The sequence below is a fragment of the Polaromonas sp. P1_F8 genome (assembly GCF_056405635.1).
This window is the reverse complement of sequence record NZ_JBFUBS010000001.1, coordinates 1-112,651: the sequence shown is the minus strand read 5'-3', so window position 1 is coordinate 112,651 and position 112,651 is coordinate 1. Positions and strand designations below refer to the sequence as shown.

109 protein-coding genes and 1 other RNA gene (1 of these 110 cut by a window edge) are annotated in these 112,651 nt (G+C 62.5%); 46 read left to right on the top strand and 64 right to left on the bottom strand.

What is annotated here, in order from left to right; genetic code table 11:
* The 3 genes in view from AC1D1J_RS00550 to AC1D1J_RS00540 are tightly spaced (at most 36 nt apart) and all read left to right on the top strand, a layout consistent with a single transcriptional unit that may run on beyond the window.
* On the top strand, positions 1–404 hold the 3' portion of the coding sequence (locus AC1D1J_RS00550; protein ID WP_477693590.1) for an RDD family protein. 154 nt of this gene lie to the left of the window's left edge; only the last 404 of its 558 coding nucleotides appear in the window; its start codon lies beyond the left edge, outside the window; its stop codon occupies positions 402–404.
* A 36-nt stretch (positions 405–440) separates the two neighbouring features.
* The gene (locus AC1D1J_RS00545) at positions 441–917 is read left to right on the top strand and encodes a diacylglycerol kinase (RefSeq protein WP_477693589.1); all 477 of its coding nucleotides are present in this window, start codon (positions 441–443) and stop codon (positions 915–917) included.
* Positions 914–1,546, top strand: coding sequence for an LOG family protein (locus AC1D1J_RS00540; protein WP_477686498.1), 633 nt, complete (start codon positions 914–916; stop codon positions 1,544–1,546). Before AC1D1J_RS00545 ends, AC1D1J_RS00540 begins: the two co-directional genes overlap by 4 nt.
* Positions 1,547–1,671: 125 nt before the next feature.
* On the opposite strand, the gene AC1D1J_RS00535 is transcribed toward AC1D1J_RS00540, so the two are convergent.
* Both AC1D1J_RS00535 and AC1D1J_RS00530 read right to left on the bottom strand, forming a co-directional pair.
* Positions 1,672–2,010, bottom strand: coding sequence for a P-II family nitrogen regulator (locus tag AC1D1J_RS00535; RefSeq protein ID WP_007869659.1), 339 nt, complete (start codon positions 2,008–2,010; stop codon positions 1,672–1,674).
* Between the two features lie 165 nt (positions 2,011–2,175).
* Positions 2,176–3,864, bottom strand: a complete 1,689-nt coding sequence (locus tag AC1D1J_RS00530) for an NAD+ synthase (protein ID WP_477693588.1) — start codon at positions 3,862–3,864, stop codon at positions 2,176–2,178.
* A 24-nt stretch (positions 3,865–3,888) separates the two neighbouring features.
* Between AC1D1J_RS00530 and AC1D1J_RS00525 the strand changes: the two genes are divergently transcribed.
* From AC1D1J_RS00525 to AC1D1J_RS00505, 5 genes are all read left to right on the top strand, one after another.
* A complete protein-coding gene (locus AC1D1J_RS00525) occupies positions 3,889–5,214 on the top strand; it encodes a GNAT family N-acetyltransferase (protein ID WP_477693587.1) in 1,326 nt (441 codons plus the stop codon).
* A 202-nt stretch (positions 5,215–5,416) separates the two neighbouring features.
* Positions 5,417–5,749 (top strand): hypothetical protein, encoded by a 333-nt coding sequence (locus AC1D1J_RS00520; protein WP_477693586.1) that lies wholly within the window; start codon positions 5,417–5,419, stop codon positions 5,747–5,749.
* 218 nt (positions 5,750–5,967) lie between these two features.
* Positions 5,968–6,747, top strand: coding sequence for a hypothetical protein (locus AC1D1J_RS00515; protein ID WP_477693585.1), 780 nt, complete (start codon positions 5,968–5,970; stop codon positions 6,745–6,747).
* A gap of 137 nt (positions 6,748–6,884) precedes the next feature.
* Entirely contained in the window at positions 6,885–8,516 is a 1,632-nt protein-coding gene (locus AC1D1J_RS00510; RefSeq protein ID WP_477693584.1) for a wax ester/triacylglycerol synthase family O-acyltransferase, read from the top strand.
* A gap of 348 nt (positions 8,517–8,864) precedes the next feature.
* The gene (locus AC1D1J_RS00505) at positions 8,865–9,704 is read left to right on the top strand and encodes an alpha/beta hydrolase (RefSeq protein ID WP_477693583.1); all 840 of its coding nucleotides are present in this window, start codon (positions 8,865–8,867) and stop codon (positions 9,702–9,704) included.
* 193 nt (positions 9,705–9,897) lie between these two features.
* Here AC1D1J_RS00505 and ppa read toward each other — a convergent pair whose 3' ends face one another.
* Entirely contained in the window at positions 9,898–10,437 is a 540-nt protein-coding gene (gene ppa / locus AC1D1J_RS00500; protein ID WP_457278617.1) for an inorganic diphosphatase, read from the bottom strand.
* Positions 10,438–10,744: 307 nt separating this feature from the next.
* On the opposite strand from ppa, the gene AC1D1J_RS00495 reads away from it, so the two are divergent.
* Complete coding sequence (locus tag AC1D1J_RS00495; RefSeq protein ID WP_477693582.1) at positions 10,745–12,967, top strand: sodium-translocating pyrophosphatase; 2,223 nt, start codon at positions 10,745–10,747, stop codon at positions 12,965–12,967.
* An 84-nt stretch (positions 12,968–13,051) separates the two neighbouring features.
* On the opposite strand, the gene AC1D1J_RS00490 is transcribed toward AC1D1J_RS00495, so the two are convergent.
* Positions 13,052–15,196: an AAA family ATPase gene (locus AC1D1J_RS00490; RefSeq protein WP_477686504.1), complete on the bottom strand. Its 2,145-nt coding sequence runs from the start codon at positions 15,194–15,196 to the stop codon at positions 13,052–13,054.
* A 323-nt stretch (positions 15,197–15,519) separates the two neighbouring features.
* Here AC1D1J_RS00490 and AC1D1J_RS00485 point away from each other — a divergent pair, with 323 nt between their 5' ends.
* The 5 genes from AC1D1J_RS00485 (at position 15,520) to moeA (ending at position 21,151) form a co-directional block, all read left to right on the top strand.
* Positions 15,520–16,953, top strand: a complete 1,434-nt coding sequence (locus tag AC1D1J_RS00485; RefSeq protein ID WP_477693581.1) for an aldehyde dehydrogenase family protein — start codon at positions 15,520–15,522, stop codon at positions 16,951–16,953.
* Between the two features lie 64 nt (positions 16,954–17,017).
* On the top strand, positions 17,018–17,779 hold the full coding sequence (locus AC1D1J_RS00480; protein ID WP_477693580.1) for an SDR family oxidoreductase: 762 nt from the start codon (positions 17,018–17,020) through the stop codon (positions 17,777–17,779).
* 219 nt (positions 17,780–17,998) lie between these two features.
* On the top strand, positions 17,999–19,129 hold the full coding sequence (gene moaA / locus AC1D1J_RS00475; protein WP_477693579.1) for a GTP 3',8-cyclase MoaA: 1,131 nt from the start codon (positions 17,999–18,001) through the stop codon (positions 19,127–19,129).
* A gap of 25 nt (positions 19,130–19,154) precedes the next feature.
* Positions 19,155–19,781 (top strand): molybdenum cofactor guanylyltransferase MobA, encoded by a 627-nt coding sequence (gene mobA / locus AC1D1J_RS00470; RefSeq protein WP_477693578.1) that lies wholly within the window; start codon positions 19,155–19,157, stop codon positions 19,779–19,781.
* On the top strand, positions 19,778–21,151 hold the full coding sequence (moeA, locus tag AC1D1J_RS00465; RefSeq protein WP_477693577.1) for a molybdopterin molybdotransferase MoeA: 1,374 nt from the start codon (positions 19,778–19,780) through the stop codon (positions 21,149–21,151). The genes mobA and moeA overlap by 4 nt, the downstream gene beginning before the upstream one ends.
* Before the next feature lie 24 nt (positions 21,152–21,175).
* Here moeA and AC1D1J_RS00460 read toward each other — a convergent pair whose 3' ends face one another.
* The 5 genes from AC1D1J_RS00460 to AC1D1J_RS00440 all read right to left on the bottom strand — a co-directional run bounded on the left by AC1D1J_RS00460 (position 21,176) and on the right by AC1D1J_RS00440 (position 28,729).
* Positions 21,176–22,417 (bottom strand): hypothetical protein, encoded by a 1,242-nt coding sequence (locus AC1D1J_RS00460; protein ID WP_477693576.1) that lies wholly within the window; start codon positions 22,415–22,417, stop codon positions 21,176–21,178.
* Positions 22,418–22,474: 57 nt separating this feature from the next.
* On the bottom strand, positions 22,475–25,654 hold the full coding sequence (locus AC1D1J_RS00455; RefSeq protein WP_477693575.1) for an efflux RND transporter permease subunit: 3,180 nt from the start codon (positions 25,652–25,654) through the stop codon (positions 22,475–22,477).
* 33 nt (positions 25,655–25,687) lie between these two features.
* Positions 25,688–27,082 (bottom strand): efflux RND transporter periplasmic adaptor subunit, encoded by a 1,395-nt coding sequence (locus AC1D1J_RS00450; RefSeq protein WP_477693574.1) that lies wholly within the window; start codon positions 27,080–27,082, stop codon positions 25,688–25,690.
* 271 nt (positions 27,083–27,353) lie between these two features.
* The gene (gene rnhA, locus AC1D1J_RS00445; RefSeq protein WP_457278630.1) at positions 27,354–27,836 is read right to left on the bottom strand and encodes a ribonuclease HI; all 483 of its coding nucleotides are present in this window, start codon (positions 27,834–27,836) and stop codon (positions 27,354–27,356) included.
* A 53-nt stretch (positions 27,837–27,889) separates the two neighbouring features.
* Positions 27,890–28,729 carry a class I SAM-dependent methyltransferase gene (locus AC1D1J_RS00440; protein ID WP_477693573.1) on the bottom strand — a complete coding sequence of 280 codons (840 nt, stop codon included), beginning with the start codon at positions 28,727–28,729 and terminating at the stop codon, positions 27,890–27,892.
* Positions 28,730–28,741: 12 nt separating this feature from the next.
* Between AC1D1J_RS00440 and gloB the strand changes: the two genes are divergently transcribed.
* Complete coding sequence (gloB, locus tag AC1D1J_RS00435) at positions 28,742–29,512, top strand: hydroxyacylglutathione hydrolase (protein ID WP_477693572.1); 771 nt, start codon at positions 28,742–28,744, stop codon at positions 29,510–29,512.
* Positions 29,509–31,068 carry a transglycosylase SLT domain-containing protein gene (locus AC1D1J_RS00430; protein WP_477686515.1) on the top strand — a complete coding sequence of 520 codons (1,560 nt, stop codon included), beginning with the start codon at positions 29,509–29,511 and terminating at the stop codon, positions 31,066–31,068. The genes gloB and AC1D1J_RS00430 overlap by 4 nt, the downstream gene beginning before the upstream one ends.
* A gap of 45 nt (positions 31,069–31,113) precedes the next feature.
* Here the strand turns inward: AC1D1J_RS00430 and AC1D1J_RS00425 are convergent, their stop codons facing one another.
* The 9 genes from AC1D1J_RS00425 to AC1D1J_RS00385 all read right to left on the bottom strand — a co-directional run bounded on the left by AC1D1J_RS00425 (position 31,114) and on the right by AC1D1J_RS00385 (position 40,136).
* Entirely contained in the window at positions 31,114–31,266 is a 153-nt protein-coding gene (locus AC1D1J_RS00425) for a DUF3096 domain-containing protein (protein ID WP_348050368.1), read from the bottom strand.
* 132 nt (positions 31,267–31,398) lie between these two features.
* On the bottom strand, positions 31,399–32,238 hold the full coding sequence (locus AC1D1J_RS00420; protein ID WP_477686516.1) for an ABC transporter permease: 840 nt from the start codon (positions 32,236–32,238) through the stop codon (positions 31,399–31,401).
* A gap of 2 nt (positions 32,239–32,240) precedes the next feature.
* Positions 32,241–33,068 carry an ABC transporter ATP-binding protein gene (locus AC1D1J_RS00415; protein ID WP_477686517.1) on the bottom strand — a complete coding sequence of 276 codons (828 nt, stop codon included), beginning with the start codon at positions 33,066–33,068 and terminating at the stop codon, positions 32,241–32,243.
* Positions 33,069–33,252: 184 nt separating this feature from the next.
* Entirely contained in the window at positions 33,253–34,302 is a 1,050-nt protein-coding gene (locus AC1D1J_RS00410) for an ABC transporter substrate-binding protein (RefSeq protein ID WP_477686518.1), read from the bottom strand.
* A gap of 134 nt (positions 34,303–34,436) precedes the next feature.
* On the bottom strand, positions 34,437–34,850 hold the full coding sequence (locus AC1D1J_RS00405; RefSeq protein WP_477667240.1) for an MAPEG family protein: 414 nt from the start codon (positions 34,848–34,850) through the stop codon (positions 34,437–34,439).
* A 71-nt stretch (positions 34,851–34,921) separates the two neighbouring features.
* Positions 34,922–35,548, bottom strand: a complete 627-nt coding sequence (recR, locus tag AC1D1J_RS00400; protein ID WP_457278638.1) for a recombination mediator RecR — start codon at positions 35,546–35,548, stop codon at positions 34,922–34,924.
* Positions 35,549–35,769: 221 nt separating this feature from the next.
* Positions 35,770–36,102 carry a YbaB/EbfC family nucleoid-associated protein gene (locus AC1D1J_RS00395; protein WP_457278639.1) on the bottom strand — a complete coding sequence of 111 codons (333 nt, stop codon included), beginning with the start codon at positions 36,100–36,102 and terminating at the stop codon, positions 35,770–35,772.
* Between the two features lie 94 nt (positions 36,103–36,196).
* The gene (dnaX, locus tag AC1D1J_RS00390) at positions 36,197–38,059 is read right to left on the bottom strand and encodes a DNA polymerase III subunit gamma/tau (protein ID WP_477693571.1); all 1,863 of its coding nucleotides are present in this window, start codon (positions 38,057–38,059) and stop codon (positions 36,197–36,199) included.
* Between the two features lie 58 nt (positions 38,060–38,117).
* The gene (locus tag AC1D1J_RS00385; RefSeq protein WP_477693570.1) at positions 38,118–40,136 is read right to left on the bottom strand and encodes a beta-propeller domain-containing protein; all 2,019 of its coding nucleotides are present in this window, start codon (positions 40,134–40,136) and stop codon (positions 38,118–38,120) included.
* A gap of 145 nt (positions 40,137–40,281) precedes the next feature.
* Between AC1D1J_RS00385 and ffs the strand changes: the two genes are divergently transcribed.
* Positions 40,282–40,378: signal recognition particle sRNA small type (gene ffs, locus AC1D1J_RS00380), an RNA gene on the top strand.
* Between the two features lie 34 nt (positions 40,379–40,412).
* On the opposite strand, the gene AC1D1J_RS00375 is transcribed toward ffs, so the two are convergent.
* The gene (locus AC1D1J_RS00375; RefSeq protein ID WP_477693569.1) at positions 40,413–40,901 is read right to left on the bottom strand and encodes a low molecular weight protein-tyrosine-phosphatase; all 489 of its coding nucleotides are present in this window, start codon (positions 40,899–40,901) and stop codon (positions 40,413–40,415) included.
* Positions 40,902–41,087: 186 nt separating this feature from the next.
* Here AC1D1J_RS00375 and AC1D1J_RS00370 point away from each other — a divergent pair, with 186 nt between their 5' ends.
* The gene (locus tag AC1D1J_RS00370; protein ID WP_477686522.1) at positions 41,088–41,348 is read left to right on the top strand and encodes a hypothetical protein; all 261 of its coding nucleotides are present in this window, start codon (positions 41,088–41,090) and stop codon (positions 41,346–41,348) included.
* Positions 41,349–41,417: 69 nt separating this feature from the next.
* Here the strand turns inward: AC1D1J_RS00370 and AC1D1J_RS00365 are convergent, their stop codons facing one another.
* The 8 genes from AC1D1J_RS00365 to AC1D1J_RS00330 all read right to left on the bottom strand — a co-directional run bounded on the left by AC1D1J_RS00365 (position 41,418) and on the right by AC1D1J_RS00330 (position 52,563).
* Positions 41,418–41,846, bottom strand: a complete 429-nt coding sequence (locus AC1D1J_RS00365; RefSeq protein WP_477693568.1) for a hypothetical protein — start codon at positions 41,844–41,846, stop codon at positions 41,418–41,420.
* Between the two features lie 303 nt (positions 41,847–42,149).
* Positions 42,150–42,842, bottom strand: coding sequence for a Crp/Fnr family transcriptional regulator (locus tag AC1D1J_RS00360; protein WP_477670877.1), 693 nt, complete (start codon positions 42,840–42,842; stop codon positions 42,150–42,152).
* Positions 42,843–43,001: 159 nt separating this feature from the next.
* Entirely contained in the window at positions 43,002–43,718 is a 717-nt protein-coding gene (locus AC1D1J_RS00355) for a Crp/Fnr family transcriptional regulator (protein WP_477670878.1), read from the bottom strand.
* A 161-nt stretch (positions 43,719–43,879) separates the two neighbouring features.
* Positions 43,880–44,161, bottom strand: a complete 282-nt coding sequence (locus AC1D1J_RS00350; RefSeq protein WP_477670879.1) for a hypothetical protein — start codon at positions 44,159–44,161, stop codon at positions 43,880–43,882.
* An 82-nt stretch (positions 44,162–44,243) separates the two neighbouring features.
* On the bottom strand, positions 44,244–45,635 hold the full coding sequence (locus AC1D1J_RS00345; RefSeq protein ID WP_477693567.1) for a TIGR03862 family flavoprotein: 1,392 nt from the start codon (positions 45,633–45,635) through the stop codon (positions 44,244–44,246).
* A 263-nt stretch (positions 45,636–45,898) separates the two neighbouring features.
* A complete protein-coding gene (locus tag AC1D1J_RS00340) occupies positions 45,899–46,531 on the bottom strand; it encodes a hypothetical protein (protein WP_477693566.1) in 633 nt (210 codons plus the stop codon).
* A gap of 58 nt (positions 46,532–46,589) precedes the next feature.
* The gene (locus AC1D1J_RS00335) at positions 46,590–49,874 is read right to left on the bottom strand and encodes a UvrD-helicase domain-containing protein (RefSeq protein ID WP_477693565.1); all 3,285 of its coding nucleotides are present in this window, start codon (positions 49,872–49,874) and stop codon (positions 46,590–46,592) included.
* Positions 49,875–50,004: 130 nt separating this feature from the next.
* A complete protein-coding gene (locus AC1D1J_RS00330; protein WP_477693564.1) occupies positions 50,005–52,563 on the bottom strand; it encodes a PD-(D/E)XK nuclease family protein in 2,559 nt (852 codons plus the stop codon).
* A gap of 179 nt (positions 52,564–52,742) precedes the next feature.
* On the opposite strand from AC1D1J_RS00330, the gene trxA reads away from it, so the two are divergent.
* The 5 genes from trxA to AC1D1J_RS00305 all read left to right on the top strand — a co-directional run bounded on the left by trxA (position 52,743) and on the right by AC1D1J_RS00305 (position 58,438).
* Complete coding sequence (trxA, locus tag AC1D1J_RS00325) at positions 52,743–53,075, top strand: thioredoxin TrxA (protein WP_077594529.1); 333 nt, start codon at positions 52,743–52,745, stop codon at positions 53,073–53,075.
* A 244-nt stretch (positions 53,076–53,319) separates the two neighbouring features.
* Positions 53,320–54,582, top strand: coding sequence for a transcription termination factor Rho (rho, locus tag AC1D1J_RS00320; protein WP_348050341.1), 1,263 nt, complete (start codon positions 53,320–53,322; stop codon positions 54,580–54,582).
* Between the two features lie 266 nt (positions 54,583–54,848).
* On the top strand, positions 54,849–55,130 hold the full coding sequence (locus AC1D1J_RS00315; protein ID WP_457278651.1) for a type B 50S ribosomal protein L31: 282 nt from the start codon (positions 54,849–54,851) through the stop codon (positions 55,128–55,130).
* 204 nt (positions 55,131–55,334) lie between these two features.
* Entirely contained in the window at positions 55,335–57,086 is a 1,752-nt protein-coding gene (locus AC1D1J_RS00310; RefSeq protein WP_477693563.1) for an ArnT family glycosyltransferase, read from the top strand.
* Positions 57,083–58,438 (top strand): MATE family efflux transporter, encoded by a 1,356-nt coding sequence (locus AC1D1J_RS00305; protein WP_477686530.1) that lies wholly within the window; start codon positions 57,083–57,085, stop codon positions 58,436–58,438. The genes AC1D1J_RS00310 and AC1D1J_RS00305 overlap by 4 nt, the downstream gene beginning before the upstream one ends.
* On the opposite strand, the gene phoR is transcribed toward AC1D1J_RS00305, so the two are convergent.
* The 7 genes from phoR to pstS form a co-directional block, all read right to left on the bottom strand.
* Positions 58,426–59,781, bottom strand: a complete 1,356-nt coding sequence (gene phoR, locus AC1D1J_RS00300; RefSeq protein WP_477693562.1) for a phosphate regulon sensor histidine kinase PhoR — start codon at positions 59,779–59,781, stop codon at positions 58,426–58,428. The genes AC1D1J_RS00305 and phoR overlap by 13 nt on opposite strands.
* A complete protein-coding gene (gene phoB, locus AC1D1J_RS00295) occupies positions 59,778–60,503 on the bottom strand; it encodes a phosphate regulon transcriptional regulator PhoB (protein ID WP_431096707.1) in 726 nt (241 codons plus the stop codon). Before phoB ends, phoR begins: the two co-directional genes overlap by 4 nt.
* A 171-nt stretch (positions 60,504–60,674) precedes the next feature.
* Positions 60,675–61,376, bottom strand: coding sequence for a phosphate signaling complex protein PhoU (phoU, locus tag AC1D1J_RS00290; protein WP_411879881.1), 702 nt, complete (start codon positions 61,374–61,376; stop codon positions 60,675–60,677).
* Between the two features lie 168 nt (positions 61,377–61,544).
* On the bottom strand, positions 61,545–62,324 hold the full coding sequence (pstB, locus tag AC1D1J_RS00285; RefSeq protein WP_457278655.1) for a phosphate ABC transporter ATP-binding protein PstB: 780 nt from the start codon (positions 62,322–62,324) through the stop codon (positions 61,545–61,547).
* A 147-nt stretch (positions 62,325–62,471) separates the two neighbouring features.
* The gene (pstA, locus tag AC1D1J_RS00280; protein ID WP_477693561.1) at positions 62,472–63,332 is read right to left on the bottom strand and encodes a phosphate ABC transporter permease PstA; all 861 of its coding nucleotides are present in this window, start codon (positions 63,330–63,332) and stop codon (positions 62,472–62,474) included.
* Complete coding sequence (gene pstC / locus AC1D1J_RS00275) at positions 63,329–64,294, bottom strand: phosphate ABC transporter permease subunit PstC (RefSeq protein ID WP_477693560.1); 966 nt, start codon at positions 64,292–64,294, stop codon at positions 63,329–63,331. Before pstC ends, pstA begins: the two co-directional genes overlap by 4 nt.
* A gap of 117 nt (positions 64,295–64,411) precedes the next feature.
* Positions 64,412–65,455 (bottom strand): phosphate ABC transporter substrate-binding protein PstS, encoded by a 1,044-nt coding sequence (gene pstS, locus AC1D1J_RS00270; protein WP_477648851.1) that lies wholly within the window; start codon positions 65,453–65,455, stop codon positions 64,412–64,414.
* Positions 65,456–65,683: 228 nt separating this feature from the next.
* Here pstS and AC1D1J_RS00265 point away from each other — a divergent pair, with 228 nt between their 5' ends.
* From AC1D1J_RS00265 to AC1D1J_RS00250, 4 genes are all read left to right on the top strand, one after another.
* Positions 65,684–66,163 carry a fasciclin domain-containing protein gene (locus AC1D1J_RS00265; RefSeq protein WP_477693559.1) on the top strand — a complete coding sequence of 160 codons (480 nt, stop codon included), beginning with the start codon at positions 65,684–65,686 and terminating at the stop codon, positions 66,161–66,163.
* Between the two features lie 170 nt (positions 66,164–66,333).
* On the top strand, positions 66,334–67,467 hold the full coding sequence (locus AC1D1J_RS00260) for an ABC transporter substrate-binding protein (RefSeq protein WP_477693558.1): 1,134 nt from the start codon (positions 66,334–66,336) through the stop codon (positions 67,465–67,467).
* 61 nt (positions 67,468–67,528) lie between these two features.
* A complete protein-coding gene (gene ppx / locus AC1D1J_RS00255; RefSeq protein WP_477693557.1) occupies positions 67,529–69,028 on the top strand; it encodes an exopolyphosphatase in 1,500 nt (499 codons plus the stop codon).
* A gap of 103 nt (positions 69,029–69,131) precedes the next feature.
* Positions 69,132–69,731: a hypothetical protein gene (locus AC1D1J_RS00250; protein ID WP_477693556.1), complete on the top strand. Its 600-nt coding sequence runs from the start codon at positions 69,132–69,134 to the stop codon at positions 69,729–69,731.
* On the opposite strand, the gene AC1D1J_RS00245 is transcribed toward AC1D1J_RS00250, so the two are convergent.
* From AC1D1J_RS00245 to AC1D1J_RS00220, 6 genes are all read right to left on the bottom strand, one after another.
* Positions 69,674–70,219: a DUF2867 domain-containing protein gene (locus AC1D1J_RS00245; protein ID WP_477686537.1), complete on the bottom strand. Its 546-nt coding sequence runs from the start codon at positions 70,217–70,219 to the stop codon at positions 69,674–69,676. The genes AC1D1J_RS00250 and AC1D1J_RS00245 overlap by 58 nt on opposite strands.
* A 436-nt stretch (positions 70,220–70,655) precedes the next feature.
* A complete protein-coding gene (locus AC1D1J_RS00240; RefSeq protein WP_477686538.1) occupies positions 70,656–71,072 on the bottom strand; it encodes a hypothetical protein in 417 nt (138 codons plus the stop codon).
* Between the two features lie 89 nt (positions 71,073–71,161).
* Entirely contained in the window at positions 71,162–71,389 is a 228-nt protein-coding gene (locus AC1D1J_RS00235) for a hypothetical protein (protein ID WP_477694449.1), read from the bottom strand.
* Between the two features lie 183 nt (positions 71,390–71,572).
* Entirely contained in the window at positions 71,573–72,070 is a 498-nt protein-coding gene (locus AC1D1J_RS00230) for a GNAT family N-acetyltransferase (RefSeq protein ID WP_477686540.1), read from the bottom strand.
* Between the two features lie 61 nt (positions 72,071–72,131).
* Positions 72,132–72,461, bottom strand: a complete 330-nt coding sequence (locus AC1D1J_RS00225; RefSeq protein WP_477686541.1) for a cupin domain-containing protein — start codon at positions 72,459–72,461, stop codon at positions 72,132–72,134.
* Positions 72,462–72,585: 124 nt separating this feature from the next.
* A complete protein-coding gene (locus AC1D1J_RS00220) occupies positions 72,586–72,954 on the bottom strand; it encodes a hypothetical protein (RefSeq protein ID WP_477686542.1) in 369 nt (122 codons plus the stop codon).
* A gap of 1,088 nt (positions 72,955–74,042) precedes the next feature.
* Here AC1D1J_RS00220 and AC1D1J_RS00215 point away from each other — a divergent pair.
* Positions 74,043–74,294 carry a phage integrase N-terminal SAM-like domain-containing protein gene (locus tag AC1D1J_RS00215; protein WP_477693555.1) on the top strand — a complete coding sequence of 84 codons (252 nt, stop codon included), beginning with the start codon at positions 74,043–74,045 and terminating at the stop codon, positions 74,292–74,294.
* On the opposite strand, the gene AC1D1J_RS00210 is transcribed toward AC1D1J_RS00215, so the two are convergent.
* The 8 genes from AC1D1J_RS00210 to AC1D1J_RS00175 all read right to left on the bottom strand — a co-directional run bounded on the left by AC1D1J_RS00210 (position 74,266) and on the right by AC1D1J_RS00175 (position 81,918).
* The gene (locus tag AC1D1J_RS00210; RefSeq protein WP_477667218.1) at positions 74,266–74,739 is read right to left on the bottom strand and encodes a SixA phosphatase family protein; all 474 of its coding nucleotides are present in this window, start codon (positions 74,737–74,739) and stop codon (positions 74,266–74,268) included. The two genes, AC1D1J_RS00215 and AC1D1J_RS00210, sit on opposite strands and share 29 nt — an antisense overlap.
* 1 nt (position 74,740) lies before the next feature.
* Complete coding sequence (ppk1, locus tag AC1D1J_RS00205) at positions 74,741–76,834, bottom strand: polyphosphate kinase 1 (protein ID WP_477686545.1); 2,094 nt, start codon at positions 76,832–76,834, stop codon at positions 74,741–74,743.
* Positions 76,835–76,884: 50 nt separating this feature from the next.
* Positions 76,885–78,012 carry a glycosyltransferase family 4 protein gene (locus AC1D1J_RS00200; protein ID WP_477686546.1) on the bottom strand — a complete coding sequence of 376 codons (1,128 nt, stop codon included), beginning with the start codon at positions 78,010–78,012 and terminating at the stop codon, positions 76,885–76,887.
* The gene (locus AC1D1J_RS00195) at positions 78,009–78,872 is read right to left on the bottom strand and encodes a UDP-2,3-diacylglucosamine diphosphatase (RefSeq protein WP_477693554.1); all 864 of its coding nucleotides are present in this window, start codon (positions 78,870–78,872) and stop codon (positions 78,009–78,011) included. Before AC1D1J_RS00195 ends, AC1D1J_RS00200 begins: the two co-directional genes overlap by 4 nt.
* Positions 78,872–79,738, bottom strand: a complete 867-nt coding sequence (locus tag AC1D1J_RS00190) for a GNAT family N-acetyltransferase (protein WP_477667214.1) — start codon at positions 79,736–79,738, stop codon at positions 78,872–78,874. The genes AC1D1J_RS00195 and AC1D1J_RS00190 overlap by 1 nt, the downstream gene beginning before the upstream one ends.
* Before the next feature lie 111 nt (positions 79,739–79,849).
* Positions 79,850–80,113: a hypothetical protein gene (locus AC1D1J_RS00185; RefSeq protein WP_477667213.1), complete on the bottom strand. Its 264-nt coding sequence runs from the start codon at positions 80,111–80,113 to the stop codon at positions 79,850–79,852.
* A gap of 116 nt (positions 80,114–80,229) precedes the next feature.
* Positions 80,230–80,736 carry a hypothetical protein gene (locus tag AC1D1J_RS00180; RefSeq protein WP_477693553.1) on the bottom strand — a complete coding sequence of 169 codons (507 nt, stop codon included), beginning with the start codon at positions 80,734–80,736 and terminating at the stop codon, positions 80,230–80,232.
* Between the two features lie 54 nt (positions 80,737–80,790).
* Entirely contained in the window at positions 80,791–81,918 is a 1,128-nt protein-coding gene (locus AC1D1J_RS00175) for an MFS transporter (RefSeq protein ID WP_477693552.1), read from the bottom strand.
* 75 nt (positions 81,919–81,993) lie between these two features.
* Between AC1D1J_RS00175 and AC1D1J_RS00170 the strand changes: the two genes are divergently transcribed.
* Both AC1D1J_RS00170 and AC1D1J_RS00165 read left to right on the top strand, forming a co-directional pair.
* Positions 81,994–82,893 carry a LysR substrate-binding domain-containing protein gene (locus tag AC1D1J_RS00170; RefSeq protein WP_477694448.1) on the top strand — a complete coding sequence of 300 codons (900 nt, stop codon included), beginning with the start codon at positions 81,994–81,996 and terminating at the stop codon, positions 82,891–82,893.
* Positions 82,894–83,042: 149 nt separating this feature from the next.
* The gene (locus tag AC1D1J_RS00165; protein WP_477693551.1) at positions 83,043–83,351 is read left to right on the top strand and encodes a plasmid stabilization protein; all 309 of its coding nucleotides are present in this window, start codon (positions 83,043–83,045) and stop codon (positions 83,349–83,351) included.
* A 286-nt stretch (positions 83,352–83,637) separates the two neighbouring features.
* Here AC1D1J_RS00165 and AC1D1J_RS00160 read toward each other — a convergent pair whose 3' ends face one another.
* The 10 genes from AC1D1J_RS00160 to AC1D1J_RS00115 all read right to left on the bottom strand — a co-directional run bounded on the left by AC1D1J_RS00160 (position 83,638) and on the right by AC1D1J_RS00115 (position 91,023).
* Positions 83,638–84,225: a hypothetical protein gene (locus AC1D1J_RS00160; RefSeq protein WP_477693550.1), complete on the bottom strand. Its 588-nt coding sequence runs from the start codon at positions 84,223–84,225 to the stop codon at positions 83,638–83,640.
* A gap of 25 nt (positions 84,226–84,250) precedes the next feature.
* On the bottom strand, positions 84,251–85,039 hold the full coding sequence (locus AC1D1J_RS00155; protein ID WP_477693549.1) for a DUF899 domain-containing protein: 789 nt from the start codon (positions 85,037–85,039) through the stop codon (positions 84,251–84,253).
* Positions 85,040–85,111: 72 nt separating this feature from the next.
* Positions 85,112–85,723: a glutathione transferase GstA gene (gene gstA / locus AC1D1J_RS00150; protein ID WP_477693548.1), complete on the bottom strand. Its 612-nt coding sequence runs from the start codon at positions 85,721–85,723 to the stop codon at positions 85,112–85,114.
* Between the two features lie 146 nt (positions 85,724–85,869).
* Positions 85,870–86,547, bottom strand: coding sequence for a Vgb family protein (locus AC1D1J_RS00145; RefSeq protein ID WP_477693547.1), 678 nt, complete (start codon positions 86,545–86,547; stop codon positions 85,870–85,872).
* A 45-nt stretch (positions 86,548–86,592) separates the two neighbouring features.
* Positions 86,593–87,813, bottom strand: coding sequence for a helix-turn-helix domain-containing protein (locus AC1D1J_RS00140; protein WP_477693546.1), 1,221 nt, complete (start codon positions 87,811–87,813; stop codon positions 86,593–86,595).
* 37 nt (positions 87,814–87,850) lie between these two features.
* Positions 87,851–88,693: a YhjD/YihY/BrkB family envelope integrity protein gene (locus AC1D1J_RS00135; protein WP_477693545.1), complete on the bottom strand. Its 843-nt coding sequence runs from the start codon at positions 88,691–88,693 to the stop codon at positions 87,851–87,853.
* 46 nt (positions 88,694–88,739) lie between these two features.
* Entirely contained in the window at positions 88,740–88,880 is a 141-nt protein-coding gene (locus tag AC1D1J_RS00130; protein WP_477693544.1) for a hypothetical protein, read from the bottom strand.
* A gap of 86 nt (positions 88,881–88,966) precedes the next feature.
* Entirely contained in the window at positions 88,967–89,557 is a 591-nt protein-coding gene (locus AC1D1J_RS00125; protein WP_477693543.1) for a flavin reductase family protein, read from the bottom strand.
* Positions 89,558–89,651: 94 nt separating this feature from the next.
* Positions 89,652–90,566, bottom strand: coding sequence for an amino acid ABC transporter substrate-binding protein (locus AC1D1J_RS00120; RefSeq protein ID WP_477693542.1), 915 nt, complete (start codon positions 90,564–90,566; stop codon positions 89,652–89,654).
* A 7-nt stretch (positions 90,567–90,573) separates the two neighbouring features.
* Positions 90,574–91,023 carry a VOC family protein gene (locus tag AC1D1J_RS00115; RefSeq protein ID WP_477693541.1) on the bottom strand — a complete coding sequence of 150 codons (450 nt, stop codon included), beginning with the start codon at positions 91,021–91,023 and terminating at the stop codon, positions 90,574–90,576.
* 114 nt (positions 91,024–91,137) lie between these two features.
* Here AC1D1J_RS00115 and AC1D1J_RS00110 point away from each other — a divergent pair, with 114 nt between their 5' ends.
* A complete protein-coding gene (locus tag AC1D1J_RS00110; RefSeq protein WP_477693540.1) occupies positions 91,138–92,016 on the top strand; it encodes a LysR family transcriptional regulator in 879 nt (292 codons plus the stop codon).
* Positions 92,017–92,106: 90 nt separating this feature from the next.
* On the opposite strand, the gene AC1D1J_RS00105 is transcribed toward AC1D1J_RS00110, so the two are convergent.
* The 3 genes from AC1D1J_RS00105 to arsC form a co-directional block, all read right to left on the bottom strand.
* A complete protein-coding gene (locus tag AC1D1J_RS00105) occupies positions 92,107–92,337 on the bottom strand; it encodes a hypothetical protein (protein WP_477693539.1) in 231 nt (76 codons plus the stop codon).
* 208 nt (positions 92,338–92,545) lie between these two features.
* Positions 92,546–92,911 carry an RNA recognition motif domain-containing protein gene (locus AC1D1J_RS00100; protein WP_477657925.1) on the bottom strand — a complete coding sequence of 122 codons (366 nt, stop codon included), beginning with the start codon at positions 92,909–92,911 and terminating at the stop codon, positions 92,546–92,548.
* A 337-nt stretch (positions 92,912–93,248) separates the two neighbouring features.
* Positions 93,249–93,683 (bottom strand): arsenate reductase (glutaredoxin), encoded by a 435-nt coding sequence (gene arsC, locus AC1D1J_RS00095; RefSeq protein WP_477686562.1) that lies wholly within the window; start codon positions 93,681–93,683, stop codon positions 93,249–93,251.
* Between the two features lie 62 nt (positions 93,684–93,745).
* Between arsC and AC1D1J_RS00090 the strand changes: the two genes are divergently transcribed.
* The 6 genes from AC1D1J_RS00090 (at position 93,746) to AC1D1J_RS00065 (ending at position 98,287) form a co-directional block, all read left to right on the top strand.
* Positions 93,746–94,108: an ArsR/SmtB family transcription factor gene (locus AC1D1J_RS00090; protein WP_477693538.1), complete on the top strand. Its 363-nt coding sequence runs from the start codon at positions 93,746–93,748 to the stop codon at positions 94,106–94,108.
* A 76-nt stretch (positions 94,109–94,184) separates the two neighbouring features.
* Positions 94,185–94,637: an ArsI/CadI family heavy metal resistance metalloenzyme gene (locus AC1D1J_RS00085; RefSeq protein ID WP_477686564.1), complete on the top strand. Its 453-nt coding sequence runs from the start codon at positions 94,185–94,187 to the stop codon at positions 94,635–94,637.
* A 59-nt stretch (positions 94,638–94,696) separates the two neighbouring features.
* Positions 94,697–95,350: an aquaporin gene (locus AC1D1J_RS00080; protein ID WP_477694447.1), complete on the top strand. Its 654-nt coding sequence runs from the start codon at positions 94,697–94,699 to the stop codon at positions 95,348–95,350.
* Between the two features lie 46 nt (positions 95,351–95,396).
* Positions 95,397–96,647, top strand: a complete 1,251-nt coding sequence (locus AC1D1J_RS00075; RefSeq protein WP_477693537.1) for an MFS transporter — start codon at positions 95,397–95,399, stop codon at positions 96,645–96,647.
* A 6-nt stretch (positions 96,648–96,653) separates the two neighbouring features.
* A complete protein-coding gene (locus AC1D1J_RS00070; protein WP_457278697.1) occupies positions 96,654–97,568 on the top strand; it encodes a hypothetical protein in 915 nt (304 codons plus the stop codon).
* 191 nt (positions 97,569–97,759) lie between these two features.
* Positions 97,760–98,287, top strand: a complete 528-nt coding sequence (locus AC1D1J_RS00065; protein WP_477693536.1) for a hypothetical protein — start codon at positions 97,760–97,762, stop codon at positions 98,285–98,287.
* A gap of 102 nt (positions 98,288–98,389) precedes the next feature.
* On the opposite strand, the gene AC1D1J_RS00060 is transcribed toward AC1D1J_RS00065, so the two are convergent.
* From AC1D1J_RS00060 to AC1D1J_RS00050, 3 genes are read right to left on the bottom strand one after another with little or no spacing between them, the layout of a single operon-like run.
* Positions 98,390–98,917 carry a GNAT family N-acetyltransferase gene (locus AC1D1J_RS00060; protein WP_477694446.1) on the bottom strand — a complete coding sequence of 176 codons (528 nt, stop codon included), beginning with the start codon at positions 98,915–98,917 and terminating at the stop codon, positions 98,390–98,392.
* Between the two features lie 58 nt (positions 98,918–98,975).
* Positions 98,976–99,812 (bottom strand): amidohydrolase family protein, encoded by an 837-nt coding sequence (locus tag AC1D1J_RS00055; RefSeq protein WP_477693535.1) that lies wholly within the window; start codon positions 99,810–99,812, stop codon positions 98,976–98,978.
* Positions 99,809–100,807, bottom strand: a complete 999-nt coding sequence (locus AC1D1J_RS00050) for an aldo/keto reductase (protein ID WP_477693534.1) — start codon at positions 100,805–100,807, stop codon at positions 99,809–99,811. Before AC1D1J_RS00050 ends, AC1D1J_RS00055 begins: the two co-directional genes overlap by 4 nt.
* A 155-nt stretch (positions 100,808–100,962) precedes the next feature.
* On the opposite strand from AC1D1J_RS00050, the gene AC1D1J_RS00045 reads away from it, so the two are divergent.
* The 9 genes from AC1D1J_RS00045 (at position 100,963) to AC1D1J_RS00005 (ending at position 112,107) form a co-directional block, all read left to right on the top strand.
* Entirely contained in the window at positions 100,963–101,409 is a 447-nt protein-coding gene (locus AC1D1J_RS00045; RefSeq protein WP_477689010.1) for an RbsD/FucU family protein, read from the top strand.
* Positions 101,410–101,412: 3 nt separating this feature from the next.
* The gene (locus AC1D1J_RS00040) at positions 101,413–102,129 is read left to right on the top strand and encodes a GntR family transcriptional regulator (RefSeq protein ID WP_457278702.1); all 717 of its coding nucleotides are present in this window, start codon (positions 101,413–101,415) and stop codon (positions 102,127–102,129) included.
* Complete coding sequence (locus AC1D1J_RS00035; protein WP_477686572.1) at positions 102,126–103,058, top strand: dihydrodipicolinate synthase family protein; 933 nt, start codon at positions 102,126–102,128, stop codon at positions 103,056–103,058. Before AC1D1J_RS00040 ends, AC1D1J_RS00035 begins: the two co-directional genes overlap by 4 nt.
* 71 nt (positions 103,059–103,129) lie before the next feature.
* Positions 103,130–104,146: a sialic acid TRAP transporter substrate-binding protein SiaP gene (locus tag AC1D1J_RS00030; protein WP_477686573.1), complete on the top strand. Its 1,017-nt coding sequence runs from the start codon at positions 103,130–103,132 to the stop codon at positions 104,144–104,146.
* A 27-nt stretch (positions 104,147–104,173) separates the two neighbouring features.
* Entirely contained in the window at positions 104,174–104,653 is a 480-nt protein-coding gene (locus AC1D1J_RS00025) for a TRAP transporter small permease (RefSeq protein ID WP_457278705.1), read from the top strand.
* Positions 104,650–105,948: a TRAP transporter large permease gene (locus tag AC1D1J_RS00020; RefSeq protein ID WP_457278706.1), complete on the top strand. Its 1,299-nt coding sequence runs from the start codon at positions 104,650–104,652 to the stop codon at positions 105,946–105,948. Before AC1D1J_RS00025 ends, AC1D1J_RS00020 begins: the two co-directional genes overlap by 4 nt.
* 185 nt (positions 105,949–106,133) lie before the next feature.
* A complete protein-coding gene (locus tag AC1D1J_RS00015) occupies positions 106,134–107,057 on the top strand; it encodes a ribokinase (RefSeq protein WP_477686574.1) in 924 nt (307 codons plus the stop codon).
* Between the two features lie 310 nt (positions 107,058–107,367).
* Positions 107,368–108,930: an efflux RND transporter periplasmic adaptor subunit gene (locus tag AC1D1J_RS00010; protein WP_477693533.1), complete on the top strand. Its 1,563-nt coding sequence runs from the start codon at positions 107,368–107,370 to the stop codon at positions 108,928–108,930.
* Positions 108,931–109,008: 78 nt separating this feature from the next.
* On the top strand, positions 109,009–112,107 hold the full coding sequence (locus tag AC1D1J_RS00005) for an efflux RND transporter permease subunit (protein WP_477693532.1): 3,099 nt from the start codon (positions 109,009–109,011) through the stop codon (positions 112,105–112,107).
* Positions 112,108–112,651: the final 544 nt, after the last annotated feature.

Sequence of the window (112,651 nt, the reverse complement as noted above, 5' to 3'; positions counted from 1 at the left end):
CCCTGCAGGCGTTCGTGTTTGTGATTTTCGGTATTTACTTCGTCTGGTTCTGGGCCAAAGGTCAGACCCTGGCCATGAAAACCTGGAACATCCGCGTGGTCGACCTCAACGGTGCACCCGTCACCCAGAAACGTGCGCTGCTGCGCTATGCGCTGAGCTGGCTCTGGTTCCTGCCACCCCTGGCCGTGAGCTGGGCAATGGCGCTGCCAGGACGGGAAGGCGCCGTACTGACGCTGGGGTGGGTCGCCATCTGGGCCATCCTGGCGCGCTTTCATCCGCAAAAACAGTTTTGGCATGACGCCTGGGCGGGCACGCGGCTCATCACCTGGGTTGCACCCGAAAAACCCGGGCGCAAGGCCAAAAACAAAGTCGGTATCACCGGTACTGCGACCCACCAGCCCTAACATCAATGTGCCATAAAGCTGCGCGACAATGGCACCATGTCCGAACAAGTTCCGTTTCCCATGTCTGTGCCAGCGCCGCCATCTGATGTTGATGTCGCTCCTGCTGGCGCCACCTCCCGACTGGCCTCCAATGAGCCCGTCAACCCCCAAAAACACCGCAAGGGCCTGAGCCGCGTCTGGCACGCCACCGGCTATTCCGTTGCCGGCCTGCGCGCCGGATGGCATGAAACCGCTTTCCGCCAGGAGGCGATCGCGTCGATTGTGCTGATCCCCGCCGCTTTCTGGCTGGGCCGCAGCTGGGTCGAAACGGTGCTCCTGGCCGGTACCGTCATCCTCATCATGATCGTGGAACTGCTCAACACGGGCATTGAAACCGCCATCGACCGCATCGGCCCCGAATGGCATGACCTTTCCAAGCGCGCCAAGGACATGGGAAGCGCCGCCGTCCTGCTCAGCCTGCTGCTGTGCGCAGGTACCTGGGCCCTGGCGCTGTTCCAGCGATTTGCCGCATGAACGCAAGCATCAACAAAGTGACCGATACCTCCAAAACCGCCTCCAAGTCCGCTTTTTCTCTCTGCGTTTACTGCGGCTCCCGTCCCGGCAACCAACCCGAATTCGCCGCCATTGCCGCCCTCGTGGGCGCGTGGATAGGCAAGCGCGGCGGGCAACTGGTCTACGGCGGCGGCCGCAACGGCCTGATGGGCATCATGGCCGACGCTGCGCTGGCGGCCGGCGGGCGTGTTGTGGGAATCATCCCCAAGGCACTAGTAGAGAAAGAATGGGCCCACACTGGATGCACCGAGCTGCACATCGTGGAAAACATGCATGAGCGCAAATACATGATGGCCGAACATGCCGATGCGTTCCTGGCATTGCCCGGCGGGATCGGTACGCTGGAGGAGTTTTTCGAGGTATGGACCTGGCGCCAGCTGGGCTACCACGACAAACCGGTCGGCCTGCTCAACATGAACGGCTACTACGACGCCCTGCTGGCCTTCCTGGCGTCTTCGGTGAAGACCGGCTTCATGAACGAATGGCTGATGGACCTGATCCGCACCAGCAGCGACGCGGAATCACTGCTGGAAACGCTGGTGCAGGCAGCCGGCATGACGCCAGGCAACACCCGCCTAGACCAAATCTGACCCTCCCCGGGGATTTCCTCCCAATACCAGCAGGGGCCGCGGGACTGGCTTCGCCAGACCGCAGGCGCAGCGGCCCCCTCGGGGGGCAGAGAGCTACACGAAGTGAGCGACCGTGGGGGCCCTGTCTACACCGCCGCTTCGTCTTCTTCCCCGGTACGGATGCGCACCACCCGCTCGACGCTGGTGATAAAAATCTTGCCATCACCGATCTTGCCGGTGCGCGCAGCACGCACGATGGCATCCACGCAACGTTCCACGTCTTCGGTTTTCACCACGACTTCGACCTTGACCTTCGGCAGGAAATCGACGACATATTCGGCGCCACGGTACAGCTCGGTGTGGCCCTTCTGGCGGCCAAAACCCTTGACTTCAGTGACGGTCAGGCCGGTAACACCGCATTCTGCGAGGGCCTCACGGACTTCTTCGAGTTTGAAGGGCTTGAGGACGGCGGTAATTTGTTTCACTGAATATCTCCATTCGTTCTAAATATCGTCAAAAAGGCATTTAGCGGCGTACGACGTGCAAGTGACTTCACCAGCAGGGGCCGCGGGACTGGCTTTGCCAGACCGCAGGCGCAGCGGCCCCCTCGGGGGGCAGCGCATTACACGAAGTGAAAAGCGTGGGGGCCATCACTGCCGGAATTTGCTGGTAATAGGATAGCGCCAATCCTTGCCAAAGCTCCTGTGGGTGACCCTGATACCCACGGGCGCCTGGCGGCGTTTGTACTCGTTGATCCTGATCAGCTGGGCCACGCGCACGACCAGCGCGCGGTCAAACCCGGCAGCGGCGATGGCATCCACGCCCTGGTCGTTCTCCATGTAGCGCTCCAGGATGGCGTCCAGCACCTCGTAGGGCGGCAGGCTGTCCTGGTCGGTCTGGTCGGGCCGCAGCTCGGCGCTGGGCGGCCGCGTGATGACGCGCTCGGGAATCGGGTTGCTGCCCGTGCCATACGGGTCGTTTTCGTTGCGCCAGCGCGCCAGGCGAAAGACCGTGGTCTTCAGCAGGTCCTTGATGACCGCAAAGCCGCCGGCCATGTCGCCGTAGAGCGTGCAATAGCCGGTCGCCATTTCACTCTTGTTGCCGGTGGTCAGCACGATGGAGCCGAACTTGTTCGACAGCGCCATCAAAAACACGCCGCGGATGCGCGCCTGGATGTTTTCCTCGGTCGTATCTTCCTTCAGGCCCTTGAACTCACCGGCCAGCGACGCCTTGAAGGCTTCGAACTCCGGCACGATGGAAATCTCGTCGTAACGCACCTTCACGCGCTCAGCCATCTCTCGCGCATCGATCCAGGAAATGTCTGCTGTATAGGGCGAAGGCATCATCACCGCGCGCACCTTGTCGGCGCCCAGCGCATCCACCGCAATCGCCAATACCAGGGCCGAATCAATGCCACCGGACAGGCCAAGAATGGCGCCCGGAAAGCCGTTTTTACCCAGGTAGTCGCGCACGCCCAGCACCAGCGCGTCCCACAGATCCGCCTCGTGGCTTCGTTCAGGTGCCGTGCTTGCTATTAATTTAATAGCTGCTTGCGCTCGTCCCGCCTGAATTACAAACAGATTTTCCTTGAAACTTTCAGCCCTTCCGGCCAGGGCGCCATCGGCCTGCAAGGCAAAAGACGCGCCTTCAAAAACGATTTCGTCCTGCCCGCCCACCAGGTGCGCATAAATCAACGGCAACCCGGTAGCCTGGGCCCGGAGCTGCATCATCTGCTCGCGTTCCCCGCCTTTGCCGACATGAAACGGCGACGCATTGATGACCGCCAGCAGCTCGGCCCCCGCTTCCCTGGCCAGGCGTGCCGGCTCTTCAAACCAGGCGTCTTCGCAAATCAGCAGCCCGACGCTGACGGCGTCATTGCCTTCCCCGGCCTGGAACACACAGGTGCCCTGCCCCGGTGTGAAATAACGGCGCTCGTCAAACACCTGGTAGTTGGGCAGCTCGCGTTTGGCGTAGGTTTCGATAACCTGGCCTTCGCGCAGAACCCTCGCGGCGTTGTGGCGCTGCTGCACTTCCACGCTTTTGGTGCGCAGCCCCTTGCCGTTGTCGCCGTGGGTGGGCGTGCCCACCACCACTGTCAGGCCTTTTAACCCGGCCAGCTCGCGGGCCACCAGATTCACGGCATCATCACAGGCCTGGATGAACGATGGGCGCAAGAACAGGTCTTCTGCCGCATAGCCGCAAATGGCCAGCTCGGGCGTCAGCAGCAGCCGGGCGCCGCCCTCATAGGCCGTGCGGGCAGCGTCGATGATCTTTTGCGCATTACCCGGCATATCGCCGACGCAATAGTTCAATTGGGCAACGCAGATTTTGAGTGGCATGTTGAAGTAGAACCCCGAAAACACGTGAAAAAGAACTCAAACGATTATGTCATTCGCGTGCTGAATTCACCGCTGGAGGTGAATGCGGCCGAGTGGAACGCCCTGCTGGCGGCACAAAGCCCGGGCGAGCCCGCGAACCCGTTCATGCGTCACGAATACCTGGCCGCGCTGCACGAAAGCGGCAGCGCCACGCCCGAAACCGGCTGGACACCGCGTTTTGTCACCCTCTGGCAGGGCAAGGTACTGGCAGGCGCCTGCGCGCTTTACCTCAAGGAGCATTCCTACGGCGAATACGTGTTCGATCACGCCTGGGCCAATGCCTACCAGCAGCATGGGCTTGAGTACTACCCCAAGGCGCTGGTCGCCGTACCCTTCACCCCCGTACCCGGCGCCCGCCTGCTGGCCCGCACGACGGCCGAACGCGCCCTGCTGGTAAAGGCGCTGGTGGCCTGGTGCACGAAAGAGGATCTCTCGTCCTTGCACCTGCTGTTTACCGCGGATGAAGACGTGGCGGCCTGCGAAGAAGCGGGATTAATGTTGCGTCACACAGTCCAATTCCACTGGACTGATAACAGTGCCCCCACGCTCGGCACTGGCGTGTCCTCGCTGCCCCCTGAGGGGGCCGTTCCGCCTAAGGGCGGCCTGTCGGCGGAACGCCAGGTCGGCTACCGCGACTTCGACGACTTCCTGATGTCGCTCAGCCAGGAAAAACGCAAAAAGATCCGCCAGGAGCGCCGCAAGGTCGCCGAGGCGGGCATCACTTTCCGCTGGTCACTGGGCAAAGACATCAGCAACGCCGACTGGAACTTTTTCTACCGCTGCTATGAGCGCACTTATTACGAGCACGGCAACGCGCCCTACCTCAGCCGCGACTTCTTCCAGCGCATGCAGGACACCATGCCGGAGAACTGGCTGCTGTTTGTGGCGGAGCACAACGCCGACGGCCAACGGCGGCCCATCGCGACAAGCCTGATCGCCGTCAGCGCCCGTCCTGAAAGGGATCACGGCGAGGAAAGCGCCGAAAACCAGTCCCTGGTTGCGTACGGCCGTTACTGGGGCGCCCTCGCCCGCGTCGACTGCCTGCACTTTGAAGCCTGCTACTACCAGCCGCTGCAGTGGTGCATGGAGCACGGCTACCAGCGTTTCGAAGGCGGCGCGCAGGGCGAGCACAAAATGGCCCGCGCCCTGCTGCCCGTCAAAACCACCAGCGCCCACTGGCTGGCGCATCCTTCGTTTGCCGATGCGGTCGAGCGCTTCCTGGAGCGCGAAGGCGCCGGCATCGACAACTATATGGAAGACCTGGAACGCCGCAGCCCTTTCAGGCAAGCTGCGCCGGGCACCTCAGCTTAAGCACCGGTTTTAGTTGACCGCAGGGCGCTACGTTTTTCATAGCTGCTTGCGCTCGTCCATCTTGGGTTTCAGGGACTTTCTCCATAAATATTCCGTGCAAAACATGCGCTGGCCGCGCTTGCGCCCTTACCTGCAACCTCGTCATACCTGTCATCACACGGGCAATCTTTATTTGCTATAAAGCCCGTTCAAAGGAATTTCCATGAGCAACAAAAACCGCACCAACGAACGTACGTACACCGTCAACCTCGTCGAATGCCCAACCCTGACCACCGACGAGCGCGCAGCGGCTGAGCTGCGTTTTCGCATGGCGCTTGAATTCGCATTGGGCGGCCCCGAATATGTACTGCCTTCTCTGCAGGCCTACATGCTGACGCAAACGCTGCACGAAGGCCTGCCGCTGGAGAACGCCTCGGAGGCGGAAGAACAGGTCATTGCGCTCTGGCAACACGCCGAGACCGACGCGATCCTGGCGGCGATGCGGCCGCTGGGCGACAACCTGGACAACGCGCGTTTCGAAATCCTTCCGCTTTGACCCCTCAAGCAGTTTGCCCGGCGGGCGGCCTGCTTCGCGGTGCGGCCAGCGCGGAATCGCTATCGTATTGATAGCTGCTCGCGCCCGCCAGCATTGCGCCAGTGGCCTGTTTCCCTTAAGCCCCGGCTTGATTTAAGCTCTGTCTTTCAGGCCTGTTTCCGAACGGTTTTCAAGGCGCCGGCGGCCACCCTGCCGCCGGCTCAAACCGCTATTTCCCCATGAATGCTCTCGTGACTGCTACACCCGAAAACCCCGCAACGCAGACCGCCGACCCTGCGACCCCGCTGGGCCGTCCGCACGCCCGGCGCCTGCGCGAGGTCTACCGCTCCGCCGGCTGGCCCTGCCAGGACCTGCTGGAGATCGAACTGCTGGCCACCGGCATGCTGCAGCGCGTGGCCGGCCCCGCAGGCCACGAAACCCTGCGCGTAACCGATGCCGGCGTGGCCTACCTGGCGACCGTGCTCGTGCGCAACCGCTCGGCGCTTTCAAAGCATGAGGCACTGGTCGAGCAGGTGGCCTGCGAAATGGTGCGTGCCGGCCGCGTCACCTGGCGCGGCCTGGGCCTGCGCGCCCAGCTGCCGCCCGAAGAAGAAGGCGGCAAGGCCCGCTGGTGCATCGCCCGGCCCGACGTGTTTTCCATCCGCAACACCACGGTGCAGGAATACGTCGATCCGATCGTGCACGAGATCAAGGTGCATCGCTCCGACCTGCTGGGCGACCTGCGCCGCCCCGAAAAACGCGCCGCCTACCTCGACCTGGGCGGCGAGTGCTGGTATGTGCTCGGTTGCGACGCCAAGGGCAGGCCGATTGGCGATGCCAGCGAGGTGCCGCTGGAGTGCGGTGTGATGGTGCTGGAGAACACACGCCTGGCCGTTGCCAGGGCCGCACCGCGGCGTACGCGCCAGCAGCTGCCGCTGGGCGTCTGGATGGCGCTGGCCAAGGCGACACCGGTGGCCGGGCTCATCGACGACGAACAGGGAATGCTCGGCGAATACTGAGCGCCTGGACACCAGCACGCGCAGGCCTGCCGTGTTGATGCGTTCCGGGCTGCGCTTTGCGGGACAGGCCGCTACGGCAAACCCTAGTGCCGCAACCCGGCCCGCTCGGTTAATGTCTCCCCCACGGAGACATAACAATGAAATCCCTCACCGGACTCGACGCGACCTTTCTTTACCTTGAGACCCCCGAGATGCCCATGCATGTGGGCTCGCTCAACCTGTGTGAACTGCCGGCGGGCTTCAAGGGCAGCTTTCACAAGGCGGTGAAAACGCACATCGCCAAACGTATGCACCTGGCGCCGGTGTTCAGCCGCAAGCTGGTGTTCATGCCGCTGGATCTGGGCCACCCGCTCTGGGTCGAGGCTGATTCGGTCGACATCGACTTTCACATCCGCCGCGCGGACTCCGCCAAAAAAGGCGCAGCATCCATGACGCTGGCCGAGGTACACAAGCTGTGCGCGCAACTGCACAGCGAGCTCATCGACCGCAATTTCCCGCTCTGGGAGTTTTATATTTTTGACCGCATCCAGTTGCCCGCATCGCAGGGCGGCAAGGTGGTGGCGGGGTTTTTCTCGAAGATTCACCATGCGGCGCTGGACGGCAAAGGCGGCGTGATGCTGGCCAATGCCCTGCTCGATTTCAGCCCGGTGCCGCGCGAGGTGCCGCCGCCCGACCCTGCCCGCCGCCGCAAAACCGAGGCCGACCTGAAGCTGGGCAAGATGATCGGCTCGGTGTTTTCGAGCTCCTTGGGCCAGCTGGCCAAACTGGCCAAGGCGCTGCCGTCTGCGGCCAGCACTTTTGGCAGCACGCTGGCAAAACAATCCACCACCAGCTCGGCCACCGGCATCAAGCCCAAAATGCCGATGAAGCTGGCGCCGCAAACGCCGTTTAATACCGGCATCACCACAGACCGCGTCTTCGTGACGGCCACCCTGCCGCTGGCCGAATGCAAGGCCATGGGCAAGGCGGTGGGCGGCTCGTTTAACGACGTGGTCTTGTGGATCTGCTCGACCGCACTGCGCAGCTACCTCACGCAGCACCACAGCCTGCCGAAAAAATCGCTGGTGGCGGCCATGCCGGTGTCGCTGCGCGAAGCCGGCGCCACCGACGCCAGCAACCTGGGCAATCAGGTCAGCATGAGCCTGGTGGAACTGGGCACGCAGCTGGCGCACCCGCTCAAGCGCATGAACGCCATCATGGCATCGACCGCCAAGGTGAAAACATCAATGCAAAGCCTGAAGGGCTTGCTGCCGACCGACTACCCTTCCCTGCTGGCGCCGTGGCTGGTGGGCGGCGCAGCCAAGATGGCCCTGAACGCCTACGGCAAAAGCGGCATCGCCAGCCGCCTGCCCATGGTGGCCAACCTGGCGATTTCCAACGTGCCGGGCCCGCCGGTGCCGCTGTACCTGGCCGGCGCGAAGTTCCTGACCTTCCATCCGCTGTCCATCGTCATGCACGGGCTGGCGCTCAATATCACGATCCAGACTTATGCCGGCCATGTGGATTTCGGCATCGTTGCCGACAAGAAGGCGCTGCCGCACGCGAAGGATTTGGCGAAAGCAATCGAGGAGGCCTTCACTCAGGCCCAAGCCTTGATGGTGAGCACGGCGCCTGTTGCACCCGCCGCCACGGCGCCCGCGCCGAAAAAGACGGCCAAAGTCACTGCCAAAAAGTCCGCTGTCAAAGCCGCAGTGAAGGCCGCCCCGGTAAAAACCCGCAAAGCCGCTGTCACGAACGCGACGAAAACCGCCGCCAGGCGCTCACCTTAGAGAGGCCTCTCTCTGTAAAAAACCGTAAGCGCCTCCATACTCTTAGGGTCTAATAGCGCTGTTTTTGCAAATGCGAACGGGGTAAAAAAGGCGCCAATCAAGGCGCGCGACGACGCTCAGACCGGGCGTCTGAGCTAGGAGCGCAACGCCGAGTGGCGCCTTTTTTACCCCGTTCCCTACGGGTTGCGATCAAAAAGGCCCTGCGCGGCGTTGCAAAGCCTTGACGGGGTTCACCCCGCCTGCGTTTTGCGCCTTGCTCATGGCCTTTTTGACTCGCAACGCATCTTGCAAAAACAGCGCTATCAGACCCTAGTCGGAACTCCAACAAGACAATCAATGCTTCAAGCCATGGCAAGCCCGTCACCCAGGCGAAATCCGTCTTCATCCTCCCCCCAAGATCAAGAAAAACCGTCCCCGCACGATGTTCCGCCCAGCGCCTGGCTGCTGGCGCTTGAGTTGCGTGCATTCTGGGAATTCGGCGCATTGCTTCCCGCCTGGCCCTTGCTGGCCCGCGCGCCACGCGGCGATGGTCATGCCGTGATGGTGTTTCCGGGTCTGTCGGCCAATGACGCCACCACGGTGCCGCTGCGCCAATACCTGCAGTCGCTCAATTACAGGCCCTGGGGCTGGGAACAGGGATTTAACTTTGGCCCGCGCGCCGGCGTGCTGGAAGAAGCCCGCGACAGCCTCGCCCGCACCTTCGAAACCACAGGCCGCAAGGTCAGCCTGATCGGCTGGAGCCTGGGCGGCGTCTACGCACGCGAGCTGGCCAAGGAGCTGCCGCACATGGTGCGCGGCGTGATCACGCTGGGCACGCCCTTCGCGGGCTCGCACAAGGCCACCAATGCCTGGCGCATCTATGAACTCACCAGCGGCCGCAACGTGGAGCGCGAATCCGAAAGCTACGATCTGCCGGCCGCACCGCCCGTACCGACCACCAGCATTTATTCGCGCAGCGACGGCGTGGTGGCCTGGCAGGCCAGCATCCAGGCACCCAGTGCAGCCCATCCTCAGACCGAAAACATCGAAGTGCTGGCCAGCCATATCGGCATGGGCGTGAACCCCAGCGCCTGGTGGGCCGTGGCCGACCGGCTGGCGCAGGCTGAGGGCCAATGGAAGCCGTTTTCGCGCGGGGATAAAGGCAAGCTGCACGGCCTGGTGTTCCCGGACCCTGCGCGAAAAGCGTAACGCTTCAATGTGGCGCCGGGCGGCGCCGCATACCATTCCACCCAGGCATAAAAAAAGCGCCTGCAGACCACGCTGCAGGCGCTTTTTTACGTTTTCCTCATCGCCACCGCTATACTTTTTATAGCTGCTTGCGCACAGCCTGTGCTGGTTGCAGCACTAAAACGCTTAAATTTTCAGGCTTGGCGACCGGGTTTCAAGCCTTGCCGGCCTTTGCATAGTTGGCAATGCCGTCCGTGATTTCTTTTTTGGCCGCGTCCGGGCCTTCCCAGCCCAGCACCTTGACCCACTTGCCTTCTTCCAGGTCCTTGTAGTGCTCAAAGAAGTGCGCAATCGTCTTCAGGCGCAGCGGGTTCATGTCTTCAGGTTTTTGCCACTGGGTGTAGAGCGAGCATTTCTTGTCGATGGGCACCGCCAGCACCTTGCCGTCTTCACCGGCTTCGTCGGTCATTTTCAGGATGCCGATGGCGCGGCAGGTCACCACCACACCGGGAATCAGGGGCACCGGGGTGATCACCAGCACGTCGACCGGGTCGCCGTCGCCGCTGATGGTTTTGGGCACATAACCGTAATTGGTCGGGTAGTGCATGGACGTGCTCATGAAGCGGTCCACAAAAATCGCGCCGGACTCCTTGTCCACCTCGTATTTCACCGGGTCGGCATTCATCGGGATCTCGATGATGACGTTGAAGGATTCGGGAACGTTTTTGCCGGGGGAAACTTTATCGAGGGACATGGTCGCTTGAGTTCTTTATGGAAGGAAGAAGAAAGGAAGGGAAGAAAGGAGAAAAGAAGATTCTTAAAACACATGGGCTACCTGCGCAGCCGTGGCACAGGCCAACTGCTCGGTATTTACCCTCATTTTACTGATTCACACCTTACGGTTCTTAAAGTTGTCATGTTTTCACTGTAAATTGCGCGAGTTGGCCAATCGTCTTGTCTCTACGTAGACCAAGCAACGAGGAAGCAACGCAGCGGGGGTCAAGACACCATTTGCTAGCGTTGAAACCCCCTCCAAGCGAAAAACAACGTAGGAGATTTCTATGACAGGCAACTCAGCGCTTATTCTTGCGCTCGTCTGCGGGCTGGTCGCCGTGGGTTACGGCATCTGGGCTCGCAGCTGGATTCTTTCCCAGGATGCAGGCAATGCGCGCATGCAGGAAATTGCAGCCGCCATCCAGACCGGCGCCGCCGCCTACCTGGCGCGGCAATACAAAACCATCGCCATGGTGGGCGTCGTCCTCACCGTACTGATCGGCTTTTTCCTTGATGGAAAAACCGCCATCGGCTTCGTCGTCGGCGCAGTGCTGTCAGGCGCTTGCGGCTTTATCGGCATGAACGTGTCGGTTCGCGCCAATGTGCGCACCGCCCAAGCCGCCACCAAAGGCATTGGCCCCGCGCTTGACGTCGCCTTCCGCGGCGGCGCCATCACCGGCATGTTGGTCGTGGGCCTGGGCCTCCTGGGCGTGACCGGCTTTTACTGGTTTCTGGTGGGCAATGGCAACTACACACCCGACCTCAAGCTGGCCAACCTGCTCAACCCGCTGATTGGTTTTGCTTTCGGTTCGTCGCTGATTTCCATCTTTGCCCGGCTGGGCGGCGGCATCTTCACCAAGGGCGCCGACGTCGGTGCCGACCTGGTGGGCAAGGTCGAAGCAGGTATTCCTGAAGACGATCCACGCAACCCCGCCGTGATCGCCGACAACGTCGGCGACAACGTGGGTGACTGCGCAGGCATGGCCGCCGACCTGTTTGAAACCTATGCGGTGACACTGATTGCCACCATGGTGCTGGGTGCACTGCTGCTCTCGGGCGCGGGCGCCACTGCCGCGGTTTACCCGCTGGCGCTGGGCGGCGTGTCCATCATCGCCTCCATCATCGGCTGCTTCTTCGTCAAGGCCTCGCCCGGCATGAAGAACGTGATGCCGGCCCTGTACAAGGGTCTGGCGATTGCCGGCGTGCTGTCGCTTATCGCGTTTTATTTCGTCACGATGTGGCTGATGCCCGACAACGCCGTCACGGCAAGCGGCACGCAGATACGCCTCTTCGGCGCCTGCGCGGTCGGCCTGATCCTGACCGGCGCGCTGTGCTGGGTTACCGAGTACTACACCGGCACGCAGTACAAACCGGTGCAGCACATTGCACAGGCATCCACCACCGGCCACGGCACCAACATCATTGCCGGCCTGGGTGTCTCCATGCGCTCCACCGCGTGGCCGGTGATTTTTGTCTGTATCGCCATCCTGACGGCGTATTCGCTGGCGGGCCTGTACGGCATCGCGATTGCCGCTACCTCCATGCTGAGCATGGCGGGCATCGTGGTGGCGCTGGACGCCTACGGCCCCATCACCGACAACGCCGGCGGCATCGCCGAAATGGCCGAACTGCCCAGCAGCGTGCGTGACATCACCGATCCGCTGGACGCGGTGGGCAACACCACCAAGGCGGTGACCAAGGGCTACGCCATCGGCTCCGCCGGCCTGGCCGCGCTGGTACTGTTTGCCGACTACACACACAAGCTCGAAGCCTACGGCAACGTGATCAGCTTCGACTTGAGCAATCCCAAGGTCATCGTTGGCCTCTTCATCGGTGGCCTGATTCCCTACCTGTTCGGCGCGATGGCGATGGAAGCCGTGGGCCGCGCTGCCGGCGCCGTGGTGGTTGAAGTGCGCCGCCAGTTCCGCGACATCAAGGGCATCATGGACGGCACGGGCAAGCCCGAGTACGACACCGCCGTGGACATGCTGACCACAGCCGCCATCAAGGAAATGATGATCCCCTCGCTGCTGCCCGTGGTCGTACCCATCGTGGTCGGCCTGGCGCTCGGCCCCCAGGCACTGGGCGGTCTGCTGATGGGCACCATCGTCACCGGCCTCTTCGTTGCCATCTCGATGTGCACCGGTGGCGGCGCCTGGGACAACGCCAAGAAGTACATTGAAGACGGCCATCACGGCGGCAAGGGTTCCGAGGCACACAAGGCCGCCGTGACCGGCGACACCGTGGGCGACCCCTACAAGGACACAGCCGGCCCGGCCGTGAACCCGCTGATCAAGATCATCAACATCGTGGCGCTGCTGATCGTGCCGCTGGTGATGAAGTTCCACGGCGGTGAAGCCGCAGCGGCCCCGGCAGCACCCATGGCTGCGCCCGCTGCCATGAGTGCACCGGCCGCCACACCAACTGCGCCCGCCATGCCGGCCCCCGCGCCTACGCAAGCGCCCAATGCAGCGGCTACCCCAACGCCGGCCACACCAGCGTCACGCTAGACCGCTCCGGCCCATGCAAAAAGCCCTGCATTGCAGGGCTTTTTTTGGTGTCCGGTGAGGACGGAGCTGCAAAGGTTCGTTGACTCAGGCCGGCATCCACTGGCTGGAACCCGGCCCAGGCAGCGCCAGATCCGGTGCGGCAGTCACGCTTTCAAAGTACCTGATTTCGCGGAGTGCTTCGCTCAATGTCATCTCTCCGGCATTCATCAGGCAGCCGGTCAGATACTCCGTCAGGGCGGTGTACTGCGCCAGCGTGGCCTTGGTTTCACTGTAAAGCCGCTCGCTCTGGGCTTCCATGATGCTGCGGGTTTCCTCGTCCGGCGGTGCCGTGCCGCCGTCCTTGAGGAGCGCGGCGTAGTTCAGCCGGGTCTTGCGGTACATGCCCATTTCAGCCACCGCATGGTGCAGCAGCCGCGTGACACGGGTGATGTCATTGTGGGCGCCGCCCGTGGTTCCGTCTTCGCCGAAGAATATCTCCTCGTTCGCCATGCCGCCCAGCAGCACCCGCACCTCATGCTCCATGTCACCCTTTGTCTGCAGCAGGTTGCTGTCCTGCTTGTGCAGTACAAAGCCGAGGGCATTGTTGCGGGGGTTGGCCTTCAACGAAATTTTGATGGTGGTCATGTCGGCCAGCAGCGCGTTCCAGTTGTCGCCGGCCAGCTTGCGCCGGTGCTGGAAGTCCATCAGGAAGTGGCCCCACTCATGTACGGCGATGATGCGCCGGTCACGCTCGCGCTCTTTGGTGGTGTTGTCGTTGACATTGCCCACCAGCACACGCTCGGCAGCCTGCATCAGGGTGTGCGCGCCTATCATCTGGCCCGCCTGCACTGCGATGATGCCGGCTTGGTTGACCATGGTTTCGAGGTCTGCCGGACTGCAGCCTTCCGTCAATTCGACAAAATGACGCAGGTCCATGTCGGGCAGCACTTTGTCGGCACGCTGGCGCAGGTAGTGGCCGGTGATGGCCAGGCGCTCCTGCTGGTTGGGCATGCGGAAGTCGACCTTCATCTGGAAGCGGCGCAGCATGGCCTCGTCCATCTGCAGGTTGGCCGAATTGAAGTTGGACGCCACGATCCAGATGATTTCAGTATCCGACTTGGTCCGCACGCCGTCCAGGATGGCCAGCAACATGTTCTGCGTGTCATCGTCGTATTTGCGGTTGCCGCCGCGCTTCATGAACAGGTCTTGCGCCTCATCCAGGAAGACGATGCAGCGTTTACGCCGCTTGGCCAGCGCAAGGATGCGCGACAGCGTGTTCGAGCCGCCGGCCACATAGCCGGTTTCAAGGTTGGCGGCTGAATGGAAAAGGATCGGCAGGTTCAGCTCTTTGGCGAGGTAGCTGGCCAGCTTGGTCTTGCCTGTGCCTGCCGGGCCGCTGAACATCACGTTGAAGGGTTTGTTCACACCGTAAGCGGCGTATTCGAGGCGGCGTTCGTACTGGTCGCGGATTTGCGCAACCTCGGCCTTGATGTCGTCCATGCCGACGAGGTCCTCAAGGTCGCCGCTGATCTGTCCCGGGGAAATGAACTTGAGGGACTTGCGCTGCCCGCCCGTCTGGTACCAGAGGAAGGCAATGAGTCCCAGCGTCAAGGTGGCTGAGACCAGCGCGCTGGCGCCGCCTTTCCACGCGTCCTGTTCGGATTGCGGACGTGCGTCACCGAAACGCTGCTCAAGGCGCGCCAGCATGTCCTTGCTCGCGTCATCAAGCGCGCCCCGGGGCACGAAGGTGAGCTTGCCGCCCCAGGGCGCCGTGACGGCCTTGTCGGCCAGTATCTTGGTTTCCATGTCCGAGGGGTAATAGGCGTACTGCCTGCCCTCCGATTCAATCAGCACAAAACGCTCGGAAACGGTCCACAAAATAGGCCGGTAAATGATGGTGATGCGCGTGACCGGATGGGCTTCGAGAAAGCTCAGGACCGACCCGCTTCCGAAGACGACCGGCAATGCGGTGTTGTAAGTCCAGGCCGCTTCAACACCCGGCCCCGATGCCGCCATGGCCTTGACTTCCAGCGCCATTTTTTCCTGCCGCTCCAGGGTCGACCAGGCGTAATAGGCGCTTGCCGGAATCATCAATGCCACGGCCAGAACGGCGAACTTCATTCCAAAGGCCTGGATCGCCAACCAGTCGCGCAAACGGGCCATGGAAGCTTTGAACCAGGCCAGCAGGCTGGTGGTGGGCGCGTCGTCGCCGGGCGGGACATCGGCTGGGCTTTTGGTGGGATCAGTCATCGCGGTAATGCGTCAAAAAATGCGGACCCGCAGTTGCCGGCTGCCTGCCGCTGTCGTCACGCCAATACGGCCGGGCCGCTGCGTAACATGAGCACCGTTCCCTGTAGGAATTGGCGAGGTGCATGTGTAGGTTCAATCCTACATAAATGCCAATCCTGGCGCAGCAAAGGATTTGTAAATTGGCCGGGACACAACGCTGTGGCTGTGACAAACGCACGTTTTTGGGGACCGTTACCTCGCGGACCGGCCTTGCCTTCATAGCCCATTTCTGCCCGTCGGAGGCGGGCAACTCCGGCTTGGGGCAAATTCAGCACAATAGCGCCATGCAACTCAACTACATAGCCAACACCTCTGTCGCATCTTCTTCAGGCAAAACCATCCCGATGATCGACCCGTCCGACGGGCAGGTGTTTGACGAGATCCAGCGCAGCAACGCGCACGACATTGACACTGCCGTGAAGAGCGCCCGGGAATGCCTGGAACTGGTATGGAGCCGCTTCAGCGCTGCCGAGCGCGGGCGACTGTTGATGCGGCTTTCCGCCAAGGTGGCCGAGCATGCCGAAGAGCTGGCCATGATCGAGCAGCGCGACTGCGGCAAGCCCACCAAACAGGCACGAGCCGACGCGGCGGCCCTGGTGCGCTACTTCGAGTTTTACGCCGGCGCCTGCGACAAGCTGCACGGCGACACCATTCCTTACCTGGACGGCTACAGCGTGATGACCTGGCGCGAGCCCCACGGCGTGACGGGCCACGTGATTCCGTGGAACTACCCGATGCAGATCTTTGGCCGCAGCGTGGGTGGCGCACTGGCCGCGGGCAACGTTTGTGTGGTCAAGCCGGCCGAAGACGCCTGCCTGTCGTTGATCCGCGTGGCGCAACTCGCGGCCGAAGTGGGTTTTCCAGCCGGCGCCATCAATATCGTCACTGGCTACGGCCATGAGGTCGGCGACGCGCTGGCGCGCCACAAAGGCATCGACCACATCAGCTTCACCGGCAGCCCCTCGGTGGGCACGCTGATCCAGCAGGTGGCGGCCGAGCGCCACTGCCCTGTCACGCTGGAGCTGGGTGGAAAAAGTCCGCAAATCGTGTTTGCCGATGCCGACCTGGATGCCGCCATCCCGGCCATCATTAACGCCATCGTGCAAAACGCCGGGCAAACCTGCTCGGCCGGCTCACGCCTGCTGGTAGAACAGGCGATTTACGAACCCCTGCTGCTGCGCCTGGGCGAGGCCTTTGAAAACCTGCGCGTCGGCCCCGCCGCCATGGACCTGGACGTCGGCCCGTTGATCCGGCAAAACCAGCAGCAGCGCGTCTGGGACTTTTTAAGCGATGCGCAGGTTGCCAGCATTCCCATGGTGGCCCAGGGCCAGATCGTCGACGAGGCACCCGACACCGGGTTTTACCAGGCCCCCACCCTGCTGCGCGACGTGCCGGTGATGCACCGGCTGGCGCAGGAGGAAGTGTTTGGCCCGGTGCTGTGCGCCATGAGCTTCAAAAACGAGGATCATGCAGTGGAACTTGCCAATGCCACGCAGTTCGGGCTGGTCGCCGGCGTCTGGACGCGCGATGGGGCACGCCAGTTCCGCATGGCCAGGCGCGTGAAAAGCGGCCAGGTGTTCATCAACAACTACGGCGCCGGCGGTGGCGTGGAATTACCTTTCGGCGGCGTGAAATCCTCGGGCTACGGCCGTGAAAAAGGCTTTGAGGCCTTGTATGGCTTCACCACGCTGAAAACAGTGGCGGTACGGCACGGTTAACCGCCTGGCCGTGTCGAGAGATGTAATAAGCTCACGTATTAAATAAAAATCTGGAGACAAACCCATGCGGGTCAAGGACAAATCTATCATCGTGACCGGCTCCGGAGGCGGTATCGGTGAAGGCATAGCACGACGGCTGGCAGCCGAAGGCGCCAAGGTCATCGTCAACGACATCAATGTGGCGCTGGGTGAGAAAGTCGTGGCTGCCATCGTCAAGGCCGGCGGCACAGCTTCGTTCTTTGCCGCCGACGTCACAAAGTCCGCCGAGGTCAAGGCGCTGGTTGACGCCGCTGTGCAGCGCTACGGCCGGCTCGACGTGATGGTCAGCAACGCCGGCTGGACGCACCGTAACCAACCAGCGCTGGACGTCAGCGAAGATGATTTTGACAAGTGCTACGCCATCAACGTCAAAAGCATTTACCTGGCTACCATCCATGCCACACCGGTATTTCGCGAGCAAGGCGGGGGCAGTTTCATCAACATTGCGTCGACGGCGGGGGTACGCCCGCGACCGGGCCTGACCTGGTACAACGGCTCCAAAGGGGCGGTCATCACCACCTCGAAATCACTCGCGGCCGAGCTCGGCCCCGACAACATCCGGGTCAATTGCATCAACCCGGTATTCAACCCCGACACAGGCCTCTCGGCTGAATTTGCGGGTGGCCCGCTGGATGAAGAACGCAAGGCAAAGTTTCGCGCGAGCATTCCGCTGGGACGTTTTTCGACCGCGCTGGATGTGGCCAATGCCGCGCTTTACCTGGCCAGCGACGAAGCGGACTTCATCAGCGGTGTATGCCTGGAAGTAGACGGCGCCCGGTGTGTCTAAATAGAGCCCCCACGCTCCCCACTGCGTGTGGTTCGCTCCCCCGAGGGGGCGCTGCGCCTGCGGTCTGGCAAAGCCAGTCCCGCGGCCCCTGCTGGTGAAGAGTCCCGCGCAAAGGTGAGGATGAGCAGGCGGCAATAACGCCCATCCTTTGGGGATAAGGCTGCTTTTTAGCGCTCCAGCCGGGCCAATGGGGTAAATTCTCCCTTTGGGCCCCTCACGATGACGACCGACAAAATCATTCCGCTGGCAGATATCCGCTACGCAAGCCGCGTACCGCATATCCCTGCCCGGTTGTCTGCGCCGATGGGACTGCTGAGCGACAAGCTGGGCCGGCCGCTGCGGGATTTGCGCATCAGCGTGACGGACCGCTGCAACTTCCGCTGCAGCTACTGCATGCCGCGCGAGGTATTCGACAAGGACTATGCCTTTCTGCCGCAAACCTCGCTGCTGAGCTTTGAGGAAATCACCCGCCTGGCGAAAGTGTTCGTGGCGCATGGAGTCGAAAAAATCCGCCTGACCGGCGGTGAGCCGCTGCTGCGCAAGCACCTGGAAGTGCTGATCGAAATGCTGGCGAAGCTGCAAACGCCGCAGGGCAAGCCGCTGGACATCACCCTCACCACCAATGCCTCGCTGCTCGCCAAAAAAGCCCAATCACTCAAGGACGCCGGACTGCAGCGCGTCACCGTGAGCCTGGACGCGCTGGACGACACCATCTTTCGCCGCATGAACGATGTGGACTTTCCGGTAGCCGATGTGCTCAAGGGCATTGAGGTGGCTCAGAAGGTCGGCCTGGCGCCGCTCAAGGTCAACATGGTGGTCAAGCGCGGCACCAATGACGCGGAGATCGTGCCCATGGCCCGGCATTTCCGCCATTCGGGTGCCGTGCTGCGCTTTATTGAATACATGGACGTGGGCGCCACCAACGGCTGGCGCATGGACGAGGTGCTGCCTTCTGCCCAGTTGGTGGAGCGCCTGGGCGCCGAATTTCCCTTGGTGGCCATAGACCCGAATTACGCCGGTGAGACCGCCGAGCGCTGGCGTTATGCCGATGGCGCTGGCGAGATCGGCGTGATCAGTAGCGTGACCCAGGCTTTCTGCAGCGACTGCAACCGGGCAAGGCTATCGACCGAGGGCAAGCTGTTTTTGTGCCTCTTTGCCAGCCAGGGCCAGGACTTGCGCGCCCTGCTGCGCGGCGGCTACGGCGACGACCAGATCGCAGCTGCGGTAGCCCATATCTGGCAAGGGCGCGATGACCGCTATTCGGAGTTGCGCGCTGCGATGCCCGCTGACACCAGCACACCCGATTCAAACAACGCCAAGCGCGTTGAGATGAGCTACATAGGCGGCTGATTTGACAACCAACGACCACAACACCATGCCCATCCACGCCGAAGCCATCACCGGCGTGATCCTGGCCGGTGGCCGTGGTTCGCGCATGGGCGGGGTCGACAAAGGCCTGCAGAACTTCAACGGTGTGCCGCTGGCCCTGCATACGCTGATGCGGCTGTCGCCGCAGGTCGGCGACGTGATGATCAATGCCAACCGCAATCTGTCCGCTTATGAATCATTCGGCGTTCCGGTCTGGCCCGACAGCACAGGTCTGGGCGAATTCGCCGGGCCGCTGGCGGGATTCCTCACAGGTCTGGAACGTTGCGAAACGCCCTACCTGCTGACGGTGCCCTGCGACACTCCGCTGTTTCCTGACGACCTGGTGGCACGGCTTGCCGAAGCGCTTGCGCAGGACGGCGCTGATTTTGCCGTGGCCGCGGCGCCCGAAGAAGATGGGCAGCTCAGGTCCCAACCAGTGTTTTGCCTCATGGGCACCCACATGCTGGAAAGCCTGGTGCGTTTCACCCACAGTGGCGGCCGCAAGATAGACGCCTGGACGGCGCAGCACAAAACAGCCATCGTGCCGTTTGACAAGCCCGGCGACGACAGCCGCAGTTTCTTCAATGCCAATACGCTGGCCGAGCTGCACCAGCTGGAATCCCGCCAGCCGTGAAAACACTCGACCAGATTGCCGCAGAGCTGCAAGGCTACGACCCACAGTCCCTGTCTGCCGACCAGGTGCTGGACTTCCTGTCCCGGCTTGTCGTGCCGGTGCAGGAGCAGATCGAGCTGCCCTTGATGGAGGCTTTCGGGCGAGTGCTGGCCCAGGATGTGGTTTCGCCGTTTGACGTGCCGCCGCACGACAACTCGGCCATGGACGGCTACGCTCTCGACAGCGGGCAGCTGGCTGCCGGCAAGGCGCTTGAACTGCAGGTGGCCAACGGCACAGCGCTGGCCGGCAAGGCCTGGCAAGGCAGCGCCGGGCCCGGCCAGTGCGTCAAGATCATGACCGGTGCCATCATGCCTGCCGGCCTGGACACCGTGGTGCCGCAAGAATTTGTCAACGTGCACCAGGACGGCCAGGGCACGCGCATCAGCGTCCCGCCAGGTTTGCTCCAGCCCGGCGACAACCGCCGCCTGCGCGGCGAAGACCTCATGCAGGGCAAGCCGGCGCTACAAAAAGGAGAGCTGCTCACGCCCGCGCGCCTTGGCCTGGCGGCCTCTTTGGGTCTTAAAACCTTGTCAACCTGGCGGCCGCTGCGGGTGGCCTACTTCTCCACCGGCGATGAGATTTTGTCGCTGGGCGAAGCACCGCGCGAAGGCGCGGTGTATGACAGCAACCGCTACACCGTGTTCGGCATGCTCAGCCGGCTGGGCTGCGAGGTCATCGACATGGGTGTGGTGCGCGACGAGCCGGCACTTCTGGAGGCCGCATTCAAACGAGCGGCAGCTGAGGCCGACGCTGTCATCACCTCCGGCGGTGTCAGCGTGGGCGAAGCCGACTTCACCAAGGCCATGATGAAAAAGCTGGGCGACGTGGCTTTCTGGCGCATTGCGATGCGGCCAGGCCGGCCCATGGCCGTGGGGCGAATTTCAACAGTGAAATCGACCTCTAACCCAATATCTACGGGCGCAAGCAGCTATGAAAAATATAGCGCTCCACACTCATACTCAAATCCCAACCCCAACGGCGCCATCCTTTTTGGTTTGCCCGGCAATCCCGTTGCGGTGATGGTGACTTTTCTGGCCTTTGTGCGCCCCGCCCTGCTACAGATGATGGGCGCCAGCGCCGCGCCAGCGCCGTTGCTCAAGGCACGCAGCCTGGAGCCTATTCGCAAGAAACCGGGGCGCACCGAATACCAGCGCGGCTGGGTGTCCACCGCGCCCGACGGCTCCCTGGAGGTCCGGACCACCGGCAGCCAGGGCTCGGGCGTCTTGCGCTCCATGGCCGAAGCCAATGGCCTGATGGTGCTTCACCATGCGCAAGGCAATGTCGCTGCAGGGGACATGGTTGACGTCCTCATGTTTGAGGGCGCCCTGTAAACCCCTTGAATCCTCGGCGCCGCCTTAGTCGTTTCGGGGACCTGGTAGCGGGGGCAGGTCCTCATAGCCGAAAAAATAGGGCACAACCCGAAAGCTCATCAGCAAGCCGCCGTTTTCCGGCGTTGCGTTCAGGCGCTCATAGTCGTGCGCGGCCAGGTGCTGTATTTTTGCGGCGTCGCGTTGCCGGCTGAAAACATCATGACGCCACTGATAGACCTCACTGAGTTTTTCCTCGTAGGTGTAGTGGTGGTCGTTGTCGTTGTAATAGTCGTCAAACCGGTTGCCGCCCAGGTAGATGGCATTGGAGCCTTCATACCCCGTTTTCTGGTTGGTGCGCTGGTCGGTGTTCAGAAAATAAGCCCAATCGCCCGGGACAAAGTTGCCGGCGGCAACACCGCCCACCATGCGCAAGACCTTGCCTGGCCGTTCAAGCTCCAGCGGATCAAAATCCGTTTCAAAACTCCACATACGGCCGGGTTCCAGGTCAACCAGCGGCTCACCGTCGGCCAGTAATCGCCGCTCCACGCCTTGCGCCCTGCCCACATCCTTCTTGACGCGGCGGAAGTAATCCAGTGCACCCTGGGCAAATACCACCTTGGTCGCGGCGTAGCAGCCTATCTCGTATTTCCCCTGCTCAAAAAACATGTCATTGAGGGCTTTGTGCAAAGGGGTACGAAGCCTGGGCGTTCCATTGATCCAATAGCGGGCATTCCACTTGGCAGGGCCACCCTCTGGCCAGCCCCATTCCAGCACCTCTGCCCAGATCACGGTGTTCTGGCGAATCCCGACATGGTCGGCCAATGCCTGCACATCGCAAGCCTTTCCCCTGAATTCGGTCAACCGGCCCGGGTGCAACAGGGCCAACAGGATTTCTTTTTTGGAAACCGTCTTGAGCTTGCGTGTCTTGTTGTTTCTCACCGGCACCAGCACTACCTCGTCCTTGATCGCCAGCTCCGGGCGTTGCGCCAAAAACAGGGTGCTCACGGCCGCGCCTGAGCCCAGCAGGGAATACGTCATGGTGCCCTGCGGCTTGTCGACAGTTTCCTGAACCAGGCGAGCTGGAATGCCGAGCTGCTGGAGATATCGGAACATGTGGGGGCCGAGCCGCTCCAGCTGGGACGGTGAACAGAAGAACTGCACGCCATATGCGCCCGTTCCAGGCGCTTCCTGGGCTTGCGCAGAAGCCGTATGGGCCAGCGCAAGCAGGAATGGAATCAGGAGGAAAGAAGCAACTGTACGGATTCGGCCCGCAGGGTTTGCGGTCAAACCGGTTTTCTCATCAGCATGCCAGGAACCCGGCCTGGGGGGTGTGATTCCTCATGATCATTTCGCCACGTACTCCGGATGCTCAAGGTGTTCATCGGGTTGCTCCCTGGCAATGGCCTTGTTGGCCCCTGGGACCGCCTTGCGGGCAAACAGCGTGTACATGGTGGGCACCACAAACACAGTGAGCAAAGTGCCCAGCGACATGCCCCCCACGATAACCCAGCCGATCTGCGTGCGGCTTTCGGCACCCGCGCCCTTGGCCAGGGCCAGCGGCAAGGCTCCCAGCACCATGGCACCGGTCGTCATCATGATGGGGCGAAGGCGCTGCGATGACGCCTTGACCAGCGCGTCGATCATTTCCATGCCCTGCCCGCGCAACTGGTTGGTGAACTCCACAATCAGGATGCCGTGCTTGGTGATCAGGCCCACCAGCGTGATCAGACCAATTTGGGAATACACATTGAGAGAGCCGCCCGACCATTTGAGTGCCAGCAAGGCCCCGATCATGGACAGCGGCACCGACAGCATGATGACCAGCGGATCGATAAAACTTTCAAACTGTGCGGCCAGCACCAGGAAAATAAACACCAGTGCCAATACAAACACAATGGCCAGGGCGCCCTGCGAGTTTCTGAACTCGCGCGAGGTGCCGTTCAGGTCGGTGCTGTAGCCGGTCTTGAGCACCTTGGCGGCGGTCTGGTCCATGAACTTGAGCGCTTCGCCCAGCGAATAGTCGCCCGCAAGGCTGGCCGTGATGGACACCGAGCGACGCTGGCCGAAATGGTTCAACTCGCGAGGTGACACGCTTTCACGCACCTTCACCAGTGCCGACAGCGGAATCATCGCGTCGTTGCGGCCCCGCACATAAATGCGGTCGATGTCTTCAGGCGTGGTGCGGCCGCTGGCTTCGGTCTGCACGATCACGTCGTACTGCTCGGCATCGCGCTTGTAGCGCGTCACGTTGCGCCCGCCCAGCAGGGTCTCGATGGCCTTCGCGACAACCTGGATGCTGACGCCGAGGTCGGCCGCCTTGTCCCGCTCCACCTCAATGCGCAGCTCTGGCTTGTTCAGCCGCAGGTCCACGTCGGGCGAGACGATGCCGGGGTTTTTGGCGATCTCTTCCAGCATCTGGCGCACCACGGTGTTCAGGTTCTGGTAACTGTCGGAGGTCTGGATCACAAAATTGAGCGGCCGTTCGCGAAAGCCCTGCCCGAGGGACGGCGGCGTGATCGGAAAGGCGGTAACACCGGGCAGTGCGTTGAATTTGGGCTGCAGCTCGCGTGCCATGTCGATGGTGGAGCGCGTACGCTTGTCCCAGTCGACTGTGCGGTACACCACGCTGGCCTGCGCCACCGTCGGGTTGCCCACGTTGGCAAAAATACGGTCGAACTCGGGAAAGGGTTCACCCATTTTTTCCAGCGCCCTGGCATAGCGGTTGGTGTAGTCCAGCGTGGCGCCGTCAGGGGCATTGACGTTGGCCAGAATTACCCCACGGTCTTCAATGGGCGAAAGCTCCTGCTTCATGCTCGGGAACACCAGCGCAATGGCCAGGGCACTGAGCACCATCACGCCGATGACAAGCCAGCGGGCCTGCAAGGCCATGCCTTTGAGGCGCTGGGCCAGCGAGGGCCGGCCGGCAGGGCCATCCTCCGCCACGGGCACGTACCGTGTGGTGACGACCCAGCGCAGCACGGAACCGTAACGGTCGGAAATCGACGTCAACGCCCGCTCCATGAACCGGTCAAAACGATTGGGCTTGGGATTGTGCTTGAGCAGTTGGGTGCACATCATGGGCGTCAGCGTCAGCGCCACAAAGCCCGACACCACCACCGCACCGGCCAGCGCCAGGGCAAACTCCACGAAGAGCCGCCCGGTGCGGCCCGGCGTAAACGCCAGCGGCGCATACACGGCTACCAGCGTGGCCGTCATGGTGACCACGGCAAAGCCGATCTCACGCGCGCCCTTGATGCCGGCCGAGAACGGGTCCATGCCCTCCTCAATGTGCCGGAAGATGTTTTCCAGCATCACGATGGCGTCGTCCACCACCAGGCCGATAGCCAGCACCAGCGCCAGCAGGGTCAGCGTGTTGATGGTGAAGCCCGCCAGCGCCATCATGCCGAAGGTGCCGATCAGGCTCACCGGGATGGTGACGATGGGGATGATGGAGGCACGCAGGGTGCGCAGGAACACAAAGATCACCAGGGCCACCAGCACGATCGCCTCGGCGATGGTGTGGTACACGTTGTTGACGGAACGGTCGATGAACACCGAGTTGTCGTTGGCAACGTCAATCAGCATGTCGGACGGCAGGTCCGCCTTCAGCTTGGGGAAGGCCTCCCGCACACCCCTGGACAAGTCCAGCGGATTGGCCGTGGCCTGGCGGATGACGCCGACTGCCACGGCGGAGCGGCCGTTGAGCCTGACCGCCGTGCGCTCGTCGGCCGCGCCCTCCTCCACACGCGCGACGTCGCGTACCTTGACGGAAAAGCCGTTCACATTCTTGATGACGATCTCGCGGAACTGCGCGGGCCTGACCAGGTCGGTCTGCGAGGTCACACTGAATTCGCGCTGCTGCGACTCAATGCGGCCGGCCGGCAGCTCGAGGTTGCTGCGGCTGATGGCGTCTTCCACGTCCTGGGTGGTCAGCTTGTAGGAGGCGAGCTTGTCGGTATCCAGCCACACGCGCATGGCGTACTTGCGCTCGCCAAAGACGCGCACGTCGGCCACGCCGGTCACGGTCTGCAGGCGCGGCTTGACGATGCGGTTGACCAGGTCGTTGATCTGCAGCGGCGTCAGTGAATCGCTGGAAAAAGCCACCTGGATGACCGGAAAGGCATCGGCCTCAACCTTGGCGATCACCGGCTCTTCAATCGCCTGAGGCAAACGGTTGCGCACCCGCGACGTGCGGTCGCGCACCTCGGCGGCGGCGGAGTCGGCGTCTTTTTCGAGCCTGAAACGCACGCTGATCTGCGCTTGGTCGGCACGGCTGATGGAGGTAATGACGTCGACAGCATCAATGCCTGCGATGGAATCTTCCAGCGGTTTGGTCACCTGCGTTTCAATGACCTCCGCGGATGCGCCTGCATAGCGCACGCTCACAGTCACAACGGGTTCATCGATCTTGGGATATTCACGCACCGAAAGGCGGTTGAAGCTCACCGCACCGACCAGCACGATGAGCAAAGACAGCACGGTGGCAAAGACCGGGCGGCGTATGGAAACTTCAGCGAGTTGCATAAGGGCCTGTGGGGGCTATGGCGCGGCTGCCGCTCAAGTGGGATCGCGGGCCGGCGGGCCGGCCGGGCGGCGCTCGGCTGGGGCGACGCTACGCACCGGCACAAGGGCGCCTGGGGCCTCCGACACCACCACGCCACAGGGGTTGGGGCCGGCCGGTGGTGCTTGCGACACGGCGGCGGCCACAGCTTTGGCCGGCGCGGCCTCAGCCGCAGGGGCCGTTGCGGCAGCTGCCGCGGGCGCAGTACCGGCAGCGGCAGGTGCTTTTGCGTTGCCCGCACGGGCAGAAGCATTTGCGGCCAGGTCCACCACGGACACCACCGTGCCATCACGCTGTACGCGCTGCTGGCCGGTCGCAACCACCACGTCGCCGGACTCCAGGCCTTCGAGGATCTCGACCTTGCCGGGGCTGCGCAGGCCGACCTTGACTTCCACGCGCTTGGTCGTGCGGGTCTGTTCGTTCGGGCCTTCCAGCAGCTTGATGACGAACTGCCGGCCGCCCTGCGGAACAATGGCTTCCTCGGGCACCACGCGGGCGTTCTCGCGCACGCCGAACACCGTGTTGACCCGGGCGAACATGCCGGGCCGCAGCTGCAGCTGGCGGTTGTCGATGCAGCCCCGGATACCAATGGAGCGGCCATTGGCGTCGATCAGGGGATCTATGGCCTGGATTTGCGCGTTGTACTTGCGCCCTGGCAAGGCGTCGATGTCGAGCACAGCTGTCTGGCCGCGCTTGACCTTGCTCTGAAAGCGTTCGGGCAGCCGGAAATCGACAAAGATGGCCTCGATGTCCTCGATGTTGACGATGTCCGCGCCGTCTTTCAGGTAGTCGCCCACGTTGACGAGCCGGATGCCGGCGATGCCGTCAAATGGCGCAACAATCTTCAGCCGCGCTGCGGTGGCCTTGGCCAGCGACAGCTTGGCCTCGGCCACCTGCAGGTTGGCGGCGCTTTCATCGAGCGAGCGCTGGCTGATGAAGTTTTGCGCCACCAGTTCCTGGTTGCGCTTCTGGTTGGCCCGCGCGATCGACAGTTCGGCCTGGCTTTGCTGCACCTGCGCCAACGGCAACTGGTCATCGAACTGCACCAGCACCTGGCCTTTGCGCACACGCTGGCCATCGGTGAAATTGAGCTGGGTGATGCGCCCGCTCACCTCGGGCCGCAAGACCACGCCGCGGCGCGAACGCAAACTGCCCACGGCCGAGGTGTCATCCGACAGTCTGGCGAGTTCCACCTTCGCGGCTTCCACGGTCACCGGTTTTCCGGCGGCGGCGCCGTTGGTTCCATTGCCGGCGCCCTGGCCCGTCGAGGCAACCGGCGAAGACTCGGCCGCACCGCCCTGCGCCTTGGGTTTTTGCACCCACCAGGCAGCACCCGAGGCGACCGCAATGCCCGCTATCGCGACCGCTGTGTAAATTGCTTTTGATGCCATGGGGAGGAAAACTTGTTATACAAAGAGATACAAACTTCCAATGTAGCAGGACACCATGGCGCGCGCAGCCTTTTTCTGGCCTTTGCACAGGGTAAGCGCGGTAGCTTTACAACGGCTTTACCAAACGCCCTGGGCGACCAAAACGGCACAGATGCTATGTACGCTTATGGTGCGCCCGGGGCTTGCAATTTTTACGTGGGCCTTGGCTGCTTGGTGCGTGTTTTTGCGCACATGTTCCCGCCCCGGCTTCAAACTCCCAGCCAGGTCTTTGTTACAAGCGGCCAAGCGCGCGTTCCACGCCTTTGTTGGCCAGTGCATCGGCACGCTCGTTGCCCGGATCGCCGGCATGCCCTTTAACCCAACGCCAGTCGATCTTGTGGCCGCTGGAGACGACCAGGGCGTCCAGGCGCTGCCAGAGATCCACATTCTTGACCGGCGCCTTGGCCGCCGTACGCCAGCCCCGGGCTTTCCAGCCGTGAATCCACTCGGTAATGCCCTTGCGCACGTATTCGCTGTCCAGATAAAGCGTCACGCTGCAGGGCCGCTTCAGCGCCGCCAGCGCTTCGATGACGGCAGTCATTTCCATGCGGTTGTTGGTAGTGCCAAGTTCGCCGCCAAATAGCTCTTTTTCGGTGCCGCCCATTGCCAGCAGCGCCCCCCAACCTCCGGGGCCGGGGTTTCCCTTGCATGCGCCGTCGGTATAGATCACGACGTGTTGTGGTTGTGGCGTTGTGCCTGTTGGTGTGTCGGTCATGCGTTACAAATGCTCCCGGGAAGCTCCAAAGAGCGGCCGGTGGTTAAAGAAAATCAGGCAGGCGGCTGTGAGCGGGATGAGCGGGTGAGCGGCTCCTTGTTGGCTATCGCGGCGGGTGCCGTCGCCGGCGCCCTTCGCGCCTTCCAGGCCGGCTCAAGCAAGCGGACTCCCCGTACACGCTTGACCGCTGCGAGGAAATAAACAGCGCCAAAAATTGGCCACCAGCGTTCCCCCGCCGCATCCATCCACTCGAACCGGTCCAGCCAGGCCTGACTTGTGAGCGCCGGCCGGTAGCAGCCGAAGCGCCCCGACTCTACCTCAAAGTCGAGCAGCCTCAGCCAGTCGCGAAGGCGCCAGTAACCGATGAACTCGCCTGTTTTGGGAAGAAACAGGTTGTCATACCCCCAGCGCTGGTAGATGTGGCCGCGGCGCTGGCGCAGCCCCCACAAGCTGGTCGGGTTGAAGCCGCTGATGACCACCCGACCTTCCGGAACAAGCACCCGGCTCACCTCGCGCAGGCTGGCATGCGGGTCGCTGCTGAGTTCCAGCGTATGCGGCAATACCACCAGGTCCAGGCTGTTCTCCGGGAACGGAAGCGCTCCCGCTTCGGTCAGGAGCGCCGCGCGCCGGGAACTTGCGGCTGTGCGGCCGCTCGTATCTGTAGCCGGGGACTTTCCGGGTTCAGACGGCGGCGGCAATGAATCCAGCGCCAGCCATTTGTGCGGCATGCGATTGGCCTGCAGGGCGTCGAGCTCCGGCAAGCCCAATTGCAGTGCGTGGTAGCCAAAAACGTCGCTGACGGCCTGGTCAAAATGCGTGCGTTCCCAGTCCAGAAGATAACCACCGGGAGGGGTCTTCAGCCAGTCCGTCAAACCTATAATTTCAGAGCTCATTGAGACCACTGTATGTATTTGATTCCCATTCCTGCCTTCGACGACAACTACCTCTGGTTGTTGCATGACGGCAGGCGTGCCCTGGTCGTGGACCCGGGAGATGCCGGGCCGGTGCAGCGCACCCTGGAGCAGCACGCATTGCAACTGGAGTCGATTCTAGTCACGCATCACCATCCCGACCACACGGGCGGTGTCGATGCCCTGCGCGAAGCGACGGGCGCCCAAGTCTGGGGCCCTGCCACCGAACGCATTCCGCAGCCTTACACACATCTCAATGGAGGTGACAGCCTCACGGCCCTCGGCCTGGATTTCCAGGTGATCGACGTGCCCGGGCATACCGCAGGTCACATTGCTTTCTACACGCCCGAGGTGAACGGCAGGCCGCTGCTGTTTTGCGGCGACACACTGTTCTCGGGAGGCTGCGGACGTTTGTTCGAGGGTACACCGGCGCAAATGCTGGCCTCGCTCGACAAGCTGGCTGCGTTGCCTGGCAACACCGTCGTCTGTTGTACCCATGAATACACACTCAGCAATCTCCGCTTTGCCATGGCAGTCGAGCCAGAAAATGCCGACCTGGCGGCATATCAGGCGCAATGCGTTGCACTTCGCGCCCAGGGAAAGCCAACCTTGCCGACCTCTGTGGCCCAGGAATTGCTGATCAACCCCTTCTTGCGGACCCGCCAACCCACTATCATGGCTGCTGCCCGGCACTTTGATGCGTCGGCCCGAGACGACAACACCGTATTTGCCGCCATCCGGCAGTGGAAAAACCAATTCAAATGACGCCACACGACCGAACCACTGCAGCCGCTCTTCTTCCCAAACTCGTCAATTTCCGTATTGTTCCGCTGGCGTTTCTGCTTGTGGCAGCACTGCTGGCGGGCTGCGCCACACAGCCGCCCGGCATGCCGGGTGACCCGGTCCTCACAACAGGAACAAGCCCTACCGCCAAACCGCAAGTGCCGGGCGGCCCGCTTCAAGCCATCACACCAGGTCAGATCGGCTCTTACCAGATCGCCTCCACGGAGCCTCCCAAGGAACTTTGGGACCGTATTCGCCGCGGCTTCGCCATGCCTGACCTGCAAAACGAACTGGTGACGGATCGCGAGCAGTGGTATGCCAGCCGGCCGGATTACATCCTGCGCATGACCGAGCGCTCCAGCAAATACCTTTTTCATATCGTTGAAGAACTCGAGCGCCGCCAGATGCCGACGGAACTGGCCCTGTTGCCGTTCATCGAAAGCGCTTTTAACCCGCAGGCCGTTTCCAGCGCCAAAGCCGCCGGCATGTGGCAGTTCATGCCGGCCACCGGCAAATATTTCGACCTGAAGCAAAACGCCTTTCGCGACGACCGGCGTGACGTACTGGCTTCCACCCGCGCGGCGCTGGACTACCTGCAAAAGCTGCATGGCATGTTTGGCGACTGGCATCTGGCGCTGGCGGCCTACAACTGGGGGGAAGGCAGTGTGGGCCGCGCCATCGCCAAAAACCAGAGAGCGGGACTGGGCACCAGCTACACCGACCTGAACATGCCGGCAGAAACACGGCTCTACGTGCCCAAGCTGCAGGCCGTCAAAAACATTGTGGCCAATCCCCAGGCATTCCGCACCGAACTGCCGCTGATCGAAAACCACCCTTATTTCCAGCAGGTGCTGATCACACGCGACATTGATGTGGCCCTGGCCGCACGCCTTGCCGACGTCAAGATTGAAGACTTCAAGGCACTGAACCCTTCAGCGCACCGCCCCGTCATCATTGCGGCGGGGACGCCCCAGATACTGCTTCCCTGGGACAACGCTACGGTGTTTCAGCGTAATTTCGAAGCCTACACCCAGGGGCAATACGCCAGCTGGACCGCCTGGTCAGCCCCCAGCACCATGAACCCGGCCGAAGCAGCACGCCGCACCGGCATGAGTGAGGCCGATCTGCGCAGCGTTAACAACATACCGCCGCGCATGCTCATCAAGGCCGGTTCGACCTTGCTGGTGCCGCGTTCCGCCAAGGTGGAAAACGACGTTACCAGCCACGTTGCGGATACCGCCCAGGTCTCCTTCTCTCCTGAAGTCGTGACGCGCCGCACCACCGTCAAGGCCCGCAAGGGCGAGTCGGTTGCAACCATTGCCAAGCGCTACGGCCTGAGCGCTGCCAGCGTTGCCGAATGGAACAATGTCAGCACTTCCAGCGCGTTCAAGCTGGGCCATCAGGTGGTGGTTTTCCTTCCGGTCAAAAGCCACGCCTCCAAAAGCCAGGCCTCAGCCTCCAGCCGCAGTCGCGGCAGTTCCGCGAAAGTGACCAAACGCAGCAATGCCAAGACGGTCGTCAAGTCCAAAAAACGTTGACGTTCCGGAGCACGCGCTTCAGCAGTCACCACCTGCGGACTGTTGCTACAGCTTGAACGAACCGCTGCCGAACAGCCCGATCAGGCCGATAACGATCAGGTAAATCGCCACGATGTAATTGAGCAGGCGCGGTATCAGCAGGATAAGGATCCCCGCGATGAGCGACACGATGGGGCCGATGCTGAGTGAAAGATTCATGGTGTGTCCTTGGAGTGAAGCCGGCTCACCGTTACTGCGCATGGCAGAAGCGGTGCAGGCAGCCACGACTTTAAGGAGCCGACCGGCCGCAGGCTGTAGGACGACAGGAAGAGTTGCGGTACAGGGAAAACGTCAGAGTTTTTCCGTCTCACCCGTGCGCGGCTGCCATTTCATGAGCCGTTTTTCGAGCCGGCCCACGATGCCGTCCAGCACCAGGGCAAATGCCGTCAGCACCACAATGCCGGCAAACACCGTATTCACATCAAACGTGCCTTCGGCCTGCAAAATCAGGTAGCCCACTCCCCGCGCAGAGCCCAGGTATTCACCCACGACTGCTCCGACAAATGCCAGGCCCACAGAGGTATGCAGGCTGGAAAACACCCAGCTGGTCGCGCTTGGCAGGTACACCGTGCGCAACAGCTGGCGCTGGTTGGCGCCCAGCATGCGGGCATTCGCCAGCACCACCGGGCTGACCTCTTTCACACCCTGGTAAACATTGAAAAACACAATGAAAAACACCAGCGTGACCGCCAGCGCCACCTTGCTCCAGATGCCAAGGCCGAACCACAGCGCAAAAATGGGCGCCAGGATCACACGGGGCATGGAATTGGCCGCCTTGATGTAGGGATCCAGGATGGCGCTGGCTGTAGGGGCCAGGGCAAGCCACAGGCCGCACGCCAGGCCAAGCACGGTGCCTATGCCGAAGGCCAGCACGGTTTCCAGCAAGGTGGTGCCCAGGTGGAGGTAGATGTCGGCGTTGCCCGGCAAGCCATCGGGGAACATGCGGCTTTCACCAAAACCAAAAGGCATGAACCAGCTCCACACCCTGCCAGCTACCTTGATGGGCTCGCCCAGGAAAAAAGCAATCTGCTGGTCGCGCGAAACCAGGTGCCAGCCGATCAGCATGAACGCCAGCAAGCCGACTTGCCATGCGCGGAGATTGCTTTCAGAGGGCTTGAGATGGCGCCACATGATCAGGCTGCCTTCTTGAGTTGCTGTGCATAGCCTTTAAGCACTTCATCGCGCAGCACGTCCCAGATCTGTTTGTGCAGCTCCACAAAACGCGGCTGGCTGCGCACCTCGGCCACATCACGCGGACGCGGCAGATCAATCGTGAATTCTCCGATCGGGTGCGTAGCCGGGCCAGCCGACAGCACCACCACCCTGTCGCTCATGGCAATGGCTTCGTCCAGATCATGCGTGATGAACAGCACCGCCTTTTTCTTGGCAGCCCACAGGTCCAGCACTTCGTTTTCCATGAGCTGGCGTGTCTGAATGTCCAGCGCACTGAACGGCTCGTCCATCAGGATGATGTCCGGGTCCAGTGCCAGCACCTGGGCCAATGCAGTGCGTTTGCGCATTCCGCCCGAGAGCTGGTGCGGATAACGGTCGCCGAACCCGCCCAGCCCCACGCGCTCCAGCCAGGCTTGCGCCTGACGGCGCGCTTCGGCATCCGGAACACCCCGGTACTGCAAGCCCATCATGACGTTGTCGATGGCGCTGCGCCATGGCATCAAGGCTTCGGTCTGGAACATGTAGCCGGCGCGGGTGTTGATGCCGCCCAGCGGTTGGCCAAACGCCCGAACCTCGCCGGAAGACGGTTCCAGCAAACCGGCGCCAATATTGAGCAACGTGGATTTACCGCAACCTGTAGGCCCGACAACCGAAACGAATTCACCGGCCCGTATGCGCAAGGTGGTGTCGCTCACCGCCGTATAACGCTGGCCCGCATCGTCGCGCGAGCGAAAGGTACAGCTGATGTTGATCAACTCCAGGGCGTAGGCGTCGTCGGGTTCTGGCATGGCGGGAGCTTACAGCAAGGTGCTTGCACGAGGCAGGTCAAAGAGGAGAGATTAGAAAGCACCGAACGAGCGACGGACATCTGTCTTCACCAGCCGGGGCCGCGGGACTGGCTTTGCCAGACCGCAGGCGCAGCGGCCCCCTCGGGGGGCAGCGCATTACACGAAGTGAAAAGCGTGGGGGCCCTCAAGCCTTGAATCGGTCCTTGGCCTTGCGTGCGAACTCGTTGGTATAGGTCTTGGCGATGTCGATCTTGTCGGTCTTGATGCTGGGGTCAAAGCTTGCCAGTGCCTTGAGCGCCGTGCGCGCACCGTCATCAGGAATGATGCCGTCGAGAGAAATCGACTCACGCACCTTGTTGAATGACGCAAGGTACAGCGCCCGGTCGCCCAGCAGGTAGCTCTCGGGCACCGTCTTGATGATGTCACCGGGGCCTGCCGTCTGCAGCCATTTGAGCCCGTGCACGATCGCATTGGCCAGTGCCTGGCAAGTGTTGGGATTCTTCTGGACGAACTCTATCGGTGCGTACAGGCAGGCCGCCGGCATGGAACCGCCAAAAACTTCGATCGTGCCCTTGAGGGTGCGCGTATCGCTGATGATCTTTACCTCGCCCTTTTGCTCGAGCATGGTCATGACCGGGTCGGTATTGCTCATGGCATCGATCTGCCCCGAACGCATCGCGGTCAGTGCGCCCGCCGCAGTGCCGACTCCGATAAAACTCACGTCGCCGGGTTTGAGGCCTGCGCGCGAAAGTACCAGGTTGGCCATCATGTTGGTGGATGAACCCGGCGCAGACACACCGATTCTTTTGCCCTTCAGGTCTGCGACCGTTTTGTAGTTGGGCATGTTTTTGGTCGAGACGCCAAAAGCAATTTGCGGCGCCCTGCCCTGCAGCACAAAAGCCTGGAACATCTGGTTTTTGGACTGGAGGTTGATGGTGTGCTCGAAAGCACCCGAGCAGACGTCGGCAGAGCCGCCCACCACAGCCTGCAGCGCGCGTGCACCACCGGCAAAGTCGCTGATTTCAATGTCCAGGCCTTCGGCCTTGAAATACCCCAATTGCTCTGAAATGGTAAGAGGCAGGTAATAGAACGCCGCCTTGCCGCCGACCGCCAGCGCAATTTTTGTTTTCTCGAGCCTGGGCTGCGCGCGAAGCACCGGCAATGCCAGCGTTGCTGCTGCCAGTGCGGTGCCACCGGCAAAAGCCCGGCGGGAAATCAGGGGTTGGCGATTCATGCAAGCCTCTCTCTTTTTTTGATGTCACAAGCTTATCGAGGCATAAAAAAACCCGCATCGGGGTCATCCCGTGCGGGTTTTTACCGAAGGTGATCGCGTTACCAGAGGTAACTTTCACCCTCCCGACGCATGTGTCAACGAAAGCCCGAAAAAAGAATGACGATATTGATAAAAAGTGCACACGCCCAGATGGCCGAGCGGGCTTTGGCGAGGTCTGCGATGTACATCATGATGTAGGCGATGCGCAGCACGACAAAGAGCAGCGCCAGGATGTCCAGCCGCGTCTGCCCCGCCTGCAGGATGTGCGCAATGATGACTGCTGCAAAGAAAAAGGGCAGCGCCTCGAATGTGTTGGCCTGTGCGGCGTTGGCCCGGGCACGCCAATCGGTTTGCTGCGCCAGCCAGCCTCGCGGGTTGTGGTTGTCGTATCCGCCGTCGCGACGCGGGGTGCTCATCGTGCCGTATTTGGCAATGGCAGCACACACAATGGGCAACAGGGCCGCAATCAGAACACACCAATAGGCGATGGTGAAGCGTGCGAATGTCATGGTGGGTTCCTTTCGTTATGGTCGCCCGCTGCGGGCATGAAGCTGTCAAGATAAAACTAAAAACACCGCCCTCACCTGCGGTCCACCAACGCGTGGGCAATGGTGCCCAAGTCTACGTATTCAAGTTCGCTTCCCACCGGCACTCCGCGCGCCAGGCGCGTCACCTGGACGCCGCGGCTTTTCAGCGCCTGTGCAATCACGTGCGCAGTGGCTTCGCCTTCGGCCGTGAAATTGGTCGCCAGGATGACTTCCTGCACTTCGCGCGATGCAGGCGGCAACGCCTCGCCGCGCTCGTTCTTGGGCACCACGCGGTCAAACAGTTTTTGCAAGCCGATGTCGTTGGGGCCTATGCCGTCAAGCGGGCTGAGCTTGCCCATAAGCACAAAATAAAGGCCCTTGTAGGCCAGCGTGCGCTCAAGGGCAGCCTGGTCGGCCGGTGTTTCAACCACGCACAGCTTGCTGCGGTCACGCTGCGGGTTGGCGCAGGTGGTGCAAACCTCCTGCTCGGTCAGCGTGTTGCACAGGGTGCAATGCCGCACGCTGTTGACGGCGTGCTCCAGCGCACGGGCAATCTGCAGCGCGCCGGGCTTGTCGTGCTGCAGCAGATGGAACGCCATGCGCGCGGCCGACTTGGCGCCCACGCCCGGCAGCTTGCGCAGCGCCTGGGTCAAGCCTTCGAGAGCATTCGAATCAGCCATGTGGCAGCAGCGACCGAGCGTTGTACCCGCTTTCGCAAGCAGGGGCCGCGGAACCGGCTTTGCCGGGCCGCAAGCGCAGCGGCCCCCGAGGGGCTGAAGCCTGCGGCTCCAAAGCTGCTTGAGCAGCTTTGGACAGGCGACAGAGGCGAAGCGTCTCGCGAGCCGCGGCCTGCAAGGCCTCGGGAGCTACACGCAGTGAGCGACCGTGGGGGCTCACAGCTTTAGAAGGGGAGCTTCATGCCGCCGGGCAGGCCGGGCATTCCTGCCGTGAGCTTGCCCATTTTCTCGTTGCTCACTTCTTCGGCCTTGCGCACGGCGGCGTTGAACGCAGCGGCTACCAGATCTTCCAGCATGTCCTTGTCGTCGGTCAGCAGACTGGGGTCGATCTCGACGCGTTTGACATCGTGCTTGCAGGTCATGGTGACCTTCACCAGGCCGGCGCCGGCCTCGGCGGTAACTTCCACAAATGCCAGTTCTTCCTGGGCTTTTTTGAGGTTGTCCTGCATCGCCTGCGCCTGCTTCATGAGGCCCGCGAGTTGTCCTTTGTTAAACATGGTAGTTCCTTTAAAACTTGAAATCGAGGTGTGCTTTGCGTCTGAAATTGCGTCGAAATTGGGGGCAGAAATTGGTTTTAAAACCTGCCTTTGATCATATCGACTTCGCGGCCAGCGGCCGGATGCTGCCGGGGACAATTTTGGCGCCCCAGTCGCGAATCATGTCCTGCACAAACGGGTCGTTCTGGATCATTTCTTCGGCAGCGCGCTGCCGCTCGGCCTGTGCTGCCGCATTGCGGCGGGCCGGGGTGTCGGTGACGGGCCCCACTTCCACCGCGAGCCGCAGGGCCGCATCGCCAAGATGCGCCTGCAGTGCGGCTTGCAGCTTTTCACGCGCTGCCGCCTGGTTCAGCGACTCGCGTTCTACCCGAAGCGTCCACAGCCCATCGGCCTGGCTGCGCAGCTCCGACTGCAGGCCCAGCTCACGCGTCAGCGCCGCCACGGCTTCGGCGGCCACCAGCTGGTTGACAGTCTGGCTCCAGTCTTCGCCGTGCGGAACAGGCACCAGAGGCGCAACGGCAGCGGCTGGCGCGCCCTGCTGCGGGCGCTGCTGCGGCACTGGGCGCTCCGGCATCACCACAGGAGCCGCTACTGAATTGATAGCTGCTTGCGCCCGTTCCGCCTGGGCTACAGGCTGTTTTTGCTCAAAATTTTGAGCGGTGGGTGGTTCTTGTGAAACACGCGGTGCCGCCGGCACGGGCTCATGTACGGGTTCAGGTGCAGGTGCAGCTGCTGCCACCGGCGCCGCACGCCGTTCAGGCAAAGCCACGGGCGCATGGGCCCGCGCCACCTCAGGCTGGGGCTTTTTTCCGGGCTCGGCGGCACCCCCCGCATGGGTGGTAGCCGAAGCCGAGGGTTTGAAAGCCAGCAGGCGCAGCAGCACCATGGTCAGGCCCGCGTATTCGTCGGGCGCCAGGCCCAGTTCACCGCGGCCATGCAGGCACAGGCTGTAAAGCAGCTGCGTTTCATCAGCGGGCAGCGCCTGGGCCAGCCGCGCCGTCTCCGCGATGTCCGGGTCGGCCCCGTCGTCGCCCGCCCCCATCTCGGGTACGGCCTGCAACACCGCCATGCGTTGCAGCACCGTCGTCATTTCTTCCAGGGTGGAAGCCGCGCTCAAGCCGTTCAGCCGCAACGCTTCGGAGGTTTCCACCACGGTTTTTCCATCGCCGCGCGCCAGGGCGTCCAGCAGGCGGTAGACATAGCTGCGGTCCACGCTGCCCAGCATGGTGCGCACACTGGCTTCTTCGAGCTTGCCGGAGCCAAAGGCAATGGCCTGGTCCGTCAGCGACAGGGCGTCACGCATGGAGCCGCGCGCCGCGCGCGCCAGCAGGCGCAACGCCTGCTGCTCGGCCGGAACGTTTTCAACGCCCAGCACTTGCGTCAAATGCTCCAGCACCGTCTCGGGCGCCATGGGCCGCAGGTTGAACTGCAGGCAACGCGACAGCACGGTGGCTGGCACTTTTTGCGGGTCAGTCGTGGCCAGCACGAACTTCAGGTATTCGGGGGGTTCTTCCAGCGTCTTGAGCATGGCGTTGAACGCCGTGTTCGTGAGCATGTGCACCTCGTCGATCATGAAGACCTTGAAACGGCCGACGACAGGTTTGTAAACAGCTTGCTCCAGCAGCTGGGCAATTTCATCGACACCGCGGTTGGACGCAGCGTCCAGCTCCGTGTAATCCACAAAGCGGCCGCTGTCGATGTCGGTACAGGCCTGGCACACGCCACACGGCGTGGCCGTGATGCCGCCCTGCCCGTCCGGGCCCAGGCAGTTGAGCGACTTGGCCAGAATGCGTGAAATGGTTGTCTTGCCTACGCCCCGCGTGCCGGTGAACAGGTAAGCATGGTGCAAACGCTGGGTGGCCAGCGCATTGCCCAGCGCCTGCACCACATGCGACTGCCCCACCATTTCAGAGAAATTTTTGGGGCGGTATTTGCGGGCGAGAACTAAGTAGGACATTCCCTGATTCTACGGTTGCGGCCAAGCCCACAGCCCCGTTTAGACCGTAAACCGTTTCCTAAGGCTGGTAATCCGCCGAGCCAGGCGCAAAACTGATGCGACGCATCTCCAGCAGGCGTTCGGGCTTGCCTGGCGCCTTCAACACGCGCCCCTCGACCAGCTCGTATCCCAGCAGTGCAAAAACCCGGTTGCGCAGAAAAATAGGGCGAGCATTGCCATACCAGTCCACGCAAGAGGCGCGACAGCCGTCGTCCCTGCCTATACCCCGGCGCGACGCGAGGCTGCCGACACCGGCCAGCTTCAGGCGGCTGTTGCGCAGATAGAGCATGCCGGCAGGCTCGTCCCACAGCTGGCGATAGCCGCCCTGCCCACTACCACGGACCGGCAGGCCAACCAGCCCGGAGTCACCGCTGTCGGGTTTGTAGAAAAAACCATGGCTGCGTGTCTCGCCTTGCGCAGCCTGCGCCTGCACGTAGCGCCCGGCCACGCGTGCCGTGCTCGCAAGCTGCACGCTGGAAAAATACAGGTCCTTGCCATCTGTGCCCACGGCAATCGCATCGTTGCCCAGCGCCTCAATCCGGTCCAGGCCATGCGGTAGCGTCAGGGTTTCGGTCCTGGCACGGTCGGCAAAATGCACCACCTGCAATTCCCCCACCGTCCCCGCTGCAGGCCGGCCCCAGCCGCTACCCGCGCCATAAAGCAGGCGCTGGCCAACAAAACGGTTCTGCAAGCTGCCGTTGCCCACAGAGGGGGAAAGAGCGGGCAAGCTCGCATAGGCTTGCGCCGCGGCAGCGGTTTGACCATCTCCGAAATCGCGCACCGCGACACGCAGCAAGGACAAATTCCCGCCGCTTCCCTCAGCGCGCCACATGCCGTCACCTTGGCCGTTGCCACGCAGCAGCACGTTCAGGTAACCATCGTCGCCCTCAAGAAAGGAGAACTGATCGATCGGGCTGCCTTGCGTCTTGAGCATGCTGGGCGGCGCGCCATCGAGTGGTAAACGAAAAATCGCTGAGCGCAACGCAAAGTTCCCGGTGGCAGCGTCGCGCTGGTAACTGACGGTCCAGACATACACCGCCCGGCTCGACACATAAAACACCCGGCCCGCCGGCCCGAGCACTGCGCTGGACCGGCAATCCAGTTCGGGCTGGGCCAGGTCGCACCGCACGATGGTGTGCATGGTCGTGCCTTCTTGCGCGTTCAGCGGCTCGTCAGTCCGGTAGATGCGCGTGGCGTCAACAATTCGCTTGAAGTCGGCGGGCCCGGCGCCCGGCTGCCAGCGCCGCAGCGCGGGCAGGCGTGCCGCCGGATCGTCACCCCAGGCGTTGAGCGGAATGGGGGTGTACAGGATGAGCTGGCTGCCGATCAGGCGGCTGGCGTAGTTGCGCGAAGAGTAATAGTCGCTGGAGCGCAGGTGCCAGGTGGCGCGGTAGCTGAGCTTGCCCGCATCGTCGATATTGAACAAGCCGAGCTCGGTACCGCCGCGCTCATAGCTATAGCCAATCACGGCTACGGTGTTGCCCGCCACCATCATTTCGTCGTACCAGGCGCCCGAGGGATTGACGTCCGGCCCATAGGCGTTGATAGACGACACCGGCTGCAGCTGGTAGCGGTCTACATCCACCGTGAACAGCCGCCCCCTGCGCAGAATGACGAGGTGCTTGCCATGCACTTTGACGATGCCGCCTTCATCCACGCCGGCCGTCTGGTTGTTGGTGATGGACTCCGCGCCGCCGATAAGAGATGCGGACGCGGGCGCGGCCGCCGGCGCGGGCATCGCGACAGGCTGGGGAACACTGAGGGCCGGCACCCAGGTCTTGCCGGGGTTCGCGGCCTCCCATTTCTTCCGGGCCTCGTCCTGGCGCAGCCGCCATTCTTCTTGCTCCTTGCGCCGCTGTTCTTCCTGCCGCTTGCGCTCCACCACAAACGGCTCCAACCAGGCCTGCAGCGCAGCCTCGTCCGTAAAAGCAGCCAGGGTTTTCGCCGGCTTGAAAGCCTCGGCGTCAAACTGCGCTTGCGCAGCATTCAAAACGACGCATACCGACACACCCGTCAGGGCCTTCAAAAACCAGGACATGAATTTTCTCCCTCTTCTTTTATGCGTGCGACGCGCGCTCTGCAGGCGCGCCAAATGCTGCATCCGGGCTGAAAGGCCGGACTATTTTTCAGCTATTGGATGATATTCGTCCGGGTGAACTCCCACCTCGGATAAAATACCAAGTGACGGGCCTTCCCGCATGGTAAAGCGGCCAACCGGGTCAGGTGGGGAACCAAGCAGCCCTAACTGTGGAGTCAGTGCCGGGGTCAAGGCTCGTCACCTTATTCAAATTGCAGCGCACACAGCCGCTGCCTGTCAATGTGCCAGCTTCAGCTGACCTTCAACATACCGCATCAACCCCTCACAAGCATCCTCCACCAGATCGAGCACATGCTCAAACCCGTCCTTGCCACCGTAGTAAGGATCAGGCACCACCGGGCTGTCATGCTTCAAGCAAAACTCCGTGAGCCTGCGCACCTTGCCTAGGTGTTCCGCTGGGCACTCTTCCTGAATCAAGGCCAGGTTGTCCCAGTCCATAGCCAGAATCAAGTCGTGGCGCTCAAAATCTGAATCCGAAATCTGCCGGGCTCTCAGACCTGAGAGGTCATAACCTCGCCTGGACGCATGCGCCTGCGAGCGCTCATCGGGCGGGTTGCCGGGGTGGTAGTTGTGGGTGCCGGCGGAGTCGACCTGGATTTGATGAGCCAAGCCGCGATCTTTGACCTTTTGTTGGAACACGCCGTGGGCCGTCGGGCTGCGGCAGATATTGCCCATGCAAACAAAGAGGATGGAATAGGGTTTCATGGGTTGAAGGTTGAGCCGGGATTCGCCATGGAAGGCCCAAAGAACATGCGGCCTTGGGCTGCCAGAACCATTTTAGGTTTGCCACCGCCCATCCAGCCGACAAAGCCACCACTAGGCCAGACGGCCCATAGCCACAGCCACCCCATCCGTATACAGTCCATTGACGGAGACAACCATGCAATGCTGATGACCTGCATAGGAGGCCCGCTTCACGGGCTGCAAGTAGGAATTGCCGACGACGCCCTGGTGTATGACGTGCAGGGCAGCAGGCCGCGTGCGCGTTATTTGCGGCAGGTGCCTTCACAGTACTACGATCCCCGGGCCGGCCATGCCGACTCTGTGGCGTTTTTTGCGTTGAGTTCGCTGAGCGGGATGGAGGTGACCGACCTGATCATCGCCCACCTGGAGACTTTTCAGCCCGTGCCGGTTGCGTCAAAGCCAGCCTGACGGCCTCACGGACATCCCAGAAGGCAGGCAGAGAAGTTAGCCCGGCGCCAACTCGGCGTTAGCCCGGCGTTAACCCGGCGTCATAGGCTGGGTGGCCTGCGCGCCTGGGGCCGCCGGGTGAGCGCGCTGCCCGCGCTCCTGCGTCAGTGCCAGGTGAAGCTGGTGCAAGGCGCCCACACACTCCAGCACGGTGGACTGGACCAGTTCCGCGGCTTCGCCGGCCTGCGAGTTGGGTGCGGCCGCGAGTTTTTCACCGACGCTGAGCATGAGCCTAGCCTTGACGGCGCCAAACAGCGCGTCCCAATCGGCGATCGCGATGTCCAGCGGGTGGTCGGGTGTGAGCGCTTCGAGCTGCCGCTCGGGAAGCGAGGCGAGATGGGCGTCGTCAGCGCCCTCGCCGTCTCCTTTGGCCCAGTCGCGCAGAACATCCAGCGCAGCGGCGCTGGTGGCGGGCAGCTCGCATCGGGACTCCTTCATGAGTTCAGGAGAGCTCAGCATGGTCAGCGCCGAGCGCGCCAGCAGCCTGATATTGGGAGGGGGTGAGGAAGCAAGCCGGATCATTTCAGAACCCTCGCTAAAGGAGTTGCATGGCGCTGCAACAGCGGTTGGGCGCTGCGTCTTCAAAGGTTCGCAATATCGCCGTACGCTCCTTTTTAGGCGGCCCAAGGTGATCTGTCCGTGCGGTAACGCACATCAACCGCAAAAGGTTTTCAAGCAGAGTCGCGGGCTGCCATTGAGCTGAAACAGGTAAACCGATGCTTTTGCCTGACAGGCGAACCCCTGCCATCCCAAAGCCGCCCCTCAGTGCAGCAATTGGGTATAGGTTTTCCGGTCAGCCGCGTAACAGCTGCATGCCGCGGCTTCCAGGCCGCCGCGGTCAAGAACCTTCAATTCACCACGGTGGTATTCGATCAATCCACCGCGCTGCAGCGCGCTGGCGGCCGACGTGATGCCGACGCGGCGCATGCCCAGCATGTAGGCCAGAAATTCGTGCGTCACATGAAAATTGTCGGAATGCGCGCGGTCCTGACTCATCAGCAGCCATCGGGCCAGGCGCTGGCTCGTCAGGTGAAACCGAAGGCAGGCGGCTGATGCGGACTGCTGCGCCATCAAGACATAAAGGTAGCGGTTCAGGCCGCGTTGCAACGAAGCACTGCGCGCCAGCTCGCGCCGGAAAACGGCGGTGCTGATCCGCCAGGACGCCCCCGCGCCCTGCACTACCGCATGCACCGGCGCGGTGACAACGCCCAGCACCAGTTGCGCACCCAGCATGCCTTCACGCCCCACCATGCCAACCTCCACCCCCGGGCTGCCTTCCACCAGGGCCACAAGGGAAATGAAGCTTTCGACCGGGAAATAGACGTAACGTGTGGGTTTGCCGGGTTCGCACAGCACTTCAGCCAGCGACAGCTCGACGGGCTCGCAGACGGCGAGCAGGCGCAGGCGGTCCTTGCGAGGGAGAAGCTCAATGAGGTGGTTTTCGACAGGGGCCAAAGCGGCTCTCCGGTGTAGGCGGACCCCGGGGAGTGCCGGGTCATGGACAAGGCCGCGCTACTGTCGTCAGTTCAATTCGGTGCCCCAGTATGCACGACGTGTCGCCAACGCCACCGTGTGCCAGCGCACACAGCACACAACAGGCCGCACACCGGGATGCTAGGAGGCGAGTTTTTCGGGAAGCAAGCGGTCGTATTCTTTCTTCACCACGGCATAACACTCACAGGTGCGCTGCTCCAGGCCCGGGCGGTCCAACACTGTGATGCGGCCGCGCGAATAGCGGATCAGCCCGAGGTTTTGCAGCTTGGTCGCGCCTTCGGTCACGCCTTCGCGGCGCACGCCCAGCATGTTGGCGATCAGCTCCTGCGTCATCACCAGCTCATTGCTCTGCAACCGGTCAAGGCTGAGGAGCAGCCAGCGGCACAGCTGCTGGTCGAGCGAATGGTGGCGGTTGCACACCGCGGTTTGTGCCATCTGCGTGATCAGTGCCTGGGTGTAGCGCAGCAGCAGGTGCAGCACCGGCGCGCGCTTGAACTCGTCCTTAATGGCCTGTGCCTTGAGGCGAAAACCCTGGCCGGCGCTTTGCACGACGGCGCGGCTGGGTGTGGACTCCCCGCCCATGAAGAGGGAAATGCCCACGACACCTTCATGGCCGACGACGGCAATCTCGGCCGAAGAGCCGTTTTCCATCACATAAAGCAGCGAGACGATGGCCGTGGTGGGAAAGTACACATGGTCCAGCGTGGTGCCCGACTCATAAAGCACCTGACCCAGCGGCATGTCGACCCATTCCAGTTGCGGCAGCCAGCGCTGCCACTCTGCTTCCGGCAATGCGGCAAGCAGCTCGTTGTCTTTGGGGTTGGAAGAATGGGCCATCGAGACACTCCGGGGCGGATCTGGCTTCGAGTTGGGCCTCTGGCAGAGATCTCGCACCGTCTTCGAAGTATAGGCACTAACGGCCCCCCAGTATGTGCGCTACCGCACAAACGAAAGTTCCCCGGCAAAGTCCACCTCCAGGGCTTTTGTGGGCCTCGGTACTACCGGCTCACTTCTTCAACCGCCTCGGTGGTCTGCAAGGCATGAATGGCGATTTGTGCCGACATGAGCGCCAGTGACGCCAGCGGGTAGGTGCCGCTGATGATGCCCCTGAAGGCGACTTCTGCGGCCACGGCGTCCTGGCCCAGGCCTTCAGTGGCGGCGATGATGCATTCTTCAATGCCGCCCAGCCCGGCGTCCCCGAACAGGTCTTCACCTTCGTAGGTCACGCGGTATTCGTACTGGGTCTTGTCAAAAGAGTCGATGTTAAAACGGACGATCATGGCGGCTCCTCTCGCGCAACTGCGAATGGTTCAAAAAATTTTGCTACAAAATCAATAGCTGCTTGCGCCCGACTCTATTGGGCTACAGGCCAAAATGGCTTAAAACGCCCTGCCCGGCAACACGCCCGCCGGCAAAGCAGGCGGTAAGCAGGTAGCCGCCCGTGGGGGCTTCCCAGTCCAGCATTTCACCGGCGCAAAACACAGGCTGAACCGTACCTTGCAGATTTTGCAGTTGCAGGCGGGTATCCATGGCTTCAAACATCACGCCGCCCGCCGTGCTGATGGCTTCGTCCATCGGCCTGGCCGCGGTGACGCGCACCGGCAGTGCCTTGATGCCGGCAGCCAGGCGCACCGGATCGGCGATGGCGTCCTTGCCCAGCAGTTCGTACAACATCGCGGCCTTGATGCCGTCGAGGTTCAGGCGGCTCTTGAGGTGGCTGGACAGCGAGCGTGAGCCGCGCGGGTGGCGCACTTCCACCAGCACCTGCTCGGGCGTCTTGGCAGGCAGCAGATCAAGCAGGAAAGTGGCGCTGCCGTGTTCGGCAATCTCGTCCCGCAACAAGCTGGAGGCGGCATACACCAGGCTGCCTTCCACACCGGTGGCAGTGGCAATGAACTCGCCCTTGCGGTTGAAGCTGCGGCCGTGTGAATCGGTGAAGCTGATGGCGACGGACTTGAAAGGCTGGCCGGCGAAACGGCTGGCGAAATGCTCTGTCCAGCCGGTGTGCGGCTGTGGACTTTTACCTATGAGCTCCTGCAGGAATTCGCGGCGGGTCTCGCCGGCATCGCCAGCCGCCTCTTCAAGCTGCGCCGGGCTGTCCGCGCGCGCCGCCACGTCGAAGCCGCAGTTGGACGGCAGCAGCGGTGCCACGGCCACGCCGCGCTCAGCCAGTAGTGGCACCCAGGCGCCATCAGAACCCAGCCGCGCCCAGCTGCCGCCGCCCAAAGCCAGCACCACGGCGTCGGCTTGTGCCAGCACCTCGCCGGCGGGCGTTGAAAACTTCAGTGCGCCGTCATCGGCCCAGCCCAGCCAGCGGTGCCGCATGGAAAACTGCACGCCGGCCAGGCGAAGGCGGTGCAGCCAGGCGCGCAGCAGCGGCGCGGCTTTCATGTCTTTGGGGAACACGCGGCCCGAGCTGCCGATAAAGGTTTCCACACCCAGCGCTTCAGCCCAGGCACGCAGCTCGGCCGGGCCGAACGCGGCCAGCAACGGCGTCAGCTGCGCAGCGCGCTCGCCATAGCGGCTCAGAAAAGCCTCCGGTGCTTCGGAATGCGTGAGGTTGAGCCCGCCCTTGCCGGCCAGCAAAAACTTGCGCCCCACCGAAGGCATGGCGTCGTACACCTCGACCTTCACGGCCGCACCGGCAGCGGCCAGCACCTCGGCGGCCATCAGGCCGGCGGGTCCGCCGCCTATGACGGCAATACGCAGGGGGCCGGCAGGCGGCGGTTTCACGGGAGAGGCTGAATCGTTCAAAAGGTGTTCCGTCTGCTCGCGGAGGCGAGGTATGGTGAGATGGGAGAAATCAAGGCCAAACAGCAGCCGCTTTCCTGAAAGGCATCAAAGATAGCGCTTCGCAGGCGAATGTGTTTGCTCTGTTTTTGATAGCTGCTTGCGCCCGACCCTATTGGCCTGCAGGGATAAATCGCTTAAAAACAGGGGCCAGGTACAGGTTAGGCGCCGGCGGGCGGCATGCGCCAATTATCACAGGCCGCACTTGCCGGCCCGCGCGCGGCGCATTACATGGGCGGCGCAAAACCATTGCGGCCGACGATGATACGCAGCGCGGTCGGCTTGCCGGCTTTCTCCTGCGCAGTGATCATCACCTTGGCACCCGGCACCAGCAAGGCGTTTTCATCGGCCTTGCCGGGTTTGAAGGACACCACAGGCACATCCGGCGGAACAATCACGATTTTCTCGCCGTCCTTGTAGCGCAGCGTGAGCTTTTGCCCGCCGGGTACCGACGTTGGCGCCGCGGCCAGGTCGGCCACGGTGGCATTGGTCATGGTGCTGTCGGGCCGCAGGTCCCAGGGGCGATGGCCTTCACCGGCGCCGCGCGCGGCTTCGGGGAACACCAGCACCTCCAGCGCCAGCTGGCTGCCGTCGGGCTGCGGCATGCCGGCGGTGCCGATGTAGCTGCCAGGCTTGATGTCGGCCAGCGACAGCGGGTACACCTCGGACACGTCCATCTCGGCCGGGCGCACCAGCGTGATCACTTCGCCGCTGCGTTCCTTGATGGTGAGGCTGGTCGCATCGACTTTTTCAATCGTCGCGCGCAGGCGCACCGTGGGGTTAGTCGGTGCCGGGGTTTGGGCCCATGCCAGTGGCAGGACGGCCAGGAAGGTTAGCGAGGCGGCAAGTTGCTTGAACATGGTTGTCTCTTTCTTCAGGTCGGCGAATAACATGGGGTAGAGCGCGGGCTGTGTGAGATCAATCCAGCTCGACAACAGTTCCCCGCCCCGTCAGGAAAGCCGCTTTCACCGGCGCGCCGGGGTAAATCAGCTGCACCGCCGCACGGTAGTCCTGCAGCTGCGCCACCAGCGCGGGCTGCAGCTCCGGCGCTACGGCGGATTTGTAGTCGAGCACCCACCAGTGGCCTTCGTGGCCGGCGTCCTTGCGCTGCACCAGGCGGTCCAGCCGCAAGTCTTTCCCGGCGTAGACAAGGCCGACTTCGTTGCCTTGCCAGGCCACGGCTTGCGGGCTCCAGGCCCAGGCGCCCTCACCCGCCAGAATGCGCCCGGCTAGCGCAGCCGCCTCAGTGGCCTGTGCCGGGCTCAGGCGAAACTCGCGCGCCGCGGCCTTCACTTGTTCCGCCGACAGCGCACCGCCCCACTCCAGCAGGCGGTGCATGGCCTTGCCGATGCGGGCCTTGAGCGAATCTTCATCAACGCGCACCGCAGCAGGCTCGGAAATCGTCATGACCTCGGGCAGTTCAGGCAACTCGGGCAGGTAGAACACGCCCGCGTCGGCCGCATCGAGATGGGCGGCTGCAGACTCATCCGCGACCGGCGCAGGCAGCTCGCCCACCAGTGCGTGCAGGCGCTGCCACCAGCTCTCAGTCGTCACGCGGTGCGGCTCGATGGACGAGATCACCAGCGTATGGCGGGCGCGCGTCAGCGCCACATACAGGGCGTTGAGCTCTTCGCGCTTGCGGGCCGCCTGCTCGGCGGCCAGCGTTTCGGCGGCGCAGGCGGGCGGGCGGCTTTCGCTGACCAGGAAGACGAATTTGCGCGGCTCGGTCGCCTCGCCGGGCCAGTCGACCAGCACACCCATGCTGTCGGCATTGCGCTCCACGGTATCAGTGTCCAGCAGCAGAACGGCTTCGGCTTCAAGCCCCTTGGCGCCGTGGATGGTCAGCAGCCGCACCGCTTCGCTGCTGACGGCTGCCGGCGCCTGGGTGCCGCCGGCCTTGAGCGCGCGCACAAAACCATAGGGCGTGGCGTACCGCCCGCCATCGAGCGCCAGCGACACGCCCAGCAGCGCGCGCAGGTTGGCCAGCACCGCGCTGCGCTGTGCCGCCGGGGCGGCAGCACCAAAACGCGCCAGCACGTCGCCGTCGTCATAAATGCCCTGCAGTGCATCGTGTGGCGGAAGGCGGTCCAGCCAGCTCTTCCACTTAAGTAAAACGGCCCCCAGCCCTTTCAGGCCGGGCGCAAGCAGCTCCTCTTTTTGTAGCAGGCCGTACCACGGCTGACGGTGCTCGCGCTGCAGCAGCGCCAGCTGCACCAGGCAATCGTCAGCCAGCCCGAACAGCGGAGAACGCAGTGCGCGGGCCAAAGAAAGGTCGTGCTGCGGCGACACCAGCACGTCGAGCAACGCCACCATGTCCTGCACTTCGCAGCAGTCGATCAGCTCGGTTTTCTCGCCCACCTGCGCGGGAATGTGCAGCGCGCGCAGCTCGTCCTGCAGCGGCAGCAGGCCTGCGCGTTTGCGTGAGAGGACCATCAAGTCTTGGGGGCGCAGTCCGGCCGCGACCTGTTCGGATATCCATGCGGCGGCTTGCCGGGCCTCGCGCGTGCGCAGGGTCTCCTCGGGCAATTCGCGCGGCGTAGTGAGGCTGTCGCGCCAGCCGGCGGCCAGCGGCGAGGCGTCCTCTTCGTCCTTGTTGCGTGCAATGGGCGGAAGCCGGCCCACGGCGCCGGCCAGGCCTGAAGCTGTGGTGTGTTCACGAAAACCGTCATAGCCGTCGGCCTCCCGTGCCACGGCCATGGCCGAGTTGACGGTGTCGATCACGGCCTCAGCGTTGCGCCGCGTATGGTCGCAGCTGAGCAAGTCACCGCCCAGGCCGTGCACCACAAAAGCCTGCGCAGCGCGGAACACCTGCGGCTCGGCGCGGCGGAAGCGGTAGATGCTTTGTTTGGGGTCACCCACCAGGAACACGCTGGGCGCCGTACCCGCACCCGAGTATCCGATGAGCCAGGCATACAGGGCCTGCCACTGCAGCGGGTTGGTGTCCTGGAATTCGTCAATCATCAGGTGGCGGATGCGCGCGTCCAGCCGCTCCTGCACCCAGCCCGACAACACCGGGTCGGCCAGCATCAGCAGCGCAGCGCGTTCAACGTCATTCATGTCGACCCAGCCGCGGTCGCGCTTCAAGGCGGTGAACTGGGCGATCAACACGCGCGTCAGGCGCGCCATGCGCTGCTGGTACAGCCAGGCGTCGTGCTGCTGGCGGGCTGCCACCACGCGCAGCACCAGGTCTTGGGCAATGCGCACCTGTTCGATACCGACGATTTTTTCGCCGAACTTGCGCGGCGTGCCCTTCTCGGTCAGCAGGGCCGCGATAGCCGCCGGGAAGTCGCCGGCCGTCAGCGCCTGCTCCAGTTCCACGCCTTTGGCCGAGAAAGTCGGCGCGCTCGCACGGCCCAGCGCGATGGCGGCGTCCCTCAAGGTTTGCCGGTGAAAACGGTTGGTGCTGAGCAGCTCTTCAGGTTCATCAAGGCCGCCAAATTCGGTGAACTGTGCACTGAATGGTTGTACCGAGGTGTCGATCACGCCTTTTTCGTCGGCCAGCGTGAACTCGGTGCGCTTATCGAGCGCGGCCTGCAAGGCTTTGTCGGCCTGGAAGCGGCCGTACGCCAGCACCACCGCTTCGAAGTCAGCCTTGAGGGATGCGTCAGCCGCGACGGCCGCGTAAAACCGCCGCCACACCAGCGCGCGCGCTGGCGCGTCGTCTTCCAGCAGCTCATAGTTCACCGGCAGTTCCAGGCGCTGCAGCACCGCCACCGGTGCGCTGCGCAGCAGGGCTGCAAACCAGCTGTGGAAGGTGCGGATCTGCACCGAGCGGCCACTGGCCAGGATGGAGCGGTATAAATTTGATAGCTGCTCGCGCACGTTCTGCGCGGCTTTCAGGCCTTTTTGGCTTGAAAAATCGACCCTGACGCCGCGCATTTCGAGTTCACGTTGCAGGGTTTCGTCGTCAGCGTGGGCAAAGGCCTTGAGCCAGTCGTCCAGGCGCTCGCGCATTTCGCCGGCGGCTTTTTTGGTGAAGGTGATGGCCAGGATCTCGTGCGGCAAGACCTGCTGCCCCGGTGCGGCCGTGGCGCCGTCAAGCAAGGCCCGAACGATACGCGACACCAGCATCCAGGTCTTGCCGGCGCCTGCGCAAGCCTCGACAGCCACACTGCGCCGCGGGTCGCAGGCGATGGCGTAGAAGGCATCGGCGGAGAGCGGCTCGCCGTTGCATTCGTAGGCGGCGGCGTGAGCGATCTTCATAGTCCGACTCCCCCGGCGAGCTCAGGTGTCCCATACAAGCAGGGGCCGCGGGACTGGCTTTGCCAGACCGCAGGCGCAGCGGCCCCCTCGGGGGGCAGAGAGTTACACGAAGTGAACGAACGTGGGGGCATCAGTTTGTCCAGAAGTCCTTGCGGCAGAGGCCGCGGGCGGCGCAGTAGTCGCACGCCTTGCCCTCCCCTAACGCCGGCAGCGCCGCGCCGCGCGAAATACGCGCCATGTCGGTCAGGATGCTGTCGATGAGCTCGTCGCGCAGTCCGACGATCTCGGCTTGCTCATAGGTCTTGGTGGGTTCTTTTTCGCCGAGGTTGACGTAGGCCGCCGCCAGCGTGTCGTCGTTCATCAGGGCGGCATAAAACGCCAGTTGCGTGTCTTCCTGGCCGTTCTTGATGCGCTCGGCCGTGGTGGTGCGCGGCTCGGTCTTGTAGTCGATCACCAGGGCGTGTCCGTCGGGCTGACGATCCACGCGGTCCAGCTGGCCGAGCAGCGTGAGCGTGCCGACAGGCACTTCGCGCCAGACTTCCGCTTCGTCGAATACCGCGCCACTGGCTTCGTGGTCGGCCAGCCATTTCAGGTAGCCCTCGCGCACGCCGGGCCAGGCCGCGGCAAAGGGCAAAAACTCGCTGTCACTGAGCGCCAGCTCTTGCGTGGCGCGCTCGGCTGCTATGTTTAGCATAGCTACCCGCGCTGGTAAATCGGGGGTTGGCGCCGCTTTGAGGGCTTCATGAAAATGCCGCAACAGGCTGTGCAGCCAGTTGCCGAAGTCGCGCTTTCCCAGCTCGCTTTCGAGTTCTTCGGGCTCCTGCAGCCGGAGCTGGCGCAGTGCGAAAAAGCGGTAAGGGCAACGCCGCAGATCTTCATAGGCGCTGGCGGAGAGCCGGGTGACAGGCAAGGCCTCTCCGGTTGGAAAGGGGTGCGGCGTAGGCTGGACGGTCACAGCGCGCAGGCTGCGGGGGTCAATGGCCATGCCCTGCTCCGCATCCCGGTCCAGCAGCAACTGCTGCACAAAGCCGCTGGGGATGAGGTGCTCGCCCGATTCACTGGTGCGCCAGAGCACGTCGAGATGCGGCATGTGCAGGGCGTAGTGCCAGGCCTGGCGTTGGGCTGCGGCCAGCACTTCCCGGGGCGGCAGGCCCAGCAATTCGCGCTGGCCGGGCGTCCAGGGGCCGGCAGGTTCTGGTGACACGGGCAAGCGGATTTCATCGCAGCCGGGTAACACCACGGCCTGCATGGGGCGGCCCAGCAGCTGCGGCAGCGGCAAGATGACCACCTGTTCTGCCGGCGGATGCACCGGGGAGAACTTGCCGCCCTCCAGCGCCTGGTTGGCCCACTGCGTGAAGTCATGCAGCCGCATCACCGGCGATGCTTCGAATTCGGTCTCGGCCCCTTCATGCAGGCGCAATACATCCAGCACCGTTTGCCCGGCTTCGTCCTGCGCCAGTGCGTCCCACTGCCCGGCCGATTGCAAAAGGGTACGCAGGTCGCGCAGCCACATCGCCAGCGGGCGGGCACGGGCGAAAGGGCTGCGCAATGCGTTCACTTCGCGCGCCAGCGGGCCTGTAGCGGCAAACGCGGGCGGCAAGATGTCTTCTTCCGCAAAGTCCGGCAGGTCGCGCCAGGCGCGCACGCCGGTCTTGCGCAACTCGGTTTCGGCGGCGGTGACCAGCGCGGCGTCAAACGCCGGTGCGTTTTTCAACCAGTCCAGCACGGCATCCGTCGACGCATCCCAGGGCATGGCGCGCAGCAGGCTCATCAGGGCGGCGGCGGCGCGTGTGGTCGAAAGCTTCCAGCCGGTTTCATCGCGCATGGCGATGCCGCGCTCGGCGAGCATGGCGCCGACACGGCGTGTGAGTTGCCGGTCCTGCGCAATCAGCGCGACCGGGCTGCGGCCTTGCGCCAGGTGTGCCAGCACGCAGGCGGCGGCACGGCCGGCTTCGTCTTCGGCGTCTTGCGCAATGTGCAGCGCGGGTGGTGCCGAGGGCTCTTCGAGCGAGATGCACAGCGGGATGGAAACCGACCGGTCGCCGAAGTGCGCCTTGAGGGCTTCGGTAAGCGGGTCGGCCTGAAAGCCTTCCAGCACGGCGAACAGCTGAGGTTTCGCCTGGAAAAGCCGGTCAGTCGGATAGGCGGACGCCGCCGCCCAGGCCAGCGCGATGCGCCCCACGGCAGCTTCGAGGGCCAGCACCGGCGAATCCAGGCCTGCGCCCAGCGTTAGCGCCAGCCGTTCGCTCCAGGCGCGGCGTCCGGCCGGCACTACGGCAGCGGCCACACCGGCCAGACTCCAGGCCGCCTCGACCAGCCGGCCGGCCAGCGCATCCTGCTGGGCGCCCAGGCCGGCGCGGCCCAGCAGCGATGCCGCTGTGAGCATGTCGACCGCCACATCCATGCGCAAATCGTCGCCTGAAGGCACATGGAGGCCCAACGTGCCGCCCAGGCCGCTGGCCCAGTTCATGGTGGTTTCAAAGCGGGGAACAAAAAACGTTTCGCCCGCCTGCGCAGCCCAGGCACGGCGCGCCTGCTGGATCAGCTGGGCATAGGGCAGCAGCACCACGGCTTCTGCGGGATGGACGCCGCGCGACTGCATTGCTTCTGCAAGCCGGCCCATGGCCTGATGCCAGCACAGCGCATCAGGCGCGGACCATGCGGCATCAGAGGTTGGAGCAGATGGCATACAGAGGTTGGGGAAAAGAGGTTGGCAAGAAAGAAATGAGGCCGGAAGCCGCAAATTGAATAATCTCTATCGGGGCCATAGCCCCCGCGCGCCCGACCCGGCCACTTGCTTTCTGCCACAATGACTACAACTTTAGCCGTACCGTATCGTAACCATCCTAAACAGACAAAGGAGCCGCCATGGCGAGCGAACTGATCAAACATACCACCGATGCCACCTTCGAAGCCGACGTGCTGCAAGCCTCCAAACCCGTACTGGTGGACTACTGGGCTGAATGGTGCGGTCCGTGCAAGATGATCGCGCCGATTCTGGACGAAGTGGCCACGGGTTACGACGGCCGCCTGCAGATCGCCAAGATGAACGTGGACGAAAACCGCGACATCCCCGCCAAATTCGGCATCCGCGGCATTCCCACCCTGATGCTGTTCAAGGACGGCCAGCTGGCCGCCACCAAGGTCGGCGCCATGAGCAAGGCCCAGTTGACCGCCTTCATCGACCAGCAACTGGCCTGAGGTTTTTCGCGCTGGAAGGGAAGCACGGCGCACCGCCGCTTCCCGACCGGCGCAGGTCCCCCGGCCGCTGGCCGGACGCAGGGAAAATGCCTTGATTTCCTGCCTGAATTTCCTGTCATAATGTGCTTTATTCACCAGACGGCACTCGCTGCCTGGTTCGAGTTCCCGGTTTGTAAGCCATCTTCTGCGGCTTCTTTTCAAACCTCCCCCATTTCCATCAATGAACTCCGCAAGGAGTAACTCCATGCACTTAAACGAACTCAAGGCACTGCACGTGTCTGAAGTCCTCAAGCAGGCCGAAGCCCTTGAGATCGAAAACGTTGGCCGTATGCGCAAGCAGGAGCTGATGTTCGCCATCATCAAAAAACGTGCAAAAACCGGCGAGACCATCGTGGCCGACGGCGTGCTGGAAGTGCTGCCCGACGGTTTCGGTTTCCTCCGTGCTCCGGATTCAAGCTACACGGCCAGCACCGACGACATCTACATCAGCCCCAGCCAGATTCGCCGCTTCAACCTGCACACCGGCGACATGATTGAAGGTGAAGTGCGCACCCCCAAGGATGGGGAGCGCTACTTTGCACTGAACAAGCTCGACAAGGTCAACGACGGCCTGCCCGAAGACAACAAGCACAAGGTCATGTTCGAGAACTTGACCCCGCTGTTCCCACGCGAGCAGTTCAAGCTCGAACGCGACATCAAGGGCGAAGAGAACCTGACCAGCCGTATCATCGACATCGTCGCGCCCATCGGCAAGGGCCAGCGGGCCCTGCTGGTCGCGCCGCCCAAGTCCGGCAAGACCGTGATGATGCAGAACATCGCCCACGCCATCACCGCCAACTACCCTGAAGTGGTCATGATGGTGCTGCTGGTGGACGAGCGCCCTGAAGAAGTGACCGAAATGCAGCGCAGCGTGCGCGGCGAAGTCATCTCCTCCACTTTTGACGAACCCGCCGCGCGCCACGTGCATGTGGCCGAAATGGTGATTGAGCGCGCCAAGCGCCTGGTCGAACTCGGCAAGGACGTGGTCATTTTGCTGGACTCCATCACCCGCCTGGCCCGCGCCTACAACAACGTGCTGCCCTCCTCCGGCAAGGTGTTGACCGGCGGCGTGGACGCCAATGCGCTGCAGCGTCCCAAGCGCTTCTTCGGTGCGGCCCGCAATATTGAAGAAGGCGGCAGCCTGACCATCATCGGCACCGCGCTGGTCGACACCGGCAGCCGCATGGACGAAGTGATCTTTGAAGAATTCAAGGGCACCGGCAACTGCGAAATCCACCTGGACCGCCGCCTGTACGAAAAACGCGTGTTCCCGGCAATTCACCTCAACCGCAGCGGCACCCGCAAGGAAGAGCTGTTACTTGCACCCGAAATCCTCCAAAAGTCGCGGATTTTGCGTCAATTCATGTACAACATGGATGAAATCGAATCCATGGAGCTCATGCTCAAGAACATGAAAGCCACGAAGAACAACCACGAATTCTTCGACATGATGCGGCGTGGCGGTTAGAACATGGCCCCCACGGTCGCTCACTTCGTGTAGCTCCCTGCCCCCCGAGGGGGCCGCCCGCCTGCGGTCTGGCGAAGCCAGTCCCGCGGCTCATGCTGGGTTAAATCCGGGCTCTTCAAGGGCTCCGGGCGAGCCCTAGCCACAAAATCGCCCCTTTTCACGTCTAAAACTGCTGTAAGTGGTTGATTTCATGCCATAATCTATGGCTTAGCGGAAAGTGCCCAGGACTGGCTTGGTGTGGCTCCCGCAACGAATAAGGAAAGATCATGAAAGAAGGCATTCACCCCAATTACCGCGAAGTTTGTTTCCTGGACCTGTCCAACAACTTCAAGTTCGTCACCCGCTCCTGCGTGAACACCAAAGAAATGGTGAAGATGGACGACGGTCGCGAACTGCCCCTGTACAAGCTCGATACGTCCAGCGAATCGCACCCTTTCTACACCGGCACGCAAAAATCCGTGGACAACATGGGTGGCCGCGTCGAGAAATTCCGCAACCGTTTCGGCAAGACCGCAGCCAAAGAGGCCGCGCCCGAAGCTGCGAAGTAAGCTGCCGGATAAGCTGCGAAAAACTTTCGCCAGCCTGCAAAAAAGCAGCCTGAATTTCAGGCTGCTTTTTTTTCGGCAAAATTTGCCAGGTCCCGCGATGTGCCTCAGCCTGGTTTGACGCAGAATCACCCGTAGCCAAGACTGAACGACCTGACAGCAGCCGCGCTCCCTTTCGATCTCCCAGATCTATCCGACCCATACGTTTTGAATAAACCGTCTCCTGCCATCATTGCCCAGTCCGCTGTGCGCCGCCTGCCGCGACTCGCACTGTTGCTGTTTTGCGCAGCCTATGCGCTGCCAGGTTTTCTCGGGCGTGGCCCCTGGAAAAACGAAGACATTGCTGCGTTTGGCGTAATGCGTGAACTCGCCTCCATGGCGGGCAACTGGCTGCGTCCACAACTGCTGGGCCAGGTCACGGAATTCGACGCCCTGGTGCCATATTGGTTAGGCGCATTCGCCATCAAGGTCTTCCCCTTTCTGGATCCGGCATGGGCTGTACGCATTCCATTTGTAGGATTGCTGGTTTTGACGATGCTGGCCACGTGGTACGCCGTCTACTACCTGGCGCGCAGTCCTCAAGCGCAGCCAGTCGCCTTTGCTTTCGGCGGCGAAGCCGGCCCGGTCGACTATGCCCGGGCCATTGCCGATACCGCTCTGCTGGCGCTGATTGCCAGTCTTGGCCTGGCACAGCTCTCCCATGAAACCACACCGGCCCTGGCGCAGCTCGGCTTCACGGCCCTGGCCTTTTACGCCATGGCCGCAAGCCCCTACCGCCCGGCCACCAAGATCCTGGGGCCGGCATTCGGCCTGCTGGTCGGGCTTGCAGGACTCGCCCTGAGCGGCGCGCCCACACTGGCACTTCTGATTGGCATGGGCGGGGCACTGGTGGAATGGACCCACATGCGCTGGGGCACCGGCCAGTCCGATCCTGCGGCCAGGCAACAGTCATGGCACTGGGTGCTGCTGATCACCGGCATCACGCTTCTGGTAGCGCTGCTGGCCCATGGGTTGGACCTGTGGCGCTGGAGAATTCACCTGCCAGGCGCAGACGGTCAATCCGCCCTGAAAGACTGGCGCAGCCTGGGTCGCCTGCTGCTGTGGTTTACCTGGCCGGCCTGGCCTCTCGCCATGTGGACGCTTTACCGCTGGCGCAGGCAACTGGCCAGCCGCCACGTTGCCCTGCCGCTGTGGTTTGCCGCGATGGCCGTGGCGGCTACGTTGACGACCACAGCCTCCGACCGCAGCCTGCTGCTAAGCCTGCCGCCGCTGGCAGCGCTGGCTGCCTTCGCGCTGCCCACACTCAAACGCAGCGTGGCCTCGTTGATTGACTGGTTCACACTGCTGTTTTTCACCGGCTGCGGCATCATCATCTGGGTGGTCTGGATCGCCATGCAAACCGGCGTTCCACGCCAGCCCGCAGCCAACGTTGCCAAACTGGCACCGGGGTTTGAACCCAGCTTCTCGTGGCTGGCATTCCTGGCCGCACTGCTGGCAACCCTGGCCTGGGCCTGGCTCGTCAAATGGCGCGCCGGCGCGCAGCGCGCAGCCATCTGGAAATCGCTGGTATTGCCTGCCGGCGGCGCCACCCTGTGCTGGCTGCTGCTGATGACGCTCTGGCTGCCCCTGCTCGACTACGCCCGCAGCCTTGCGCCCTTGTCGCGCCAGATTGCGAATCTCGTCGACAAAAACGCCTGCGTTGAGATTTACGGCGTCGGCAGTGCGCAAGCCGCCGCGCTGCAGTACCACGGCGGGCTCGAGCTCCGGCAAGCCGGCACGCAGGCAAGCTGCCCCTATCTGATTGTGGATGTCGAGGCGCAGCCAACGCTCAGCCGCGTCGTCAATTTGCCCGATTGGGCCTTCCAGGCGACAGTGCGCCGCCCCACGGACAAGACTGAAAACGTCCTTTTGTTCAAGCGAGTGAGCCTTTCCCGCACGAATTCAAGAACCAGCCCTTGAGCGAACTCAAGATCATCAGCCAGCACGCGGGCACCGTGCTCGTCGGGCAACTGGCCGTCATGGCCTTCGGCGTGGCCGACACGGTGATTGCAGGCCGCTACAGCGACGAGGCCCTGGCCGCGCTGTCGGTAGGGTCGGCGCTTTACATCAGTGTTTACGTTGGCCTGATCGGCATTGTCCAGGCGCTGCTGCCCATCTGGGCCGAAATGATGGGCGCGCGCCGCCATGAGGCGGTAGGTGCTTCGCTGCGCCAAAGCATGTACCTGTGCGGTTTTATCGTGGTGGTGGGCATGGCCGCGATGCTCTTCCCCGGGCCCCTGCTGCGCTGGGCACAAGTGCCTGAACTGATGCGTGACGAGGTACAGCATTACCTGGCGGTGTTGGCCTTTGCGTTCGCACCATCCCTGCTGTTTCGCATCTACAGCACCTTCAACCAGGCACTGGGCAAGCCGCTGTTGGTCACCTGGCTGCAGGTCGGCGCCCTGCTGGTCAAGATCCCCCTGTCTATCTGGCTGGTGGCCGGCGGTGCCGGCGTAGAACCCATGGGCGCTGTCGGCTGCGCATGGGCCACGCTGATTGTGAACTACCTGCTGCTGGCGCTGGCCATCGTGATGCTGCGCACACAGAGGCTGTACCAGCCCTATCGCATCTGGCAACGCATGGAACGGCCGGACTGGCTGCAAATAGGTCACTTCGCCAGGCTCGGCATTCCCGGCGGCCTGGCTTATCTGGTGGAAGTGACGTCATTCACGCTGATGGCTCTCTTCATCGCCCGCCTCGGCACCGTGGCCTCCGCAAGCCACCAGATTGCATCCAGCGTGGCTGCGGTTCTCTACATGATGCCGCTGTCCATGGCCATCGCGTGCAGTGCACGTGTCTCGTTCTGGATAGGCGCGGGACGCCCGGATTACGCCAAACGCGTGGTGCTGCTGGGGCTGAAGCTCACAGGGCTCGCGGCGCTGACACTCGCGGCCGTGGTTTCAATGGCCGGCCCCGTGCTGGCAGGCTGGTACTCCGGCAACCCGGAAATTGTCGCGCTGGCCTCCGCTTTGCTGGTGTGGGTTGCGTTCTATCACGTCGCTGATGCAACACAGGCCCTGACGGCCTTTTTGCTTCGCTGCTACCGCATCACCATTGCGCCGCTGGCCCTTTATGGCGTGCTGCTCTGGGGCCTTGGGCTTCTGGGTGGTTACCGTCTGGCTTACGACGGCATTGCAGGCCGGGCCGCGACGCAGTCCGCCAGCAGTTTCTGGGCGGCCAGCACGCTCGCCATCGGCCTCGTTGCGGCATGCTTTCTGGCCCTGTTGTGGCATGCGGTCAGGCGCAGCCTGAAGGTGACTCAAACGGTTTGAGTCCGGCGAACCCGCACGACGGGAAAGATGATGGAAAAGCAGGAGCCGTGCCCCGGTTCACTTTGAATATTGAGTTCAGCACCGTGACGCTGGGCCACATGTTTGACGATAGCAAGGCCGAGGCCGGTGCCCCCGGTTTCACGTGATCGGCTGCGGTCAATACGGTAAAACCGTTCCGTCAGGCGGGGCAGGTGCTCGGGCGCGATACCCGGCCCGCTGTCCTTGACCTTGAACTCACCACGCCCGTCCGCCAGCAGCGTCCAGCTGACGCGGACCAGACCTCCCTCGGGCGTGTAGCGCACCGCATTGGTCACCAGATTGGACATCGCGCTATAAAGCTCGGTCTGAACCCCGGCAATTTCGGTGCCTGGTCCCTGGTCAAATTCCAGCTGGTGGCCCTGCGGCGCAATCACCAACGACAAGGCCCTTGCCTCCTGCTCTGATTGGGCCATCAGCGCACTGACGGTCATCCAGTCATTGGCACCCGGAAACGGGCTGCCTTCCAGCCGCGACAGGGTCAGCAGGTCATTCACCAGCGTTTGCATGCGCTGCGATTGCTGCGACATCAGCGCAAGGTAGCGGGCCCGCTCCGGCTCCTTGAGCGGCAGCGTCTGCAGGGTTTCGATAAAACCCGACAAGACCGTCAGCGGCGTGCGGATCTCATGCGACACATTGGCCACGAAATCGCGACGCATGGCTTCTGCCAGCTCCACGGCCGTGATGTCCCGCGACAGCAGCAACTTGCGGTTTTTGCCATAGGAATGTACATGCACCGACAGCTTCACCGGACGGGCCGGCGTGCTGAAGTTGCCGGGGATCACCACGTCGTGCGAGAAATCACCCGCTGCCATATAAGCCTTGAAGGCCGGGTCACGCACCAGGTTGGCGATGTGCTGCAGCACGTCGCGCTGGGCGTCAAAGCCGAAGTGCTGGCTGGCCATCTGGTTGCACCACTCGATACGGCCTTGCGCGTCGAGCAGCACCACGCCGCTCGGCGAGGCTTGCATGGCCGCCAGGAATTCATCGAGGCGCGCCTGGCTTTCCTGCAACTGTTGATCGCGATTCTTGAGCAGCCGGCGGGTCCGGTCCACGACCTCGCCCCATACACCGGGAAGGCGGGGGGCGCTGCCTGCCATCACGGCTGGCGCGTCGTTGTTCTGTTCGGTACGCAGCCAGCGCAGCAGGCGGCCGATATAAACGCTGTCGATCACCAACCAGAGCATCGCTCCCACTGCCAGCCCTATGCCCAATCCGAAGGTCAAGCCGTTTGCGGTGCGCGCCCAAAAGCCCAAACCGCCGCCGGCAAGCATGCAGGCAGCGAAAATAATCCACCGATTGATCATGCGCTGGATTGTGCAGCAGCGACCGGGTTGTTGGCGGCCATCGCCGTCAGCCGGTAACCTGCGCCGCGCACGGTTTCCACCATGGTGCCCGCCGCGCCCAAGGCCTCGCGCAGGCGCTTGACGTGGACGTCAACGGTGCGCTCTTCAATGAACACATGGTCGCCCCACACCTTGTCGAGCAGGGAGCTGCGGCTGTGCACGCGTTCGGCGTGTTTCATCAGGTAATGCAGCAGCTTGAACTCGGTCGGGCCCAGCTTGAGCTCCTGGCCCAGGTAGGAAATGCGATGCGTGGCGGCGTCCAGGACCAGCCCGCCCACGGTCACGCTGTCGTTCACCGACTCGGGCGCGCGGCGGCGCAACACGGCGCGTATGCGCGCCAGAAGTTCCTGGGTGGAAAACGGCTTGGTGATGTAGTCGTCGGCGCCGGCATCCAGCCCGGCCACCTTGTCGGGTTCGTCACCGCGTGCCGTCAACATGAGTATGGGAATGCTCTTGGTACGCGCCTGCTTGCGCCAGTGGCGCGCCAGCGCCAGGCCGCTTTGCCCCGGCAGCATCCAGTCGAGCAGGATGGCATCGGGCAACACAGCGTCGAGTTCGCGCTGGGCCGACACACTGTCTTCCGCCACCACGGGGTCAAAGCCGCCATGCCGCAGGTTGACCGCAATCAACTCGGCAATGGCCGGCTCGTCTTCAACAATCAGTATGCGTGGCAGGTGTTTCATGATGAATATTCGTTCAAAGGCAAAGACACCGAAGCGCCCATGCGGAAAATCCCCCCGACAGTTGCAAGCTCTTCATACCAGCAGGGGCCGCGGGACTGGCTTCGCCAGACCGCAGGCGCAGCGGCCCCCTCGGGGGGCAGGAGGCTACACGAAGTGAGCGACCGTGGGGGCTCATTTCACGGCGGATTCAATCTGTTCCATCGGCGTGTGCCGCACGTCGGCGCCCTTGACGATGTAAATGATGAATTCTGCGATGTTCTTGGCATGGTCGCCCACGCGCTCGATGGCCTTGGCCACAAACAGCAGGTCCAGGCTAGGCGAAATCGTGCGCGGGTCTTCCATCATGTAAGTGATGAGCTTGCGCACAAAACCGTCGAATTCCTGGTCGATCTGGTCGTCTTCCTTGAGGATGGAGACCGCAACCGCGGTGTCCAGCCGGGCAAACGCGTCCAGAGCCTTGCGCAGCAGGCCGGAGGCGAGTTCCGCCGCGATGCGCAGGTCGGACGAAGGCAGGGCACGGGCCGATCCGCTTTCGATGATGGACTTGACCATGCGGGCAATCTTTTCGGCTTCGTCGCCGGCACGCTCGAGGTTGGCCGTGGTCTTGGAAATGGCGATCAGCAGACGCAGGTCGCGAGCCGTAGGCTGGCGCCGCGCAATGATGGACGACAGCTCGCGGTCGATGTCGATTTCCATCGCGTTGACGCGCGATTCGGTCTCGATCACCTGGTTGGCGCTTTCGGCGCTGAACTGGGACAGCGCATAGATGGCCAGGCGAATCTGCGACTCGACGAGGCCGCCCAACTCCATCACGCGCGAAGAGACGCCGTTGAGTTCGCTGTCAAACTGGGTCGATAAGTGTTTATCAGGCATGTTTTTCCCTTTGAATTTATTCGCCGTCGCGATCAGGGCCGCAACGCATGAGCCACTCAGTGCCAGGCCAGCAGGCGTCGCTGAACCGGCTTTGCCGGGCAGCAGGCGCCGTCCCCCTGAGGGGGATTCCGGCTACACGCAGTGAGCCGAGACAGGGGGCAACTTGGTTCATCCGAAACGGCCGGTGATGTAGTCTTCGGTTTCTTTACGTTTTGGCTTGAAGAACAAGTCTTCGGTGGCGCCAAACTCAACCAGGTCGCCCAGGTACATATAGGCGGTGTAGTCACTGCAGCGGGCCGCCTGCTGCATGTTGTGCGTCACGATGACTACCGTGTATTCGTTCTTGAGCTCGGCAATCAGCTCTTCCACCTTGGCGGTGGAAATAGGATCCAGCGCGGAACAGGGCTCGTCCAGCAGCAGCACTTCAGGCTTGATGGCGATGCCGCGGGCAATGCACAGGCGTTGCTGCTGGCCGCCCGAGAGGCTGGAACCGCTCTGGTTCAACTTGTCCTTGACTTCCGTCCAGAGCGCAGCCTTGCGCAGGGCCCATTCAACGCGTTCATCCATGTCCGAGGCATTCAGGCTTTCAAACAGCTTCACACCGAAAGCGATGTTGTCATAGATCGACATCGGGAAAGGCGTGGGCTTCTGAAACACCATGCCGACCTTGGAGCGAATAAGAGCCACGTCTTTTTTGGACGTCAGCAGGTTCTCGCCGTCGAACATGATTTCACCTTCGGCGCGCTGCTCGGGATAGAGCTCATACATGCGGTTGAAGATGCGCAGCAGCGTGGACTTGCCGCAGCCCGAGGGGCCGATGAAGGCCGTGACCTTCTTCTCGGGAATTTCCAGGTTGATGCTTTTGAGGGCGTGGAACTTGCCGTAGTAGAAATCGAGGTTCTTGACCGAAATTTTCGATTGTTCGCGTGATGCAGTAGGGGTGTCCATCTGTGACCTTGTTGTGTTGTGTGGTCTAAAGGCTGAAAGTGGTGTCGGCCGCTCAGTAAACACCGCAGGACCGGCTTTGCCGGACTGCTGGTGTTGCCCCCTTGAGGGGGGAGGCGACTACACGAAGTGAGTTCGCAACAGGGGTGTTCATGATTTTGCGCGTGTCAGCACGCGCGCCAGGATGTTCAGGCCAAGCACAGCCATCGTGATCAGGAACACGCCTGCCCATGCCAGCTGCTGCCAGTTCTCATAAGGGCTCAGCGCAAACTTGAAGATCGTCACGGGCAGGCTCGCCATGGGCTGGCTCAGGTCGGACGTCCAGAACTGGTTGTTCAGCGCGGTGAAGAGCAACGGCGCTGTTTCACCGGCAATCCGCGCCACGGCCAGCAGAATGCCGGTCGTCACGCCGGCGCGTGCAGCGCGCAGCGTGATGCTGGTGATCACCTTCCACTTGGGCGCACCCAGGGCGTAAGCCGCTTCGCGCAGGCCCGGCGGCACCAGTTGCAGCATGTTTTCCGTCGTGCGAATCACCACGGGAATGACGATCAGCGCCAACGCCAGGACACCGGCCCAGCCCGAATAGGACTTGAACTGCGACACGACGACCGTGTAGACGAACAAACCGATCACGATGGACGGCGCGGACAGCAGGATGTCGTTGACAAAGCGCGTCACGGACGCCAGCATGCCCTTGGTGTTGTACTCGGCCAGGTAGATGCCCGCCATGATGCCGATCGGCGTGCCCACAAAGGTGGCCAGCAGCACCATGAGGAAGGAGCCGTAAATCGCGTTGGCGATACCGCCCTCTTCATTGGGTGCCGGCGTCATCTGCGTCAGCGTGGCCAGCGAAAGCCCGCCCACGCCCAGGCGTATGGTTTCCCACAAAATCCATGCCAACCAGAACAGGCCGAAGGACATGGCCGCCAGGGAGAGGACCAACGCGATCCGGTTGACCCGCTTGCGGCTGGCGAACTTGGCCAGGCGCGCGTCGTGTGCCGCGGTACTCATGTTTTCACCCCTTCACTCTTTCGCAGTTGGGCCAGCAGCAGCTTGGACAGCGACAGCACGACAAACGTGATGAAGAACAGCACCAGGCCCAGGTAGATCAGCGCCGCCTGGTGCAGACCCTCACCGGCTTCAGCGAACTCGTTGGCCAGTGCCGACGTGATGCTGTTGGCTGCCTGAAAGAGGCTCAGCGAATCGAGCTGGTTGAAATTGCCGATGACGAAGGTCACCGCCATGGTTTCGCCCAGTGCACGGCCCAGGCCCAGCATGATGCCGCCCACCACACCGGCCTTGGTGTAAGGCAACACGACTTTGGAGACAACTTCCCAGGTGGTGGAGCCCAGCCCATAGGCGGACTCCTTGAGCAGCACCGGCGTGACCTCGAACACGTCCCGCATCACCGAGGCGATGAAAGGAATGATCATGATCGCCAGGATGATGCCGGCCGACAAAATACCGATGCCCACAGGAGGGCCAGACACCAGTGCGCCCAGGTAAGGCACGCCGCTCAGCAGGCTTTGCAGCGGCTGCTGCACGTAGGTGGCCAGGATGGGGCCGAACACCAGCAGGCCCCACATGCCGTAGACGATGGACGGCACGGCGGCGAGCAGCTCGATGGCGGTGCCCAGCGGCCTTTTGAGCCATGCGGGCGACAACTCGGTCAGGAACAGCGCAATGCCGAAGCTCACCGGCACCGCGATGAGCAGTGCGATCAGTGATGTGGCAATGGTGCCGTAAATCATGACCAGCCCACCGTACTCGCCCTTGACAGGGTCCCAGACGCTGCTGGTCAGGAAGCCGAGGCCGTATTTGCTGATCGCTGGCCACGCCCCGATGACGAGGGAAACCAGGATACCGGCCAGCAGGGCCAGTGTCAGCCAGGCCGCGCCCTGCGCAGCCCAGCCGAAAAGCCGGTCTGCCAGGGGGCTTCTGCGCACAGTGCTGCCAGGAGGAGGATTGGTCATAGCGCGTCCGGTCGCTTTTGCCGGGTGGTCAAAAGTGGCCCGGCTAGCCGGAAGTGTAGAGGACACGTGAGAAACCCCTATGGTGTGTAACGACTGGGAAAAATCAGCTGACTGTGCTTACTTGTAGGCAACCGTCTTGCCCGATGCGTCCTTGATGTCGCCCCAGGCTTTTTCGATGATGGTCTTCACAGCGGCAGGCATGGGCACGTAGTCCAGGTCGTCGGCGGTTTTGTCGCCGTTTTTGTAAGCCCACTCAAAGAACTTGAGCGAAGCGGCGGCCTGGGCAGGCTTGTCCTGGACTTTCTGCATCAGGATGAAAGTAGCGCCGGTGATGGGCCACGAATCCTTGCCAGGCTGCTCGGTCAGGATCTGGTAGAAGCTCTTGGACCATTCGGCACCCGCAGCGGCTGCTTTGAAGGCGTTATCTTCCGGTGACACGAAATTGCCGGCCGCGTTCTTCAGCTGGGCAAAGGTCATCTTGTTCTGCTTGACGTAAGCGTATTCCACGTAGCCGATCGAGTTGGGCAGACGACCGACGAATGCCGCCACGCCTTCATTGCCCTTGCCGCCTGCGCCCACTGGCCAGTTCACTGCGGTGCCCTCGCCCACTTTGGACTTCCACTCGGCATTCACCTTGCTCAGGTAGTTGGTAAAGATGAAGCTGGTGCCGGAGCCGTCGGCACGGCGCACCGGTGCGATGGCGGCGTCAGGCAGGGGCAGCGTGGGGTTCAGGGCCTTGATGGCCGGGTCGGTCCACTTGGTGATCTTGCCGAGGTAGATGTCTCCCAGCACCTGGCCGCTCAGCTTGAGCTGACCGGGGGTGATGCCCTTGATATTGACCACGGGAATGACGCCGCCGATCACCGTGGGAAATTGCATCAGGCCTTTTTTGGCCAGTTCTTCATCTTTCAGGGGAGCATCGGAAGCGCCGAAATCAACGGTTTTGGCTTCAATCTGGCGCAAACCGGCGCCGGAACCCACTGACTGGTAGTTGATCTTGACGCTGGTAGCCTTGTTGTAATCAGCGGCCCACTTGGAATACAGGGGGGCGGGGAAGCTGGCGCCGGCGCCTGTCACGTCCTGGGCTGCAGCCAGCGTGGCAAACGACGCGAGGGCAACGCCCATCACAGTGGTCAGGGAAGCTTTGAAAGTCAGGTTCATCAGAACACCTCTTGGGTTGGGATTGGTCGAAGCTGGTTGGGATTGATCGGGAAGATGCGTCGACTGTAGAAATCTTGTGTGACAAGGATGTGACAAATATGACAGCCTCCCGGCGGGCTGCCGCCCCTCTATGGCGTCACAAAACCTTCAAATTACCGTCACGAATCTGTCACGGGGTTCTCCTACCCTTGGCCTCGTCTTAATCAGGATTAATCAGGAGAATCTTTCATGTTGAACCGCCGCTTTCTGGTCCTCGCCACCGCCGTTGCCGCCCTCGCCGGCTGCGCCACCACCTCCACCCCGGTGTCCGTGGCAGACACGATAGCCACCCAATCGCAGCTCAGTACCCTCAATGGCCTGGTAGCCAAAGCCGGGCTGACCGATACACTCAAGGGCACCGGCCCCTACACCGTGTTCGCGCCCACCAACGCGGCTTTCGCCAAAGTGCCAGCCAAAACCATGGACGAGCTCGCCAAAGACCCGGCCAAACTCAAGGCGGTTCTGGCCTACCACCTCATTCCTGGCAAGCTGATGGCCGCCGACGTCAAAAACAGCAACACCAAAACCGTCAACGGCGCCAATGTGGCGCTCTCCAAGGCCGGCGAATTCGTCACCATCGAGGACGCCATGGTCCAGACCGCTGATATCTCTGCAACCAACGGCGTCGTTCACATTGTGGACAGCGTGCTGATTCCGCCCGCCAAGTAAGCCCGCGAGTACTGCAACGGGTCAAGCCGGAAGGTTTGACCCGTTTTTTATTGAATTTATGCAATTTCGTGTTCCATCCCTTATGGAACCGGCGCAAGCAGCTATCGTTTTAATAGCAATCCATGCACGGCGAGTCGCCTCGCAAACGGGGAACATCCATGCCAGCTCAAATGCCCTTAGTCAGTCGCCGCCGGCTGCTGCGTCGCGCCGGCCTGGTCGCCGCAGCAATTGCAAGCCCGGCCTGGGCCCAGCCCGGCAAGGGCGCCTCATCGCGCAGCGTCATCGTGGCCCAGCCGGTTGATTTTTCCCAGGCGCAGCAGGATGTCTCCAAGGATTTCCTGATCGGCTCACGCGCCGCCTGGCAGGACATCAACCTGCGCGGCGGCGTCCGCGGCAGGCCGGTCCAGCATCTGGCGCTGGAAACGGACGGCACTCCCGCAAGTCTGCGCACGGCACTGGACTCGGTCAAGGACAACCCCCTCTGCATGGTGCTTTCCGGCAGTGTCGGCGACCAGGTTGCCAGCCAGATCGTGGCGCTGTCCCGCCAGGGCGGGCTGGGCATCCCCCACGCCGCCCCGTGGCTGCAAAACTCCAGCCTCGAAATCGACGACAAGACCTTTCCCATCTTCGCCGCGCGCCAGGAACAGATTGCCTATGCGCTCAAAAGCCTTTCAACCATGGGCCTCAAGGAGCTGGGTGCGATTTACGCCACAGCACAGGATCACGCTGCCTATCACGCGGATGTCGAGCGCATTGCCCTGGACATGCAACTGAAGCTGCAGCCCTTCAAGGCAACAGACGACCTGCGCGCGCTGGGCCAGAAACTCACGCCCCGTACACCCGCCGTACTGCTCTTTGTGGGCGGAACGCCGGAGCTCGCCGAATTCACCCAGGGCCTGGAAAAGCAGGCTCGCCAGCGCTATGTCGTGGCATTGGCCGACGTGAACCTGCAAACGATGCTGCAGATGGGCGCGGCGCGCAACACGCCGGTCATCGCCACCCAGCCGGTGCCCCTGGTCAATGCCAGCCTTCCGGTGGTCAGAAGCTACCGTGAAACGCTTTCACGCCTCTTCGACGAACCGCCCACACCGCTGAGCCTGGCAGGATTCATTGCAGCACGCTACACCTACGAAGTGCTCAATGACGTCGACGGCCCCCTGAACCGCCAGAGCGTTCTCGCCGCCTTTCAGCGCCGCACAAAGTTCGATGTGGGCGGATTCAGCATCAGCTTCAATCCCCAGCGCAGAAGCGGCACCTACGTCACGCAAAGCATGATGACGATCGACGGCCGGTTGATCGGCTAGGCGGCCCGGACTGCTGATGAGAGTCCCGCGCGATGGCTATGTTGGGAGCTTAAACTCAGGTATGCAAAATGGAACGCTGCTCGCCGCTGTGGACCTCGGGTCCAACAGCTTTCGACTGGAAATCGGCCGCTTTGATGCCGGCCAGATTCACCGCACCGAATACCTCAAGGAAACCGTTCGCCAGGGCAACGGGCTGGACGCCGACCGCAACCTGACCCCGGAAGCCATGCAGCGCGGCTGGGACTGCCTGGCGCGCTTCGGCGAACGGCTGGCCGGCTTCAAAAAGTACCAGGTTCGCGCCGTTGCCACCCAGACCCTGCGTGAAGCGCGCAACCGCGAAGAATTCCTGGCGCGCGCCCACAAGATCCTCGGTTTTGCCATCGACGTCATCCCGGGCCGCGAAGAAGCCCGCCTGATTTACCAGGGCGTCGCCCACCTCCTGCCCCAGTCCGATGAACGCCGGTTGGTGGTGGACATCGGCGGGCGCTCCACCGAAATGATCCTCGGCAAGGGGCTGGACGCGCGCACCATGGAGTCTTATCGCGTCGGCAGCGTGGCATGGTCCATGAAGTATTTCCCCGACGGGCAGTTCACCCCACGCGCTTTCCAGACAGCGGAGGTCGCCGCCAAGGCAGTTCTCGACGAAGCCGTCAATATCTACCGCGCCGATGCGTGGGACACCGCCTATGGGTCTTCCGGCACGATTGGCGCCGTCAGCGACGTACTGACAGCCTCGGGCTGGCCCGCGGGTCTGGTCACGCAAGAAGGCCTCGACTGGCTGCTGGACCGGCTGCTCAAGGCGCAAAGCGCCGATCGCCTCAAGCTCGACGGCATGAAGGACGACCGCCGCGCCGTCATAGGCGGTGGCGTCAGCGTCCTGAGGGCCGTATTCGACCTGCTGGGCATCGCGCAAATGGAAGCCGCACAAGGCGCCCTGCGCCACGGTGTGCTCTATGACCTGGTGGACCGTGAGCAGGATTTGACCGATTTGCGCTCCACCACCGTGCAGCGCCTGGCCAGCAAATTCAATACCGACAACGCACAGGCCCAGCGCGTCAGCAAAGTCGCCAGGCAGTTGTTCGTCATGGCCGGCAAGGGCATGCCCGCTGCGGAATCTGCCCGCTTTCAGCGCAAGCTGGAATGGGCCGCAGAGCTGCACGAGATCGGCAGCCAGATCTCGCACAGCGACTATCACAAGCATGGCGCCTACATCCTGGACAACGCCGACGCGCCGGGTTTTGCCCTGCCCGAACTGCATCGCCTGAGCCTTCTGGTGCTGGGCCACCGCGGCAAGCTGCGCAAGCTTGAAGTCAATTTTGAAGACCGCGTGTTCATCCAGCAACTGCTGTGCCTGCGCCTGGCCGTCATCCTCTGCCACGCCCGGCGCGACCCCGACCTCAAAGGCCTCCAGCTCGAAAGCAGCGCCGAACCCGGAAAGATTTTTGTACTGAACTGCCGCCCCGGCTGGGCGCAGACCTTCCCGCAGTCAGCCCATCTGCTGCAGGAAGAAGTCCTGGCATGGCAAAAGACGCCGTGGACACTGGTTGTTCCCGGCCCCTGAGCACCCTCCTTCTGCCTCGCCGACCAGGCCTTGACGGTTTTTTAATAAACCATATAAACTATATATACGGTTTATTTGACCGCACATCAAAAAGGATCAATCCATGGCTACCAGCAAAAAAACAACTGCGAAACCCGCCGCACCGGCACCTGCCACGCCCAAAGCACCGGTGAAAACCGCCGCCAAGCCTGCCCCGAAAAAGGCGTCCCCCGCCAAGGCCCCGGCCGGCAAAGGCACGGTCAAGAAAGCCATTGTGAAAAAGGCCGGCGCCAAAAAGCCTGCGGCCAAACCGCAGGCCACCGCTAAGCCTGCCAAGCCCGCCAAAACCGCTAAGCCGGAAAAAACCAAAAAGCCGAAGCTGGTGCGCGACAGCTTCACCATCCCCAAAGTCGAATACGTGGTGCTTGACGACCTGAAGCAGCGCGCCGCCAAGCTCACCCGCCCCGCCAAGAAAAGCGAGCTGCTGCGCGCAGGCATCAAGCTGCTGGCCAGCCTGTCCGACGCCGCCTTCCTGACGGCGCTCGAGCAGGTCCCCGCCATCAAGACCGGCCGGCCTGGCCGCAAGCAAGCGAAGCCTGCTTGCGGCCACCGCTCGATGAAAAGGTTAGACCTCAGTGGGCTACACGTGACGACCGGGAATCTGGTTTACGCCTCCGCTGCCGGCGGCCAGCCGATTCGGGCAGCACGACGAAGACTGGATTGAACGACCAAGCGGTGGAACGGGGCGATGACAAGAATATAGAGACGACCCAAGCGGTTGTGGCAATGGACCACGGTTGATAAAGTCAGGTGGCGTTTGCCTTCCGGCAACGGCTGACTGGAGCAGAGGACAGAAAGCCTGAAGTCCAGGTGCTTGTCGTCTTCTCCAAAGACAACTTCGGTCGGGCTTGTGTCGTAGATCTTGAAGATGCCAAGACGGCCTGTTTTGCCCTGCGCTTCAAGTGACGTGAGTTGCCTGGCAGTTTTGAGGCCGACCCTGCCGACGACCGCATCCCGGACCGCCATGAGGGTACCAACCCACGGTGCTTGATGGGAAAAGATGAACCTCGCCAACAGTTCAGGATTGGTCGACGCTCCGGGTGGAAGTTCGATCGAATAGGCATCTGCGAGATTCGTCGATGCGTAGGCTCTGGTAACTGCCGACTCTGGAGGAAGTGATACAGGCATTACGCGGTGCTGTTGGGTTGTCATGTGTTCGAGCCAGTAGTTGGGTTCTGAGGTCTAACGTTGAAGACAACCGGCGCGCAACTCATGCCGCAGAGCGGCCTTCTGTAGTTGCGTGTCCTCGCCGGTTGACCAGTTAGAAAGGTTTCTCATCTTGGCGCTCCTTTAGCAGGTGAAGGCCGAACAGGACCAAGATCCATACGCATGGTAACCACAGCCGTACGATATCCTGCAGTTCGGTAAGGAAAACTGTCTTTCCGTGGCAGTTGTAGGGGACGACGTTGTTCGTAGCAATAACAGGCTTGATGGGTGCGTCGCATAAACCACCGAGCAGAAACCACCATACCGCAACGGTTATGGCGGCCAGAACCCAGAGCGTGACGCGGACAACTTTTCGAAGACTCATTGATATCTAACGTTTGACTTAAGCGGCCTGCCGTGGGGGGTCCGCTTGAAGGAAGGGTCAGGCGCTGCCGTTTTCATGCTGAAATCTTGCCCGAAGGAGGACTATGGCCGGTGGCGCCAGAAGAATGACGAGAAGCACAACAGGCCAGATATTGCCGTCTTTGAATGAATACGCTTCGAGCAGCTCAGACCAGGACTTGTGCTGGACGTAGCGGCCAAAGCTGAACTCGAAGACCAGTGTGAGACACAACCAGGAAGCGCCAACGCAAAGACCTTGCAAGATTGTGATGCCGTGGCTGAGGCGAACAAAGGCGAAAGACACAAGCACCACGAGAAGGGAGAGTAACGCCCCGCTCATGACCAGACCAGTGATCTTTCCAAGAACAGGAATCAGAACGATCTCGCGAAGCGCTCCGTTGGCAACTGCCAGGGCAAGTATGACTAGCCAGGCAACAAGCGGCTTGAGCAACGGCATGGAATTCCTTGCGACGTCTACGGTTTGACATGATGGGTTGGCATCTTTCGTGGGCGAGGTACTGTTAGATCGGCCTCTGACATGAACCCTCACTTTTTCTTCCTCTCCGGGAGTCGCGCGACATACTCTGAGCACCAAAATGCCCAGGCTTTCAGATCCCGCTCTTCAGCAATGGCAGGTGGATCAATACAGACGTAGCCGCCCATCGGTCGGCCAGTGAGATCCATGATTCTGACGCCTGGCATTGCCAGTGTGTCGTGATGGCGTTCCGGCCCAACCCGCGCCATCAAGCTTGAGTTCCTAACGCCAACAAACATCTTGCCATGAACCTGAAACGCAAGGCCGCCGAACATCCTGCGCTCTGTAATGCCAGGCTACCCCTCAAGTACTTCGCGAACACGCTGAGCCAGGACAGGGTCGAAGGCCATGATTGAAACGCCTAACGTTTGAGATGAGAGGCGTGATCCGGCTTGCCGGGGCACGTCCCCTCGATGGAAGGGTTAGGCGTCATTGCGTTGCAGTGACAACCCATAGAACTTGGTGTCAACAGCCATGACGGGAAAGCTCTCTGGCAGAGCTTCTTTGACCATCTCGTGGAAGCCATTCTTCTCGTAGAACCTGTGGGCGGCAAGGAACTTGGCTGTTGTGCCCAGGAAGACCTCTCGTACACCTTGAGCACGACACCAGTTGAGCAGCGTTTGAAGCAGCTCCCTGGCGACGCCATGCTCCGGCCCGCGATGCGAGCTGGCCACGAACATCTTGCGCAGAGCTGCCTGACGGCTTCCGATGTCTAGCAGAGCAAGTGTGCCGACAACGACTCCCGCCTCCAGGGCGACCCAGAAGTTGCCGATGCCATGCTGATAGAAGCCGGCAATGTCCTGCAGGTCTGGTTGTGCTTCCAGTGTGATCGGGATTTCGAACTCGGACTGTTGAATCGGCAGGATCACAGACACGACACCATCGGCGTGTGCCGGAGAGAAGGGGACGATTTGAATCATTGGTTCTATTCTGGCGGCGAAGTTTGAGCTGAACGACGGGCGGCGGCGTGGTAGGGAAACTTTAGACAAGCATAGTTCCGTCTTTCGCGGTACCCGGCGGTTCGATAAGTATGAAGTGAGCCTCCTCAGTGGCTACTGGGCGATGCTCGACGCCTCGTGGAACGACGAACATTTCTCCCGGGCCGAGGTGAACACTGCGATTGCGCATTTCGATTGTGATGCTGCCCTTGAGTACCAAGAAGAAATCGTCTGTGTCTTCATGCTTGTGCCAAGCGTACGAGCCCATGGCTTTGGCAACCATGACTTCGTTGCCATTGAAGTGCGCAACCGTTTCGGGTTGCCATGGTTCAGAAACACTTGATAGCACTGCCGAAAGGTTGACAGAGTTCATTGCGTTGCACTCTTTCTATGTGAGGTGGAATATGACGCCTAACGCTCGAGGTAAGCGGGGCCGCTAGGCGTCCACTTGACTGCGATGTTAGACAGGCAGCCGAGAAACGGATCAAAGTAGAAACTCATAAAACAAATAGTGCTATGCCGATAAAAACAGCGGCTACGACAATCATTAAAGCCATCAGCGACCAGCGCGGACTGGGGTGACTCAAGATAGCTGAGTCCACAAAAGAAATAACCTCTCTTCTAATTTCGCCGAGGCTGAACCATACCGCGACTCCGGCAGCCAGCAGAAGCCCCCCAAAAAATAGCATGAAAGCTACATAAGCGTAGAAGAATAAGGGCGACTGGTCTTGATGAATGATCGTAATTTGGTATCTGCTAATGTAAAAAAACCCCCGCATGAGTGCGCCACCACCCAGGAACAAGAACCCGGAACCGAGAAGCAACAAGATAGCCGAGGCAATAGCGATCTTTATAGTGTTCTGCATTGCAAACTGCGGCGGTCTAACGTTGGAGGCAACCGAACCGCAACCCTTGCGGCGAAGCCGCAGCCCGCAGTTGCGGTTCCGAGTTGGCCGACTGGTTAGGGAGACGGATGGTCATCAACGCAAACCTCTCTTGGCTTAGGGCCGCCTACGTGCTGCGAAATACATCCAGCAGGCTCAGACGGCAAGACTTCGGGCTCGGAGGCAGGGCATTCTCCGCCAATAGCGCTTTGCAACTCCCCTCCAGCGTATTTGCATTCGAGCTTCGAATCGAACAGCTTAACGACTCGGCCACGGTGCACCAGAAGACGTGACATCTCCCAGCCACCTGGGGAGTCCACCCACAATGTCTGGCATCCACTGAAGCCGGCAGGCATGCTGGAAATTCTCGGGTGCACTTTCATCAGCTTGCCATGAATGCCTAGTTCACCAGAATCTGCTGGTGGGACCTGGATGGCACACGAGGCATCGCCTCGGTGGTCGAAGTTGGATGCGCAACTCGTGGCAAGTATCGCAAGCATCAACGACGCAAAGCCTCGGACGTAAAGCGATGGTGGCATTGGCTCCCTAACGTCGGAGTTGACCGGCACGCAGTGGCATTGCTCCGCGAGACGTATGCTCCCGCGCACGGCTCGCGGCGCAATGCCGCTGCGTGTCCGCGTCGAACGACCTGTTAAACCGCATACGCGCAATCATCGCTCAAGCAGCCACGACAGCACAGGGGCAAGGAGCATGACGGCGCCGACCAGCGCCCACCCGAACAACTCTCGCCGGCGCAGCCGGTACCCGCGTTTCTCCAAGTACGCGTGAAACGGCCCAACAAGGCTCCAACCCAGCGCCGTCCGCTTTGGCCCGGAGCTTGTTCGCATAAACCAGAACAGCAGCGCCCACACGCCGAAGCCAGCGCAGACAAGGAGAACGTAGACGGCGTAACCGGGCATGGCTTTGCGGTCTAACGTAATGTATGCCGCAAAACCTGCCGTATAACCTGGCGCTTGCAATCTAATCTGGACATCAAAAACTCCTGTAAGCCGCTTTCACGCTGGATTTCAGGGCAACACGCTATTAATTAATACAGTTATAAAAATTCCGTGAAACCCCGCAATCCTCCGCTGCAGTCTGCCCGCTTGCTGGACCAGGTTCGGGAGCGGGTTCGGTATTTGCACTATAGCCTTGGCACCGAGAAAACTTGCCTGTATTGGGTCTGTTTTTTTGTCCGCTGGCATGGCCGCAACGGCGCCACGACGCGCCCGCACGACATGGGAGCACGCGAGGTAGAAACCACCATCGCAGCCCATGTCGGTCCCGCGCAGATCAGAGAACCTCAGGCGACTGCACAGTGACCACAACAGTCTGGTTAAGGCCGTCGCGGTCCCGGCTGCGAAGCCACCAGAGTGCACCCTTCTTGACCGGGCATTCGCTTTCCTGCAAGCTGAGCAGCTGCGCGATGGCCTGCCCCAGGTTGGGCTGGTGGCCCACCACCAGAATCGGCGACCTGGCCGACGGCCATTGCACCAGCTCCAGCAGCTGCTCCACCGTGGCGTCGGGCGCCAGCTCACTGCGGATTTTGTATTTGCGTCCCAACGCCAGCGCGGTCTGCTCGCAGCGCCGTGCCGGACTCACAAAAATGCGCGCGCCTTCGGGCAACTGGCGATCAAGCCAGTTGGCCATGCGGGCCGCCTGCTTTTCGCCCCTTGACGTCAGCGAGCGCTCAAGATCGCTGGCGCCCTGCGGGTCACCCTCGGGCCAGTCTTCTGCCTCTGCATGACGCCACAGGATGAGGTCCATGTCATTTTTCCTGGTGATGGGGGGCCGAATAGCGCGCCATCAAGGCAGCCTGCGCACCGTGGCGCGGGGCATCACCCTGCAGGTTCACGCGCAGGTAGGTGCCGTCAGGCTGCAGATCCCAGGCGTCGCGCCCGTCATGCAGGTAGGCCACCAGGCATTCGTCGATGATGCGCTGGCGCAGCACGGGGTCGGTCACAGGCCAGGCCAGCTCCACCCGGCGCAGCATGTTGCGGTTCATCCAGTCGGCACTGGAAAGCAACAAAGTTTCTTCTTCAGCACAGCGGAAATAAAACACCCGTGAATGCTCGAGGAAACGGCCGATGATGGAGCGCACGCGGATGTTGTCCGTCACACCGGGCACCTGCGCCGGCAGCATGCAGGCGCCGCGCACAATCAGGTCGATCTTCACGCCACGCTGCCCTGCCCTCACCAGCGCCTGCATCAGGTCTTCGTCGGTCAGCGCGTTCATCTTGGCCACGATGCGTGTGTCTTTGCCTTGCAGGGCGGCCTCTCCCAGCGAATCGATTTTCTCGATCAGCTTGCGGTGCAGCTGGAACGGCGCCAGCAGCAAATGGTGCAGCTTGGGCAGGCGGCTCTGGCTGGCCAGGTGCACGAACACGTTGTCGATGTCGGCCGTCGTCAAGGGGTCGGCCGTCAGATAGCTCAGGTCGGTGTACAAGCGCGCCGTGCGCGGGTTGTAGTTGCCGGTGGAAAGATGGGCATAACGCACCAGGTGTTTGCCTTCGCGCCGCGTCACCAGCAGCATCTTGGCGTGGGTTTTGAGGCCCACCACGCCATACACCACCTGCGCGCCTATCGACTCCAGCATTTCCGCCCAGTTGATGTTGGCTTCCTCATCGAAGCGCGCCTTGAGCTCCACCACCACCGTCACTTCCTTGCCGCGGCGCACGGCTTCGCGCAGCAGCACCATCAGCTCCGAGTCGGTACCGGTGCGGTAAATGGTCTGTTTGATCGCCAGTACCTGCGGGTCGTTAACCGCTTCGCGCAGGAAGGCGAGCACGCCGTCAAAACTTTCAAAAGGCTGGTGAATGGAAACGTCACCCTCCTTGAGCCGCTCAAAGAACGACTGGCCGGGCTGCAACTGGGTGGGGTAACACGCGCTGTACCCGGGGAAGAGCAGTTTGGGGTCATTGACCAGGTCCACCAGCTGCGTCAGCCGCACCAGATTGACGGGGCCGTGCACACGGTACAGGGACTGTGTCGGCAGGTTGAATTGCCTGAGCAGGAAGCTGGCCAGGTATTCCGAACAGCCTGCGGAAACCTCCAGCCGAACAGCCTGCCCGTAATGGCGTTGCTCCAGGCCCTGGCGCAAGGCGGTGCGCAGGTTTTTCACGTCGTCTTCATCCACGGCCAGGTCAGAATGCCGGGTGACGCGGAACTGCGAAAACTGCCCCACTTCGCGGCCGGCAAACAACTCGGCCAGGTGGGCCCGAATCACACTGGAAAGCGACACGAACAGCCGGCTCTTGTCCTTGCCGTGCGAGGGCATATGAATCAGCCGCGGCAACACGCGCGGCACCTTGACGATGGCAATGTCGTTGTCCCGCCCGAAAGCGTCGTGCCCGCCCAGCCGCACAATGAAGTTGAGCGACTTGTTGGCCACCTGGGGGAACGGGTGCGAAGGGTCCAGCCCGACTGGAATCAGCAACGGCCGCACTTCCCTTTCGAAATATTCTTTCACCCAGCGCCGCTGGGCCGCATTGCGCTCACCGTGCGAGACGATGCGTATGCCCTGCCGCTCAAAGGCCGGCAACAGCTCGTCGTTGTAAAGCGAATACTGGCGCGCCACCATGTCGTGGGCTGCCGCTGAAAGTGCCGCGAAAGACTGCACCGAATACAGTGCTTTTTGTTCATTGGCCTGCGCCGCCGTCAGGTGGGGCGCGGTGCGAACCTCGAAAAACTCGTCCAGGTTGGACGAAACAATGCACAGAAACCGCAGCCGTTCCAGCAGCGGCACGTCGGGCCGCTTCGCCCAGTCCAGCACCCGCTCATTGAAGGCAAGAATGCTGTGGTCGCGGTCCAGGAACTGGACCGGCGGTGCGGCGGCAGCCACCGAGGCGGGTGAAGTGGGCATCAACAAGGCATTTACGTGTCATTGGTAACAAGTCACAGTGTTGACGTGTTTCATGACAAAGGCGTGACAGTACTTTTGACTGATGGTGCGCCCGCCTGAAGGGGTACGCAAGCACTGCCCCTGTTATTGCCGGGGTTGGCCTGAGCGCTGTTCTTCCCGGCAGTTACGAGGAAAGACTCGAAAAGCTGCGCCGCATGGGCCCAGCTGAAGTCCAGCGCGCGCGAACGGGCCTCATGGCGGGGCACAGCCAAAGCGCTGTAACAAGCCTGTTGCAAATCCTCATGCATGACACCACCGTGACAGCTTCCATCGGGTTTTCCAAGCACTTCCAGCGGGCCATCGACCGGGTAGGCTGCCACCGGCGTGCCGACTGCCATGGCTTCGAGCATCACCAGGCCAAAAGTTTCCGACCGGCTGGGAAAGGCAAACACATCGGCGGCGGCATAGACCTTGGCCAGCTCATCCCGGGGCAGAACGCCCATCCAGCGGACCTGCGGATAACGCTCCTTGAGTGTCGCCTCCAGGGGCCCTACCCCGCAGACCACCTTGGTCCCCGGAATGTCCAGCTTGAGGAAAGCCTCGATGTTTTTCTCATACGACACCCGGCCCACAAACAGCGACACCGGCCGCACCACCGTCCCCATGGGCGGGTACAGCCGCGCTTGCGGCTCAAAGCCGAAAAGCTCCGTGTCCACGCCGTGCGTCCAGCTGCGCAGGTTCTGAAAGCCCCGCTGCTCCAGCATGCGCAACACGCCGTGGGTAGGCACCATCACACCCGACGAGGGCCTGTGGAAATGGCGGAACAGCGCATAACCCCAGGACAGCGGAATCTTCAATGCCGCATGAAGGATCTCGGGGAACTTGGTGTGAAACGCGGTGGTGAACTTCAGGCCGCGCTTGAGGCAATAGCTGCGCGCAGCCCAGCCCAGCGGGCCTTCGGTGGCAATGTGGATGGCCTCGGGCGCAAAGGCATCGAGCTTTTCGGTCAGGCCGCGTTTGGGGCGCACCGCCAGGTCAATGCCGGCATAACCCGGGCAAGGCCGCGTCTTGAAAAGGCCCGGCTGGATCACTTCCACCTGGTGCCCCAGCTCCTGAAGCTCCCGCACCAGCTCCACCAGGGTGGTGACAACACCATTGACCTGCGGTTGCCAGGCGTCCGTAACAAGAGCGACCCTCATGCAGTCACCGTGGAAGCTATGTGGCCGCGGCCCTGCGTCTCGTGCGCAGGCGCCCAGTGCACCAGCTCCAGCGTGCCGTCGAAGTTCTCGACCAGCGCGGTGCGGCTTTCCACCCAGTCACCGTCGTTGCAGTACAGCACGCCGTTGATGTCACGCATCTCGGCGCGATGGATGTGCCCGCAGACCACGCCCTGGTGGCCGCGGCGGCGGGCTTCATTGGCCACGGCCTCTTCAAAGTCGGTGACGTAATTGAGCGCGCTTTTGACTTTTTGCTTCAGGTAAGCCGACAGCGACCAGTAAGGCAGGCCCAAACGGGCGCGCAGGCTGTTGAGGTGGCGGTTGAGTTTGAGTGTGAATTCATAGAGGTTGTCGCCCACGTACGCCAGCCACTTGGCGCACTGCACCACCGCGTCGAAGTAATCGCCGTGGATGATCCACAGCTGCCGGCCGTCGGCGGTGGTATGCACGGCTTCATCGATCACCTCGATACCGCCGAACTGGTTGCCAATAAATTCACGCGCAAACTCATCATGGTTGCCCGGTACATAAACCACGCGGCAGCCTTTGCGGGCGCGGCGCAGCAGTTTTTGCACCACGTCATTGTGCGACTGCGGCCAGTACCAGCGCCGGCGCAGCTGCCAGCCGTCGACGATGTCGCCCACGAGGTACAGGTTGTCGCTCGGGTGGGCCTTCAAAAAATCCAGCAGCGCGACCGCCTGGCAGCCGGGCGTGCCCAGGTGGATGTCGGAAATAAAGATGGTGCGGTAGCGCTTGCGCAGCGAGTCGTCGTCATCATGGTCGTCGCTGTTCCCGCTGAAGCCGTTGCCCAGCGCGCCCATGGCGTCAAACATGCTGCGCATCAGGCCTCCGAAGGGCTGCCCGACACAGGCTTGCCGGAAAAATGCTTGAGGTAGCGCGGTGGCAGGTCGGCGATGCGCATCATCATGGGCAGGTCGGCCGAGTTGAAGTCCGGGTCCCAGGCCGGTGCGCCCAGCACTTTCGCGCCCAGGCGCAGGTAGCCCTTGATCAGTGCGGGCGGCTCCACGTCCAGCGTGTCGTCCAGTTTTTCCACCGGCAGCGCCAGGCGCGGCGTCACGCGGTATTCAATGGGCGCCAGATGCGTTTGGCGCACCTGGCGCCAGATGCTGGCGGCCGCGTGCCCACTCGACACGCCGTTGTGCTGCATCGGAATGCTGGCGCAGCCGATCATCGTGTCCAGCTGGTTGCGCGCCATGAATTCAGCCAGCGCACCCCACAGCGCCAGGATGACGCCGCCGTGGCGGTGGTCGGCATGCACGCAGCTGCGGCCCAGCTCGACCATGCGCTCGCGCAGGGAGCGCAGGCGAGTGAGGTCGAACTCGGTGTCGCTGTAGGTACTGCCCACGCGCTTTGCCTGGGTGGGCGTCAGCACGCGATAGGTACCTATGACTTCCTGGCTGTCGGCATCACGCACCAGCAGGTGTTCGCAATAGTCGTCAAACAGGTCGACGTCGTGGCCGGGCAGCACCTTGGAAAGATTGGCACCCATCTCGAGCGCAAAAACCTGGTACCTCAGGCGCTGCGCCTGCCGGACCTCGTCCTGGTGCCGGGCCCAGCTGACCGTGATTTTCCCCACGGCAGGCCTTTGAACAACGGCGGGAATGACAGCATGACCGCTTTGATGAAGTGACCCCCGTGGCATTGCGACTGGCGACAATGCAAAGGTGGGATTGGGCAGTTCTTTCATGGCTAACTCCTTGTTTCCTGGTGTCTCAACAACTTCGGCAACTCATCAACTCGGCAATTCAGCAACTTCAAATCGCGCTGTAAAAAAGCCCCAAAAAAGGGGCTTTGACTCTCAATCACCGGCGGTCAGCGAAACCACCTTGTCACGTCGCCCCAAACCGGCGGCCAGCATCGGCCGCGCGTTCGAAAGACCCTCAAGCCAGGGCCGGGTGCCCGCCTTGAAGCGCAAGCCGCCCGGGCTGTTGGCCAAGGCTTGCGCGGTGCAGCGCAGGATGCGCAGGCACTGCTTGTTGAAGTCCTGGATGCCGCTGCTCAGGGTGCGGCTGGGGCCCTGCGCCTGTCCGTCATTCATCGGGTGCTCCGTCATGCTGGTCATGGCGTGATTCTGGGAGCCGGGGGTGACGCGTTCGTGTCAGTTCAATGGCAGTTGTGTGACACCGGAAGAAATTCGCGCCGTGTGGCGGGCACGCGTCGGCCGCCTGCGCAGCGCGTTTAAGAGCCCAACGCGTACCTGGTTGCCAACAGCACTTCGAGCCTCTTTGTTATGGCTTCGCATTCGTCCGCCTCCAGACGGCTGAACTGGGCCGCCCAGGCTTTGGATGAAGCAAATTTTGGAAACTGCGGAGGTTCGCCCCATTGCCAATCGGGGTGACTCGCTTTTGGGCTTCTCCCAAAAATGTGGAGATGCATTTTCCGGTGAAGTTGAGGGGTTTTCGGTCCGGGTGGATGCGCCAGTTCGTTGAGCGCGTTGTTACCTGCCTCCCAGTAGTTCAGGCACCCTCCGGCGAGTTGGGGCAGTGTTTCCAGCATGGCTCTTGCGGTGGCTGCGACCAGGCAGCCCCATAGCGCCAGTTCATTGGGCGTCAATTCACTTCTTTCCCACACCGGCCGGGGCGGATTGACCAGCAAATGTCCGCCATCGCTTCGATGGTTCATCGGGCTGACGGGTAACGCGACCGTGCCCCCGGCGTAATTGATGAGTGTGTGGTGAATGTCCAAGTGAAAATCTCCAAAAGAAACGAGAGAATGAAGAGAGTGGCATCGGATTCGCGCTCAGTCGCTGCGCTGCCTCAGGCAGGCCATGGCGGTGGCCGAAAGAAGAAGTGCAGCAACGCCGTAAATCCATGCGGAGGGCACGATGGGCAACAACAGGCCGGCCAGCACCGGGCCTGCGCCGGCGCCCATGTCGCGCCAGACCGAGCGTGTGGCGAGGGCCTGTATGCGTCCGGACCCCGGCGTGCGCAGTGCGACCAGCGGCGGCAGCAGCGGCAACAGCAAGGCACGCAAAACCACGATGGCAAGTGCGCAAGTCCACAGCCAGCCGAAGCCAAAGCCCACCAGGGCAACAGAAGTGAGCACGGAGAAAGTCACCAGGAGAACTTCGACGCCATGCTTTTCTGCCATGTGTCCGCCGGCAGAACTCAAGACAATTTCCGCCAGGTAACGGACCGACAGCAGAAGCCCGGCCACGATGACCGGGTTGCCGGGCAACAGGTCACGGCCCAGATAAGACAGGCCGATGATGAAGAGGCCGTCCAGCACCAGGCCTTCCGTGAAGGAAAAGATGTCCAGCCCGCCCGGAAGCCTGATTCCTGTTTTTCGTGGTGCCGGCTCGGCATGTGCGGCGGTTGGCAGCTGCCGTGCGACCAGCAAGGCACTCAACGCAACAGCCGCGAACAGGAAAAAAATAACTTTGGGGCCAAACCAAAGCGCACACACGCCGCCCAAAGGAAGGGCAAGCATGGGCCCCAGTGCTGTGAATGCGCGGGACCGCCCTGCCCGACGCGCAGCGCCCGCCGGTTCGGCGGTGGCCAACGCCTGGGTGGCCAGGTTCAGGGCTGCGAAGGCCAGGCCCCACAAGAGCCGCAAGAACAACAGGGCGACGAACCCGGTCAGCATCGCGTAACCCAGCGCGCACACCGCGGCCGCCAGCGCCGCCAGTGAGCAGGTGAGCCGTTCACCGTTGTGGGCGTAAAACCTTGCCACTGCTCCATAGCCCGCAATGCGCACCAGGCGGTTGGCGGCCAGAAGAATGCCCGCTTCGGGCAAGGTGACGCCAAACGCAGGAGCGAACATCGGCAGGAGCAGGTAGAGCACCGTGTCCCCCGGAAGTGAGAGCCCGAGCACCATGGCGGCATGGCGCGAGTTGCGGTCAGAAGTAGAAGCCGTGATCTGTTGCATGGCTTGTATGGTGCGCAGGGCCGCCTCTCCCGACAAACGATATTAGTGCGCGGCACGTGTGAGAAAATTGCACGCATGTTGCCTCGCCTGCCTCCGTTGAACGCGGTCCGCGCTTTTGCGGCGGCGGCGCGCCATCAGAGTTTCAGCCGGGCTGCCCTGGAATTGCATGTGACGCACGGCGCCATCAGCCGCCAGATCAAGGCGCTGGAAACCTATCTTGGCGTGGACCTGTTCGAGCGAAAAACCCGGCAAGTTCTTCTAACGGCGGCCGGCCATCAGTTCCATACGCAGGTGGGCCCCGCACTCGGGCAGATTGGCGCAGCCGCCGAATCACTCAGGGGTGGAACGCCATTGCGCGCCGTCAAGATCAACGTCCGGCCCACGTTCGCGGTGCGCTGGCTGATTCCAAGGTTGTCAGCGTTCGTGGCGAAGCACCCGGACATCGAACCGCAGGTGATGACCAGCACCTTGCCGCCGGACAAAGCGGTGGATGAATTCGATCTGGCCATCCGGCGGAGCACCAAGGGGTGGCCGCCGGCGATGCAGATTCATCCATTTCTGGAAGACGAAGTTCTTGTTGTTGGGTCGCCCGCATTGTTTGTCAGCCGCCCCGTCACCGGCCCGCACTCTTTGGCGTCCCATGTCCTGCTGTTATCCAAATCGCGCAACCACGATTGGGAGAACTGGAAAAAGCAGGTGAACGCACCGGAGTTGAATCCCGCCAGTTGCCTGCAATTTGACCATTTGCACTTTGTGCTTCAGGCCGCCGTCGACGGGCTGGGTTTTGCCTTGGCACCGGTATCGCAAATTACCCATGACATGGCGGCGGGGCGGTTGATGAGCCCCTTGCCGGAATTGCGGATGGCGCTGGGTCGCCACTATTTTGGCCTTGCACCCAATGCCACGCCGGAGACACAGCAATTTGCGCAGTGGCTGATGGATGAACTGAACGCCACGCCTTCGGCGGAAGATTGAGACCGGCAACGAAGCGCCGCGCCGCGTAGGAGATCACCGACCTTTTTTCGGGAATGTCGCGCGCGAAGCGCCCTGCCCCGGTGCAGTATTTTCAAGCTCTCGCCATCACAGCGATCACGGCGAAGAAAACCCGGCCAAGGAGAACCGACATGCCCAGAGGCGACAAATCTGCCTACAGCGACAAGCAAAAGCGCAAGGCTGAACACATTGAAGAAGGCTACGAAGACCGCGGTGTCGGCAAGGAAGAAGCCGAGCGCCGCGCCTGGGCCACCGTCAACAAGGAAGCCGGCGGCGGCAAAAAGTCGGGCTCGGGCCGCGGCAAGGCGGAAAACCATGCACCGTCCCGCAAAGGCGGGCGCCTTGGCGGCGCAGCCGCAGCCTCCCGCACTGCGCAAGAGCGGTCAGCTTCTGCCAAAAAGGCTGCCGCCACCCGCAAGCGGAATGCGGCCGGGAAATAGCCGTAGCGAGACTGGCCTGCGTGTAGCGGGGGCATCCAATCGCTATGCTTTTAATAGCTGCTTGCGCCCGTCCCTATTGGCTTACGAGTCGAAATAACCATCAAAAACAAGCCATCCAGGCACTGAAAAGGCGCTTGAGGAGTGAAAAAGCGCCGCAACGCCCTGAAAATCAGTGTTCTGGCCTGTTTTCAGGCATGAAATAGCCATCGAATCCAACAGGGACGGGCGCAAGCAGCTACTAAAAAGATAGCAACTCAACAACTATCCCGCCGCCAACGGCCGCTTTTCAACGCGGGGCTGGAGGCGGCTCCCGCCTGCGGCTGCCAATCCAACGCGCACCGGCATCCAGACCACGGCAAACCCCGGTGGCGACCAAACCGGTGACGGCGAGCATCGCGGCGGTATGAACGCCTACCGCCGCGAGGGCGAGCGCCAGCGGTCCTGACCCTGCCAGCTCCGCAGCCCGCGCCTCCCCTGCGCACAACGGGATCAGGGCCGGCACCAGCATCAAGCCGGCGCCGTGCGCGGTGGACATCATGAAAGACCAGAGCGCCAGCCCGGCGTGCCCCGCTGGTGCGCGCGCCGCCCTGGGTGCGCGGCCCGACAGGTGAACCACGGCGAAGGCGGCCAGCAGGCCGCCTGCCAGGACCTGCAGGGTGAAGCGATCCAGCGCCAGGCCCCCTGCCACCGCGCCGGCCACCAGCGCGATCGATGCGGTGTGCCCGGCCGCAATCGGCAGCAGCGCCCGCAGCGCCTGCGACCGGTTGCGTGCACGCACGCCCCAGGCAGCGGCGAGCGCCCAGCCGGTGGCGGGGTTCAGCCCATGAAGGGCGCCGACCCCTGCCACCACAAGCCACGGCCAAACGCTTGACATGATGTGCGCACCGGTCGCGGACTACTCAAGCCTTGGCGCTGCAGCACGAATCGGCTTCGGGCGCGGGCGTGAAGGCGGACGCGGTTTCGTAGCGGTCATGGTGACGCACCCAGTCCATCTTGTAAAACCCGTCATGCTCATCCCGGCCCTTGGGCGTGAGGTCCAGCATGTTGTAGGTGCCCATCATCACCTCCACACCGCGCCCGTAGGTCGAATAGGTGTGGAAGACTTCGCCTGCGTCATCCTTGTAGAACAGGCTGATGCCGGGCGCTTCTTCGGCCGGGAATTCGGTCATGCCGTAGTTGTAGTTGACGGTGCCGTTGACCCTTTCCTCGGGCTTGAAGCTCACGTGGAAGTCGTAGTTGAAGTCGCTGCTGTTTGAAGAGGCCCATTTGAAGTTCCAGCCCATGCGTCGGCGAAAACGTTCGATCTCGGGCAGCGTCGCGCGCGAGACGGCCACGAAACTCACGTCGCGGTGCTCCAGGTGAATCTTCATGCCTTCGGTGTGGTCGGCCATGTAAGAGCAGCTCGGGCAGCCCTGCTCCCAGCCCGGTCCGAACATGAAGTGCTGCACCATCAGCTGGCGGCGCCCTTCGAACAGGTCGGCAAGCGAGCGTTTGCCTTCGGGCGTGTCGAAGACGTAGTTTTTTTCGACGCGGACCCACGGGAGCGCACGGCGCTCGCCGGCTATCCGGTCGCGCAGGCGTGTCAGTTCTTTCTCCTGCGCCAGCAGTGTCTTGCGCTCGGCCAGCCATTTGTCTCTGGACACGACGGAGTGCTTCATGGGGGATGTTTCGGTCACGGTGGTATTCATGGTGTTCTCCTGGGTTAAACAAATGAGTGATTAAGTGGGTGATTCAGTGGATAAGCGGCAGGCGGTCTGGGATCAGGCAACGGCCAGTTGTTCACGGCGCATCGCCGCCTGTGCGGCAGGCCGGGCCGCGATGCGTGCCTGGAACGCCAGCAGGTTCGGGAAGGCCGACAGGTCCAGCTTGACGAGTTCCGCCCAGCGCGTAACCACAAACAGGTAAGCATCGGTCACTGTGAAACGGTCGCCCAGCAGGAATGGTGTACGGCCCAGCGCGACTTCCAGCAGGCGGTAGTGTTTGTGCAGATGGGCCATGCGTGCGCTGCGAACCTCATCGCTGCAAGCCGGGTTGAACAGCGGCATGTAGCCTTGGTGCAGCTCTGAATTGATGTACCCCAGCATCTCCTGCAGGCGATAGCGCGCCATGCTGCCGCTGGCAGGCGCCAGCTGCGCCTCAGGCTTCAGGTCGGCAAGGTATTGCACAACGGCGGGGCCTTCCGTCAGCAGGGTGCCGTCGTCCAGCTGGAGAACAGGCACCAGGCATTTGGGGTTGATGGCGAGAAAGTCTTCGCCTTGCTCGGTGCGCTTGGCGACCACGTCGACCTTCACGAGTTCAATGGCAAGGCCCAGCTCATTGGCCACGATGTGCGGCGACAACGAACAGGCGGACGGGCTGTAGTAAAGCTTCATGGTTTTCTCCTTGGCTCGGGGGCCGTTTGCTTGGGTTTACGTTGCGTGGATCAATGCGCTGCCCGACCCGTGCTGGTAACAGGTGCGCTCGTTATCGGTCCAATGACCGAATGGGGTTGTCAGCGCAGGGAGGCCTGCGCTGTGTTCTATGCGGCTTTTTCTGCTTTAGGCCGCCGGACGGCGCGAACTTTTCCGCTCTTGCCGCCGCCCGCATAAAAGAGGTCCGCGCCGTCAGACTCCAGCCCGCTGACGCCGGTGCCTTTCGGCATTTCCAGCCGCTCGATCACGGCGCCGCTTTTCGGGTCAATGCGGCGGATCTCGCTGTCGTCGCCCTCCCAGGTGCCGTGCCAGAGCTCGCCGTCCACCCACGTCACACCGGTGACGAAGCGGTTGGATTCAATCGTGCGCTGGATGGCGCCTGTCTTCGGGTCAACCTGGTGGATCTTGCGGTCACGGTACTGCCCCACCCACAGGCTGCCTTCGGCCCAAGTCAGGCCCGAGTCGCTGCCGCTGCCGGGCGCCGGTATGGTGGCCACCACCTTGCCCGTGGCCGGGTCGATCTTGTCGATACGCGTCTCGGCGATCTGGTAGAGGTGTTTGCCGTCGAAAGCAGTGCCGGCGTCGCCAGCGCATTCCAGCGTGCGCGTTTGCTCACCACTGGCTGGGTCGAAGGCGATGATGCGGGCGCCCGTGGCGGCCCAGACGCGCTGGCCGTCGTGGGTGACGCCAGCGACGTCATCGACGCCGGGGAAGCTGTACTCGCGCACGATCTCGGCGGGGCGCGCCTTGGGTTCGGGTTTTGCGGTAAGGGTCTTGCGGGTCATCGTTGCTCCTTGTGTTGCACCATTCGTGATGCGATGGAGTCAACTCTATCCAATCGGCAGCGAAGCAGGGAGTAACAAGATCGTCGTGAATCCCGCCAGCGGCGGCGCCAGCCAGCGCTGCGCCCGTGCCCGCCCGATGGAGCGCACCCGCCCGCCGGCTTCCAGATCGGCCAGCGCCCGCTGCACGGTGCGCTGGCTCGCCCCAAGCGCCAGCGCCAGGGCAGATGTGGACCAAGCCGCACCGTCGGAGAGCAGCGCCACCAGCGAGGCCTGCTCGCCATCAATGGGCGGTGCCAGCACAGCCACATCGCGCCCGGCCAGCGGCTTCAGGATAAAGCCCCGCTCAGTGGCTTCGATGCTTGCGAGTGTTTTGACCAGCGCTCGCAGGCGGCCAATTTCGACCCGCAGGCGCGCCCTGTGCGTCTCGTCGGGGCGCCTGGTGCGAAAGGCGGATTCGATCAGCGCTTCGCGGGTCACATCGCCAGGCCATGCCTCAGCGAGTGAACGTGCCAGCGAGAACAACACCGGCCGCCGCGCCAGCGGCCGCCACTGGTCTCCGGCGCCCAGCCCGCGGCGGCAGGCATCGACCACCAGCGCGTCCGAGGCCAGGAGCGCCGAGACCTCGTCGAGGCGCAGCGCCTGCTCGCCCCCGGCGGTGAGGCGCCGGGCGGCGGGCCTGTCAAGTGCAGTGCGCGCTTCAGTGACTTCGGCCATCAGCGCGGGAACCTGCGCCCGCTCTGCCGCCGCGTGCGCGCGCGCCAGCGCCATGCGCGCCTCACCGACGCGGAGTGACCGCAAGGCGAGCTCGGCTGCGGTGAGTTCAGCCACGGCGCGCAGCGAAGGCGGCAGGCCGCGCGCATCCAGCTTCGTCAGCGCCGCTGCAGCCTCATCAAGCCGGCCTAGCAGCAACAGCCGCCGTGCCGTGATGAGCCACGCCTGCAGCGCGTTGGCCGTATCGGCGTGCGCCTCCAGCGTGGCTGCCGCAGCCGCAAGTGCGCGTGGTGAGCCGGCGAAGTCGCGCATGGCCATCGCCACCTCGGCTTCTGCCACAACGCAGCGTGCACGCGCCAGTTCTTCATGGGCACCGAAACCGCGGGCCGCGCGGCGAAGGAGTTCGCGGGCACGCGGGTGCTCGCCCAACTGGGCCATGGCGATGCCGCGCAGAGCCAGAGCCGGCGGGTCGTCGCGCAGGGCGACGTGCTTGAGCGCGCCCAGCGCATCGCCGGCGGCCAGCGCGCGTGCGGAAGCGGCAATCAGAGAATCCATGGCAAGAGGCTACACGGCCTGGCCGACGCAAGCCAGCTCAGGCCCGTGACAACCGACGCGCCGGCTGCGCTCCCGCACGCGGCAGGCTGGCGCTGACCAGCGCCGCGGCCAGCGTGACCAGCCACGAGTAATACACCCACACCAGAAAAGCCAGCAGCGGCGCGAAGGCGCCGTAGATCGTGCGGTAGGTGGGCACGTTGGCCAGGTAAATCGCGAAGCCGTACTTGCCCAGCTCAAAGGCAATACCCGCGAGCAGGCCGCCAGCGATCGCATGACTCCACCGCACGACGGTGTTCGGCACGAAGCGGAACAGGCAGGTGAAACCGATGGCGCTCAGAATGGCGGGCCCCAGGTTAATGGCATGCGGCACCCAGGCGGGCCGCGCCCCCACCAGCCCGCTGGAAGCCGCCACCAGATAAGACGCAGCCCACAGGCTGGCGCCGATGAGCACCGGCCCCGTGAGCAGCATGCCTGCGTACAAAGCCAGTCGGCGCAGCACGGGGCGTGACTTCTTCACCTGCCATATGCGGTTCAGCGTGTTTTCCATGCTCAACAGCAGCGTCAGGGCCGACACCAGCAGCAGCGCAAAGCCCACCAGCGTGAGGCCATTGGCATTGCCCGCAAACTGCGCCAGGTGCTTCAGCACCGTCTTGGCGATGCCCTCCGGCAACAGGCCGCGCAGCAGGTGCTCGCGAATCGCGTCACCGGTGGCGTGCAAGGCTGGCGTGCGCGCGAACAGCGCGAAGCTCACCGCCAGCATCGGCACCATGGACATCACCATCGTGAACGTGAGACCGCCCGCCGCCTGGGCGAGGCGTTCTTCCCGGCCACGCTGCAAGAGGCGAGTGATCAGGTTGCCCTGGTTTCGGCTGGTTGCCATGAAATTGGGAGGCTCGTGTCGCGCCGGTCAGGAAATGCCGGTACGTTCAACCCAACAGGCGGAACAGGCCATAGAGGGAGAGAAGTCCCGATGTCACCAGAAGTCCGGTTTTCACCGAGCGGGCACCGACCAATGCGCCGATGATGCTGCAAGCCAGGATGGCGCCGAAGATGTAGGTTGTTTTCATGCCCGCAATGGTAAAGCCTTCGCCTGGCCCTCGATGATGTGCGGGGAAGGTTGTGGGGTGAAACCAACTCCTGGTTGACGATAACGTCAGGAAATATTTTTCGCCATATCCCCAGCATGAAACATTCCCGCCGGCCTGACGAAATTTCCGCCCCCCAGATGATGAATCGTCTGCAGATCGAGGTTGTCGTCGCCGAAGCGCCAGTGCCCCTGCTGGAACACACGCTCATCGGCGGCGGCAGCGACCACTTCCGCAAAGCAGGTGTCGTACGCATCTTCGGTATGCGGCTCGCGGATCAGCCGGCACTTCAGCCATGCCGCGCAGCCCTCCTCCAGCACGGGCATGCCGAGTACCGGCCCCGTGCGGGCCTTCAAGCCATATTGCGCAAACTTGTCGCCCGTGCGGCCGGACTGACTGCCGACCGCATGCGCCAAACCGGCCAGGGCCGTGCATGGAAGGCATATGCCGAAGCCGCCGCTGGCGGTGATGAGTTCACGCGTATAGGTTTTCTTGTCGATCACGATGGCAATGCGAGGCGGCGTGAACTCCACGGGCATCGACCAGGCGGCGGCCATCACGTTGCGCGCCGTGCCGTGCGCGCTCGTCACCAAAACCGTTGGCCCATGGTTGATCAGGCGGCTGGCGTGTGCGAGGGCGACTTCCTTGAAGTGTGTCATGTCATTTCTTCCCGGTGCATTTCATGCCGCCGATTATGTTGGGCCCGATGCGTTTCAGGGTGGGCTGCTCCCCTCGCCCTCGCCCTCTTCCTCGCTACTTCTTCGTGTAGTCTTCCAGCGGCTTGTCGCTCAGGTTGGCCCATGCCGCCCTGGTCAGCTCCGATGCGGGCATGCCTACCTGTGTGTTGTTCGGCGGTATGGGCTGGACAAACCATTTGTCATAGAGCTTTGCGACCTCACCGCTTTTCGCCATTCTGGCAATGCTGGCGTCCACCGCCTGTTTAAAGGAGGCATCACCCTTGGGTAGCATGATGGCAATCGGCTCGACGCTCAGGACTTCTTTCAGCACCACATAGTTCTTCGGCTGTTTTGACTGCGAAATCATCGTAGCCAGGATCTGGCCGTCCGCCACGAACGCTTCGGCCCGATCGTTCTCAAGAAGCAGGAAACCTTCGCTGTTGTCCTTGCCATAAACTTCCTTGAAGTCAACGCCCGCCGCGCGTTCGTGCTTGCGGATGAGCTGAACGGCCGTGGCGCCAGATGTGGCCGACACCGTCCTGTTGGCAAGCTGGGAAAGACTGGTGATTCCGGTCCTGGTTTTGGTGGCGACCCGGACTTCTTCAATATAGAGCGTCGGCGCGAAGGCAACGTCCTTTTGGCGTGCAGCGTTGTTCGTCGTTGTCCCGCACTCCAGGTCTACCGTGCCGTTTTGGACGAGCGGGATCCGGTTTTGCGCGGTGACGGACTGAAAGCGTACGTCCAGCTTCGCCAGGCCCAGCTGTTTCTGGATGTCCGCGATCACCCTTTTGCAGATGTCTACATGAAACCCTGTGTATTCGCCTGCGCCCAGCGTATAGGACATGGCGCCGGAGGCTTCACGGACGCCCATGGTGACGGCTGCCGTCTCCTTGATCTTCTTGAGCGTGTCGATTTGTTGTGCTGTAGCCGAGGCCCCCGCCAGGGTGAGCGCAGCAGCAATGCCTGAACAGGCCATCCATTTCATCATCATGCTTCCTTCACTTGGCAAACAGGCTGTCGAGCGTGGCGAAGGCTTTGAACTCGATGGCGTTTCCGGACGGATCGAGAAAAAACATGGTGGCTTGTTCACCGGGCTCACCCTTGAAACGGACGTAGGGTTCGATGACGAACTGCGTGCCCGCTGCTTTCAACCGGGCCGCCAGGACATCCCACTCAGGGAGGGACAGGATCGCGCCGAAGTGGCGAACCGGGACGTTGTGGCCGTCAACGGCGCTGGTCTGGCGGTGGCCACACTCGTCGGGCGCCAGGTGCGCCACGATCTGGTGGCCGTAGAAGTTGAAATCGACCCATTCGCTGGAGCTTCGGCCTTCGGGGCAACCCAGAAGTTCACCGTAGAACTGGCGCGCGACGGCGAGATCGTGGACGGGGAATGCCAGATGGAACGGCGGAAGCGCTTTGGCGGGAGTGGTTGCGTTTGGCGTGGTCATCGAAAGCCTCTTTGAGTCGTGGAAGCCGCACTTTAGGTCGATTGATGCACTTTGAAAAACGATATATATTCAACCTGAGAATCAATAATTTCGATGAATTAATGGGAAACCCATGTGATTACCGAACTGAAAACCTTGATCGCGGTGGTGCGTTACGGCGGCTTTTCTGCCGCTGGCGGCCAGATTGGCCTGACCCAGTCCGCCGTGAGCAGCCAGATCCAGCGGCTGGAAGAATCCCTCGGGCTCGCGCTCTTTGACCGTACACGGCGTTCTGCGGTGCTCAACGAAGCGGGTGCCAGGGTGCTCGCGCGTGCCGAAGAGATTGTTCTGCTGTTCTCCAAACTGGGCGATGCGGGCACCGATGACGAGCTTGCCAGCACTTTGCGGATCGGCGCCATTGCATCTGTTCAGTCTTCGGTGCTTCCCCGCGCACTGGCGGCGCTGAGGAAAGAAAACCCGAAACTGCCCGTTCACATTGCTCCCGGCGTGTCCATGAAGCTGATGGACCAGCTCGACAGTGCTGAGATCGACGCGGCGGTGATGATCCGGCCTCCGTTCGGCATCCTGCCGGAAATGACCTGGCAAACCTTGATGTACGAACCCTTCAAGTTGCTCGTGCGCAAGGAAATCAAAGGGCGGGACTGGCGCGCATTGCTCCAGTCGCAGCCTTTTTTGCGCTACGAACGCACGTCTTTCGGCGGGCGTCTGGTGACCCGGTTCCTGCGCGAGAACAAACTGGCGGTGCAGGACTCCATCGAGCTTGACGAGATCACGGGCCTGATGAACCTTGTCGCCGAAGGCCTTGGAGTTGCGCTGGTGCCGATGGTGGAGGCCTACCTGCCCATGCCACCGGGTGTGCGCGCAATCTCCCTGGGTGAAAAGACTTTTTACCGCGAGATCGGCATCCTGCGCAAAGGCATGAGTTCCCGCCGGCGCGTCACGCAGGCCCTGGAAAGATGTCTTCGCGAGGCCCTGTCGCCGCCTGTTCCATAAAGTTTTTTGCCATCAAGATCGGCAGCGCTTGTGGCGCCGGGAGATGCTGCCGGAGGCTCATCACCGTCGTGCCAGATGCCGTCCAGATGGTCATCGGCCGAGACCCCGGTTGGACTCCATCCAGCTGGCCAGTGCGGCTTCATAGGTAGCCGAGGCACTTGCAAGCCGAAATTCGGCACTGGCCGACCCGGCGCGCCCGGCAACAAAGCCTTGCCATCCGTCGCCGTCTTCTGCCTCATAGATGCATAGGTCGAAGTCGCCCGGTGGAGGACTGTCACCCATCATGAGGATGGTCGCGTCGTGCACCTTGTGAACCTTCATAGAGAGGCATTAGGCCACGAAACACCCTGCACACGTGAACTGCAAACGTTGTGACCGCCTGGCAAAGTGCCCGCAGGTAAATATTACCCAGCCCCAAAGAAAAAAGGCCTCAAAACCGAAGTTCTGAAGCCTTTTTTGCTGTTCTCAACTTAACGCCGAGAGAGCGGGTTGGCAACGGCATCTCTGCCGTTGACGGGGTTTGCAGGGCTTAGTAGCCGCCGCGACCACCACCGCCGCCGCCGTAGCCGCCACCGCCGGAACGATCGCCACCACCGTAGCCGCCACCACCGCCGCCGCCGAAGCCGCCGCTACGTGGAGGACGTGCTTCCATTGGACGCGCTTCATTCACGGTGATGCTGCGGCCGCCGAGCGACTGGCCGTTCATGCCGGAAATTGCAGCTTGTGCTTCGGCATCGTTGCCCATTTCGACAAAGCCAAAACCTTTGGAGCGACCGGTGTCGCGTTCCATCATGACTTTGGCGCTGGAGACAGAGCCGTATTGGCCGAAAGATTGTTGCAGGTCTTCGTCGCGGACCGTGTATGGCAGATTGCCGACGTAAAGTTTATTGCCCATGGGGACTCCTCAAAAATACATAAAACAAAAGCGATGGGGTCCCGAAAGCACAACAAACCTAAAAAGTACCGCCGTAGCGCGCGAAACTGACCGATCACCTAACCTGTGCGAATGCAATGGCAGCCGCACCTCCCGATTATGCGTGAGGAAACGCGGTGGCACCAGCATTCTTGTGCCTATAAGCGCAGCATTTGTCAAATCAGGTGCCCATTCCCCCGGTTAAACAGCGGAAATGACCGAAAAGACGACATTGCCGCCTATGCATGACCATGGACAGACCGTGCAACCGGCCGAGCAGTCGGACGGCCCGGACTGCGTTGCGCCAAGGACGGGAAGCTCAACGGCCCGCCACACGCTCCCCTTTGTCATTGACGACCTGTTCACCGTCTTCCTTGCTGAACGCACCCCGCTGTGGCGTGGGCAGGATGTCCAGCACGGCTTCCGAAGGCCGGCACAGGCGCGTGCCCAACGGCGTAACGACGATGGGCCGGTTGATCAGGATGGGATGGGCCAGCATCGCGTCGATCAGGGCTTCGTCGGCCAGCGTGGCATCGTCCAGGCCCAGATCCTTGTAGACGGATTCCTTTTCCCGGATTACCTCTCGCAGCGGCACCGCCATTTGCGCAACCAGCTCCCGCAGCTTCTCACGCGTAGGCGGGGTTTTCAGGTATTCGATGACCTCGGGTTCGATGCCGGCATTACGTATCAGCGCCAGCACATTGCGCGACGTGCCGCATTGGGGGTTGTGGTAAATCGTGACGGCGGAAGGCATATGTTTCACTCCTGAAAAAGGGATTGGTTGCATCGATTCAATAATTCAATTATATTTGAATTATGGAAACATTAATCCCAAACCTTGATTTTCCGCCGCTTGAAGAAGGTTCTGCCGTGAAGGCACTGGCAGCGCTGGCGCAAGCCCAGCGCCTGCGCGCGTTCCGCGCCCTCGTCGTCGCCGGACCCGAGGGGTTGACGCCGGGCACGATGGCCGAGCAGCTGGGCGTAGCGCCCAGCGCGCTGTCTTTTCACCTCAAAGAACTTTCACACGCCGGCCTCGTCAGCAGCGAGGCGCGCGGGCGCAACCTGATCTACCGCGCCAACTTCGGGCAAATGAATGCGCTGCTCGGCTACCTGACAGAGCATTGCTGTGAAGGCGGCGCTTGCGAGGTAGCCACCAAGGCCGATTGCAGCAACTGCTGAACACCCTACGCGATTGCACGCCACCACCTCCATCACGCACAGATCCAAGCCAACACAACCACCCAAGGAGAGCTCCATGAAACGCTTCCATGTCCACGTCCACGTGACAGACCTCGAAAAGAACATAGCCTTTTACTCGGCCATGTTTGACCAGCAGCCGGCCCGCACCGAAGCCGACTATGCCAAGTGGATGCTCAGCGACCCGCCGGTCAACTTTGCCATCTCTACCCGGGGAAGTGCGCCCGGCGTAGACCATCTGGGCATTCAGGTCGACAGGCCCGAAGAGCTGCAGGCCCTGAAAGCCAGCGCCACCCGCGCCGACATGACGCTGCTGGACGAAGGCCCCACCACCTGCTGCTACGCCCGCAGCGACAAATACTGGCTGACCGACCCGCAAGGCATCGCCTGGGAGCAGTTCCATACGCTGGACAGCATTCCAGTGTTCAGCGAAGCCAAGCCCGCCGCCGGCAAGGCCTGCTGCGCCGCGCCCGCCGGCGCAGCTTCCAGCACAAAAGCGGCGTGCTGTTAAGCCCTGCCGTAGCGGAGGCACCCCGCCCCCCTGACGCGCCCCCGCTCGCGCGTCAGGCGCTGGCGGAATTCATCGGCACCGCTGCCCTGCTCTGCGCCGTCATCGGCTCGGGCATCATGGCCGAACGCCTGAGCGGCGGCAACATGGGTGTGGCCCTGCTGGCCAACACACTGGCCACCGTGTGGGCGCTGTACGTGCTGATCGAGCTGCTCGGGCCCGTCAGTGGCGCGCACTTCAATCCGCTGGTCACCCTTGTTATGTGGTCAAAAGGCCCTGCGAACCATAAGAGACGGGCGCAAGCAGCTATTCTTTTCATAGCACTTCAATTGCTGGGCGCCGTAGCAGGGGCCTGGCTGGCACACGCCATGTTTGACATGAGCGTGCTGCAGTTCAGCACCAAACTGCGCAGCGGCTGGGGCCAGTGGCTGGCCGAAGCGGTCGCCACGGGCGGATTGATTTTTGTCGTGCTGCGTGCCCCTGCGGCCAAAGCGCCGGCGCTGGTCGCCTGCTACATCGGCGCAGCGTACTGGTTCACCGCCAGCACCTCGTTTGCCAACCCGGCCGCCGTGCTGGGACGCATGTTGTCAGACAGTTTTGCCGGCATCGCGCCCGCTAGTGCAGCGGGCTTTGTGGCTGCCCAGGCTGCCGGTGCGTTGGCGGGCGTCGCCCTGCACCATGCGCTCGGCCGGCAGCAGGCCGTGAGCCAAGGCTGAAACGCAGGCGGCGAATCAAGGCGCCGCGTCCGTCCTTGGTACTCTTGTGGTTGTGACACCGAAAACGACAAGCCGCACCGCCACCATCGTCCAGCTGGGCATCGCCCAAACACTGGCGTGGGCCTCCAGCTACTACCTGCCGGCAATTCTGGCGGTGCCCATGGCACGCGACCTCGGCGTCAGCACGCCCACGGTGTTTGCCGCTTTTTCTGCCGCGCTGGTGGTCTCCGCATTGCTGGGCCCGGCTGCGGGCAAGGCCATTGACCGGCATGGCGGAAGGCCGGTGCTGGCCGCGAACAGTCTGGTTTTTGCCGCTGGGCTGGTGGTGCTTGCGATGGCGCAGGGGCCGGTGGGCCTGTTTGCCGGTTGGGTGATCATGGGTGTGGCCATGGCCGCGGGGCTTTATGAAGCAGCGTTTGCCGCGCTGGTGCACCTGTACGGCAAGGATGCGCGCGGCGCCATCACCGGCATCACCCTGTTTGCCGGTTTCGCCAGCACCGTAGGCTGGCCCCTGTCGACCTGGCTGGAGCTGGAGTGGGGCTGGCGCACGGCCTGCCTGGTTTGGGCCGCGCTGCATTTGCTGGTCGGATTGCCACTGAACTGGCGGCTTCCGGCATCGCCCACAGCAGGCCTTCCTTCCGAAGTTCACCCGAGTGCTGGCCAGCCCGAGGTATCCACGCCGCATGCCGCATCCACACTGTCAGCCTCCACCGCTTCCGTTCCTTCCTCAACCCCCACCCGCACGGCATTCCTGCTGGCACTCGTGTTTGCCGTCACCTGGTTCATCAGCACCGCCATGGCCGCGCACCTGCCCCGGCTGCTGCAGGCGCACGGCGTGCCACTGGCTACGGCACTGGTCTTTGCCGGGCTGGTCGGCCCTGCACAGGTTGCGGGCCGGCTGCTCGAATACGGCCTGTTGCGCAACATCCACCCGCTGGTGTCGGCGCGGGTGGCCGGCAGCCTGCACACGCTGGGCGCGATGGTGTTCCTTTTTTTTGGAATTCCGGCAGGGGCGGTGTTCACCGTGCTGCACGGCGCCGGCAATGGCGTGCTGACGATTGCCAAGGGCACGCTGCCGCTGGTGCTGTTCGGCGTACGGGATTACGGCGCGCGCCAGGGTTTGTTGATGGTGCCGGCCCGCTTTGCGCAAGCAACAGCACCTTGGTTGTTTGGGCTGGCCCTTGGCCGTTTTGGCAGCGGCGCGCTGTGGTTCTCAGCGGCGCTGGGGCTGGTGGCGTTTGCGGCGCTGATGGCGCTGCAAGACCCTTCCTCTGCAACAGCCCGGCACAGAGATTGAGCTAGCATGTCCACGATCACTCAGAAGCGGACATTCACCAAGGGCAAACGCATGCGAGGCAAAGAAAAATTCGATCAGGGATTCGCGGATCGCATGACCTTCGCGCCCAAAAATTGGGCTCACCATGCAGGAGTGCTGGTGCTCAGCATGACACTGGGGTGCGCCACGAACGCTCAATCGCAGGGAACTACCCCTCAGGCAGAGCCAGAAGTCAGAGTTCAGGTGTGCGTTCCGGGCAAGCGAATCTACTTCAACGATCTTGAGCTCGATCAACTTGAGAATCATCCAATGTTCACAAGGTATTCGAAGCAGCAACTGGAGCTCGCACCAAAGACAATTCGACGTGCCGCGCCCTTCGACGACCCCAGGGTGGTAAATGATCCGCGATCGGTTAGAAGTTACGGAATTAGCTTCGGAGAGGCACTGAACAGGGACGGGGGATTCAGTTTTGGCGCTGGATTCGTCCCCGTCGAGGACTCCACAATCAGTGGGCAGCCTGTGTATGAGAAGGGCTACGGATACCCGGCCAGAAACTACGTGGCGATTAGAGTCGCTTTGCTAAATGCGGATATTGAGCCCGGGGCCAGCGCGCCCACCTTTTGGTTCAGGCTACCGTCAATCGTTTCCGCCGACAAGTTCTCTAACTGGTTGCCACCAGTATCGGTGGAAAGCGAACCGTCCAAGTCGCAGTTTTGGTATGGATTGAGTCACGGCAGAGACCTCCCGATTCAAGAGGTCCCTGCCGACGCTCCGAAGATTCGGGTCGTCTTGCGTAAGAACCGCCAGACCCACACTGATCCGGCAACCGATGTCCTTCCGGCACTGACGACAGCAAGACTGAGATTGAGGACCGCCACAAGCGGCTCTCAGTTCGTCTACGAATTTGTCGCAAAGACGAATGAAGTCATACCTGATTGTTAGGCGAAATTCAGTCGGCTTTGGCGCGAGCGAAGACTCGTCGCGCCAAAGCCGAGTCTGTAATCAGCGAGCGAGAAGCCCGCTTTGGGCCCGAGCCGGACCTCAGTAAGATGGCGGCTATCGGCCAAAAGCCGGCAGAGGCCTCACACACTGGTAGCGGCTTCACGATCACTCTATTGACCGAAGCGACTCTTATGAACATGCTTGCGCGTACCCTTGTTTTCATCGTCCTCTTTGCGGCCTTGGCGACCGCTATCGGTGGTGTAGGCGGAATTACGTGGGGCCTGCTGCTGGCGTTCATCGGGACGGTGTTCATCCACAGTTACATGAAAGAGCGGCGCGACAAGCTGACGGATGGAGCCGGGCCCACCCGAATGGCTTCCTCCGATGCGGCAACTGATCCCGCCGCTGCGCTGGTTCCTGGCGCCACGACGGGGCACAGTCTCCAATGGGCACGTTGGACCTTCATGCTGATGCTGGCTTGCGTTTTCCTATTCCCTGAGTCGGTGGGCAAAGAGTACGCGTCCTATCGCTTAACTGCGATGCTGGTGCTCTTCGCCGTCTTTCACGTTCAGTTGGGCCACGCAGCTGCATCGTTTGGTCGCAGTTGGGCCGTGTTCGGTCTTCTGCCTCTTCTGTTGCCGGTGCTTGGGGGACTGATTTCGTTCGGCGTGCTGTGGCAGGTTGGCCCCAGGAAGGCGGCCGCAGACCCGACCAAGTGAGGACACGATCAGATTTTCAACGGCGCTGGGTCTGGTGGCTTTTGCGGTGCTGATGTTGCCGCGGGATCCGTCCGATGCGGGCGACCAAGGCGCCTGAAATATTCACTTCAGCCACTTCTGGAAAAACTGCGCCTGGCCCATGGCCGGGTCCAGCTGGTAGCCGGCAAAGCCGATGCGTTCATAAAGCTTGATAGCGCTGCGGTTGCCCTGCAGCACTTCCAGCGTCAGTTTGCAGGCGCCGCGTTCGCGTGAAATCTCGTCCACCAGCGCAAGCATTCTCTCGCCGATACGCTGGCCACGGTGGCCGGGCAGCACAGCCACGTCATGGATGTTGACGAGCGGGCGGCAGGCGAAGGTGGAGAAACCTTCAATGCAGTTGATGAGGCCGACAGCCTTGTCGCCGCTAAAGGCCAGCACGCTGAAGGCCTGCGGGCGTTTGGCGAGTTCACTGACGAGATTGTCTTTGGCGAAATCGCTGAGCGGCTTGCCGCCGCCGGCCGGGTCTTGCGCATAGGCGTCGAGCAATTGCACGATAGCAGCGGCATGCACGGGGTTTTGATAATCGGCGCGGCAAACCTGCAGCGGGCTTTCGGAAGGGTTGGAGGATTCGGTCACGCGATGCGCTTTCAGTGCAGACAATCGGGTGATTCTAAAGACGGCGCACAAAGACAGAGCGCAAAACCGGGATTTAAAGCGAGTACAACTCTTTGGCGTTGCCGCCCATGACGGCCGCCTGGCTCGCTACGTCGAGCGGCGCAAGCAATTGTTGCGTCTCGCCCCACCACTGCGCATAACTTCCGGCCAGCTCCAGCACGGGCCAGTCACTGCCCCACACCACACGCTGCTCACCAAAACTTTTGAGCACGCGCTTGGCCCAGCGCGTGACAGCGCCGGCAGCCGGCTTCGGCCCGGCCTCGGTCATCAGGCCCGACAGTTTGCAGTAGGCCTGTGTCTCACCGGCAATGCGCAGCATGTCGTCGGCCCAGGGCTGCCATTGGCCCGCAGCGATGTCGGGTTTGGCGGCATGGTCTATCACCATGCGCAAATCCGGGTGCCGGCGCGCCAGTGTCACGATATGCGGCAGGTGCACAGGCTTGACCAGCGCATCGAACACCAGGCCGCATTCCACCATCGCCTGCAGGGCCGGCGCCAGCGCAGGCTGCAATATCCATTGTGTATCGGCAATGTCCTGCAGCATCGGGCGCAGTCCCTTGAGCCGGGGGTGGCGGGCCAGCGCCGCTATGCGGGCAGGTGCGTCGGGCGCCAGCATGTCCACCCAGCCGACCACACCCAGCACACCGGGGCTCGCATCGGCCTGCGTCAGCAAAAAATGTGTTTCGGCTTCAGTGGCTGCGGCCTGCACCAGCACGCCGCCCCGCACACCCAATGGCGCAGACTGCGCCTGCCAGTCCTTCACGGCCACATCGCGGTAGATCGGCGCCAGCTCCGGTGTCAGCCAGCCGTAGTCATCACGCGCCAGCTGCCAGCAATGAAAGTGCGCGTCAATCACCGGAAACGATGTCATGGCGTCAGCACCTCGGCGGGCAGCAGGCCCTGCGTGCGCAGCGCTGTCCAGAACTCCGGCGGGATGGGGTGCGCCATCATGGCCACGGCGTCCGTCCATTCGCCGGCTTTGCGGGCACCCAGCATGAGGCTGTGCACGGCCGGGTGTGCCAGCGGAAACTGCAGCGCAGCGGCGCGCAGTGGAACACCGTGCGCTTCACAAACCCCTTCAATTTTCGCCGTCCGCTCCAGCCATTCGCGTGCGGCCGGCGCGTAGTTGAAAGTTGCAGCGCCGCCGCGCGTCCCGGTGGCGAGAATGCCCGAGTTAAATGCACCACCCAGCGCGATGCGCACGCCGCGCGCCAGGCACTGCGGCAGCAAAACAGGGAGCGCACTGTGGTCCAGCAGGCTGTAACGGCCGGCCAGCATAAGCACATCCAGATCGGCTTCGCGCAATACGTCCAGTACGACGCCGACATCATTGGTGCCCAGCCCGATGGCGCGCACGAGGCCTTCACGCTTCAATTGCTGCAGCGCAGGCAGCGTTTCATCGATCAGCTGGCGCAGCACGGCCCCCGCGTCGGCGCCATGGGTTTGGGCGTCCGGATCGTGAATGTAGACGCTGTCGAGCCGGGACATGCCCAGCCGCTGGAGGCTGTCTTCCACGCTGCGGCGCGTACCCCCAGCACTAAAGTCCCAATGCTGGTTAAAAGGCAGGATGTCGACATAGCCGTGCTGGGCGGTCGCGGCATGCCCGTCGGGCGTCAGGATGCGGCCCACCTTGCTGGAAAGCGTGAAGCTGTCCCGAGGCTGCCCGCGCAGCGCATCGCCCAGCCGCCGTTCCGACAGCCCATGGCCGTAATGCGGTGCCGTGTCAAAACTGCGGCAGCCGCCGGCCCAGGCGGCATCCACCAGTGCCCTCGCCTCTTCGTTGCTGACGGCCGAAAACAGGTTCCCCAGCGGCGCACCGCCGAGCCCGAGCCGAAGGGATGTGGGACTGGAAGAGGTGGAAGTCATTTCAACATGCCGGCAAAGCCGCAGTTCCGGGTAAACACCAATAAAAGTTCAGCAATGTTATAGCTAACATGTCAGTCATCCAACCCGGAGAAACCCGCAGCCTGAAAAGCCGGGCGGATCTGGGCCATTGCCTTTCAATACCTCAGCCCCAACGCATGCTCAAGAATATTCCGCCACTGTTGATCCCTGACGCACTGCATGGACTCTGCAGCATGGGCCATGGGGATGACGTCGCCATCGTGGACGCCAACTTTCCAGCCGCTGCCGTGGCGGCCCGGGGCGGCGCCCGGCTGGTGCAGCTGGCGGGTGTCACGTCGCCGCAGGCATTGCAGGCCGTGCTGCAACTTCTGCCGCTGGACAGCTACGTGCGCGACGTTGCCTGGACGATGCAGGTGGTGGGTGATGCCGGCGCTGTGCCCGCCCCTGTCGCCGAATTTTCCGCGCTGCTGGCCCAGGCGGCCGAGCGGCCCGCCGCCACGCTGGAACGGTTTGAGTTTTATGCGCGCACCGAAGCCGCCTTCCTGATCCTGCAGACGGGCGAGCAGCGCAAGTACGGCAACATCCTGCTGCGCAAGGGCGTCATATCCAGCGACGCGGGCTGACCCATGAGCAGTACGGCGCAAGCGCCTCACGCCCCGCCCATCAGCCTGCGTGCGCAGGCCTATGAGAGCTTTCAGCAGCAGATCGTCGATGCCAACATTCGCCCCGGGCAGTTTGTTTCGCAGCGCGAACTGATGCAGCTGCTGGGTATGCCGCTGGGTGCCGTGCGTGAGCTCATTCCCCGCCTGGAGGCCGAGGGCTTGCTCAAGACCGTGCCGCAGCGCGGCCTGCAGGTCGCCCACGTGGACCTCAAGCTGATCAACAACGCCTTTCAGCTGCGCCGCCTGCTGGAGCGCGAGGCCGCCACCCGCTTTGTCACCACCGTGTCGGACGCAGACCTCGCAGCCATCGAGCAGGCGCACCTGAACATCGTCAAGCGTGCGCGGAAAAAGGCCATTGACGACAGCCTGCTCAAGGACGCCACCGCGGTGGATTGGGGCCTGCACGACCTGATGATCGACGCACTGGGCAATGAGCTGATCTCCGAGGTCTACCGCATCAACAGCCTGCGCGTGCGACTGATCAAGCTCGAAGGCTCGACCCTTTCACCCGACGTGCTGATTCCAGCCATGGAAGAGCACCTCTGGTTTATCGACGCCCTCAAGCGGCGCGACGCGCCTGCCGTGATCGAACGCCTGAGCCACCATATTGAAAGCGCGCACCGACGTGTGCTAGGACTGCCGCGGCCCGATATGCCGTGGTCTTTGGAGACCCCTGAATGACGAGTTCTTTCCCCGCCGCCGAAAAATCGTTTCGCGGTATCTGGCCCGCCCTGCTGACGCCACTCACTGCCGACCTGAACATTGACCACGCAAAATTCGCAGCCCATTGCAAGGCGCTGATCGCCAGCGGTTGCCCCGGTGTGACCGCTTTCGGCACCACTGGCGAAGGACCGTCTTTTTCCCTGGCCGAGCGCAAGGAAGCCATTGACCAACTCATCAAAAATGGCATCCCGGCCGCGCAGATCATGGTGTCAACCAGCTGCGCCGCCCTGCCCGAAACGCTGGAGCTGACGCGCCACGCCGTCAAGGCGGGAGTGCACGGCTGCCTGATGCTGCCGCCATTTTTCCTCAAGGGCGTGTCTGACCAGGGCATCATCGACAGCTACCGCTATGTGATCGACGCCATGGCCGGCACGCCCTTCAAGCTGTACCTGTATCACATCCCCCAGGTCACCGGTGTGCCGCTGTCGCACCATGTGATCAGCACGCTCAAGAAGCAGTACCCGGACACCATCGTGGGCATCAAGGACAGCGCCTGCACCACCGCACATTCGGTCGGCCTGTCCGATGCGTTCATGAAGGAGATGACGGTGTATGTCGGGTTCGAGCCCGACCTGCCGGAGATGGGCCGCCGCGGCAGCACCGGCGCCATCAGCGGCCTGGCCAATTTCATGCCGCGCCTGGTCAAGCGGCTTGTCACAGAGCCCGACGCCCCCACCACGCCCGCCGAGCGGGAACGCGTTGTCGAGCTCATCGGCATGCTGGGCCCCTATTCACTGATGCCCGCACTCAAGGGGATCATGGCCATGCTGAGCGGAGACAAAACCTGGCTGCGCGTGCGCGCACCGCTGGTGGCTTTGACTGCCGACGAATACACGGCGCTGGAAAAAACCATCAGCGCCTTCGGGATTAATACAAAATCCGAGTGACGCCACGCCGGGCTGGTCCCGGTACGGTTTCGATAATTTCACGCGACTTAACGACAAAGTAAGGAGACAACATGACAGCTTCCCTCAAAGGTATTTTCCGCCGCAGCCTGCTGGGCACCGCTTCCGCCGTGCTGCTGATGGGCGCCCTGCTGCCCGCCGCACAGGCACAGAACAAGGTCGTGCTGCGCGTTTCCACGCCGGCCGTGCCGGATGACTGGCACGCCAAGATGTGGACCGTCTTCAAGGAGAACCTTGAAAAAAGCGCGCCCGGCGAGTTCGACGTGCAGATCAACCTGAATGCATCGCTCTTCAAGCAGGGCACAGAGCCCGCCGCCATGGCGCGCGGCAACCTTGAGCTGTCATCGATTTCCGCTTTTGACATCGCCAAGCTGGTTCCCGAATTCTCGATCTTCACGGCTGGCTACATCGTGCGCGACCCGGACCACCAGCAAAAGGTGTTCAACGGCCCCATCGGCACCGAGATGTTCAAGCTGGTCTCCGAGAAAATGGAAGTGACGCCGCTGTCCACCGTGTACCTCGGCACACGCCAGGTCAACCTGCGTGAGGCCCGCAACGTCAAGGTTCCTGCAGACCTCAAGGGCGTGAAGCTGCGCATGCCCGGTTCCAAGGAATGGTTGTTCCTGGGTGAGGCACTGGGCGCCACGCCCACACCGCTGGCCTTTGGCGAGGTTTACCTGGGCCTGAAGACCGGCACCATCGACGGCCAGGACAACCCCCTGCCCTCCGTGCGCGCGGCGAAATTCTATGAAGTGACCAAGCAGATCGTGCTGACCAGCCATCTGGTGGACGGCATCTTCATTGCGATTTCGAACAAGGCTTACAACGCCATGAACGCGACGCAAAAAACCAAGGTCAAGGCCGCTGCACAGGCTGCTTCCGCCTACAACAATGAAAACCGCATCAAGGAAGAAGGCCAGCTCGTCGAATTCTTCAAGAAGGAAGGCCTGACCGTTACGACACCCGATGTGGACGCTTTCCGCAAGACGGTGCAGACGACTTACCAGAACTCCGAGTACGCCAAGGCGTGGCCCAAAGGCCTGCTTGAGCGCATCAACAGCACGAAGTAATTCCTGCAGAGTTCCCTGAAAACAACCATGAAAAGCTGGCTCCAAAAAACCGCCAATCTGATTGGCGGCGGACTCTTCCTGACCCTGTTCATCGTGTTCGTGATCCAGATCACGGCGCGGTTTTTCTTCAACAAGCCGCTGGCCTGGACGGATGAGGCAGCCGTGATCCTCTATGTCTGGGTCATCCTGTGGGCGGCCGCCGTGGTGGTACCCGAGCGCGAGCACGTGGTGTTCGACCTGGTCTGGAACAACATGCCCTACCGTGGCCGACAGGCCATGGCGATTACCGGCAACCTGATCGTGGGTGGCCTGGCGGCTTGGGGCATTCCGGGCTGCTGGGACTATGTGCACTTCATGGCCCGCGAAGGAACGCCCGTGCTGGGCGTGTCTTTCCAATGGGTTTTCATGCCTTTTGTGCTGCTGCTTGCTGCTCTGGCGGTGCGCTCGGCCTGGGCGATCTGGAACGCGATCCGGGGCAAGGGTCTTGAAGCGGAGCTGCGGATATGACAAGCGCTATCTGGGTATTGGTTGGGGTACTGGCGGGCGGCATGCTGCTGCGCATGCCCATCGGTTTTTCGATGATCGCGGCGGGCATCGGCTACCTCGTGGTCAAGGGACAGGACATCGGCCTGGTGGCCGAGCAGATCGGCAACGGCCTTTACAACAGCTACGTGCTGCTGGCGGTGCCGCTTTTTGTGTTCGCCGCCAACATCATGAACGCGGGCACGGTCAGTGAACGGATTTTTGACTTCTGCCGCATCCTGGTGGGCCGCTTTCGCGGCGGCCTGGCGCAGGTGGACATTTTGGTCAGCGTGATTTTCTCGGGCATGAGCGGCAGTGCAATCGCCGACGCGGCCGGTCCCGGCCTGGTCACGATTCGCCAGATGCTGAAAAAACCGGAATACACGCGCGGCTTTGCCGGCGCGGTGGTGGTGGCCAGCGCCACGCTGGGCCCCATCATCCCGCCGTCGATCCCCATGGTGATTTACGCGCTGGTGTCGGGCGCTTCGGTCGGCGCGCTCTTCCTGGGCGGCGTGGTGCCGGGCTTCCTGATGGCCGGGCTGATGATGGGCGTGGTCGCGGTCATCGCGAAAAAGCGCAACATGCCACGCGACGAACCTGTGCCACGCTCGGAATGGGCCGGCCTGATCTTCCGTGGTGCGCTGCCGTTGTCCATGCCCATCGTGCTGCTGGGCGGCATTTACTCCGGCATCTTCACGCCGACCGAAGCCGCCGCCGTGGCCGCGCTGCATGCATTGATCCTGGCGGCGCTGGTGTTCCGCGCATTGACGTGGCGCAGCTTCTGGGTCGTGGTCATGGAATCCACACGCGCCAGCGCGGTGATCACCATGATCCTGGCCGGCTCCTTCATGCTCAACTACGCCTTCACCGCCGAAGGCGTGCCGCAGGCCATGGCCGCGTGGGTCGACAGCATGCACTTCTCGCAGATCGGCTTTTTGCTGATGGTGAACGTCATGTTCCTGGTGCTGGGCTGCTTCCTCGATGTTTCGGTGCTGCTACTGGTGTTTGTGCCCATGCTGCTGCCCGCGGCCAAGCTGCTGGGCGTGGACCTGGTGCACTTCGGCGTGCTGGTGGTGCTCAACATGATGATCGGCCTGATCCACCCGCCTTTCGGCATGCTGCTGTTCGTGACGAAAGCCCTTACCGGCATTCCCATCGGCGAAATGATGAAGGAAGGCTGGCCTTTCCTCGTCATGCTGCTGCTGCTGTTGCTGGCCATGACGTGCTTTCCGCAGATCGTGCTGTGGCTGCCACAAACAATGGGCTATGGCGGGAAATGATCCACCCCCGAAGCGCCTGCGGCGCCTCCACCCTCAAGGGGGCGACGCCAGCGGCCCGGAGAAAATGACTCCCCCCGAGGCACCTGCGGCGCCTTCCCCTCGAGGGGCGACGCTAGCGGCCCGGCAAAGCCGGTTCCGCGGCGTCTCTCGGTTTTTGGGATTCTCTTCACCTCTGATATTGCAATATGAATGACGAATTGAATGCCGAGGTCGTTTGCGTTGCCAGCTGGAACGCTGACCTTATCTCCCGCGTCGAGCGGCCCATCGCGCGCGGTGAAACGCTGATGGCCACCGATTTCAGCATCAGCCCGGGCGGCAAGGGCAGCAATGCGGCAGTGGCCGCTGCCCGCCAGGGTGCGCGTGTGGCACTCATTGCCCGTATCGGCGACGACGATTTCGGTCGCATGGGCATGAAGCTCTGGCATGAGGAAGGCATCGTCACCACACACGTCGAGCAGGTAGCCGGTGAGCGCAGCGGTGTTGCGCAAATTCTCGTCTACGAGGACGGTGACAACAGCATTGCGGTGTATCCCGGTGCCGGCAAAGGCCTGGCCGCGCGGCATGCGCAGGCCGCGCAGCAGGTGCTGGGCGCTTGCCGTGTCGTGATGGCTTCGTGCGAGGTGCCTGCAGACGCCACGCTGGAGGCGTTTCGCCTGGCCCGCGGCGCAGGGGCCATCACCATCCTGAACCCCGCGCCTGCTCGCCCGCTGCCTGACGAGCTGCTGGCGGTGGTCGATGTGCTCACGCCCAATGAAAACGAACTCTACCTGCTGGCCGGTGCAGCGCATGCCGGTTCGGTGGACGACGCAGCCCTGCAGTTGCTCAACCGCGGTACACGCGCCGTGCTCGTCACGCTGGGCGCTGACGGCTGCCGGCTCTTCCAGGCCGGCAAGCCGCCCATTTCACTGCCGGGCCGCCCCATGGCAGTGCGCGACACCATAGGCGCGGGCGACACCTTCACCGGCGCGCTGGCCGCTGCGCTCGCACGCGGAGAGCTGCTGCCTGCTGCCATGCAGTGGGCCAATGCAGCTGCCGCACTGTCGGTCACACGGCACGGTGCCATCGACGGCATGCCGTCCTTCGCCGAAGCGGCGGCGCTGCTGGGCTAAACACCGCTACCTGGCAAGAATGGCTGCAGCCTAATAGTATCGGGCGCAAGCAGCTATTAAAACGATAGCAACCGGCAAACTCAGGCCCCGCGCCTGTTATTGCCCGAAGTCGTGTAGGCCAATCGCCGCTTTACCGGATATTTACGCGCCTCTTTCAGGCGCTTTATCTGCGCCCCCAAGGCTTGCAGTGATAATTATTGAGCGCCGTCAGGTGGGTCCGAGGGCTTTGGCTGCCGGCGCATGAATCACCATCAAACACAAAAAAATGCTGCGCCGGCCCGTCTGGCGCAGCGGGCACCAAGGACAGCTGATGGACCCGAAAGCCGAGACGCCGGAAAGCGGCGCCCCTACCCCATCCCGTAAACGACTGAGCCGCCGCGCGTCCATCATCGGTAGCGTGATCGCCGTGCTGGCACTGGCCGGCACCGGCTGGCTGGCCTGGCACCTGACCCATCCTTCCGCAGACACCCCGACGGGCGGCGGCCCGGGCGGTCCGGGCGGAGCCTTCAGGCGCGGTGCACCGGCCACCACGGTGGGTGTCGCCACCGCCGAGAAGGCCAGTATCCCGATCGTCCTGGAAGCCCTGGGCACCGTCACGCCCCAGGCCACCGTCAGGGTGCGCCCACAGGTTTCCGGCGTGATGGAAAAGGTTTTGTTCAAGGAAGGCCAGATGGTCAAGGCCGGTGAACTGCTGGCCACCATCGACCCGCGCCAGTTTGAGATGGCGCTGATGCAGGCCGTCGGCCAGCGCCAGCGCGACGAGGCCCAGCTCGACAGCGCCCGCGTCACCCTGCAGCGGTTCAGGACCCTGCTGGAACAGGACTCGATTGCCCGCCAGGATGTGGACACGCAGGCCGCGCTCGTCAAGCAGCTTGAAGGCACGGTCGTCATTGACAAGGCCAACGAAGGCACGGCGCGGCTCAACCTGGGCTACACCCGCGTGGTCGCGCCCGTCAGCGGGCGCGTGGGCCTGCGCACCGTAGACGTCGGCAATGTGGTGAGCAACAGCGACACCAACGGCATTGCGCTGATTACCCAGGTCAGCCCGATTGACGTGGTCTTCTCCATCCCGCAGGACCGGGCGGGCGAGCTGCAACAGAACGCCGGCGGCAGCACTGCCATGAAAGTCGTTGCGCTGGACCGCACGCGCACCGCCACACTTGATACCGGCGTTTTTGCCTCGCTCGATAACCAGGTGGACACCACCACCGGCACCGTACGGGCCAAGGCGCGCTTTGCCAACAGCAAGCTCACGCTGTTCCCCAGCCAGTTCGTGAACATACAGCTGCAGGTCAAGACACTGGAAGACGCGGTGGTGGTGCCCGTCACCGCCGTACGCCTGGGCAGCACCGGCGACTACGTTTATGTGCTGAACGCCGCCGACCGTACGGTGTCCCTGCGGCCGGTGCAGCGCGGCCAGGCCACAGCCGAAAAAATCGTGATCACCTCCGGGCTGAAGGCCGGCGAGCGCGTGATCACCGAAGGCGCCGACCGCCTGAAGGACGGCGCCAGTGTGGTGCTGCCGGGCGACGCGCCCGGCGCCGGCATGGGCGGCAAGCGCCGCGGCGCCAGTGCACCGGGCGGCGGCGCTTCCGCGGCCGGGCGCCAGCGCCCCGCATCTGACACCGCCGGCAGCGCACCGGCAGCGGCACCTTCCCCGGCAGCGGCACTGCAGCCCGGCGCCGCGCCGCCTTCCATTGCCGGCCCCACGGCCGAGCAGCGCCAGCGCATGCTCAACCAGGTCAAGGACGACCCGGCCGCGCTGGAACGCCGCAAGCGCTTCCTGGAGCAAATCGACAAAGGCGACCCGGAAGCCCTGGCACGCTGGCAAGGCATGAAGGACCGCCGCCAGGGCGAACGGCCAGCGCAATGACCCGGGACTCTCAAGAATGAGCCGCCGGGCCGTTCCCAAGGCGAATAGCATCGCAGTGCGAAGCACGAAGGTTATTGAATGAGCCCCTCACGCCCGTTTATCCTGCGCCCGGTGGCCACTTCGCTGCTGATGGTGGCCATTGTGCTGGCCGGCCTCGTGGGTTTCAAATTTTTGCCGCTGTCGGCCCTGCCGCAGGTCGATTACCCCACCATCCAGGTGCAGACGCTGTATCCCGGCGCGAGCCCGGAAGTGATGGCGCAGACCGTGACAGCGCCGCTGGAACGCCAGTTCGGCCAGATGGCCGGCCTCTCTCGCATGAGCTCCACCAGCGCCGCCGGTGTCTCCATCGTCACGCTGCAGTTCGGCCTGGGCCTGGCACTGGACGTCGCCGAGCAGCAGGTGCAGGCCGCCATCAACGCGGGCGGCTCCCTGTTGCCGGCTGACCTGCCCGCCCCGCCCCTCTATGCCAAGGTCAACCCGGCGGATGCCCCGGTGCTGACACTGGCCATCACGTCCGACACCATGCCGCTGACGGAGGTGCAAAACATCGTCAACACCCGGCTGGCCCTGAAGATCAGCCAGGTCAATGGCGTGGGGCTGGTGTCGCTCAGCGGCGGGCAGCGCCCCGCGGTGCGCATCCAGGCCGACACGCGGGCGCTGGCTTCCTACGGCCTCGGGCTTGATTCACTGCGCACAGCGATCTCCGCAGCCAATGCCAACGGCGCCAAGGGCAGCATCGACGGACCCACGCGGTCCTATTCAATCAACTCCAACGACCAGCTGGTCGCCGCGGCCGACTACAAAAACCTCATCATTGCCTTTCGCAACGGTGCGGCGGTGCGCGTGTCCGACGTGGCACAGGTCGTGGACAGCGCCGAGAACATCAAACTGGGCGCATGGTCTGGTCTGAAGCCAGCCATCATCCTCAATGTGCAGCGCCAGCCCGGCGCCAACGTCATTGCCACGGTGGATGCCATCAAGGCACGCCTGCCCGAACTGCAGGCCGGCCTGCCCACCTCCCTCAGGGTCGATGTGCTGAGCGACCGCACGACCGGCATACGCGCCTCGGTGATGCATGTCGAGATTGAACTGCTTCTGGCCGTGGTGCTGGTCGTGCTGGTGATCTTTGCTTTCCTGCACAGCTTGCGCGCCACCGTGATCGCCAGCCTGGCCGTGCCGATTTCACTCGTCGGCACCTGCGGCCTGATGTACCTGCTGGGCTACAGCCTCAACAACCTGAGCCTGATGGCGCTCACAATCGCCACCGGCTTTGTGGTGGACGATGCAATCGTGATGATCGAAAACATCTCGCGCTACATCGAGGAAGGCGAAGAACCGATGGCCGCAGCCCTCAAGGGTGCGACGCAGATCGGGTTCACCATCATTTCGCTGACGGTGTCGCTGATCGCGGTGCTGATTCCGCTGCTGTTCATGGGCGATGTGGTCGGCCGGCTGTTCCGCGAGTTTGCCGTGACGCTGGCCATCACCATCCTGATCTCGGCCGTGGTGTCGCTCACCCTCGTGCCCATGATGTCGGCGAGATGGCTCAAGCACGTGCCGGAAACGGCGGGCGAAGGCCGGCTGGCCCAGGCGGGCGCGCGGCTCCAGCGTTTTTTTGACGGCGTGATCGCGCGCTACGACGTGTGGCTCACCTGGGTGCTCAAACGCCAGGGCGCCACGCTGCTGGTGGCACTGGCCACCCTGCTGCTCACGGTGTTGCTGTATGTACTGATCCCCAAGGGCCTGTTCCCGACGCAGGACACCGGCCAGCTGCAGGCTCGCGTGGAAACCGCGCAATCGGTGTCCTATGACCGCATGGCCGCGCTGCAGCAAGCCACGGCCAAGGCCATCCTGGAAGACCCCGACGTCGAAACACTGAGCTCCTTCATTGGCGTGGACGCAGCCAACAACACCATGCTGCACACCGGCCGCATGCTGATCAATCTGAAAAAAGAGCGCACCGGCAGCCAGCAGGAAACCATGGACCGGCTACAGCGCAGGGCCGCCGCGGTGGCCGGGGTCACGCTCTACCTTCAACCCACGCAAGACCTGACCATCGACGCTGAAACCGGGCCCACGCAGTTCCGCGTATCGCTCGAAGGCTCGAACAACGCCACCGTAGTCGAATGGGCCAACAAGCTCACGCAGCGCATGCGGCAGCTCGAAAGCCTGCGCAACGTGTCGTCCGATGCGGGCTCCAGCGGCGCGGGGGCCTACATCACGGTAGACCGCGACACCGCGTCGCGCCTGGCCGTCACGACCTCGTCCATTGACGATGCGCTTTACAGCGCTTTCGGCCAGCGCATTGTCTCGACCATCTTCACCGAGACCAACCAGTACCGCGTGATCCTCGAAGCCATGCCTGACTCCTTGCGCACGCCGGCATCGCTGGGCAGCCTGCAACTCAAAACCGGCTCCGGCACGCCAACACCGCTATCAGCCATCGCCACCATCACGGAGCAAGCGGCCCCGCTGCAGGTTACCCGCGTGGCCCAATACCCGGCCACCACACTGGGTTTTGACACGGCACCCGGCGTCTCGCTGGGCAAGGCGGTCGACGAGATCCGGCTGGCCGCCAAAGACATCGCCATGCCCGCCAGCGTGACCATGACCTTTCTGGGCGCGGCGGGTGCCTACCAGGCCTCGCTGTCCAACCAGCTCTGGCTCATCCTGGCGGCCGTGATCTGCGTCTACATCGTGCTGGGTGTGCTGTATGAAAGCTACATCCACCCGCTGACGATCCTCTCGACCCTGCCCTCCGCCGGCGTGGGCGCGCTGCTGGCGCTGATGATCAGCGGGTCAGGCCTTGGGGTGATCGGCATCATTGGCATCATCCTGCTGATCGGCATCGTGAAGAAGAACGCCATCATGATGATTGACTTCGCGATCGACGCCGAACGCAACCAGGACAAGTCACCGCAGGACGCCATTCACCAGGCCGCGCTGCTGCGCTTCCGGCCCATCCTGATGACAACACTGGCGGCGCTGTTTGCTGCTGTGCCTCTGATGCTGGGCTTCGGCGAAGGCGCTGAATTGCGGAGGCCTCTGGGGTTGGCGATTTTTGGCGGGTTGATTGTGAGTCAGGTGTTGACGCTATTTACGACGCCCGTGATTTATCTGGCGTTTGACCGGTTGGGGCGGAGGTTTGGGAAGAAGGGGAAGGAGGTTTCTGCGTGAGACTTCTTTATGGTCCGTACCGCGGGGTTGGCTTGAGTGCCGGGGCCGGGGTCGCCCGGCAGGCGACTCACTTTTCTTTGCTTCGCCAAAGAAAAGTAAGCAAAAAAAAGGCGACCCTGGTTCCTGCGTCCCTACGCTGCGCTACGGGCAACCTGCGGTGCTCGGTCCAGCCGGGGTCAAAAACAACTCGCCTTCGGCTCAAACAAGTTTTTGCCCTGATCCGTCTGAACCTCCGCTCCTCGGCGCATCCACAAGGGGTTGGGGACAGGAATACCAATTCCGAAATACCGAATACCAAACAGCCTAAGACAGAAAAACGAATACCTGAAGAAACAAGTACTCGCCATGGCGTGTCCTTGTCGGTATTGGTCCCCGCTCCCGATTGCCCCTTGTGTATGCGCCGAGGAGCGCAGGCTCAGGCGGATCAGGGATCGCGATTGTCTGAGCCGAAGGCGAGTTCGAGCGAGACCCCGCCTGAGCCGAGCACCGCAGGTTGCCCCGTAGCGAAGCGCAGGGGACGCAGGAACCAGGGTCGCCTTTTCTT

Bases quoted from the DNA above. Each gene is read 5' to 3' on its own strand.
- AC1D1J_RS00545 (WP_477693589.1), top strand. From the start codon at position 441: ATGTCCGAACAAGTTCCGTTTCCCATGTCTGTGCCAGCGCCGCCATCT.
- AC1D1J_RS00540 (WP_477686498.1), top strand. From the start codon at position 914: ATGAACGCAAGCATCAACAAAGTGACCGATACCTCCAAAACCGCCTCC.
- AC1D1J_RS00530 (WP_477693588.1), bottom strand. From the start codon at position 3,864: ATGCCACTCAAAATCTGCGTTGCCCAATTGAACTATTGCGTCGGCGAT.
- AC1D1J_RS00520 (WP_477693586.1), top strand. From the start codon at position 5,417: ATGAGCAACAAAAACCGCACCAACGAACGTACGTACACCGTCAACCTC.
- AC1D1J_RS00515 (WP_477693585.1), top strand. From the start codon at position 5,968: ATGAATGCTCTCGTGACTGCTACACCCGAAAACCCCGCAACGCAGACC.
- AC1D1J_RS00510 (WP_477693584.1), top strand. From the start codon at position 6,885: ATGAAATCCCTCACCGGACTCGACGCGACCTTTCTTTACCTTGAGACC.
- AC1D1J_RS00505 (WP_477693583.1), top strand. From the start codon at position 8,865: ATGGCAAGCCCGTCACCCAGGCGAAATCCGTCTTCATCCTCCCCCCAA.
- ppa (WP_457278617.1), bottom strand. From the start codon at position 10,437: ATGTCCCTCGATAAAGTTTCCCCCGGCAAAAACGTTCCCGAATCCTTC.
- AC1D1J_RS00495 (WP_477693582.1), top strand. From the start codon at position 10,745: ATGACAGGCAACTCAGCGCTTATTCTTGCGCTCGTCTGCGGGCTGGTC.
- AC1D1J_RS00490 (WP_477686504.1), bottom strand. From the start codon at position 15,196: ATGACTGATCCCACCAAAAGCCCAGCCGATGTCCCGCCCGGCGACGAC.
- AC1D1J_RS00485 (WP_477693581.1), top strand. From the start codon at position 15,520: ATGCAACTCAACTACATAGCCAACACCTCTGTCGCATCTTCTTCAGGC.
- AC1D1J_RS00480 (WP_477693580.1), top strand. From the start codon at position 17,018: ATGCGGGTCAAGGACAAATCTATCATCGTGACCGGCTCCGGAGGCGGT.
- moaA (WP_477693579.1), top strand. From the start codon at position 17,999: ATGACGACCGACAAAATCATTCCGCTGGCAGATATCCGCTACGCAAGC.
- mobA (WP_477693578.1), top strand. From the start codon at position 19,155: ATGCCCATCCACGCCGAAGCCATCACCGGCGTGATCCTGGCCGGTGGC.
- AC1D1J_RS00455 (WP_477693575.1), bottom strand. From the start codon at position 25,654: ATGCAACTCGCTGAAGTTTCCATACGCCGCCCGGTCTTTGCCACCGTG.
- AC1D1J_RS00450 (WP_477693574.1), bottom strand. From the start codon at position 27,082: ATGGCATCAAAAGCAATTTACACAGCGGTCGCGATAGCGGGCATTGCG.
- rnhA (WP_457278630.1), bottom strand. From the start codon at position 27,836: ATGACCGACACACCAACAGGCACAACGCCACAACCACAACACGTCGTG.
- AC1D1J_RS00440 (WP_477693573.1), bottom strand. From the start codon at position 28,729: ATGAGCTCTGAAATTATAGGTTTGACGGACTGGCTGAAGACCCCTCCC.
- gloB (WP_477693572.1), top strand. From the start codon at position 28,742: ATGTATTTGATTCCCATTCCTGCCTTCGACGACAACTACCTCTGGTTG.
- AC1D1J_RS00430 (WP_477686515.1), top strand. From the start codon at position 29,509: ATGACGCCACACGACCGAACCACTGCAGCCGCTCTTCTTCCCAAACTC.
- AC1D1J_RS00425 (WP_348050368.1), bottom strand. From the start codon at position 31,266: ATGAATCTTTCACTCAGCATCGGCCCCATCGTGTCGCTCATCGCGGGG.
- AC1D1J_RS00420 (WP_477686516.1), bottom strand. From the start codon at position 32,238: ATGTGGCGCCATCTCAAGCCCTCTGAAAGCAATCTCCGCGCATGGCAA.
- AC1D1J_RS00415 (WP_477686517.1), bottom strand. From the start codon at position 33,068: ATGCCAGAACCCGACGACGCCTACGCCCTGGAGTTGATCAACATCAGC.
- AC1D1J_RS00410 (WP_477686518.1), bottom strand. From the start codon at position 34,302: ATGAATCGCCAACCCCTGATTTCCCGCCGGGCTTTTGCCGGTGGCACC.
- AC1D1J_RS00405 (WP_477667240.1), bottom strand. From the start codon at position 34,850: ATGACATTCGCACGCTTCACCATCGCCTATTGGTGTGTTCTGATTGCG.
- recR (WP_457278638.1), bottom strand. From the start codon at position 35,548: ATGGCTGATTCGAATGCTCTCGAAGGCTTGACCCAGGCGCTGCGCAAG.
- AC1D1J_RS00395 (WP_457278639.1), bottom strand. From the start codon at position 36,102: ATGTTTAACAAAGGACAACTCGCGGGCCTCATGAAGCAGGCGCAGGCG.
- dnaX (WP_477693571.1), bottom strand. From the start codon at position 38,059: ATGTCCTACTTAGTTCTCGCCCGCAAATACCGCCCCAAAAATTTCTCT.
- AC1D1J_RS00385 (WP_477693570.1), bottom strand. From the start codon at position 40,136: ATGTCCTGGTTTTTGAAGGCCCTGACGGGTGTGTCGGTATGCGTCGTT.
- AC1D1J_RS00375 (WP_477693569.1), bottom strand. From the start codon at position 40,901: ATGAAACCCTATTCCATCCTCTTTGTTTGCATGGGCAATATCTGCCGC.
- AC1D1J_RS00370 (WP_477686522.1), top strand. From the start codon at position 41,088: ATGACCTGCATAGGAGGCCCGCTTCACGGGCTGCAAGTAGGAATTGCC.
- AC1D1J_RS00365 (WP_477693568.1), bottom strand. From the start codon at position 41,846: ATGCTGAGCTCTCCTGAACTCATGAAGGAGTCCCGATGCGAGCTGCCC.
- AC1D1J_RS00355 (WP_477670878.1), bottom strand. From the start codon at position 43,718: ATGGCCCATTCTTCCAACCCCAAAGACAACGAGCTGCTTGCCGCATTG.
- AC1D1J_RS00350 (WP_477670879.1), bottom strand. From the start codon at position 44,161: ATGATCGTCCGTTTTAACATCGACTCTTTTGACAAGACCCAGTACGAA.
- AC1D1J_RS00340 (WP_477693566.1), bottom strand. From the start codon at position 46,531: ATGTTCAAGCAACTTGCCGCCTCGCTAACCTTCCTGGCCGTCCTGCCA.
- AC1D1J_RS00335 (WP_477693565.1), bottom strand. From the start codon at position 49,874: ATGAAGATCGCTCACGCCGCCGCCTACGAATGCAACGGCGAGCCGCTC.
- AC1D1J_RS00330 (WP_477693564.1), bottom strand. From the start codon at position 52,563: ATGCCATCTGCTCCAACCTCTGATGCCGCATGGTCCGCGCCTGATGCG.
- trxA (WP_077594529.1), top strand. From the start codon at position 52,743: ATGGCGAGCGAACTGATCAAACATACCACCGATGCCACCTTCGAAGCC.
- rho (WP_348050341.1), top strand. From the start codon at position 53,320: ATGCACTTAAACGAACTCAAGGCACTGCACGTGTCTGAAGTCCTCAAG.
- AC1D1J_RS00315 (WP_457278651.1), top strand. From the start codon at position 54,849: ATGAAAGAAGGCATTCACCCCAATTACCGCGAAGTTTGTTTCCTGGAC.
- phoR (WP_477693562.1), bottom strand. From the start codon at position 59,781: ATGATCAATCGGTGGATTATTTTCGCTGCCTGCATGCTTGCCGGCGGC.
- phoB (WP_431096707.1), bottom strand. From the start codon at position 60,503: ATGAAACACCTGCCACGCATACTGATTGTTGAAGACGAGCCGGCCATT.
- phoU (WP_411879881.1), bottom strand. From the start codon at position 61,376: ATGCCTGATAAACACTTATCGACCCAGTTTGACAGCGAACTCAACGGC.
- pstB (WP_457278655.1), bottom strand. From the start codon at position 62,324: ATGGACACCCCTACTGCATCACGCGAACAATCGAAAATTTCGGTCAAG.
- pstA (WP_477693561.1), bottom strand. From the start codon at position 63,332: ATGAGTACCGCGGCACACGACGCGCGCCTGGCCAAGTTCGCCAGCCGC.
- pstC (WP_477693560.1), bottom strand. From the start codon at position 64,294: ATGACCAATCCTCCTCCTGGCAGCACTGTGCGCAGAAGCCCCCTGGCA.
- pstS (WP_477648851.1), bottom strand. From the start codon at position 65,455: ATGAACCTGACTTTCAAAGCTTCCCTGACCACTGTGATGGGCGTTGCC.
- AC1D1J_RS00265 (WP_477693559.1), top strand. From the start codon at position 65,684: ATGTTGAACCGCCGCTTTCTGGTCCTCGCCACCGCCGTTGCCGCCCTC.
- AC1D1J_RS00260 (WP_477693558.1), top strand. From the start codon at position 66,334: ATGCCCTTAGTCAGTCGCCGCCGGCTGCTGCGTCGCGCCGGCCTGGTC.
- ppx (WP_477693557.1), top strand. From the start codon at position 67,529: ATGCAAAATGGAACGCTGCTCGCCGCTGTGGACCTCGGGTCCAACAGC.
- AC1D1J_RS00250 (WP_477693556.1), top strand. From the start codon at position 69,132: ATGGCTACCAGCAAAAAAACAACTGCGAAACCCGCCGCACCGGCACCT.
- AC1D1J_RS00245 (WP_477686537.1), bottom strand. From the start codon at position 70,219: ATGACAACCCAACAGCACCGCGTAATGCCTGTATCACTTCCTCCAGAG.
- AC1D1J_RS00240 (WP_477686538.1), bottom strand. From the start codon at position 71,072: ATGCCGTTGCTCAAGCCGCTTGTTGCCTGGCTAGTCATACTTGCCCTG.
- AC1D1J_RS00235 (WP_477694449.1), bottom strand. From the start codon at position 71,389: ATGTTTGTTGGCGTTAGGAACTCAAGCTTGATGGCGCGGGTTGGGCCG.
- AC1D1J_RS00230 (WP_477686540.1), bottom strand. From the start codon at position 72,070: ATGATTCAAATCGTCCCCTTCTCTCCGGCACACGCCGATGGTGTCGTG.
- AC1D1J_RS00225 (WP_477686541.1), bottom strand. From the start codon at position 72,461: ATGAACTCTGTCAACCTTTCGGCAGTGCTATCAAGTGTTTCTGAACCA.
- AC1D1J_RS00220 (WP_477686542.1), bottom strand. From the start codon at position 72,954: ATGCAGAACACTATAAAGATCGCTATTGCCTCGGCTATCTTGTTGCTT.
- AC1D1J_RS00210 (WP_477667218.1), bottom strand. From the start codon at position 74,739: ATGGACCTCATCCTGTGGCGTCATGCAGAGGCAGAAGACTGGCCCGAG.
- ppk1 (WP_477686545.1), bottom strand. From the start codon at position 76,834: ATGCCCACTTCACCCGCCTCGGTGGCTGCCGCCGCACCGCCGGTCCAG.
- AC1D1J_RS00200 (WP_477686546.1), bottom strand. From the start codon at position 78,012: ATGAGGGTCGCTCTTGTTACGGACGCCTGGCAACCGCAGGTCAATGGT.
- AC1D1J_RS00195 (WP_477693554.1), bottom strand. From the start codon at position 78,872: ATGCGCAGCATGTTTGACGCCATGGGCGCGCTGGGCAACGGCTTCAGC.
- AC1D1J_RS00190 (WP_477667214.1), bottom strand. From the start codon at position 79,738: ATGAAAGAACTGCCCAATCCCACCTTTGCATTGTCGCCAGTCGCAATG.
- AC1D1J_RS00185 (WP_477667213.1), bottom strand. From the start codon at position 80,113: ATGACCAGCATGACGGAGCACCCGATGAATGACGGACAGGCGCAGGGC.
- AC1D1J_RS00175 (WP_477693552.1), bottom strand. From the start codon at position 81,918: ATGCAACAGATCACGGCTTCTACTTCTGACCGCAACTCGCGCCATGCC.
- AC1D1J_RS00170 (WP_477694448.1), top strand. From the start codon at position 81,994: ATGTTGCCTCGCCTGCCTCCGTTGAACGCGGTCCGCGCTTTTGCGGCG.
- AC1D1J_RS00165 (WP_477693551.1), top strand. From the start codon at position 83,043: ATGCCCAGAGGCGACAAATCTGCCTACAGCGACAAGCAAAAGCGCAAG.
- AC1D1J_RS00160 (WP_477693550.1), bottom strand. From the start codon at position 84,225: ATGTCAAGCGTTTGGCCGTGGCTTGTGGTGGCAGGGGTCGGCGCCCTT.
- AC1D1J_RS00155 (WP_477693549.1), bottom strand. From the start codon at position 85,039: ATGAATACCACCGTGACCGAAACATCCCCCATGAAGCACTCCGTCGTG.
- gstA (WP_477693548.1), bottom strand. From the start codon at position 85,723: ATGAAGCTTTACTACAGCCCGTCCGCCTGTTCGTTGTCGCCGCACATC.
- AC1D1J_RS00145 (WP_477693547.1), bottom strand. From the start codon at position 86,547: ATGACCCGCAAGACCCTTACCGCAAAACCCGAACCCAAGGCGCGCCCC.
- AC1D1J_RS00140 (WP_477693546.1), bottom strand. From the start codon at position 87,813: ATGGATTCTCTGATTGCCGCTTCCGCACGCGCGCTGGCCGCCGGCGAT.
- AC1D1J_RS00135 (WP_477693545.1), bottom strand. From the start codon at position 88,693: ATGGCAACCAGCCGAAACCAGGGCAACCTGATCACTCGCCTCTTGCAG.
- AC1D1J_RS00130 (WP_477693544.1), bottom strand. From the start codon at position 88,880: ATGAAAACAACCTACATCTTCGGCGCCATCCTGGCTTGCAGCATCATC.
- AC1D1J_RS00125 (WP_477693543.1), bottom strand. From the start codon at position 89,557: ATGACACACTTCAAGGAAGTCGCCCTCGCACACGCCAGCCGCCTGATC.
- AC1D1J_RS00120 (WP_477693542.1), bottom strand. From the start codon at position 90,566: ATGATGATGAAATGGATGGCCTGTTCAGGCATTGCTGCTGCGCTCACC.
- AC1D1J_RS00115 (WP_477693541.1), bottom strand. From the start codon at position 91,023: ATGACCACGCCAAACGCAACCACTCCCGCCAAAGCGCTTCCGCCGTTC.
- AC1D1J_RS00105 (WP_477693539.1), bottom strand. From the start codon at position 92,337: ATGAAGGTTCACAAGGTGCACGACGCGACCATCCTCATGATGGGTGAC.
- AC1D1J_RS00100 (WP_477657925.1), bottom strand. From the start codon at position 92,911: ATGGGCAATAAACTTTACGTCGGCAATCTGCCATACACGGTCCGCGAC.
- arsC (WP_477686562.1), bottom strand. From the start codon at position 93,683: ATGCCTTCCGCCGTCACGATTTACCACAACCCCCAATGCGGCACGTCG.
- AC1D1J_RS00090 (WP_477693538.1), top strand. From the start codon at position 93,746: ATGGAAACATTAATCCCAAACCTTGATTTTCCGCCGCTTGAAGAAGGT.
- AC1D1J_RS00085 (WP_477686564.1), top strand. From the start codon at position 94,185: ATGAAACGCTTCCATGTCCACGTCCACGTGACAGACCTCGAAAAGAAC.
- AC1D1J_RS00070 (WP_457278697.1), top strand. From the start codon at position 96,654: ATGTCCACGATCACTCAGAAGCGGACATTCACCAAGGGCAAACGCATG.
- AC1D1J_RS00065 (WP_477693536.1), top strand. From the start codon at position 97,760: ATGAACATGCTTGCGCGTACCCTTGTTTTCATCGTCCTCTTTGCGGCC.
- AC1D1J_RS00055 (WP_477693535.1), bottom strand. From the start codon at position 99,812: ATGACATCGTTTCCGGTGATTGACGCGCACTTTCATTGCTGGCAGCTG.
- AC1D1J_RS00050 (WP_477693534.1), bottom strand. From the start codon at position 100,807: ATGACTTCCACCTCTTCCAGTCCCACATCCCTTCGGCTCGGGCTCGGC.
- AC1D1J_RS00045 (WP_477689010.1), top strand. From the start codon at position 100,963: ATGCTCAAGAATATTCCGCCACTGTTGATCCCTGACGCACTGCATGGA.
- AC1D1J_RS00040 (WP_457278702.1), top strand. From the start codon at position 101,413: ATGAGCAGTACGGCGCAAGCGCCTCACGCCCCGCCCATCAGCCTGCGT.
- AC1D1J_RS00035 (WP_477686572.1), top strand. From the start codon at position 102,126: ATGACGAGTTCTTTCCCCGCCGCCGAAAAATCGTTTCGCGGTATCTGG.
- AC1D1J_RS00030 (WP_477686573.1), top strand. From the start codon at position 103,130: ATGACAGCTTCCCTCAAAGGTATTTTCCGCCGCAGCCTGCTGGGCACC.
- AC1D1J_RS00025 (WP_457278705.1), top strand. From the start codon at position 104,174: ATGAAAAGCTGGCTCCAAAAAACCGCCAATCTGATTGGCGGCGGACTC.
- AC1D1J_RS00020 (WP_457278706.1), top strand. From the start codon at position 104,650: ATGACAAGCGCTATCTGGGTATTGGTTGGGGTACTGGCGGGCGGCATG.
- AC1D1J_RS00015 (WP_477686574.1), top strand. From the start codon at position 106,134: ATGAATGACGAATTGAATGCCGAGGTCGTTTGCGTTGCCAGCTGGAAC.
- AC1D1J_RS00010 (WP_477693533.1), top strand. From the start codon at position 107,368: ATGGACCCGAAAGCCGAGACGCCGGAAAGCGGCGCCCCTACCCCATCC.
- AC1D1J_RS00005 (WP_477693532.1), top strand. From the start codon at position 109,009: ATGAGCCCCTCACGCCCGTTTATCCTGCGCCCGGTGGCCACTTCGCTG.